The organism is Anaerosporomusa subterranea (assembly GCF_001611555.1).
GTDB lineage: Bacteria > Bacillota > Negativicutes > Sporomusales > Acetonemataceae > Anaerosporomusa > Anaerosporomusa subterranea.
Window position 1 is genome coordinate 403701 of the sequence record NZ_LSGP01000017.1, and the last position, 115343, is coordinate 519043.

The following is a 115343-nucleotide window of genomic DNA, read 5'->3' on the forward strand; positions in this document are numbered from 1 at the left end:
CAAAGCGGGTTGTTTAAAACGACAAAAACCCTGTTATTTTTTCAAAGCCTTCAACGAAGGCTTTTTTTGTTGAAACGCTAATTCTTTATAATAGTAAATATAAGGGGGATTAATTCATGAGTTATTGGTGGGGAAAAGCAACGTATCGCTGGGTGATTCTGTCTTCCTGCATGTTAGTCTATTGTACCTCTCAGTTAGTCCGATGGAATTATGCTAGTATCACAAAGTATCTGACAACTGACTTAGCCATCGGTAAGCCCGAATTAGGTTTGTTGGGTTCGGCATTTTTCTATGCTTACGCTTTTGCGCAGATTCCTTGGGGAAGCGCGACTGATATGTTCGGAGGTAGGCGTGTTATTCCTGTAGGTATCGTGATCTTATCATTATTTTTGGCTGGCTTCGCATTCAGTGCAACCTTTACGCAAGCAATGACTTGGCGGGCATTGATGGGCTTTGTGGCTGCCGCAGGCTATGTGCCGATTACGGCAGTGCTTTCCAAGTGGTTCTCGGTTAAAGAACGCGGCTTTGCAATGGAAATGTACTCAGGGCCAGGTGGCGGCTTAGGTGAAGCGCTAACCTTCCTGATGATTCCGCTGATTGCTCTGGCTATGTCTGATGGCGGCATCTTCGGTTTGACTGGCTGGCGGGGATCAACGTTTTTCATGGCTATTGTCGTGTTTGCAATTGCCATTTCGAGTGCATTCATGCTGCGGTCAGACCCTTCCGACATGGGTTTGCCCTCGATTCAAAAGGCTGAAGACAAGAAGAAAGATGGCAATTATGCTGAAACCGTAAAGAGTGTTATTAAAGACCCGGCGCTTTGGGTTATGTCGCTAGTATGGTCTGGTTATATGATTGCCGCCCGGCTTGTACCCGGCTGGCTGCCACTGTATGCTGCTGACTTTTATATTCAAACTACCGGCATGTCAAAGGAAAAAGCGATGGTTGCCGGTGGCGCGATGGCAACAGTCTACGTTTTGGGGCGGGTATTTGGTACGCCGATGGTTGGCAAGTTGTCTGATTATCTGCTGAAACGTAATAATACTCCGCGCAGTGTCATCATCCTCGCTGGACTGCTGCTCATCTCGGGTATGTTCTATGTGTACACAACTCCGATTCCCTCCACTTTTGCTATGGGTGCGCTGGCCTTCTTCAGCGGCATTGTCATCAATATTTTCCCACTGATCAATGCATCTGCTGCTGAGATATGGTCTATCCGTGCGACTGGCTTTAGCATGGGGATTATTAATACGGTTGGACAATTTGCCGGCGCCATGGCGCTTTCTGCCAGCGGCTACATGGCTGTCAAGTATTCCATCAAAGGCGGTGCTTTCTATACTGAATTTCTTGGCATTTGGTATCTAGGCATACTGACAAGCTTGGCAGCTGCAGTGGCGGCGGTATATGTTATCTATCGTGAAAAAAAAGCTTTTGCTATTCACCATGCCCACGATGGTGAAGAAAAAGGGGTATAAGCAACGTTTGGTTATAAGCTAAGCAAAAATAGTACCATGAGGATTTAATCGATTTGCTTTGGCAAGCCGATTAAATCCTCATCGCACTACAACGAGTGAGTGTGACGAAAGCAGAAAGAGGGAGGAACTATAAATGAAAGAAGTTGTCATAGTTTCAGCAGTAAGAACACCGATAGGCTCTATCGGTGGGACATTAAAAGATGTCCAACCGGAAGTATTGGTTAAAACAGTGATTGAAGGCGCAATTGATAAAATCGGGCTTGATAAAGCGCTGATTGATGAGATTATCATCGGCCAGACTAAGCAAACCACCGATGCGCCAAACATCGCCAGAGTGGCAGCCTTGATGGCAAGAGTGCCGGAAGAAGTTCCGGCCTATACAGTACACAGACAATGCGCGTCAGGCATGCAGGCAATTACTAATGGACTGCAGCAGATTCAAACCGGCTATTCTGATATCGTATTAGTCGGCGGCGTCGAAAGCATGAGCACAGCGCCATTCTATATCAGAAACGCCCGTTTCGGTGTGGGCAGCGGCAACACCGCATTTATCGATCCGAACATTGAAAGCCAGCCAAAGTCCCAGCCAAAAGATATTTATGGCACATTTAATATGATCCAAACCGCTGATACCGTAGCAAAGCAATTTAATGTATCCCGCGAAGAACAGGATGAATTTGCCCTCTCAAGCCAGCAAAAGGCTATCGCTGCCATCGACAGCAACCGCTTTGCTGATGAAATTGTTCCGGTAATCCTGCCACAACGCAAAGGTGATCCTATTGTATTTGCTACTGATGAATATCCTAAGCGTTCAACAAGCTTAGAAAAATTAGCAAAATTAAAACCGATTTTCACTGATGGAACAGTAACTGCAGGTAATGCATCAGGAAGAAATGACGGAGCTTCTGCCTTAATTCTCATGTCGAAAGAAAAAGCCGAAGAACTAGGTATTAAACCGTTGGCCAAAATCATCGGCGCAGCAGCAACAGGTGTAGACCCTAGAGTCATGGGAATCGGCCCTGTCCCCGCAACCAGAAAACTGCTTAAAAAATTAGATATGAAAATAGAAGACTTCGGTCTTGTTGAAATAAACGAAGCCTTTGCCGCCCAATCAGTAGCCTGCGCCAAAGAATTAAATATTGACATGAATAAATTAAATGTCAATGGCGGAGCAATCGCGCTAGGTCATCCTCTGGGTTGCTCAGGAGCAAGAATATCGGCAACACTGATTTATGAAATGAAAAAACGGCAAGAAAAATATGGTTTAGCAACAATTTGTATCGCAGGCGGCCTGGGAATGGCTATTGCTTTTGAAAATTTGGATTAATAGGAGGGGACGACATTGAGCAGAGTAAATAAACTAACTACCATCGAACAGGCGATGTCCAAAATAAAAGATGGCGACAGAATCATGGTTGGCGGCTTCGGATTAAGAGGCTGTCCGGATGATCTAATTGATGCATTAGTCGCATCAAACAAAAAAGACTTAACGATCATCAGCAATGACTTGGGCTCGCCAGGAATTGGTCTTGGGAAACTGTTGTCAAATAATCAAGTAAAAGAATTAATCGGCAACTTCTATAACTGGAACACAGACGTAGCCGAAGCAAAGAATGCAGGAAAGATCAAAGTAACATTAATTCCGCAAGGAAGCTTTGCAGAGTCAATCAGAGCGGCCGGATGCGGGATCCCGGCATACTTCACGCTGGCTTCAGCCGGAACAGAACTTGGCGAAGGCAAAGAAACCAGAGAGTATAATGGCAAACAATATGTGCTTGAAGAGGCAATCTACGCAGATGTAGCCTTAGTCAAAGCTGAAAAGGCTGACGAGCTGGGCAACCTGGTATATTGCAAATCGGCAAGAAACTTCAATCCGGCAATGGCAACAGCGGCGAAATATACAATTGCCCAAGTCGGTGAAATCGTCAAAGCCGGCGAGCTCGATCCCGAATGCATTGTAACGCCGCACATCTTTGTAAAAGCCATTGTAAAGGGGGTAAACTAATATGGTAACAATCGATAAAGAAATTGCTAGCAGCAGAATTGCCAAAAACATTGCAGCATTGTTTAATGATGTTGAAGATATCACCATATTAAACCTGGGAGTCGGTATCCCCACTCAAGTTTCAAACTATATTACTAACGACAATGTCTTCATCCAAGCAGAAAACGGCATGCTTGGTGTAGGGCCAATCGCTGTCGGCGATGAAATCCATCCGCAACTGATCAATGCAGGTAGACAGCCAGTAAAAGAAACGCCAGGCTGCGCATTTTTTGACAGCAGCACCTCGTTCGGCATGATCAGAGGTGGACATATTGATGCAACAGTAATCGGCGCCTTTGAGGTCGACCAACATGGTAATGTTGCTAATTGGATTATTCCTAATGGTAAAATGCTTGGCGTAGGCGGCGCCATGGACTTAGTTGTTGGCGCCAAGAAAGTTATCATTGCCCTGATGCATACCAGTAAAGGAAAATCAAAGCTGCTAAAGGAATGTACTCTGCCAATAACAGGTTTTGGCGAAGTCGATGTCGTCGTTACCGAGCTTGCCATGTTCTTCTTTGAAAATGGCAAAATCATTCTCAAAGCGATTGCCCCTGAAGTCGACGTTGACTATGTAAGAAGTGTAACGGAATTCGAGTTTACAGTTAGTGCTGATTTAAAGGTGATGGAAGCGTAAGCTGTTGTGAAGGAATTCGCAATTGATACGCAGAAGATCAATGGGAATGGCGACGCGGTTAGCGATGGCTTATCCCGGCGATCTGCAAAGTGAGGAGGACGTTTATGCTCGACATTATCAAACGAAGACGCAGTATTCGAAAATACATGCCAGAGCAAATTAAAGACGCTGAATTAGCTGCTGTTTTGGAAGCAGCTGCCTATGCGCCGAGTGGGCATAACTCACAGCCCTGGTACTTTACTGTGGTCCAAAACAAAGAATTGATTGACTCGATCAGCAATAATGCGAAACAGGTGATGATAACCTCGCCCTTGGAGAAGGCACAACGGCTTGGCTCCTCGGAAAACTATCATCTTCTTCATAACGCGCCTACGGTGATTATCGTATCTGGCGATACTGAAGCCAAATCTCCTCTGGAACTGCCGCATCATACATTTGGATCATACACCCCGCTGGCAGATTGTGCGGCGGCGATTGAAAACATGCTGCTGACAGCGGAGAGTATCGGCTTGGGCAGCTGCTGGATAGGATTGGTCAACTATTTCTTTACTCTCAGTGAAGAAGTTGCCAAGCTGGAGATCCCGGCCCGGTATCAGCCGCTGTTTGCTGTATGCTTGGGCTATAAAGACCCGAATCTGGCAGGCGCAGTGGCAGCGAAACGGAAATCGGACTGCGTTAATTATATTCGGTAATAAATTGATTTTGTAAACCTAGCCATCAGTGCTTCAGGTGATTACTCACTTTGAGCGCTGATGGTTAGTTGCTAAATCCAGTAGTTTCAGCAAAGCGGGGATGGATCGATTGTCAAAGCTAAAGTCGGGGCTAATCGCTCTGTTTATAACATTATTTGTACTGAATTCCTTTCTGCATTTGGCGTTTTTGCCGACCGTTATGGCTGTCCTTGCCGGCTTAGTTTTTTGTTTTAGTGTTCGGGAGTTAAAACCGCTAAACCGGAAGATGATCATCCTGTTGCTAATTGGCAGCGGCTTTTTTATCTGGTCCGGCCCGAGCAATTTTAACTGGGGCCATGCTGTGATTGAAAATGCCGGTATTGTTACCCTGCTGCTAACTGCGCCTATGCTGGGCATTATCTTATATTACGCACCGTATGAAACCGTTCTGCTGTCGTTTGCCAACCGGTATATCCGGACGAATTATGTGTTTTATCTGATGACGCTTTGTTTAGTTGCCTTTTTGTGCGTATTAATGAATTTGGCGACAATTCCGTTTACTTATCAACTGCTGGCGCCGATTGCAGCGAAGTATCCGCCGGTTATTTTACAGCGGGCGCTTACCCGGGGGTTTATTCTCAACCTGTTTTGGGCGCCCAATCTGATTTGTGTCGCCGTTGTATTGAAGTATGTCCACATTTCCTGGCAAGAGCTGGCGGGAGTTGGACTGGCTTTTTCTGTACTGGCTTTTATCGGTGCCTGCGCAGTGGGGAAATATGATAATCCACCTGACGAGTCATGCCCGAAGGGCCAATCCGCTGCTGAACAGTCGCAGGTGCTTGACGGTAAATCTGAAAGCCGGGGTTATCTATTCTCACTGTTTGTACAGGTTGTACTGATTTTATTGGCTTTGGTGACATTGATCCATTATGTTGGTAAGAGTATTTATGTTATATTGGCGATCATTGCCCTGGGCATACCGCTTTTATTTGCGTTCGCATTAGGGAAAACCGGAATTTACCGGCAGAAGCTTATTCATTACTTCTGCAGCACCTTGCCGGGCATGAGCAATGAGTTTATGCTGTTTATCAGTATCGGTTTTTTTGGCTATGCATTGGCGCAATCGCCAGCTATCATCTTTGTTCAGTCGCAGTTGGCTGTCTTGAACAATTTCAGTCCCAGTGTGCTAGTGGTAATTATTATTGCAACAATCACCGGCTTGTCGATGGCTGGGATTCATCCGATCATTACCATTTCGTCGCTGGCAATTACTCTGGGAAAAGTCGACATCGGACTATCGAGTGTACAACTGGCGATCAGTTTACTCGCTGGCTATATTATGTATATGCTGCTGTCGCCATTCTCCAGCATGGTGATGATTCTGTCGGGACTCTTTAAGCAGAATGTCTATGAGATGGGATTGCGGCTGAACGGGCGTTATGCTTTGGTTTTAGCGCTTCTGGTGGCCTTTGCGATTCATGTTTGGCGTCAAATATAAAGTTTGCAACAAGACATCACACTGCATCGGGAAAAATAGGCGCAGCCCTTGCCGGCAGTGACTTGGGAATACTTTGATCGCGTCCCCTTTGTGCCTTCCGGGCTGGCAGTAACATTAATTACAGGGTATATTATGTATTTTCTTTTGTCGCCATTCTCCAGTATGATCATGCTTATGTCAGGACTCTCCGGACAGAGTGTTTACGCTGTGGGGCTGAGGATGAACATACGTTATGCGCTGATAGTGGCGCTGGTGGTCATGTTCGCTGTCTATCTCTGGCGTCATCTGTAAGATCATAACCTAATTTTCACTTTGCCTTAACACGGTTATATCGGTATTGCAGTACATTAACCTTAGAGGTGGATGATATGTGAAATCGAGTAGAAAGTGGCAGTTTTCTGCTATTGGCGATTTTGCTCATCGGTATATATGTTCTCCAATGGGGTATGTTGGCTGAAATTAAGGAACTGTTTCAATTACCGCTGTCATAGCCTGTTTATCGATTAAGAGAAGGGAGCACTGCTTCCTTCTCTTAAATTATGTTGATGCTGTCCGCCAAATTGGCGATGCTGTTGGTGATCAGAATAATTGCTTCTATGTTGGCGTTTGGGTTGCAAGCTTGCTCGGCCAGCATATTCTGCAAGACAAGCATAGCATACAGGGTGATCGCATTGCTGGCGATAGCGGCCGAGGAGGTCGTACCGGCTAACCGTTTTGCTTTTTCAAACAAGGCGTCCTCGAATGGCGGCCAGTCAAGGTGTCGGATATCCATGACAGTCTCTCCTTTGTCTACTTTTTTAAACAGTTTATGCAGGTGAAGCCAATAATTTGTAGAAATGTTACTACGATTAAAGTTCGCAAGGAGGATTCTTGTGGCGATAAATGACCAAATATTCAATCATTTACTGCGAATTTTCCCGCCTCTAAATAATTTTTCTTCCAGTGACCTGGGAAAAAGCTTGATTTGAAGATTGCCGCAGGTACCCCGTTAAAGGCCGGTACAGCGGTGGTTCGCGCCATGACTGAGAATCGACGGATTGTTATGCGGGGAGATAAAGCTACGTTCGGTTTAGCGTATCTGGCCTGCGCCTATCCGATTTGAGAATGGTGAAGTGATCGGCGGCGGGGTGCTGCTCGAGACAGTCGTTGGGATGTAGGTAGTAATAGTGCGAAATGGAGGGATGGTTATGCCAGAGACTTCGGTCTCCACTACTTCGACAGATCTGAAGGGCTTAGCCGGGAATAACTTCAGAAATGGTTATAATTGCGCTGAGGCCATTTTGCGGGCCTTTCGCGATGGCTTGCAGTTGCCGCTTGACGATGAGACATTAAAAATTGCTTCCGGCTTCGGCGGCGGGTTTGGCCATGCGGGCTGTGCCTGTGGTGCTTTAAGCGCCTCAATCATGGTCCTTGGCCTAATGCAGGGCCGCTCTGATTCCAGTCAAAACCGAGCGCCTGTCTATGCGGCCGCCCAAGAATTTCATCGCCGGTTTGAGGAAAAGTTCGGCGCAACCTGTTGCCGAATGTTGAACCCGTATCCGTTTGACACGAAGGAACACTTGCGCAATTGCCTGAAGATAACGGGTGGGACGGCTGAACTGTTAGCCGGTTTTATTGCGAAGAAGTAGGTCCAAGACCGGCAGCCCTGTCGTAATGACAGGGCTGCTTTAAAATTTTCTTTGCCAACGAAAGGCAAAGCGTAAAAATGTGTCGAATCTTACCAGAGTGAAATAGAGAGAAAGGGTGTCTGCAATGACATCTCTGCATAAAGTCGGCGGGTTAGGCCTAGTCGCCAAACTGAATGAACAGGAAAATGCATTGCGCCGATCTGAACTCAAGTTCTCGCTGGCCTTCAAGGCGGCGGCTGATGGCATCGCCATAACCCGGCTGGCTGACGGAACACTGATTGATGTCAATAACTCTTATGCCCGGATAGCGGGCTATACGCGTGAGGAATTGATCGGCAAGACGACCCTAGAGATAGGCATGTGGCTGCACAGCCAAGATCGTGACCAGATGCTAGCCCGGCTAGCAGCAGAAGGTGCCATCCGCGATTTGGAAATAACTGTTCGCAAGCGAGATGGTGAGATCTGGGTTGGCCTGTTAGCAGCGGAGGCTATGGAGTATGATGGCGAACGCTGCATTGTCGCTATTTGGCATGATATCACAGAGCGGAAGGCGGCAGAGGAAAAGCTCAAGCTGCAAAATGAATACCTCTTTACCTTGCATGAGACGGCACTTGCTTTGCTTGAACGACGAGATGTCCACGATCTCCTGGAGGCTATTTTGCGTCGGGCTGGCAAACTTGTTGGTACCTCGAACGCTTTTATCGACTTAGCGGACGAGAAATCAGAGACTTTGGAACTGATCGTTGGCGCAGGTATGTATGCTAAGGAAGCAGGCTATCGGGTGCAATTTGGCGAAGGGCTGTCAGGCAGAGTCTTTCAATCCACTAAACCGTTGCTGGTCAACAATTACGCAGAATGGGAAGGACGGTCGACTGCGCCCAGAACCGCTCGGCTTCAGTCCATCATGGGGGTGCCACTGTTTGCGGCAGGTAAAACGATTGGCGTGTTAGGAGTCAGCAATCCGGAAACAAGGCAAGAGTTCGGTCCACAAGAACTTGATCAACTTTGTCGGTTCGGCGAGTTAGCCTCCATTGCGCTTGATAATGCTTATCTTCACCAGGCCGCGCAGAACGAGCTGGAACAGCGTAAAATTGCAGAAAAAGAACTGCGTTATATTAATGTGCATGATTCACTGACAGGACTCTATAATCGAGCCCGGTTTGAAGAAAAGTTGTGCTGCGTGGCAGATGGGCAAGCGATGTCTGCTATTATCATCTGTGATGTGGACGGGCTGAAGCTGATTAATGATAGCATGGGCCATCAGCGTGGTGATGCGTTATTGATTGCCGCTGCTGACATTCTCCGACAGGCTGTGCCAGCAGACGCCTTTTGCGCACGGATCGGCGGTGACGAATTTGCGATTATCTTATCCGAGCAGGTAGAGGGAAATGCCGAGGCAGTCTGCCAAATGATTAGGCAACTTGTTGAGGAACGCAATCTGTGTGACCCAAATCTTCCGCTTAGCATTTCTACTGGTTACGCCACTAGATCTGAACGCGACATCAGTATGGCTCAGCTGTTTAAGGATGCTGATGATTTAATGTATCGAGAAAAACTACATCGGTCGCAAAGTGTTCGTAGCACCATCGTAGGAGCGATGCAAAAAGCACTCGAGGCCAGGGATTTCATTACTGAAGGACACGGCGAACGGATGCAAAGTTTAGCAGTCGCCTTAGGCGAAGTGGCGGGATTGTCTAAACGAGAACTGGGTGAACTGAGTTTAAGTGCACAATTTCATGATATCGGTAAAGTAGGTATTCCTGACCGTATCCTATTTAAGCCCGGTCCGCTGACGCAGCAAGAGTATTCGGAAATGAAACGACACTGTGAGATTGGTCACCGGATTGCGCTCTCCACCCCTGACTTAGCGCCAATTGCCAAATATATTTTGCACCACCATGAATGGTGGAATGGGCAAGGATATCCGATGGGACTTAAAGGGAACGACATCCCGCTCGAATGCCGTATACTGGCGATCGTCGATGCCTATGACGCGATGACCAGCAACCGCCCCTATCGTCAGGCTCTGACACATAAACAGGCAATTGCCGAATTGAAGAATTGCTCTGGCAAGCAGTTTGATCCCCGGTTGACTGCCATTTTTGTAGGACAAAATGATTTTGTCTGATAGGATCGGCTTGCTAGAATGCCCTGTGAATAAACCATGCAAGAATGGGTAATAGCTGGACTATATATAGACAGCGTTCGAGGTAGAACATGGATGAACAGAAAGAACCGAAAAAACAAACACGCTCCTTTTTAAAAGGAGCGTTGATTCTCAGTATTGCCGGCTTCTTTGTTAAAGGAATCGGCTTTTTGAATTGGATAATACTGTCCCGAGTACTAGGCGCGGAAGGCATCGGCTTGTACCAGATGGCGTATCCCGTTTACCTGCTGGCGCTGAGCCTGTCATCTGCCGGTTTGCCTGTGGCGATTTCCATCATTACGGCCGAGAAGCTGGCACGGGGCGACTATCGCGGGGCAGGGCGGGTTTTTCAAGTTTCCCTGTCAGTGTTGACTCTTACCGGATTCCTTCTCAGTCTTGCAGTTTGGACTGGTGCGGATTTTCTGATCGAACTAAAATTGATTCGTGACCCGAGGGCGTATTACTCGATTTTGGCACTAGCACCGGCGATTTTTTTTGTGACTCTCTTATCAAGCTTCCGGGGGTATTTGCAAGGCTGGCAACGCATGACACCGACCGCCGTGTCTCAGGTCGTAGAGCAATTATTGCGGGTGGCGACCATGCTGATTTTTGCTTCCATGCTGTTGCCGAAGGGACTTGAGTATGCGGCTGCTGGCGCCACGTTTGGCGCGGCACCCGGAGCAGCGGCTGGACTGATGGTACTTATTTATTACTATTGGCAGGTTCGCTCTGAGGCTAAAGCTAAAATTGCCGCTCAACCTAAAGAAATTCAACAGGAACCGATCTGGACGATTGTCCGGCGACTGGTCCTTTTAGCTCTGCCGGTTTCGGTATCTGATTTGATGCTGCCGGTGGTGTCCAATTTAGACTTACTGATTGTTCCCGGGCGTCTCGAGGATGCAGGCTATTCTGTATCGCAGGCGACAGAATTATTTGGACACCTGACCGGCATGGCTGTGCCGTTAGTTAATTTGACGACGATTCTCACTGCTGCCATGGCTACCAGCTTGGTGCCCGCGATTTCTGCGGCCTACGCGGTCGGTGACACTCAGGGCGTCAAATCGAGAATTGCGACAGCTGTGCGGATTTCGCACATGGTGACTCTGCCAGCTTTTGCTGTTCTGCTAATCTTGGCCGCGCCAATTGCTGACATGGTCTATCATGCGCCGCAGGCAGGCCGGCCACTCGAAATCATGGCAGTGTCCGTATTTCTGCTCGGTCTGCATCAGGTTACTACAGGTGTATTGCAAGGCATGGGACACACGACTGTGCCACTGATGAATATGGGGCTTTCCGCTCTGGCTAAGGTGATATTAAATTGGCTGCTGGTTGGCTTGCCGGCACTCGGCATTGCTGGAGCAGCATTGGCAACCGTGGCTGATATCGGTCTGGCAGCAGTACTGAACTTATATTTTCTGCATCGCTATTCTGGATTTCATTTGGCTATTGGTGAACTCTGGCGACCGGCGCTGGCTGCTACCGCCATGGGGATCGTCATGTATGGCATGTATGGGGAAGTGGCGCGCTTGGCTGGCAATAACTTCGCCACGATCGCTTCTTTTGCCGTAGGAGTGGCCGTTTATACCGGCGCTTTGATCATCGCAGGCGGTCTGCAGCAGGCCGATCTCGAACAAGTGCCAATGATCGGGCGGCCGATGCTGCGGGTATTGCGGCGAATGGGTTTTTTCCCGAGCAAGTAAATATGGACGAAATACGCGGCTGACCTTTGCAATTAGGTCAGCCGCGTATTGGTTTAGACAAGTCTGAGGTCAGACAAAACATGGGCGATAAACATTGACCGCGAAAACGCGAAGGGCGCTGCGTGCCTGCGCGAAGAGAACGTTCGCACAACGTGCGCGACGTACTCTTTTACGGCGCAAGTTGTACGCATGGCGTTATTGTAACCGGTTCAAAAAACATCCAGTACCCTCTGCGCACCCTGCAGTTAACGTACCCGTCCGCCAAAGACCACACAACGGCTTTTTTATTTTTTGGCACAGGAGGAGGCGGTTGATGCTAAACCGAATATTAACAACAAATACGATTAGGGGTGTCTGATATGGTTAAAATCATCAATCTAGAAGCAGGCATGCCTACGGTGGAGCAGGCGCAAGTCCGACTGTTGTCTGAGATTCGCCGAGCCAGGGCAGAACGAGCGACGGCGGTGAAGATCATTCATGGTTATGGTTCAAGCGGGGTCGGCGGTAAACTCCGCACCGCTATGCGCAGCTATCTGGCGCAATTGCGGCGGGGTGGCAAGGTCGGCTGTTATGTGGCTGGTGAAGACTGGAGTGTATTTCACTCTGAAGCTCGCGAACTTTTGAGTAGTTGTCCGGAGCTCAAGCGTGACCGTGATTTGGAACTCGGTAACCCCGGGATTACAATTGCTTTGCTTTAAGCGAGGTTGCGATTACAGAGGACGCAGAGAAATCAGTTACACAATTGAGAAGAACGGAATTAAAAAACTCATATACCAGTCACCCTGGTTTCAGGATGGCCAATATATGGTTTTTTTAGTTAGTGATTGAGATGCCGCATTTTGTCCGCAAGGGCTAGAAACTGGGTTAATTCTGGTAGGAAAACAGAGGATTCTTGAGGAGATTTGAGGAACTTCCGCATTAATCATGAATGCGGAAGTTTTTTTCCGTTTTCCGATTATTTTTATTGCATATTTGACTCATTGTGTTACAATCATATCGTGACTTTTGTGGGGGATACTATTTAATAGAATGTGAAGGGGAGAGTGTTAATGAACAACATATTCCGTTTGGACAAGGACACTGTAAACATATTGGCGAAAGAACATGGTACGCCACTTTTGGTGCTATCATTGGAACAGATAGAAAAGAACTACCTTTTTTTACGAGAGCATTTGCCTAAGGTTAAGCTGTATTATGCGATGAAATCAAATCCTCAGGATCAAATCGTACAACGGCTAGCAGATTTGGGCGCTTGCTTTGATGTTGCGTCAGATGGTGAGATGCAGCAACTGCGAGACCTTGGTATCTCGCCCGACCGGCTGGTCTACGCGAATCCGGTTAAAACAGCAGGCGGCTTCGCTAAAGCCCAGGAAACAGGTGTGAATACGTTTACCTTTGACAGTGAATCGGAAATTGAAAAAATGGCTAAAGCGGTCCCTGGCGGACGCGTGCTATTGCGCATCCGGGTAGATAATCCTGATGCTTTGGTTGATTTAAATCAAAAATTCGGCGCTCCGGCTACTGATGCTATGCGCTTATTGCTTAAGGCACGCGACATGGGTTTAGATGTGGCTGGTTTATGTTTCCATGTTGGCAGTCAGTCAAGAAGCGCTGCTCCTTACCTGCGAGCAATCGCAACTTGTCGCAGTCTGTTTGATGAGGCTCAGGCTGTCGGATTGAACTTGCGGCTGTTGGATATTGGCGGCGGGTTCCCGATTCAGACCACCGGCGAGCCGATTGACATTGCCGCCATGTGCCATTCCATCAGTGAAGCGCTGACGGAAAACTTCCCCAATACCGAGATTTGGGCAGAACCGGGGCGCTCGCTTTGCGGCACGGCCGTTAATCTCATTACCCGTGTAATTGGCTCACAAATTCGCAATGGTCAGCAATGGTACTTCCTTGACGAAGGCGTCTATGGCAGCTTTTCCGGAGTGATTTTCGACCATTGGGACTATGAGTTAGAAACCTTTAAAAACGGCATGAACATCACTGCAACCTTTGCCGGACCAAGTTGCGACTCTATTGATGTCCTGTATCGCGAACGTCCGACACCGCCGCTCGCCATTGATGATCTTTTGTTAGTTCCTGCCTGTGGCGCCTATACCTCAGCTTCCGCAACCGTGTTCAATGGTTTTGCAAAAGCGAAATTCGTCATCTGGGAAGAGATTGCACCCGAGATTCGCAATCAACTCCGCAACGCCTGTTAATACTAACAGCGACAGACAAAAATCTGTCGCTGTTTTTTAGCATTTTAATGTAGCAAAGGGAACGCGATTCAGCCGGTTAAAGCAACGCGAAAGGCGCTGCGCGCCTGCGCAAAGGGAACGCATAAAGAGAAAAATGTTATGCGCATTGTTCCCATGCGAAACCCTTCGCGCCGGCGCTATGCGCCCTTTGCGTTTTCGTGGCAAAAAATCGTTTTTTCATTCTTAAAGACCGCGCAGCGGTTTTTCTTAGGAGGATTTTCTTTTGTTATCGGGAAAAACTAACAGGACTTCTGCTGGATCGGCCAGAATCATGTTGATAACGATGCAATGCATATAGAGGGGGAGAAAAATGAAATATGATATCGGACTTATCGGTTTAGCGGTAATGGGTGAAAATCTGGCTCTCAATATGGAAAGCAAAGGCTTTACTGTAGCGGTCTATAACCGTACGACTGCGAAGGTGGACGAATTCATCAACGGTAAGGCATCCGGTAAGGCGTTTGCCGGCGCTCACTCCTTGGCTGATTTAACAGCTATGCTCAAGTCGCCGCGCGTTGTCATGCTGATGGTGAAAGCCGGTAAGCCGGTTGATGATATGATTGAATCAATATTGCCGCATCTGGCGGATGGAGATATCTTGATCGATGGCGGTAACTCCTTTTTTGAAGATACTCGTCGCCGGACAATGGAGTTAGCGGCTAAAGGAATCCGCTATATTGGCATGGGAGTGTCTGGTGGCGAAGAGGGCGCGCTCAAGGGGCCAAGCCTGATGCCGGGCGGCGACAAGGTTGCCTATGAGACAGTGGCGCCTCTGTTTACCGCGATTGCCGCTCAGGTTGCTGACGGGCCCTGCTGTTCTTATGTCGGGCCCGATGGGGCGGGACACTACGTTAAGATGGTACATAATGGCATTGAATACGGTGATATGCAACTGATTTGTGAGGCGTACGCTCTACTTAGCGAGGTAGTCGGACTGTCAGCCAAAGACCTGCATACCGTGTTTGCCGAATGGAATCAGGGAGAACTGGATTCTTATCTGATTGAGATTACCCGCGATATCTTTGCTGTCATGGATGAGACAACTGGCCGGCCGCTGGTTGAGATGATTTTAGATAAAGCTGAACAAAAGGGTACAGGCAAATGGACATCGCAAAGCGCTCTTGATTTGGGCGTCCCCACTCCGACGATTACCGAGGCTGTGTTTGCTCGTTGTATGTCAGCTTATAAAGATGAGCGGGTAAACGCTGCTGCGATTCTGAAAGGCCCTAAGACTAGCTACAATGGAGACAAACAAGCCTTTATTAAGGCAATTCATGACGCGCTATACGCCTCAAAAATCTGTTCCTATGCGCAAGGGTTTGCACTGCTGCGGGCTGCTAGCCAAACATATAACTGGAATCTGAACTTTGGTGATATGGCCCTTCTCTGGCGGGGCGGCTGCATTATTCGTGCCCGCTTCCTCGAACGTATCAAGGATGCCTACCGCAACGATCAAAATCTCGCGAATTTGATGCTTGATCCGTTTTTTGCGTCTGTCCTCGAACGGACACAAGCAAATTGGCGTCAGGTTGTGATGACTGCCAAACAGCTTGGCGTGCCGACTCCGGCGTTTAGTTCGTCACTCGATTACTTTGACAGCTATCGCCGTGCCGTGTTGCCGGCGAATCTACTGCAAGCGCAACGGGATTATTTCGGCGCGCATACCTATGAGCGGGTGGATAGGCAGGGCAAATTCCACACTGACTGGATTTCAGGGCGTTGATATACCCCATCTGCGTTGTTAGCCCCACTAACCCATTGCTAGCGTACTTCCAGTACGCGTCGCTGCGGGGTTAGCGGGGCTGCCTAGCATCTGGGGCATCTGAACGCCCTGAAATCAGATTCTGGTTTGAACCATATTGGCTAATAGCACGATGAGGAAGCCAAATCTTCTTCACGTAGCTTGGCGATTAGGAGTTTTTGTCTAATCCTGTCGAAACTAAGCAGTAAATCCTGCATTTTAGAAAGGAAAAGCCTGCTTTACGTCGAAAATATATTAGGTTAAACCTATATTAGGAGCTTCGTGTTATGCGATATTATCCGATCAATTTAGATATTGCCGGGCGGGACTGTGTTGTGGTCGGCGGCGGTGCGGTGGCTGAACGCAAGGTAGAGACACTTTTAGATGCAGGCGCGGCGGTTACTGTCATTAGCCCGCAGTTGACGCCTGTGTTAGCACATTTGGCTGCTAACAGTACGATTTGCTGGCAGCAGCGAGTTTGGCAGGTGGGCGATCTTTCTGCTTGTTTTTTGGCGATTTGCGCAACGAATGACGAAGCGGTTAATGCCGCCGCAGCCGCGGAAGCGCGTCAAGCGGGGGCGTTGGTTAATGTTGTCGATACTCCGGCATTGTGCGATTTTACGTTACCTGCTCTTGTCAGTCGAAGTGATTTGCTGATAACAGTATCAACCGGTGGCGCAAGTCCGATTCTCGCCAGACGGATTAGAGAACAAATCGAGCAACTCTATGGAGATGACTTTGGCAACTATTTAGCAGAGCTGGCCGCCGTTCGTGAACAGATGAAACATTGTCTAGCTACTCCAGCCGATCGAGAGCAGTTCTGGCGTACAGCGCTTGACGCTGCGGCGATTGAATTGGTTCATCAAGGAAAAGTGGGCGAGGCGAAGGAGAAGATACGTAGTGCAGTTAGTGGTACTTGGACTCAATCATAAGACCGCTCCTGTTGATATTCGGGAGTGTTTTGCTTTTTCGGAAGAACAGGTGAAAAAGACGTTGGCGCGTTGGCGCAAATATCCGGAGATTGCGGAATGTGTCATTCTTTCCACTTGTAACCGGACTGAAGTATATGCGATGGTCGAGAACACAGCTGAGGCGTTGCCGCTAATGCGCGACTCGCTTGCTAAATTGGCCGGTAGTCCCATTACTGTGTCAGACCATCTGTTTTATTTGACTGACGAGGCCTGCATCCGACATCTGTTTCGGGTGGCCGCCAGCCTGGAATCGCTGGTTGTCGGGGAAGGTCAAATTCTCAGTCAAGTGAAGAAAGCCTATCGCTTGGCAAAAGATGCGGCAATGACTGGAGCAGTGCTGAATACATTGTTTAACCGTACGATCGCTGTCGGTAAAGCAGTGCGATCCCGGACTCGTATTGCCTATAGCGCCGTATCGGTTAGCTATGCGGCTGTGCAGTTGGCCAAGCAAGTGTTAGGTTCTCTGTCGCAAGCGAATGTGCTGGTGTTGGGAGCTGGCGAAATGAGCGAACTGACGGCCAAACATTTGGTCGAAAACGGGGTTAGAACGGTGTTCGTGTCCAACCGGCGCTTTGAGCGAGCCGTGCAGTTGGCAGATAAATTCCACGGCGTGGCTGTACCATTTGAAAATTTCTTGCAAAGCGCTCAAGACGCGGATATTGTTATAACTTCGACAGGGGCACCCCACTATATCGTGACCGCTTTGGAAGTTGCTCACTTGATGACTAAGCGGCGCGGCAAGCCGATCATGTTTATTGATATCGCTGTGCCCCGCGACGTTGAGCCGGAAGTTGAAGCTCTTGCCGGGGTTTCTCTCTACAATATTGACTCTTTGGAATCTGTCGTCGAGTCCAATCTCCGCAGCCGTGAACAGGAGGCGAAGCTGGCTGAGGCGATCATCGAAACTGAACTGGCCGAACTTCTGGAGAAGTTTCGCTATTTATCCTTTCGTCCGACTCTGGTCAGATTATCTGATAAGGCTGAGACTATTCGCCAACGAGAGTTAAAACGGGCGTTGGGTAAACTGCCTGATAGTACGCCAGAGCAGCAACGTGTAGTAGAAAATATGTCGCGTATGCTGGTGCGAAAATTATTGCGTGATCCGATTATTCGCATTCACGAAGCTGCGGCTGTCGGCCGTGAGCAGCCCTATCTGGATGCGGTGACGACACTATTTAAGCTGGATGAGATCAAGGACGAGAGTCCAAGCTGCCGAAAGGAAACAGATGATGAAGACACAAATAACCAACCGACTTGTCATCGGTGCGCGGGGCAGTAAGCTGTCCTTGTGGCAGGCCAATCATATCGCCGATCTACTGCGCGCCGCTCATCCTCAATTGGAGGTTTCGATCAAGACCTTTGTGACGAAAGGCGATAAGTTTTTGGATGCGCCGTTGGCCAAGATTGGTGGCAAGGGGCTTTTCACTAAAGAGATTGAAACTGCTATGCTGCTGGGGGAGGTTGACCTGGCGGTACACAGTCTCAAAGACATGCCTGCCGAACTTCCGCCAGGTCTAATGATTGCAGCTGTGACCAAACGCCATGACCCTGATGACGCCTTTATCAGCAATACCTATGCATCACTGGACTGCTTGCCGCAGGGGGCCAAGCTGGGGACATCAAGTCTGCGACGCAAAGCGCAAATTCTGTCCAAACGGACTGATCTTAATATCGAGGACTTGCGCGGCAATGTAGATACCCGGCTAAGAAAGCTAGACAACGGTGAGTATGATGCGATAGTCTTGGCTGTCGCCGGGTTAAAACGGCTGGGGCTGGGCGGACGCATTACGCAAGTCCTGCCAAGAGAAATTTGCTTGCCTGCGGTCGGGCAAGGTGCCTTAGCTATTGAAGCACGTTCAGATGACGCGACTGTTCAGGATTTGGTCGCATGTCTCGAAGATAACGCTACGCGCCAGGCAATAACCGCTGAACGCGCCTATCTGCAAGTATTGGAAGGCGGTTGCCAGATTCCCGTCGGGGTGTTTGGCCAGATTGTAGGCGGGGAGCTGAAGCTCCAGGCAGTTATTTTATCGCTAGATGGAACAAAGAAAATCAGTGATGTCATTTACGGCAACTGCGACGATGCTGCAGTTCTCGGTAGAGAGTTAGCAGACCGGATGTTGGCTGCCGGCGGCAGTAATTTATTAGCCGTGTTGGCAAAAGCTTCTGAGGAGGAATAAAGCCATGACAGGAAAATTAACCGGATCAGGTATTGTTTACTTGGTCGGCGCAGGTCCGGGCGACTTTAAACTGATCACCGTAAAGGGTTTGGAACGGGTCAAACTGGCGGAGACGATTGTCTATGATCGTTTGGCTGATGAGCGACTGCTGGAATATGCCCGGCCAGATGTCGAACTAATTTATGTTGGCAAGTCATCTAATGATCATACCATGAAGCAAGAGGAGATTAATCAGGTTCTGATCGACCGCGCCAAAGCAGGGAAAGCCGTTGTAAGGCTGAAGGGGGGCGATCCCTTTGTCTTTGGTCGAGGTGGCGAAGAAGCTTTGGCGTTACTCGAGAACGGAATAGCCTTTGAGATTGTCCCAGGCGTTACTTCGGCAATCGCCGCTGCCGCCTATGCGGGTATACCGGTCACCCATCGCGGTATAGCGACTTCGTTTGCCGTGGTAACCGGCCATGAGGACCCGACTAAGCCGGATTCCAGCATCCGATGGGAAGGTCTGGCAGAAGGGCCGGATACGCTAGTGTTTCTGATGGGAGTAGAGAACCTGCCCACTATCTGCGCTAAACTCATCGAGCATGGCCGCAATCCTGCCACACCTGCTGCCATCATTCGCTGGGGAACTAAGCCGGAACAGCAGGTTTGGTTGACTACCCTTGAGTCTGCGGCCGAAGAAGCGGCAAAACAACAGATTACACCGCCAGCCATTTTTCTCGTGGGCGAGGTAGCTGCCCTGCGGGAAAAACTGGCCTGGTTTGATACTAAACCACTATTTGGCAAGACTTTGCTGGTTACTCGCGCCCGTGAACAAGCCAGCATCCTTACCGAGCGTCTGGAGTCGCTAGGGGCTCGCTGTTATGAGGCGCCTGCCATTAAAGTCGTGCCGCCAGAAAGCTACGAACCGCTTGACCATAGTATCAGTCATATCGGCGAATACCAATGGCTGATTCTCACGAGTGTCAACGGCGTGGATGCGTTCTTTAACCGCTTGCACTTGCAACAGCTTGACGCCCGCGCCCTTAATGGGGTTAAGGTGGCAGCGATTGGTGCGGCGACTGCTGCTAGGCTAAAGGAACATGGGGTATATGCTGATTTGATCCCCGTTGAATTTAGGGCTGAGGGTATATTGCAGGCGATTGCTCCGTTAGTCAAACCAGGCATGAGGATATTAATTCCACGGGCGCTGATTGCACGCGATATTCTGCCAGAAAAATTGCAAGACTTGGGGGCCGCAGTAGACGTGGTCCCAGCCTATCGTACCGTTACCGGCGAAGCAGACCGCGAGCGAGTCCAGAAACTTCTCAGCCGCGGTGAGATTGATTTAGTTACCTTTACCAGTTCTTCCACGGTAATCAATCTACTAACACTGTTAGGTGAAGGTGGCGCAGAGCTCTTGAACTCTGCCACTGTTGCCTGTATCGGCCCGGTAACAGCCACTACCTGCCGCGATAACGCTATTCGCCGTGACATCATTGCCGAGGAATTTACGGTCGCTGGCTTGGTTGAGGCGATTAGTCAATACTATCAGGAGGGAATTGTTTGATGGATACTTTGCGTATACGTCCCCGGCGGTTGCGCGCTTCTGCAGGCATTCGCGCCATGGTGCGCGAGACAGTGCTTGATCCAGCAGACTTTATATATCCGCTATTTATCGTGCCAGGACAAAATGTTAAAGAAGAGATTTCCGTCATGCCGGGAACTTATCACCTATCACCTGATCAGGCGGTTATAGCGGCGAAAGAGGCATATGATTTAGGCATCCCGGCTGTGCTGGTGTTTGGACTACCAGAATACAAAGATGAGCAGGGATCGAGCGCCTGGGACAGCAACAGCCCGGTGCAACAGGCGGTTTCACTAATTAAACAGGCATTGCCCGAGCTGGTAGTAATAACCGATGTTTGTCTCTGTCAGTATACCAGTCACGGCCATTGCGGCATGGTGGAAAACGGTAAGGTGGATAACGACTCCAGTCTTGACCTGCTTTCCTGCACGGCGGTCAGCCATGCGTTCGCCGGCGCAGATATGGTCGCGCCTTCAGATATGATGGACGGACGAGTGGCGGCGATCCGAAGCGCCCTGGACGAAAGAGGATTTTCCCATGTGGGTATCATGTCTTATGCAGCAAAATACGCTTCTGCTTTCTACGGCCCCTTCCGCGATGCGGTGGATTCTGCGCCACAGTTTGGCGACCGCCGTACCTATCAGATGGACCCGGCTAATGCGCGGGAGGCATTGCGTGAAGTGGCGTTAGATATCGCTGAAGGTGCGGATATCATTATGGTCAAACCAGCGCTCGCCTATCTTGACATCATCCGTCAGGTCAAAGATAATTTCTCATTACCGGTCGCCTGCTACAATGTCAGTGGTGAGTATGCGATGGTCAAGGCGGCTGCGGCGAATGGCTGGATTGATGAGAAAAGGACAGTGCTTGAGCTTTTGACTAGCATGAAGCGCGCTGGCGCGGATATGATTATTACGTATCACGCTCTGGATGCAGCTCGCTGGCTGAGGGAGTGTAATAAAGCATGAATACAGCAGCAGAGCAGACCGTAAGTGCGAAGCTGAACAAATCGGCTAATGCCTTCGCTGAGGCAAAATGTTATATCCCTGGCGGTGTCAACAGTCCGGTCCGTTCGTTTCGCGGGGTTGGCGGCACACCGCCATTTATTGCCCGTGCAGCAGGCAATAGGCTGTTTGATATTGATGGTAATGAATATATTGATTATGTGTTATCATGGGGACCGATGATTCTTGGCCATAGCCATCCAGAAGTTAACCGGGCGTTGCTTGCCGCCGTTGAACGCGGCGTCAGTTATGGGGCACCAACTCTGCTCGAAACAGAACTGGCTAAACTGGTGAATCGTCTGGTTCCGTCCATGGAACTGGTTCGCATGGTAAACTCAGGCACTGAAGCGACCATGAGTGCTCTGCGTCTGGCGAGAGCATATACTAAGCGCAATAAGATTGTCAAATTTGTCGGCTGCTATCATGGACACCATGATAGTCTGCTAGTCAAGGCCGGCTCAGGAGTGGCTACCTTCGGCCTGCCAGATAGTCCGGGCGTTCCTGATAGTATCGCCAGTACCACTATTACAGTGGCCTTTAATCATTTCGAACAGTTGCAGGAAGTTTTTGCCCGGCAGGGCGAGGACATCGCTGCCGTCATTATCGAGCCAGTGCCTGGCAATATGGGCATGGTTTTGCCGCAACCAGGCTATTTGCAGCAAGTACGCGAATTGACTGCCCGTTATGGCGCACTGCTCATTTTTGATGAAGTGATGTCCGGTTTCCGGGTAGCCTTGGGCGGTGCGCAGGCGCTGTTTAATATCCAGCCTGACCTAACTTGTTTGGGAAAAGTGATTGGCGGTGGCTTGCCGGTGGGTGCCTATGGCGGTCGGCGCGAGATCATGGAGCAAATCTCTCCCGCCGGTCCAGTCTATCAGGCAGGTACGCTCAGCGGTAATCCGTTGGCAATGACCGCCGGGATTACAACCTTACGAATTATTGCCGAAGACCCGGACTTCTATCCTACGCTTGCTAATAAGACAGAAAGCCTGACTACCGGCATTCGCGATCAAGCGGAAAAAGCCGGCTTTAACCTGCAGTGCCACCACCTCGGTGCGATGTTTGGACTGTTCTTCTCCGATCAACCAGTCATAGACTATGACAGCGCTAAACTATCTGATAGTACAGCCTTCAATATCTTCTTCCACAGCATGTTAGAACAGGGAATCTATCTGGCCCCGTCCCAGTTTGAAGCTGGTTTCATGTCTGCCGCCCACAGCGAAGCAGATATCCAACAAACCATCGCCGCCAGCGCCAAGGCGTTCGCGAAACTGGCAGATATGCGGTGCTAGGTGGAAAATGAAAAACGAGTTTACATTTTTATAGAGGTACGTTAGCGCGAAGCCCGCAAAGCGCGCAAGCGTCGCAAGGCGGGTATTGAAAATTAAAATCCCTTTGCGCTCTTCGATTCGCTTTAACCGATCTTTGCGCTATACGTTTTTTCGTCCCTGAAAGAGACCGCATCAGCGGTCTTTCTTTTGTCTGTGAAATTTTTTCATTATTAAGTAAATTTTAGTTGCAAAATTGTCAGAATTAAACTACAGTATTTAATGTAAGCTGTCTGACACGAAACGCTAATCATACTCGAAACGATGAACTTGTCAGTCTTCATTGCAGCTCGATTTTGCGAAAAGGAGGAACCCTCATCATGACATTGGAAGAGATGAAAGATGTGTGCCAACAAGTTCGGGCTGATATCGCTTTGGCCCAGTCTCAGGCTGCTCATCCGGGATCGCTATCCTGTGTGGAGATTTTTTCCACTCTCTACCTGCAAGCGATGAAAAATGAATCGGTTGATCAAGTCGACCGGGATCGCTTCGTCCTTAGCAAGGGCCACTGCGCGTGCATCTTTGACGCAGTCCTAGCGCACAGAGGGCTTTTCCTGCCAGTCTTTGCTTCTAGCTCGCTCGAGCAAGGAGCTGCCGCTGCTGTCGGCTTAGCGCTGGAGAGTCATCTGCAAGGAACAAACCAACGAGTTTTCGCCGTGGTCGGCGATAGCGAAATGCAGGAGGCACAGTATTGGGAAGCCATGATGTCCGCCTCTCGGCACAAACTCAGCAATCTAACTGTCATCATTGATCACCATGATGAATTTAGGGAACTGGGCAGCATCCCGCTAAAGATGGAGTCCTTCGGTTTCTATGTGATTGAGCTCAACGGTCACGACATCGAACAACTGATGGCTGCGTATTCGGTAGAAACATCACAGCCAAAATGTATCATCGCCAATACGTCTAAAGACAACAGCGCCACATTTAAAATTAAACGAGTCTGCTGGTCTGGCAAAAACGCCAATACAGACGACACGCGACAATTTGCATAAACGCCAAGACAGCCCGCCGATTTGGCGGGCTGTCTTTAGGCTAGGAAAGAAACGAAACACTAGCGTCACGAGACGACACGAGCGCCGCTATGGACTTTAGTGTCGTTCGTGTATAGCTAGTGCCGCTAGTGTTCACAGTACTATGATTTTGGTCTGCGCTGTATTGCGGCGATGTCATGAAATTCTTTTTGTAAATTCCAGTAGACCCGCAAGTAGATATCGTATAGCTCCCGGTATGTTGCGTGATTAGTCAGATCGGGGCGGTAAATTTCGCGTATGGAGGTTAGTTGGCCGATCGCCTCCAGGTCTTTTAACAATCCCAGGGCGACCATGCCGAAGGCGCTGGCGCCGAAGGCTGCACCTTCGGGTTCGCCCGGCGCCAGGATCTCACGGCCAAAAATATCAGCCATGATTGTCAGCCATAGTGGTGAACGTGTGAAGCTGCCACTCACACGAATCTCGCTGGCTTGACCGGCAACGTCCTTGAGCGCGCTGAAGATGCTGTACATGCGAAACATAACTCCTTCAAGCGCAGCTCTGACGATGTGGCGAGTTTCATGATTCAAACCGACTCCAAATAATACAGCGCGAGCGTCAGCGTTCCAATAAGGTGCACGCTCACCGCTAAACAGCGGCAGTAATAAGAGACCTTCTGCACCGGGGGCTACGTTGGCGGCAGCCTCGGTCAACAGGTCATAGGGGTCGCGCCCGCAGGCGGCGGCTTGTTGTTTGACGTCTGCAGCCACTTGGTCGCGGACCCAGCGCAAGCTAATGCCGCCATTATTGATTGCCGCTCCGGCCATCCAGTATTCTTCATTTAGGTTATAGCACCAAGTCCGTCTTTGGGGGTCGGTCTGCGGTTGCTTGATCAGCATACGCACTGCACCGCTGGTACCCACAGTAGCGGTTAGTTGTCCTGGGCGCACAACCCCGGAACCGAGATTGGCCATTGCGCCATCGCCAGCGCCGAGAACGACCGCAATTGATGAATCCAGCCCTAATTCTCCGGCGACACTGGGTAGGATGCCTTCAAGGACATGGCTAGTCGGATATACAGTTGAGAGATGATCAGCGGTGATACCGACGACAGCCAGAGCTTCCTGATCCCAGGCAAGAGTCTCGAAGTTATAGAGACCAGTTCCCGAAGCGATGGAACGGTCAACTGCAAACTGCCCAGTCAGGCGTTTGATAACATATTCTTTAATAGAAATGAACTTTGCGGCACGGCGAAATGCTTCTGGACGCTCTTGTCTAAGCCAGACTGCCTTAGATAGCGGATACATCGGGTGAAGCGGACAACCGGTTCGATGGTATAATGCTTTTCCATCGATGGTCGTCTTTAGTTTCTCTGTATAAGGCTGACTACGGCTATCCGCCCAAGTCAAAACCGGACATAGCGGTTCGCCGGCTGCGTCAACCGCCAGAAATGAATGAAAGGCAACACTAAAGCACATCCCGGCAATGGCCTGTGGCGGTAAGCCAGACTGCTGCACCGCACTACGGACTACTGTGATGAATGCTTGCCAAATATCTGCAGGCTGCTGCTCGGCCCAGCCGGCGTGCGGTGTAAACAGACGATATTCTGCAGAGAAGTTTGCCAGAGATTGCCCATTTGGCAGATAAATAACGGCCCGGCAACCAGTCGTGCCAATATCTACGCCAATAACTGCGGTTCTTTGCATAGGGTCCCCCTCTTATCAGGAAAGTAAAAATGACAGGAGGTACGCTTGACCGCAGAGTACGCAGAGTACGCAGAGTACGCCGAGGGTGCGCAGAGGGTTACGTATCTTAAAATTAAACGTAAGTAATCCTCTGGGTACTCTGCGAACCCCCGTATACTCCGCGGTTAACGCTCCATGAATCTCAAAGTTTGGTTATCAAATTACCCTCACCGTCGAATGTCAGTTCCTCCGGCTCCCCGGTGATCGTTATGCCTGACGTAGTTTTGGCTTGTTCCAGCAGTGGCTCAGAGATCATAATATCGCCAAGTTGTAACGTGTTTTTTATGCGAACAACTCTAGCCTGTTTAAGATCGCGAGCGTTGCAGGTTTTAATCGTTGCCCGGATTGCGTCATAGTCGCTTTCGAGTACGGTGGGCATATGAGTTGGGCCAACCACGGTAGAGGTTAATCCATTGGCATAGGTCATCGGGAAGTTGACCTTATTGATTAGTTTGCGGGTGGTAAAATCGGCTGTACCCATGCCGTTAGCATTGCCATGTGATTTTTCGGTCAGATCAAGCACAACCATTTTGGCTATTTCCGGACCACCGCTGGCGTATGGGGTGGGATAGCGGCCAGTCACGTTGGGGTCCATGCCGTCGCCGGAAATATCTTTACCGATCTGGTCGATGATCAGGGCGTCAAACTGGGGAAAGAGAATTTTCGGCATGTTTGCTTTAGCCTCAACGAGCAATTCGCGGTCAACAGCAAGAATATTCTCTGCTGGCACGGCGACAATTTTTGCGACTTGGTCGTAGGCGTTTTCAACTGTCCCCACGCCGAATAAAATTGGCATGCGGGAGAGAGAGTGTGCCGCCATGGCCAGTAAATGCTCGCCCATGTACCGGAAGCTATAGGCATGGCAGGATTCGGCTCCTTTTTGCTTGCCCAGTCCGATGGTGACCATTTTGACTAATCCGCTTTCCGAAACGCCGCGAAACGCTGTATGCGGCTTAACTCGGTTGATGACGACAATGCCGTCTGCCCCATGAGCGTGCTTGTCGATATACACAGGCAATCCGTTTTCTAACCGTCCGATTTCGACAACTTCCATCGATGAACGGATCGGACAACCAGCACTTGCCTCAGTAACTCCGAGATTTGCTAAGACATCAAGTTGTCCTTGGGCGGTTGCCCCACCATGACTGCCCATCGCTGGGACGATAAACGGCTGGCCGCCTTGAGCTTTTATCGCGTCGACAGTGACCCGGGTTAAGGTGGGAATTTCTGCGACGCCGCGGCTACCTACCGCGACGGCGATGGACATACCGGGCTTAATCCGGGACAGAACACCAGAGTGATTTAGCTCGTCGCGCAAGGCGGTAGCTACATCGCTGATACGAGTCGCGGCAAAGGTTTGACGCACGCGGACCATCCGGGGAATGGGAATCCCTGTGAGAAGTTCCTTGAGAATATCCATCATCTCACCTCAATTTCCAAATTCTTATACTTTGTAGTATTCGCTTTTTTGCAGGAAATACCTTGTGCCGACGGGAATTTATATAACAGATCTGTCTAACCGACAGAATCAGACATAATTGTATAAGGAGAAGTTATTATGGCGAAATATGCAGTTACCGTCATAACATTTGTACTGCTATTTATCAGTCAGGTAAGTGCGTACGCCGCCGACATTGTTTACATTCCGATCGATAATCGCCCAGTTAGTCTTAGTGATCCATTAGCTGCAATGAAGGCGGTCGGTATGAATACCATCGTTCCGCCTGATGAATTGCTGGCAGGGCGCGGTCGTTACGGTGATCCCGAGCGGCTTTGGGATTGGCTGGAATCTCGTGCGCAGACGGCTGATGCACTGGTTTTGTCGGCGGATTCTCTGTTGTATGGTGGATTGGTGCCATCCCGTATCCATCATCTACCACAGGCAGTGCTAGAAAAGCGAGCAGCCAATTTCCGCAAACTACGTAAGGCGAATCCCAATCTGCAAATTTATGTTTTTTCTACTGTAATGCGTACTCCGAGGCTATCAGCCGGCGGTATGGATCCGGCCTATTTTGAAGAGTATGGTGAACAGATTTTTCGCTATTCTGCTTTGCAAGACAAGAGCGAGCAGCAGTCGCTAACCAAGGATGAACAATCAGAAATGGCAAGCCTATTTACCGCTATACCGGAGCCAGCCATGCTGGACTGGTTAACACGCCGTCAGATCAATTATAACATCAATTCCCAGTTATTGACGTTAACTCGTGAAAAAGTATTCTCCTATTTTGTTCTGGGACTAGATGACAATGACCGTTATTCCCGCACGCGGCAGGAGTTGCGCGGACTATTGCAAGCTGAACCTGAACTGTATGGTGCAACGTTTGCCACCTTTCCTGGAGCGGATCAACTGGGGATGATCCTGCTTACGCGTGCTGTCAATCTTCTTAAAGGTTACCGGCCTTTTGTCGCGGCAATCTATGCGCCAGGGATAGGAAAAGATACTATTCCGTCCTATCAGGGCGAGTCGGTGTTTATTAGTGTGTTAAATCATGTGTCTGCCACTGGTGCGTACTTGATTTTCTCACCGGAACGGGCAGATATGGTGTTGGCGGTTAATACGCCAACAAATGGGGTGACGCTTGAAGCTGCCAGTCCGGTTAATATTCGCGCTAAACGGCCCGAAACTGTTGAGTTTGTTGCCACTATCAACAAACAGCTTCAATCAACCCCAGTCGCTGTTGCCGATATTGCTTTTGGCAACGGCGCTGATAATTCGCTGATGGCAGAAATGGCTGCCCAGGACATTCCTAGGCGGTTAGCGGCGTATTCTGGCTGGAATACAGCCAGTAATAGCATTGGTTTTGCTATTGCGCAAGGCTTGCTGGCAAAAGAGATGCCCCAATCTGACAGACAAAATATGGTCGGACTACGATTGCTGGATGACTGGGCTTATCAAGCAAACGTTAGGCAAGAAGTAAAACGTGACTTCATTGCTGCCAGGGGAATCGATGAGGTCCATTTGGGATCAGGTCGATCTCTGGTCGAAGCAGAGACAACAGTAAAATTAAAGCAGTTTGCTGCCGAAAGGTTCGGCGCGTTTGCCGTGCCTGAGTTTGAGGCGAGGCATCCCTGGGATCGAATGTTCGAAGTCCAAATCGTGCTTCCAGGGCGTTGATATAAGTGAGCCTAGGGCATCTGAACGCTGGAACGAAGCTGGTAGAGTTGTCTTGGTTGAATCCAAAAGAAATCGTAAAAATATACATTGACTCGATTAGTGCGAGAAAAAGGGAATTAGCGAATAAAACGCGAAATACATTGTACTTGAGGTAGACGCAGAGGTGAGGCTAATGCCTAGACATAAAACCAGTCTCGCGAAGAAGATTGGTCTGCCGCCAGGGACGCTTTTGCATACTGGTCTTTCCCGAGAGACCGTTCCCGAGTTAACGGTAATTTCCTATGATGCTGAACAGGTAGCGGAGAGGAAAATCTCACCCGGCGAATTGTCAACCTTTCGGGAACGGACAGGAATCACTTGGCTGCATGTCAAGGGAACTTACCATGTTCCGACGATTGAAGTTATTGGTGAGGCATTTGGCTTGCATCCGCTGGTGCTAGAGGATATTTTGACGCCAGGTCAGAGGCCGAAGTTAGAGGACTATGGTGAATATAGCTTCTTTGTGCTTATGTCACACACCATGGTGGACGGTTGCCTAGTCAGCGAGCAGGTTAGCATTGTGCTAGGGGGCGACTATGTGCTTTCTTTTCAAGATGAGCATTCTGATCTGTTCAAACCAGTGGTTGAGCGTTTGCTTAATGCCAAAGGTAGAATGCGCAAGTTTGGCCCTGATTATCTGGCGTATTCGTTAATTGATATGGTTGTTGATCATTTCTTTGGTGTGCTTGAGCATATGGGTGAATTTATTGAGACGATTGAGCAGGAAGTGGTAGCCAATCCCCAACCGAGCGTTCTGCATAATATTCACGAACTGAAAACCCAGATGCTATTTTTACGCAAGGCAGTCTGGCCATTGCGCGAGCTGATTGGTGCGCTGGAACGCGGTCAATTGCCGCTATTTAGAGAATCCACGTTGCTTTATGTGCGTGATGTATATGATCACACGGCTCAAGTGATTGAGACGCTCGAAATGTATCGCGAGATGGTCTCCGGCCTCTTGGATGTTTATTTGTCCAGTCTGAGCAACAAAATGAATGAAGTCATTAAAATGCTCACAATACTATCCACCTTGTTCATGCCGTTGACTTTTGTCGTTGGTTTATATGGAATGAACTTTAAGTACATGCCAGAGCTTGAATGGGAGTGGGGTTATCCGGTAGTCTTATCCGTACTGGGCGTCATGACTTGCCTGATGCTCTGGTTTTTCCGTCGCCGTCGCTGGATTTAGCCTCCAGCCATCAGATTCTAAAGCCAATTCGAAATAAGGTGATGGAATGGAACAACTTGATGTAAAATTCTTAGATACAATTATTAAAAATGCGGTTGAGGCAGTCGAAGCCTCGAAAACACAGATTTTTGACATTCGCGAAGCGGCAAGAAACGAGATGGAGAATGTTCGCCGTGATGTCGAGAGGGTTAAACAGGAAGCAGCAGACATAATTTTTTATGTTGATGAGCTGGCTAAACGTGAACGGCGGGCCCGCATTCGCCTGGTGGAGGTTCACCGTAATTTTCAGCAGCATACAGAAGAAGACATGAAAAGCGCTTACCAGGATGCGGAGAATTTTCGGGTGGAGATGGAAGTCGCCCGCGAACGCGAAACAAACCTGCGGCGCCAGCGTGACGATTTGGAACTGCGGTTGCGTTCGCTTAAAAACACGGTGGACAAGGCTGAAGCTCTCACAGAACAAGTGGGTCTGGCGCTCGGATTTCTCGGTGAACAAATGGGTGCAGCGCTAAATCATATTGAGAGTTTGCAACAACGCCAGCTATTTGGCGTGAAGATTATCAAAGCCCAGGAAGAAGAACGTCGCCGGGTTGCCCGCGATATCCATGACGGTCCTGCCCAGGCGTTAGCAAATGTTGTGTTTCGTGCCGAAGTTTGTGAGCGTTTAATGGACTCTGATCTGGCGCGATCTAAAGTTGAGCTGAGCGATTTACGCGAACAAGTGCGGGCTGTTCTTAAGGATACCCGAAAGATGATCTTTGGCTTGAGACCGATGACGCTTGACGATCTTGGTTTGGCGCCTACGATTAAACGTCTCTTAGATGTTATGCGGGAGCGAACGGGTGTTGTTGGCGATTTGCGTATTAGTGGTCAGGAACAACGGTTTGATTCTGCCATTGAAATCGGGCTATTCCGGGTCGTGCAAGAAACGCTGACTAATGTGGAAAAACATGCCCAAGCAAGCTTTGTGCGTGTTCGCATTGATTTTCGCCAGCAAGCCATTTCTCTGTTAATTGAAGATGATGGCAAAGGTTTTGATACATCCGTTTCGGCAGGTTCTGATCATTTTGGCCTATCCGGAATGAAGGAGCGTATTGACCTAATCGGCGGTGAAATTAAGATAAGCTCCCAGCTCGGCAAAGGAACAAAGGTATATATTCGTGTGAGCTTACCGGAACGGTCTTGACCCTGCTTGCTGACTGGGTGTTTCTGGTTGTACGCTTCTGTACCCTGTGATACAATAATGAAAGACTTGAATATATACTGCCAGGACATACTAGGTGTATTCTTTGTTGGGGAAAACAGGTGTAGTGTTTTGAATTAAACGCTTGAATCTCAAGAGGAGGATACGCTTGACACAGTTTCAACAAAATGATACTCCACTATTGGCAGCTATGAGGCATTATGTAAAAGATCAGGTAAGGCCGTTTCACACCCCCGGTCATAAGCAAGGCAAAGGCATGCATCCATCTCTAGCCGGAATCTTAGGGCCGGATACATTAGCGCTCGACTTGGCGTTAATGCATGAGCTTGACGATCTGCACGAGCCGCATAGCTGTATAAAAGCGGCTCAGGACTTAGCTGCTGAATTATATGGCGCTGACCACAGCTATTTCGTCGTTAACGGCACTACTGGCGGTATTTACGCCATGATTCTGGCCATAGCCGGACCAGGTGATAAGATCCTCGTCCCTCGCAATGTTCACCGTTCGATCATTGGCGGTATCATTATCGCTGGCGCGATGCCTGTATTCATGCAACCAGAAGTCGATATTGAACTGGGGATTGCTATGGGTGTAACTCCTAGTACGGTGGCAGACACATTACAGTGCCACCCAGACGCTAAAGGTGTAGTTATCATCAATCCCACCTACTATGGCGTGGCTGCAGACTTAAAACAGATTGTGGACATTGTTCATAGCTATAACATACCGGTCGTGGTTGACGAAGCCCATGGGCCGCATCTAAAATTCAGCTCTCGGCTGCCAATCCAGGCACTTGACGCAGGCGCTGATATTTGCGCCCAAAGCACCCATAAAATTTTGGGCGCGATGACTCAATGCTCGATGGTTCACTGTCAAGATGGCTACATCAATGTTCCGCGACTGAAGGCTATGTTGCAATTGGTGCAGTCTACCAGCCCCAATTATATTATGCTGGCTTCACTTGATGTGGCTCGCATGCAGATGGCAACAGAAGGCTCGCAACTCATTGAAACAGCCATAAACTTGGCAGAGTGGACAAGGCGTGAGATTAACACCATTCCTGGCCTTTACTGTTTCGGTAGGGAAAAGTTAACGGCGCCCGGAGTATATGCTCTTGATCCGACCAAGCTGACTGTTACCGTGAAGGGGCTCGGCTTCAAAGGCGCCGAGGCGGAACGTATTTTGCGCTCCAAATACAATATCCAGGCTGAACTGTCAGATATGTTTAATCTGTTATTCTTAATCACTATTGGCGACAGTGAGGAAGATGTCCGACATTTGGTCGATTCGTTACGTGATTTAGCGACAAATCATTTCGGTTCGCGCGATTTCGCGGCAGTGCAGGAAATTGATCTGCGCTATCCGCTAACACCTGAACAGGTGCTTTCACCGCGTGAGGCCCTTTTTGGCAATACTCGCAAAGTCGCATTCCGGGAATCAGTTGGCCAGGTGTGCGCCGAGATTGTCACTTTTTATCCGCCGGGGATTCCATTGCTGTGCCCAGGAGAACGGATATCCCGCGATGTTGCGGATTATTGTCGACGATTGCAGGAAGCTGGGCTACATATATCCGGACCTGAAGATTATACGTTGGAAACAATTAAAGTGGTGGAGTAAATGCAGGGATTATTCATTAGTTTTGAGGGACTGGATGGAGCAGGTAAAACGACCCAGGTTCAGTTATTAACAGACCTGCTTATCTCATCTGGCCATAAAGTAACGGTGACACGCGAGCCTGGCGGTACGCCGCTGGGTGATAAGATTCGCACATTACTCCTCGATCTGGCAAACAGTGAAATGTGCGCCGAGACCGAGGCGCTTCTCTATGCCGCAGCCCGGGCCCAGCATGTCGCCCAGGTTATCGCACCGGCACTGGCTAGGGGGGAGATCGTGATCACCGATCGCTACACCGATTCTACGGTCGTTTACCAAGGGGCGGCCCGAACACTAAATAAGAACCAGCTCGAGGCCTTAAATGAATTTGCGGTTAAGGGCGTCATGCCTGATCTTACGATTCTGCTAGATGCTGAAGTTGCTTTACTGCAATCTCGCTTGGCTGGCAGAGGAGAATGTGATCGGATCGAGCAAGAAGACGTAAAATTCCACGAGGCTGTCCGACAGGGTTTTCTTGCCTTGGCGGCCCGACATTCCCGGATAAAAGTGGTGCCCGCGCTTGGCGAACAGTCTGACGTGCAGGCAGCAATCGCTACTGTCGTTAGACAGTTTCTGAAGGAGAGGCGGATATGAAGATTAATCCTTTTGCTCCTTCTGGCGCCCAGACCTTCAACGAACCGGAAGCCAATTCTCGAACCGGTTCCGGCCAGGGGCAATTTATGGTAGATTTGGCTCAATCACAGGGCAAGCTTTCACGGCGCAGGCTGGATGCTTTCTTGGATGAAATTACAGCCCAAGGCCAGCGACTTAGCCAGACGCCAACTTACTCTGAGCTCAAGGCTTACCGTACCCTGATCTCCAAGTTTATGGGGGAGGCGGTAAGCCAAATGTATACCGTCGATTCTCAGGCAGGCTGGGACCGACATGGCCGCCAAAAAATGTATACCACTATTAAGAAGATTGATCACGAATTAGCCGCGTTGACTGAAGACATTCGTCAAGGCCAAGAACGGCAGATCTCAATTGCTGCAAGGTTGGATGGGATAAAGGGTATGTTGGTCGACCTTTACTCGTAGAGGCTGTTATAAAACGCCCATCTGCGTTACTTCAGCCTCCTGCGGTTACTTGCTTGCGTACCCCGTGTACGCGGTGATGCTAACTAACCAGGTGGCTACAATCGCTGTTACGTCGCATAGGTAACAACGTAGCGTAATCCTCGTCGCGCCTAGCATCTGGACATTTTCTAACAGCCTCTTTTATTTTATGGTGGGTATTTTGAAACCCGTTCTGATAGAGGCCCTCTGAGCGGCTTGAGGAACGGATTTGTACGAGAGACGTACGTTATCACAAGGAGCAAGACAGATGTTTTGGAATGACATTGTTGGCCATCAAGAGGCTATTTCTATGCTGCGGCGGTTGGTTGATTCTGACCGCGTGCCGCACGCCATATTAGTCGTGGGGTCGAAAGGCATAGGTAAAGGATTGATTGCGCATACGCTGGCTGCGGCGATGCTTTGTCAAGCGGATGCTGGCAAGCCGTGCGGCGTATGTGCATCCTGTCGCAAAATAACCGCAAGCTCTCATCCTGATTTAGTTCGCTTTGAGTCGAATGGCGAGAATTTGAAAATTGAACAAATGCGCGACCTGCAGAGTGCGGCGGCGTTGTCACCGGTAATGGGCGGCCGCCGGGCAGTCATTATCGAGGACGCAGAGAGGCTGACACTGCCTGCGGCGAACAGTTTGTTAAAGATACTTGAAGAGCCAAGTCAAAGTCTGTTATTTATTTTAACCGCCGAATCAGTTCACAGTTTACTGAACACCATCGTTTCCCGCTGCCGGATATTTCGCTTAGCACCCGTGGCGGCAGATTCGCTTGAAGTAGCGCTCGTTAAAGCCGGCTACTCAGCTGATGGTGCCGATGTGGCCGCCCGTCTGAGTGGTGGTCGTCTCGGCAGGGCAATGGCTTTACTCGAGCCGGGCGGTCTTATCGCTAGGGATAAGGCGCTTGCTGTTTTGCGTCAGCTGCCGGAAATCCGCACATTAAGTGGCTGGAATGCAGTGATTCGTCTCGAAGGTAGTGAGGCAGACAGCATGCCGGAAGTGATAGAACAACTTATCTTTCTACTGAGGGACATGCTCTTGCTACGTTGCGGCTGTGATAGTCTAGTTTTCAATATTGATTTGTCAGATGAATTGAATGAAATAGTTGGCGGTTGGAGTGAAGCAGGCCTCCGACGTGCGCTCAAAACATTGATGGAAGATTCGCGTGCGCTTACAGGAAACGCCAATAGCCGCCTGCTCTGCGAAACGTTGTTATTGCGACTAAGAGAATACCATGCTGTCTCTTAAATGCAGGCCGTTGATAAAGCCCCATCTGCGTTGGCACCCGCAAGGGGTATGCCGCCAACTCCATTGGACAGGACGTCCAGGTACCGCGAAGGCCATGGACGGCCGAGAGCGGTGAAGGGCGCTAAAGCGCCAAGAGTTGCGCAATGCCACGCCGACCCATTGCTAGCGTACCCTTTAGTACGCGTCGCTGCAGGGTCAACGAGGCTGCCTAGTGATGCTGTACTGCTGTTCGGCATCAAGTTCATAAGCGGTCTCATAGTTAACAACACCTAGGGATTTCTGAACGGCCTGGTGAGCAGACCTAAAAGGAGGCGATTCGGTGCAAACCGTTGTTGGAGTACGATTTAAACAAGCTGGGAAAATATATTATTTTGATCCGGGTGAGGTCCAATTGCAAGTAGAGGATCACGTGATAGTGGAAACCGCCCGCGGTATGGAGTTCGGGACTGTTGTTATCGGGCCACGGCAGGTGTCGGAAGAGCAGATTATTCAACCGCTTAAACCCGTTATCCGGCGTGCAACAGTTCAGGATGAAACCAAGGTGAAAGACAATAGTTTAAAAGAAAAAGAGGCTTTCTCTGTCTGCGAACAGAAAATTATCACTCATAATCTGCCGATGAACTTGGTTGATGTGGAATATACGTTTGACGTCAATAAGATTATCTTCTACTTTACCGCTGAGGGGCGTATCGACTTTCGCGATTTGGTGAAAGACCTTGCCAGTGTATTCCGTACCCGTATTGAACTGCGGCAAATTGGCGTTCGTGATGAAGCCAAAATGATGGGTGGAATTGGTTGTTGCGGGCGTCCGCTGTGTTGCTCGACATTTCTTGGTGACTTTGAGCCGGTGTCAATTCGCATGGCTAAGGAGCAAAATCTTTCGCTTAATCCAACAAAAATTTCCGGTATTTGTGGCCGACTGATGTGCTGTCTCAAATATGAGAGTGATTGCTATAACGGTTCCTGCTGTAAGAAGGTGGCTCAGCCACGCGTTGGCGCCGATGTTGTTACTATCGATGGCGATGGCAAGGTACATACACTGAACCCGTCGAAGAAAACGGCAACTGTTGTTTTTGCAGACGGTCAATCGAAAAGCTATCCGTGGGAAGAGCTGGTAGAAAAAGAGTGAGTCTGCCACCGCTTACTTCGCACGGCGAACGGATTGATGATCTGGTAATTGGCGGCTTGCAGATCATTCAGCTTCCGGAGGAATTTTGCTTTACGCTAGATGCTGTCCTGTTAGCTCATTTTGCCTCTGTGGCCCCCGGCGTCAAGGCTGTTGACCTCGGAACAGGCACAGGGGCTGTCGCTTTGTTGCTGGCCGCACGGGGTGCCCAAGTGATCGGGATTGAACTGAACCCGCGGTCGGCTGGCATGGCTGCACGCAGTGTCAAGTTAAACCAGCTAGAATCAACAGTTTCCATTGTTTGTCATGATTTGAAGCTAATTCGGGAGATACTACCCTCAGGTGAGTTTCCGCTGGTGGTCGCGAACCCTCCCTACCGTGTTCCCGGACACGGCTTGCTTAACCCAAAGGACACAGTAGCTGCCGCCAGGCATGAGTTGACTGCTACTCTCGCCGATGTCATTGCTGCAGCCCGCTATTTGGTCAAATATAGAGGTCGTTTCGCTCTTGTCCATCTACCTGAGCGAATGGCCGAAATTCTTAAGGCAATGACTGACGCAGGTCTTGAACCAAAGCGTCTGCGGCTGGTTTATCCTTATCCGGATAAGAAGCCGAAGTTTTTACTGGTAGAAGGAATAAGAGGCGCGCGGCCCGGGCTTGAGGTCTTGCCGCCGCTTTTTGTCTACTCTGCTCCGGGAGAATATAGTCAGGAGATTAGAGAATACTACCAGGCCGACCTAGATAACGGGAACGACGGGGCACGCTAACCGCAGAGTACGCGGAGTATACAGAGGGTCCGCAGAGGTACTGTCTATTATATAACGCAATCCTCTGTGTCCTCTGCCAACCCTCTGTGCACTCTGTGTAGAACGTTCTCTCCACCACTCTAAATCTGCGTCCAGGAGAATGACATGAATCAAATTCAAGCAGGGACTTTGTATATCTGTGGCACGCCGATCGGCAACCTTGAGGATATGACTTTTCGGGCGGTACGGGTTTTGCGCGAGGCGACAGTAATTGCCGCCGAAGATACTCGCCATACACGTAAGCTGCTTACTCATTTTGATATACATACCCCACTGGTTAGCTACCATGAACATAATAAAGCCAGCATCGGTCCGATGCTGGTCGAGCGGCTGCTTGCCGGAGAAACCATTGCTGTCGTTAGTGATGCAGGCATGCCTGGTATCTCTGACCCAGGCGCCGATTTGGCCGCTCTGTCCATTGCCGCTGGTATCACAGTAGTCCCTATACCAGGCGCTAGTGCCGCGCTTTGTGCGTTGGTCGCCTCTGGACTGGACACGCGCACCTTTTCGTTTATCGGGTTTCCGCCGAAAACGGCCAAGAAACGGCGCGAGTTATTCCTAAAGCTGGTAGAACATGAACATACACTCATCTTCTATGAGTCGCCGCATCACCTGAAGGCGACACTGGCTGAATTGGCCCAGGTCCTTGGCCAGCGACAAGCAGTTGTCGGCAGAGAGCTGACCAAAAAGTTTGAACAGTTCGTGCGTGGTGACTTCGCTAGCTTGCAAGATCATTTTGCAAAAAATGATCCTCGCGGTGAATGTACCATTATCGTGGCCGGGCAGACTGATAACGTAGCAGGCACAGTGAAGGAACAGAACCTGCCTAGTCCGGTTGAGGCGGTAGCCGAACTCATCACAGGCGGCATGAATAAAAAAGATGCCATCCGTAAGGTGGCATCTGAGCGGGGCCTGTCCAAGCGCGATGTATACAACGCCGTGCTGGATATGTAGTTTAGACTGTACGGGAGCTCATTGCGTTTAGGCATTCTTTGCAAACGTTTTTATTTTTGTAGTTGACGACTTCGTCGGCGTTGCCGCAGAAAACGCAAGCTGGCTCGTATTTACGGAGAATGATTTTATCACTGTCCACGTATATCTCGAGAGCGTCTTTTTCTTCGATGTCTAAAGTCCTACGTAGTTCGATCGGGATGACCACCCGGCCAAGCTCGTCCACTTTACGTACAATTCCAGTTGATTTCATTTTATAAATTCTCCCCCCAACTACATAATTCGACAAAAATGTCTTACCTTGATAATACCAGTTATTACAAGACTTGTCAATATACTTCCCGAAATGTTGTATTTTTTTGTAAAATCATTACTTTATTTGACAGAACAAAACTAATTAGTTTTTTAATAATAAGGAGGATCTTCTATGTCGAAAAAGCCATTTTATATCACAACCCCAATTTATTATCCTAGCGACAATTTGCACATTGGTCATGCATATTGCACGACAATTGCTGATGCGATCGCCCGCTACAAACGATTAGCTGGTTATGATGTATTTTTCCTTACCGGTTCGGATGAACACGGGCTGAAGATTCAGCGCAGGGCGCAAGAAGCTGGTGTGACGCCGCAGCAATTTGTTGATAAAATTGTGGACGGTTTTCGTAATCTCTGGCAAAAACTAAGCATCTCTAATGATGATTTTATCCGCACGACAGAGACTCGTCACCATGAAGTAGTTCAAACCATTTTCCAAAAGATTTATGATCAAGGCGATATCTATAAAGCTGCCTATGAAGGCCCATACTGTATTCCTTGTGAGACTTTCTGGCTGGATCGTCAACTGGTTGACGGCAAGTGCCCAGATTGTGGACGAGCGATAGAGTTAGTGCAGGAAGAAAGCTATTTCTTCCGGATGTCAAAATATCAGGAGAAACTGCTAGCCTACATTGAAGCCAATCCAGAGTTTATTCAACCAGTTTCCCGACGTAATGAAATGATTAACTTTATTAAAAACGGTCTTGAAGACCTATGTGTCTCCCGTACGACCTTTGAATGGGGGATTAAAGTACCGTTTGATACCAAGCATGTCGTTTATGTCTGGTTTGACGCTCTCGTCAATTACATTACCGCTGCAGGCTTTTTGCATGACCGCAACAAGTTTGCGACCTACTGGCCGGCTGACATCCATTTGGTTGGTAAGGAAATTGTCCGTTTCCATTCCATCATCTGGCCGGTTATGTTGATGGCACTGGGAATGGAATTGCCTAAAATGGTGTATGGTCATGGTTGGCTGGTCATTGAAGGCGATAAAATGTCGAAGTCAAAAGGCAATGTAATTGAACCGGTCGCCTTGATTGATGAGTTTGGCGCAGATGCGATTCGCTACTTCCTGTTGCGTGAAATCACACTAGGCCTTGATGGAAATTTCTCACGCGATGCGCTTATTCACCGGATTAATTCTGACTTGGCCAATGACCTCGGCAACCTGCTGCACCGGACACTGAATATGATTGGCCGCTTCAATGGCGGCGTCATCCCTGCAGCCAGCGCATCGGAAGCAATTGACGATGAATTGATCAAGCTGGCCCGCAATACAGCTGCCGCTTATGAGGCTTCCATGGAGAAGCTTGAAATTAATGCGGCTATTAAAGAAGTCTGGGCGCTGATTGCCCGCAGCAACAAATACATTGATGAAACCGCTCCCTGGGCTCTAGCCAAGAATCCGGAGAAAAAGGATCGTCTGGATACAGTGCTTTATAATCTCGCAGAAACTCTGCGGATAGTGGCAGTGCTGATCTCACCGTTTATGCCGAACACCTCGCCGAAAATTTGGGCTCAGCTTGGCATAACTGCTGATTTTAGTCAGGCTAAACTATCTGACGCCCAAACCTGGGGCGGACTTGTCGCCGGTATTGTCGTAGCTAAGCCGGAACCCATCTTCCCTCGCATCGAAGATAAAGTGGAAGAAGCGGCTGAGGAAAAGGTGCCAGCCAAAGTGGAAGCGACGGCGCAAACACCTGCCGCTTCGCCCGCTGTTGCCGCGCCTGCTGAGGCGAAACCGGAAGTGACAATTGATGAGTTCGCAAAAATGGATTTGCGGGTAGCTAAGGTTCTTGCCTGTGAAAAGGTCAAGGGCGCAGACAAACTATTGCTGTTAACTGTGGATCTGGGTAGTGAGCAGCGCACCATCGTCTCCGGCATTGCCAAACACTACGAACCGGAAAGCTTGGTCGGCCAAACAGTAGTTATGATCATCAATCTGAAACCAGCTAAAATTCGTGGCATCGAGTCCCGCGGCATGGTGCTAGCAGCCTCGTCGGATGATGGGAAACTAGCATTAGTTACTGCTCCTGATATGGTTGCAGGCAGCAAGGTGAAATAGGACCAATCACAAGCACACGCAGTTGAGGTATACGGACCTAATAACCCTCTGCGGTTGCCCTCAGCGTACTCAGCATACTCTGTGGTTCGGTTCTCTGTTAAAGATTTTGGAGGATATTATGTACTTTGATTCTCACGCACACATTGATGATGAACGATTTGACGCAGACCGCGACGAGACGATAAAGAGAGCCTTAGACGGCGGCTTGGCTGGTTTTTTGAACGCCGGGGCTGATATGAAGTCATCAGCTCGCGGTTTGGCGATTGCAGAGAAATATCCCGGTGTCTTTGCCGCTGTCGGCATTCATCCGCATGACGCCAAAGCGGCAACTGAAGCAGACTACGCGAAACTGGCTCAATGGGCTTTGAATCCGAAGGTATTGGCAATTGGCGAGATTGGTCTTGACTACCATTACAATCTGTCTCCTAAAGAGGTGCAGCAAGAAGTCTTCATCAGACAGCTTGATGTTGCTAGGCAGACGGGTCTCCCTTTTATCATTCACGACCGGGAAGCGCACGGCGATTGTATGACACTCATCAAACGTGAAGCGAAAGGTCTACCTGGTGTTTTCCATTGTTTCTCCGGTAGCTGGGAAATGGCGCAGGAACTGCTAGCACTAGGGTTATACATCTCGTTTGCCGGACCGCTGACTTTCGCCAACTCCGTCAAACTGAAGCAGATTGCTGCAGTTGCGCCGCTTGAGCGAGTTCTGATTGAGACAGATTCCCCTTATCTCACACCGCCACCGCATCGCGGTCGGCGTAATGAACCGCTATATGTCAAAATGGTAGCAGCCGAACTTGCTGCACTGCGCGGCATGGAGCCGGACGAAATTGGCGCTATCACCTACGAAAACGCCAAACGACTATTTCGGCTGGAGTAGAAGGGGAAACTAAGCTGCGCTTTTTACCGCAGAGTACGCAGAGGAAGCGCAGAGGATTACTGAACATTATAATTTAAATAAAACGCAATGATTATCCGAACCCCCTGTGTCCACTCTGCGGTAATGTACTCGTATTTCTCATCTTTCATCTCGCCAAAACTCCATCGCACGCATGGAGCAACAACTGAATAGAATAGAAAAGATCAATCGGCTGTTCCGAAAGAGTAAATCCTGCGGGAGGTTGATGTAATGAGTCTTTTCAGCAAGCTATTCGGTAAAAAGAAGAAAAAACATCACCAAGCGGCAAAACCGGAACCCATTGCCTGTGACGACTTAAATCCCGAAGACTGTGGATGCGTAGGCGATGACGGCGAACATGGCTTATGTGATGACTGCGACGTAATCTGTGAAGATGACGATTAACTGCGCGCCCTTGAAAACCAGTTGGTAATTATACCAACTGGTTTTCATTTTGCAGAATGCGACTGGGCAGTTATTTCTCCGGTAGTATATTTTGCATAGGGAATTGGGAAATATAGATAATAATGGTAAAGTCAGGCGGTCAAATTTGACTTTATTGACTTTCTTATGATATAATTCAGCGCACGCAAGAAAAGGAGGAAACTGTCTATGAAACAGATTCGTCCCATGTTGCAACCTATGCAAACTCTATTGGTGAAACGAAAGTATGCGCTTCTGCTGGCAGGGATAATTTTGGTCGCAATGTTAGTGACCGGATTCGTTCATGCCAGAAAAATTGTACATATCGTAGCAGATGGCAAAGTAAGTACCGTATCAACATTTCACTCTAATCCAGCAGAAGTACTCGATCAAGCAGGCATTCATCTTAATAACAAGGATGAATTTCGACTATCTGCCACAAGTTTGATCGACGGCGTCACCATCGAGGTATTTAGAGCTGTCCCTGTATTTATCACATATCAGGGACAACGCAACATGGTAATTACTGGAAAGCCAACAGTGGGCGAGGTCATCCAAAGCCTAAATCATGCCCCCTCTGAGCTGCGATCTGTGCCAGAGGAAGCAACCCGTATCTCTCCAGGTATGGACATTCGAGCAATCACCGTCAAGGAGACTATCGAGGAAAAAGAAGAGGTCATTGCTTACCCGATTATTCGACAGCCTGATCCAATGCTCGAGTCTGGGCTCGAACAGGTTCAGCAAGAGGGACAAAACGGACTGAAACGTGTTAAATACCGTGTGCGCTATGAAGATGGTCAGCACGTAGCATCCGCAGTCGTATCAGAAGAAATTCTGCAGCCGGCAGTGTCTGCGCTGGTCAGTACTGGTAGCCGCAGCACTGTTGCTACGTCTCGTGGCTCGCTTCGTTTTCGCCATGCCATGCAAATGGAGGCTACAGCCTATCTGCCATCAGACGGCGAGGGTCATGGGATCACTTACAGTGGCATTCCAGCTCGGCACGGCGTGGTTGCTGTTGATCCCCGCGTCATTCCTCTAGGTTCTCGGGTCTTTATCCCAGGCTATGGAGTAGCGATTGCGGCTGACACAGGTGGAGACATCAAAGGCAAACGCATAGATTTGTGCATGGAGGATTCCAACGACGCCTGGAGCTTTGGCCGGAGAATGGTCAAAGTATATATCTTGGCTGACTAGCGGACAGAAGGGGCGAAGCGAAAGCTCGCCTCTTTTCCCTACTGGGAGAAAAAAGAAGGAACAAGGTTACGTTAACCGCAGAGTAATCAGAGGGCGCGTAGAGTACACTGAGGGAATGGATAGTATTTCATTAAAAAACTCATCGTAGCCCTCTGCGGCTATCCTCTGAGCACTCTGCGTATTCTGTGGGTAACGTACTTTGCTCTTCTCAGGTTGTTTTCTTAAATGGAGGCTATTTTATGATTAAAGAAGTTATTGTCGTTGAAGGCAAAAATGATACAGCTGCAGTCAAACGGGCAGTCGAGGCAGACTGTTTGGAAACAGGCGGCTTCGGATTACAGCCATATCGGTTAGACCAAATTGCCAAGGCTGCCAAGGCGCGGGGACTTATTATTTTAACTGATCCAGACAGTGCAGGAGAACGCATTCGTCGCAAACTAACCGAGCGGTTTCCTGAAGCTAAACACGCCTTCATACCCAAGGAGGCGGCAACCGCAGACGGCGACATCGGGATTGAGCAAGCAAAGCCTGATGCGATCCGCGCTGCCTTAACCAAGGCACGCTGTCAGGAGTGGACGCCAGAGTTGCGATTTACCTGGGATGATTTGATGGAAGCCGGTTTGACCGGAACCCCTGCAGCCTCGTCTAGACGCGCTATTTTGGGTGAGAAACTTGGTATCGGCTATGCAAATGCCAAGACGTTCTTTCACCGCCTGAATACTTACGGAGTTAGTCGAGAAGAATTTGGAAATGCAGTTTTGGAAATGGAGACGAAAAATGCATCCGAAAATCGCTAAGAAAGAAGTCACTCTGCACGTAATTCGCCGTTTTGGTTTATCGCTGAGCAAACGGCTTGGCCAGAATTTCTTAATCAGTGAACAGGTTGTTGATCAGATTGTTGCAAGTGCTTGCCTGTCTCCGGAGGATACTGTTCTTGAAATCGGCCCCGGTATTGGCACATTGACGCAGGGACTCGCTGAGACTGGTGCTAGTGTCGTAGCGGTGGAACTTGACGCAAGACTTGTCGAAGTTCTGGCAACGACTTTAGAGGGGTATGACAATATTCGGGTCGTACATGGCGATATTCTCAAGACCGACATTTCCCGGGAAATTAAGGCGGAAAAATACAAAGTTGTGGCTAATTTGCCGTATTATATTACCACACCAATTATTATGACTCTTTTAGAGAGACGGCTACCTATCGAGGTATTAGTGACAATGGTGCAGAAAGAAGTCGCACAGCGGATGACAGCGTCACCTGGCGGCAAAGACTATGGGGCATTGTCGGTAGCAGTACAATATTATACCGAGCCAGAGCTGCTATTTGATGTGCCGCCGACAGCGTTTATACCAGCGCCTGCTGTCGACTCGTCGGTTATTCGCTGTACTGTTCGCACTAAGCCGCCGGTCGATGTAGCAGACGAAAGACGCTTTTTCCGTGTGGTTAAGGGCGCTTTTTCACAGAGACGGAAGACGTTGTCAAATGCACTAAAGACTACAGGTCTAAGCAGCGAACAGATCGCAGCCATTCTGACGAAAGCACAAATTAATCCCATACGGCGAGGCGAGACGCTTTCCTTAGAAGAGTTTGCCACGATCGCCAATGCCTGGAGCAGTAGCGAAAGCTAAAAACAGTCAAAGGGGCTGGAATCCTTAAAAGGAATCCAGCCCTTTTCTTTGTACCGTCAAGATTGATAAGTTTTATGAAGTGAAAACTCAGATAAAGCACGGGGCGATAGTGATGATTGGCCGTGAAAACGCAAAAGGCGCTGCGCGCCTGCGCGAAGAGAACGAACAAAAAGCAGATCATATGCACACATCGTTTGCGTGGCATAATTTAAACTACGATCTAAAGGATCCCATAGCCCTCTGCGCACCCTCAGCGTACTCTGCGCAATCTGCAGTTAATGTACCCTCCTCCAAAGATCGCAACCACTGTTCCTTATCTACAGAAACGAATCCAACAGATCAAACCGCCGTTCACTATTGTAGCCTAAATAGGTATTGCTTTGCCATTGCCGGATGCGTGGTTCATCGCGATAGGCGGCGATAGCCTCCAGACAATCACCAACGATGGTATCGATAATTTTGTTAGTGTGAATCTGGTTTTTAATTGACGATCCCAGCCTGTAATGGGGAATAATTGTTGCTACGTCGACTTTTAGTTTGGACTTTCTGGCCAGTGCCATGGCTACCGGCGGGATTGCCAGCTCGCGTAACGGGAGAGCTTCGAGCAGTTTCCTTGATATTGCGTGCGGTCCATGTGCCGGAGTGGAGAGACTAATTTTTTTGTCAAGGCCTAGTTCCTTATTCAAATTAAGACGCCATTGGAATGTCGGATTATACCGCTCGATGTGGCGAGGCGGTACCGGATAACAATTAGTTAACGCCATATCAAGGCGTTTGAGCATAATCCCATCGGCCAGTTCCATCAAATTTTCATTGAATGTCCCTACCATGTCGCCGTCAACGAATAAAACGACATCGCTGCCGAGATTGAGCGCCATCTTGGCACCAATCGCCCTGGGCACATCAATGCCCAGACATTCGTGAAACGAAATAATCTGCAGTTTGGGCAGTCGCATTTGCAATATTTCGCGCATGGTGGAATCTTTAGAGCCGTTAGCTACGACAATGATGTGGTCGACAGGAAGCGTGCCAAGATTCTGTAGCACGGTAGTAATGCGTCCTGCCTCGTTCTTCGCTGGAACAACCACGGTTATCAAATGCGCATCACCTCGTAGCATGAATGCTGGTGAGTCCTGTGAACTTGTAGTACAGTATATGGGTGGGCCGTGCTACTTGCTACTCGGCGGTGACCGATTCCATCTCCCTTTCATAGTATGTATTGACTGAAGGGAGGGTAATTTTGTGATGTTTGAAATTGGCGAGATCGTTACACGTAAATCGCATGGTGATGACATTGTGTTCAAAGTGACCGGAATTTCAACAAACAATAGCGGTGAGAAGCAATACGAGCTGAAGGGACTTCACATGCGGCTACTAGCGGATGCGCCTGAATCGGACTTAATTAAGGTGACGGCGGAGTTTCTCAAAGATGAAATCGTCCGGTTGGAGGGAACGTTCAATGATAGTATGAGGCGCGTTCTACAACGGCGTGGCTATCAGCGCGAGCAGTCCGAAATGGCCAGAGGCGAACCGGCAAAAAAGTTTCAGTTTTTTGACTGGCCTGGGAAGGTGCTTCACATTGATGGTGATGAAGACTATATGAAGATGTGCCTGAAGACTTATGGGCAACTGCATATTGAAGCAATTGGTGAGTGGATCGAAGAATCCAGGCAGCCGGAACGAGTGGCTGAGCTTGTGCGTAAATACCAACCAGATATCCTCATCTTAACTGGTCACGACTCTTTGGTCAGTCTAGGGAAAAAAGAAAAAGACAAAGAACGCGACTTTCGCGACATGAACAACTATCGCAACTCTCAGTATTTTGTCGACAGCGTCCATAATGCTCGCTCAGTGCGGCCGTCAGTGGATGATCTCGTCATCTTTGCCGGCGCCTGCCAATCATACTTTGAAGCCATCTTGGCCGCAGGGGCCAACTTTGCCAGCTCACCTACTCGCATCTTCATTCACGCCTATGACCCAGTTTTCATTGCCGAAAAGGTCGCTTTTACCCCGATCAACCGGGTGGTCGACATTTCAGATGCCATTACTGCATCAGTCACTGGGGCAGATGGCGTCGGCGGTCTGGAGACACACGGCAAGTTTCGCCTGGGCATGCCGAAAAGTCCCTATTAAAGGGAAGAACATAGCATACGCCGGATGCAACGAGAGGTACTTTCGCAGCGTCCGGCGTATTTCAATAAATTACAAACTATCTGCCGACAGGAAAGTTTACATAACTATAGAATATAGATACTAGAATCGAAGCATCTTGATTGAAAGGAGGAGTATTTTGCGATATAAGATGTTTGCAAAAATGGCAGTTTGCAGTTTTATCGCAGTCTCTCTGACCGTAAGCTCGTTTGGCGGAGCCTATGCTGGTTCTGTAGAATATCCTTTAAACTGGACGGCGATTACAGGGACAAGCCCAGCGCCAGCCCAGACCTCTCTGAGTCGGCTGAAGCCAACTCCTGTTGTGGTAAGAAAGTCTATTCCTAAGCCGTCTCAGCCGCCCACCAATCAGATTAAATCTTCTGAGCAGCGAGCCTTTGATTTGCTAAATGCCGACCGTCGAGCCAATGGCTTGCCAAGTCTGAAGCTTAATGGTTCGCTAGTTGTTCTGGCCGAGAACTATGGCAAAGACATGATTAAACGGAACTATTTCTCGCATTACAACCCGGAAGGTCAATCACCATTCGACAGGATGAGAAAATACGGCATCAACTACCGCTATGCTGGCGAAAATTTGGCGATCAACAGGACTGTCGACGCTGCCGAAAAAGCCCTCATGAACAGCCCCGGCCACCGCGCCAACATCTTGAATCCGAACTACACTGAAGTCGGTGTCGGTGTCAGCTATGACACTCGCGGCTCAGTGTATGTTGTGCAAGAATTTATTGGACGCTAAAACATGAAAAGACCTCCGCTCAAAAAGTTGAGCTGGAGGTCTTTCTCGATGTTTCGATGGATCGAGGTCAGTACACACTCCGTCGCTTCGCGCCATCCCTCTCAAGAGGGGAATCTGGTTTTCCCTCTACGCTCTAAGTCGCTGAGCGTTCAGAGGCCTCAGATGCTAGGCGCGACGAGCATGCGACCGGAGTCGTACTGGAAGTACGTCGATGGGAGCAAGCGCAGGAGTAACAACGCAGATGAGGTCTCTGGGCGCTCAGCTAACGGCAGTGAGGGCACATTCCCCGGTGCCCATGATAATCAGACTCTCGACCGCAGCGCGGGCAGACCTTATACAGACGGTACATACAGACTCGATACAGTTTGTATTGACAAGTGAAGGTCTTTACACATTCTTTCTCCATCTTGCAGTCGATTTTAGGCGGGCAGTCACAGTCCATGCCGCCCATACCCATGCCCATACCCATACCCATACCATACATATCCATTCCCGTTTCCATGCCTTCGTACTCCATGTCATTGCAGCATTTCGAAGCCCACTTCGGACTAGAAGTATCACCGTATTTCACAGGCCAATCCTCCTATAGCAATTTTCGCCGGCAATCACGGTTTGCCGGACTCACTATACTATATGAAAGAAACCATAAAAATGTTATGTATAGATTTTTGGCGTTAATATACCCCATCTGCGTTACTTCAGCCTCCTGCGCTTGCTCCCTTCGACGTACTTCCAGTACGACTCCGGTCGCATGCTTGTCGCGCCTAGTGATGCTATTTAATCTGCAGCTTCAGGTTGCCATGATTCTCATAGAGAACAACACCTGGGGCATCTGAACGCCAAAAATCGGCGAGTTGTAAAATATCGATTTCTGACCGGAAGCAATATATTTCGGTTACGCTAAGAGTCTACTTCTGTCTACATTCCCGATGTTTCAGCCACGGGTGAAACGAGTCGTCCTTCGCTCTCCGTTCCCAGTCCCCTGATGTTTCAGCTATGCTGAAACATCGTTCTCCGCTCGTCTTGTTTTCCTTTCGACCCCCAGCCTAGCCCTCTCGATGTTTCAGCCGCTGCTGAAACGAGCATCTCTCCGTCTCGTCTCTCTCCGTCGTCTACCCCGTTAACGTTTCCCGCCGTTCGCCTCTAGGCCGCTGAGAAGGGTTCAGATGCTAGGAAGCCGCATAAGCCCAGCCGCGACGCGTACTTGATGTACGCTAGCAATGGGCTTATGCGGCTAACAACGCAGATGGGTCCTTATCAGCGGCCTAGTGGTGAACGGAAAAGCCCCGCCCCATGACTTCGGCAGCATCCTGCACAATCATAAACGCATTCGGGTCTACTTTTTCAACGATAAATTTGATTCGGGCGATCTGGGTTAGGGTGACCACGACGAATACCACTTTTTTGTCATTACGAGTATAGGCGCCTTCGCCTTTCAGAAAGGTTACCCCACGCCCAATTTCATTTAAAATGGCGGCAGCTATTTCCTCTGATAGGTCAGATATAATCAGAATAGTTTTCTTGCGATTAAAGCCTTCAATGACCTTGTCAGTGACAGAGGAGCCAATGAACATCGAGATCAAGGTATACATCGCCGGCTTCAATCCAAATAAAAAGGCGGCTACTGCCATAACAACCAAATTAATCGAGAAACTCACAAAGCCTATATTATAGGAATAGTATTTTTTCACAATGACGGCGATAATGTCAGTGCCGCCCGTGCTGCCGCCAACGCGGAAGATAATTCCCGATCCGATTCCGGAAATAACACCGCCGAAGACAGCAGCCAAAATGATGTCATCTACGAGATTCATGTTTGCCAAGAATCTCGTTGCGTCAATCGATAGAGAAAAGACAGCCAGCCCGTAAAGTGCACCAATAAGGAATTCACGATCAAGCAGTTTGTAGCCCAGATAGAATACAGGGATATTGCCAATGGCGACCAGCAGGCCAATCGGCCAATTGAATAAGAAATAGAAAATCATTGCGACTCCGGAGATTCCGCCGCTCAACATATGATGCGGTACCAGGAACGCATTGATCCCAGCTCCACAGATGATGCTGCCCAAACCCACTAGCGCATAGCGCCAAATTTTTTGTTGCATTTTCGCCTCCTGAATGATTGTCATTATCGTCATCGTTTCGGCATTCTTCATAAGTATATCATAGCTGTTAGTCAGACTAAAATGCAATAGCCGCCCCTGAATTTGGCAATTTGGGCTTTTTTCTGCACATGAATTCTGGCATCCGCATATATATAAACAGAAACTGATAAAGGGGGGAATTATGTATGGAAGATACTCGCGCAAACGTGAATAACTGTGTGCTGGGCGTTCAGGCCGGCCCGATTATCGTCCGCCAGGTTATTGGTGAAAGAACGAAGCAGAAAGTTCTCGACATTCATGTTGTCGTTCCTGAAAGAAAACCTTCTATTGAGCAAATTATAGACGTGTTTGTAAAAGATGTCGAAGTACTGAACGTAGAAGTAATTACTGACAAGGTTATCGTTCGCGGCGAATTCGAAATTAAAGCAATCTATGTTGCCGACCTGCCTGATCAGCCGGTGCATGCGGTTGAAATCAAACACTACAAATGGACGCAAGATATTGAAATTCCGGGTGCCCGCCGTGGTATGGACGCTGATGCCAGCGTTGTTGTCGAATTCGTCGACTATGATGTGGATCACCACACTCGGGCGTATAAGCACAAATACGGCAGCCATGACGATGACGATTGTGATGACCATGGCAACGATTGCGATGATCATGACCACGACTGCAACGATCACGACCACGACTGCAACGATCACAATGATAACTGCAACGATCATCACCACCACCATCGTGTTTGTCGGGAATTTGATGTTTCCGTTGTGCTAAAAATCACCGCGAAAGTCTTGGCTGACCGTGAAGTCACTTTCAATGCGGGGGCCACACTTCCGACCACTCCGAAGGGATAAGGCGCTTTCCCAAAATCCAGAGAAAAGGGGGGGAAATATCTGTGAGCGATAATGATAACATCAGACAAAGCTCGGGGTCGACGACTTGCACTACTGATACAGTGACCTCCATGGCTGGTGTGGGCACTGCCGAAAGCGCTGAGCTCGTTTGCGGCTGCCCAGAACCGGGGCCTGAGAAAATCGAGGTTGAGCAAGTACTTGGCGCTAAAATGGCCCAGAGAGTCGTCGAATTCGATATGATTGTACCAGCGCAAAAACCACCAATTGAGCAGGTTATCGATGTCTATGTTAAAGACGTCGAATGCGACAGCATCGATGTGATTCCAGATAAAGTCATCATCCGTGGCCATTTAGAAGTAAAGGTCATGTATGTGGCTGATCTGCCAAATCAACCAGTGCATGCTTTTGAAAAGCAACATATTCGGTTTACCCGTGATATCGAGATTGATGGTGCCGAGCCGGGGATGAAAGCGACGGCAGATATCCAGGTCGAGTTTGTGGACTATGATTTTGAATGCTTTGACCATGACCATGATCATGATCAACGCAAAGTCCACGTTACGATTGTACTTAGATTCTGGGCGCGTGTGGTCACCACGACTGAAATGGATGTATATGCGCTAACGCCGGTGGATCAGATTGGTCAACCAATCGAAAAGACCACTTCGGCCTCAACCTTTAACAGCGATTCCGTGTCTGCAGCCAGCACTGGCGGCGGAAAGATCGAGGCATTTGGCGTGGAAAATGTTCTAGTAACCGGACCGGAAGTAATGCCCATGGTTCCGACCGCAGGCACTCAGGCCGTTGTGTCCGGTACGGCCACTGTTACCGGTTCCTCAGTCAATGTTCGTACCGGTCCAGGCACGAATTTCCCGGTTGTCACCAAGGTGAATAAGGGCGAAACAGTCACACTCAGAGATCAGGCCTTTGGCTGGAACCGCGTTATCCTTAGTGACGGAACAACTACAGGCTGGATCGCAAGCTGGCTGTTAAGCTCCGGCGGAGCGCCAACAAACGCAAAAGGTTAAAGGGCAGACCGCGGTGGAAGCCGCGGTCTTTTGTTAAGCAAATAAAATTAAGAGTTCACGAAGAGGATGAGGAAACGTCTTCCGCAGAGGGCGCAGAGTACAACAGCGGTCACAGAGAATGTAGCAGAGGATGCCGCGATAATAATTAATATTTTTTATACTCTGTTTCCTCTGTGTGTCCTCCTTTACTCTGTGGAAACGTTCTCCTTCTTGCTGGCTTGGAATTTGTCACCCTTCGTGCTCTCTTTACCACTCCGTGGAATGGTGCCCCGTATTTCCAAACGTAGCAGTTTTCTTATTAGCAATGCTACGCCTGAAGCATATACTGAACTGTACGGCGCCGCTAAACCTGGCGCTGATTCGGAGGGTAGAATGTTAACAGCAGTAACCCATTTGAAGCCTGTGGGCAGGGGCGTTACCGCCCCGCATTTATTTACCGCTGATGACGGTGAAACCTATGTAGTCAAGTTTCAAGCCAATAAGATTGGCCCCAAAGTGCTGGTTAATGAATTGCTAGCAGCCAAATTGGGTGAGCGATGGCAACTGTGTTTTCCGCCAAGTGGCCTAATTTACCTTAGTCAGAAAGTTGTAAACCAAGAGTATTATTTGTCTCAACGAGTTCAGGCTGGAGTCCACTTTGCATCCCGGTTTTTGCCGAGTTGCCGTTATCTTAATCGCTTTCTATTACACAAAGCAGTGAACAAACCCGATATGGCTGGAGTGATGTTGTTTGACCATCTGTTTCATAATGTGGATCGCACCCACAATCCGCGAAACCTGCTGATTCGCCAAGAAACAGACGGCTGGCGGCTGTATGCCATTGACCATTCGCATCTGTTCTACCGTGGCAAATGGACGCCTGAGTCATTAAATAAATTATTGACAATCATATCGATCAATTGCCAACGCTCATTCGGCGTTTTGTTAAAACATTATCTTCAAGCAGACGACTTTTTGCCTTGCTTGCAGAAAATCGAGGCAACCAGTGATGCCGACTTTGCGGAAATGGTCAATGAAATACCCCAGGAATGGCTTCCCGGGGCTGAGGAGCGTGAGCTGCTTACCAATTGGCTTTGCCAGCGGCGCGGCTATGCAGCTGAGATAGCCGATCAGCTATGTAGGCTGACTAGCCCTCATCTCTAATCAATACTGGCGTACCTAATCGAACAAAACCAAACAATTCTTCCACATGTGCATTGTGCATGCGAATGCAGCCATTTGAGACCAACTGACCGATTAGCCATGGCCGATTGGTGCCATGAATGCCATATGCATCAAAGTTTAGCCCCATCCAACGGGACCCAAGAACTCCTCCCGGATGGGGAATTTTTGTGGCAATGGCATAATTGCCGAGCGGCGTTGGGGTTGCAGGTTTGCCAAGTGCAACTGGATAGGTGCGGATTGGTGAATTGCCGCTGAGCAGTGTCAAAGAACGGCGCGATTTTACAATCAAAATCGTGGGCTGTTGTATAACAGCCCGGTTAGCTTCCAGCGAACGTTCGGTTTGTTCGACATCCCATTCGTGTCCTAGCATACGGACAAGCATATGAATACCTCCTTTTCAGGATCGCGTTTGCATACGCAGAATACTATATGTATAAATCTGTATAAATGTTATGAGTCTATGGCAAAAATAGCTGTGTATGCAGTTGAGAAGGAGAAACCGATGAGCAAAGACAAGGTTGCAGGCAATCTGCTAATTATTGGGGGAAATGAGGACAAAAAAGGTAAGTGCAAGATACTAAAGCGCTTTGTCGAGATGGCAGGAGGGCGAGACGCGAGAATTGCCGTGCTTACCACCGCGACAGAATTTCCGCATGAGGTGGGGAATGAGTATCGAAGCCTGTTTCTAGAGATTGGCGCCGAAGCGGCGACCGTTATTTATATCGATGACCGTGATACAGCTAATGACAAAAATAAAGCTCGAAATATTCTTGACTCGACAGGGGTATTTATCACTGGCGGTGATCAACTGCGCTTGACCAGCATTCTTGGCGGCTCGGAATCTGATGCCGCGATTCGCCAGGCTTACTTAAGTGGCACAGTGATCGCCGGCACGAGTGCTGGCGCTTCTGTCATGAGTGACACAATGATTGTTGGCGGAGATTCAAGTGATACCCCGAAAAAATCCCATCTGGGCATGGCTCACGGTATGGGCTTGCTGCAGGAAGTTGTGATCGACCAGCATTTTGCGCAACGCGGACGAATCAACCGGATTTTAGCTGCGGTGGCGCAGAATCCACTGATTATTGGAGTAGGCATTGATGAGGATACAGCAATCGTTGTGTCGCCAGATGAGAAGTTTGAGGTCATTGGCTCACAGACGGTGACAATTGCGGACGGCAGAAATATCATCTATTCCAACATTTCCGAATCCAAACCATCCGATCCGTTGGCATTGACCAATGTAATTTTGCATGTTCTTCCAGAAGGATATGGATATGATCTTAAACGGCGAATGACTTATATTTGCGGCGAGTGAAGAGGTGCACCTATGCAAATTATCACTGTGCGGGAATTAAGAGGCCCGAATATCTACAGTTACCGGCCAGTCATCAAGGTGAGATTAGATTTAGGCGAACAGGCTGAGACGCCGAGCAATGAAATCCCGGGATTTGTCGAGCGTCTGACAGAGGCTCTGCCCACTCTAAGTGAGCATCATTGTGCTCTTGGCTACAGGGGAGGATTTGTCGAAAGACTGCATGAGGGGACGTACTTGGCTCATGTCTTCGAACATGTTGCCCTGGAATTTCAGACGGCGGCAGGTTATGATGTTCGCTTCGGCAAAGCGCGTAGTGGCGGTACGCCAGGAGTATATGACGTAGTGCTTGGCTATAGGTCGGCGGCTGCGGCGATGGAAGCAATTCGCCAAGCGGAAGAGCTTATCAACGCTTTAGTTGCAGGTAGTCCGTATGATGCGGCGGCAGCAGTCCAGGCGGTTACGTCAGCCGGTGAAGCTGACCGTCTTGGACCGAGCACTGAAGCCCTTTATCAAGCTGCTTGCGGTCGCGGTATTCCGGTTTCTCGTATTGGGCAGGAGAATTTACTTGTGCTAGGCTGGGGACGCCGTCAACAGCGCATGTGGACAACTGTCAGCAGTAAAACAGGCATGCTGGCTACCGATTTGGCTTGTGATAAGGACTTGACCAAAAAGATACTGGCGGACGGCGCTCTGCCTGTGCCAGAGGGACAAGTTGTCGAAAATGCCAAGCAAGCTGTGCAGGCGATGATGGAAATAGGTGTCCCGGTTGTCATCAAGCCGCTTGGCGGTAATCAGGGTAAAGGCGTTACTCTCGACATACATAAAGTTGAAGAAGCTGAACGTGCCTTCGCTATTGCGGCTGAGTTTGACAATCGGGTTGTGGTTGAGCAATTCATACCAGGGCGTCAATATCGATTGTGCGTTGTTAATGGAAAGTTAGTGGCAGCTGCCGAACGTATTCCCGCCTATGTCATTGGCGACGGAAGTTCAACCATTTGGCAGTTAGTGGATCAGATTAACGCTGATCCTCAGCGCGGTGATGGACACGAAAAACCTTTGACAAAAATCAAGATTGATTCGGTGGCAATTATTAACTTGTCAAGGCAAGGTTTAACACCAGACTCTATACCGGCTGACGGTAAGATTGTCTATATCCGGGAAAACGCAAATCTCAGCACTGGTGGGACGGCGGTAGACGTCACCGACATTGTACATCCTGAAACTGTCCAAATGGCTGAGCGGGCTGCCAAACTGATCGGCCTTGATATAGCCGGGGTAGATATTGTCGCCGCCGATATAACAAAATCGTTGCGACAAGGCGGTGCAATCATTGAAGTCAACGCCGCTCCCGGAATCCGGATGCACCATTATCCGTCAGCTGGTAAATCGCGTGATGTGGCTGCCGCCATTATCGACTATTTGTTCCCTCACGGTGATCAAGGGCGGATACCGATTATCTCCGTCACCGGCACCAACGGCAAGACCACTGTCACGCGAATGATTGGCCACATTTGGGAGGCGGCAGGTTATAAGGTTGGTATGACAACGACTGATGGTATTCATATCGGCGGTGAATGCATCATGCCCGGCGATACCACCGGCCCAGCCAGTGCCAGAATTGTTCTTAATGATCCCTGCGTGGAAGTTGCTGTATTAGAGACGGCGCGCGGCGGTCTACTGCGCGGCGGCCTGGCGTTTGACAGTTGTGATGTTGGCATTGTCACCAATGTCACCGAAGACCACTTGGGCCAAGATGGCATTGAAGATCTAAACGATTTGGCGTATGTCAAGTCACTCGTTCTTGAGACTGTTAAACCAGACGGGTTCGCTGTTATCAATGCTGATGACGCTTTTGCGGCCATACTGGCCAAGCGAGTTCGGGCCGAGATTATGTATTTCAGTCTCGAGCCAGACAATCTAATTGTCAGGCGTCATCTCGGCAGAGGCGGTAAAGCGATTTTTGTAAAAGAGAGCATGATTTACGCCGCAGAGGGCAAAACAGCCAAACCACTGCTGTCTGCAGATAGCATCCCGGCAACTCTGGGCGGTATCGCCATGCATAATCTGCAGAATGCCGTTATCGCCGCAGCCGCTTGTTGGTGCCTCAGACTGCCGGTTAGCTATATTTGTGAAGGGCTAATGAGCTTTGACGAGAATCCGGGCCGGTTTAATTTGATTTCACTGGGTAACCTTTGCGTTTGTGTCGACTATGGCCACAATCCAGCCGGCTATTTGGCAACAATCAGTACAGCCAGACGCATGGGTGCTCGACGTCTTGTCGGAGTGATTGCAGCCCCCGGCGATCGTCGCGATGATGTTGTGGTAAACGTTGGCCGCATCGCGGGACGCGGTTTTGATATGATTTACATTAAAGAAGATGAAGATCTACGGGGCAGACAACCAGGTGAAACAGCAGCGTTACTGAAGCAGGGAGTTATCGAATCCGGATATCCGGCCGAAGCTGTCACACTAGTACTCTCAGAATACACGGCTGTTTGGACAGCCCTTTCGCAAGCGCAGCCTGAGGATTTAATTGTTGTGTTCTATGAAAAGTACGATGTGGTTAAACGCGCGATTGATGAATTTCGGTTGCAGCATAACCGACAGCAAGCCGAAGCAGCCGGTTACGGCTATTTTGCAGTCAATCAAGCAGGAATTTAGGTTTTGCAACGGTCTCTAGTCTGTTGCAGAAGCAACAGACTTCCTTAAAACACAAGAGACTAGTTGAAAAAGCTCCAGGTGTCGTTACATACGAGATAGGATACGCATTGAAGATGTCAAGCATTTTAGTTTCGTAGGAACAGCGAGGCTTGCGCCGCGCCGCGTACAAAAGGTACGCTAGCAACCAAACATAGCCGTGATTGCGCAACTCTTGGCGCTTTAGCGCCTTAGAGTTGGCGGCATACCCCTTGCGGGTGCAACGCAGATGGACTTTTGCAACGGTCTCCTAGAAAAAACTTCCTTGGTAGTTGCAGGTCTGCTTAGGACAAGGTAGAATAATGAGTATTAGATAAATACTCATGGAGGTGGCAGATATGGACGCCGGACAAGAATTGCAGCTTGTCATTTTTATGCTTGCCAAGGAAGAATACGGCCTACCGATTACCAAAGTCCAGGAAATTAACCGCATGGTTCCGATTACTCGTTTGCCGCAGACGCCTGATTTCATGGAAGGCGTGATCAACCTACGGGGGCGAGTTATTCCCGTCATTGACCTCCGCAAGCGCTTCCAATTAGCTGAAGCGGTAATTAATGATGATACCCGCATCATTATTGTTGATGTTGATGGACAAACCTTAGGCATTGTGGTAGACGCAGTTACCGAAGTGGTTCGTCTGGCAGCCACTAGCGTGGAACCGCCGCCTCCTACATTTGTTCTTGATTCCCAATACATAGAAGGTATTGGCAAGCTGGATGAACGCTTGCTTATTTTGCTTGCCATTGACAAAGTGTTGACTTCGCAAGAAGCCATTACCCTGAAGTCAATATCATAAGTATGGTGCAAACGCTTACTATCTCCGCCAGAGCGAAAATTAATTTGACACTTGACGTGCTCGGCAAACGCCCCGATGGCTATCATGAAGTAGCGATGATCATGCAGACACTGGAATTGGCCGACTTGGTGCATTTGCGTCAAGCCGACTCGATCCTGATTGAGACAGATAATCCACGCCTGCCTGGTGACGAGTCAAACTTAGCCTATCGGGCGGCAGCTTTACTCCGGCGTGAATGCGGTGTTGATCACGGCGTCCATATTCGGCTGGAAAAGAAGATACCGATGGCGGCTGGTTTGGCGGGTGGCAGCTCTGATGCAGCCGCCGTTCTAAAGGGGTTGGTTCAGTTGTGGAAGCTGCCCTTGACGCCGGAGGACCTGTCGCGTTTGGGCGCTTCATTGGGCTCAGACGTGCCCTTTTGTTTGTATGGCGGTACAGCGTTAGCAACCGGCAGAGGCGAAGTAATTACTCAACTACAGGATTTGCCTTCCCGCCCTGTTGTATTAGCCAAGCCACCGGTTGATGTGGCGACTGCCTCTGTTTACAAAGGGTATCGACCTGAAGCTGTTGTAGTGCATCCAGACACACAGTCAGTCTTAACTGCCATCAGCCAGGGAAACTGGCACAAAGTCGAACAAAGCCTTGTTAATGTTCTGGAAAGTGTTACCGTTAATGAACATCCGCAGATTGCCATTATCAAAGCGATGATGCTTAACGCAGGTGCCACTGGCAGCCTCATGTCAGGCAGCGGTCCGACCGTCTTTTGTTTGGCTGAGAATGACGACACAGCTCAGCAAATCGCCCAACGGCTAACGCAAGAGTGTAAAGCAGAGGTCATTGTGACAAGAACCTCGCAGCGGGAAACAAAATAGAGAAAGACCTTGTGCTGAGTAGACAAGGTTAGGAGTCTGTTGCAGAGCAACAGACATCCTTAAAAAACAAGAGACTAGTTGAAAAAGCTCCAGGTGTCGTTACATACGAGATAGGATGCGAATTGAAGATGTCAAGCATTTTAGTTTCGTAGGAACAGCGAGGCTTGCGTAGAGTTGGCGGCATACCCCTCGCGGGTGCAACGCAGATGGAGGTTTTGCAACGGTCTCCTAGTAAGGGGGAGAACTATGACGCGGCGATTGTTGCCGATTAAGCTGGATAGCTACAAGCCGTTGCGAGAGGTAGTGGCCGAGACATTGCGGGATGCAATTGTCAACGGAGTACTAAAGCCAGGCGAAAGACTGATGGAAATTCAATTGGCGGAGGAACTTGGCGTTAGCCGCACTCCTGTGCGTGAGTCAATTCGCAAGCTTGAATTGGAAGGCTTTGTAGTTATGGTGCCAAGACGGGGCACCTATGTAACTGATTTATCAATTAAGGATATCAATGAGGTTTATGAGATCCGAACGGTGCTTGATGTCCTCGCCGCAGGTTTGGCGGCCGAACGTATTACGGAAGAAGAATTGGAAGAGCTAGAGCGTTTGTTGGTGCAAATCGGCGAGTTCGTTGAGCAGAACAATATGGAGCAACTGATCGAATTTGATACCAAGTTTCACGATGTTCTCTACCGTGCCAGCCGTAATGACCGATTAGTTGGAATCATTAATAATCTGCGAGAACAGTTTACCCGTTTCCGTTCTATTTCCATGAAATATCCCGGACGCATGCAAAATACAGTTGAAGAACACACTCGTCTAGTTGAGGCGATCGCGCAGCGAAATCCCGATTTGGCGCAGCAGATAGCCCGTGAGCATATGGAGAACTCTGAGCAAACTTTGCTCAAGGAGTTTGACGAGCGTCGCTATCCTGAGGAAAGCGACTAGTCGCAACACAGTGGGAGGCATATCATGTACGACGCCATAATTTTGGCTGGCGGTGAAAATAATAAGAAGTTGCTCGGCTTATCCCCTCAGCCCTATGAAGCGCTGATTGAGATCGCGGGACAGCCGATGGTGACTTTTGTGGCCAACGCGTTGGCCGCCAGCGGCGCCGTAAACCGCATTCTCGTCGTCGGCCCGGAATCTGCGCTCCAGCAATGTGCATTCCCGCCACAAGTGAGCGTTTTGGCGGGTGGTCATACGATTATGGAGACAATCCAGATTGGCATGGCGGCCTTAGGACATCGACAGAAGGTACTGGTTGCTACGGCGGATATTCCCCTGCTGACAGCTGAGGCAGTCAATGACTTCGTGGCTCAATGCAGTTGCATTGATGCTGACTTCTATTATCCGATTATTTCGCAAGAGATGAATGAACGGTGCTATCCCTCCACTCGCCGCACCTATGTCCGGTTGCGTGAAGGTACGTTCACCGGCGGCAATATCTTCTTGGTCAACCCGGATATTGTGTCGCGCTCGCTGACTGTTGCCAACCGGATTATCGAAAACCGCAAGAACCCGTTAACCTTGTGCGGTATTCTTGGCTGGGGCTTTGTCATAAAGTTTCTTATCGGCACACTCGGCTTGGCTGAAGTTGAAGGCCGTGTGTCTGAACTTCTTAAGCTGCGCGGTGCGGTTGTCCATTCCCGATTTCCTGAGCTCGGTATCGATGTCGATAAGCCGAGCGATTTAGAGCTGGTTCGCTCAGCCATTGCCAGCAACGTACTTTAATTTTTTCACAAACCACGCACCGGTTGAACCGCGCTTGCGTGGTTTTGCCTTGGGGCAGAAAGGTTGGTTTGCGAAGCGGACGAGGCTACGTTTCCACAGAGGTCACAGAGGAGTAGCATCTATTTGCCAGTTTTGCTGGTTCCGATCTTTAGTCCTCTGTGTTCTCTTTACAACTCTGTGGCCTCTGTGGAATGGCGTCCTGTACTTCCCCAAAGTCCCGCGTAACAATTTTTCTTAAGGTGTTGATAAAAGTGATTATCCAAAGACTGCAAGGAGGTTGTTGAAAATAGCGATGAATGATAAAGCGAAGCGGATGGAACGCCGTATCGCCTTAACCAAACTGTTGACAGATAGTCCTGGACGCTTGTTTTCGCTCGGATACTTTAGTACAATGTTCGGCGCGGCTAAGTCTACGCTATCTGAAGATGTGGAGGCGATTCAGCAAGCCTTAGCTGAGTTTGGTCTCGGCAAGCTGGAAACCGTAGCTGGTGCTGCCGGCGGTGTTCGGTTTCTTCCCTATGTCTCTAGCCAATCAACCAACGAGATTCTAACCAGTCTGGCCGAAACGCTTGCCTCACCTGAACGGGTTCTGACTGGCGGCTTTCTCTACATGTCTGATTTGCTATTTGACGCTCATATCATGGCGCGGGTGGGAGAGGTGTTCATGACCTGTTTTGCCCAGAGCCGACCAGATTGTATTATGACAGTGGAGACTAAAGGAATTCCTCTGGCGATGATGACTGCCCGGGCATTTAACCTTCCCTTGGCCATTGCCCGCCATGGCAGCAAGGTAACTGAGGGTTCAGCTGTCAGTGTGTACCATGTCTCCGGCTCGAACCGCCGCATTCAGACCATGTCACTGCCCAAAAGGGCCATTGCACCGGGATCAAGGGTATTGCTTATCGACGACTTTATGAAAGCAGGTGGAACAGCTCGCGGCATGATCGACTTAGTGCACGAGTTTGACGCCGCAGTGGTTGGTTTGGGTGTGCTTATCGCCACCGAAGAGCCCAGCCAAAAGCTGGTTGATGATTACCAGGCTCTGCTTATCTTATCCGATGTAGATGAACATACTAAAACGGTAAAAATACATTCAGCGTTGTAGTTTCATTTTCAGACGAATCAAAGTCTTGGAACGTAAGGAACGGAGCAGGATCGCCCCTAAAAGCACGAGCAGCACTATGACGTTAATTGAATAATAAGGTGCCGTTGTGTCGCTAGTGTGTCGCTAGTGACGCTAGTGTTCAACCGAATCTCGACCTATCACAAGGAGGTTTTCGCATGAAACCGACTGCTTCTCCGACTATTTCCCTGGCTGCGATTGAAGAAGCGCATGCCACGATGCGCGATCAAGTTCATAACACACCGCTTGACCGAAGCCGCACGTTTAGTGATTTGGTTGGCTGTGAGCTGTATCTCAAGCTTGAGAATATGCAAAAGACAGGGTCGTTTAAACTGCGTGGCGCTTATAATAAGATTCAGTCGCTTACTGCCGCTGAAAAGGCAAGAGGCGTTATCGCCGCTTCCGCCGGGAACCACGCGCAAGGGGTTGCTTATGCCGCAACTCTCGCAGGTATCAAGTCGACCATTGTTATGCCAGAGATTGCTCCCTTGGCCAAGGTCATCGCCACCCGTGGCTATAAAGCGGAAGTCGTTTTAAGCGGTCTCGGTTATGACGAGGCTTTCGAGAAAGCTAAGCATATTCAGCGGGAAAGTGGACAAGTATTCGTTCATGCCTATAACGATCCGTATGTGATAGCTGGACAAGGTACAATTGGCCTGGAAATTTTGCAAGCGTTGGAGGATGTTTCGGCAGTGGTTGTCCCCATTGGCGGCGGCGGACTAGCGGCCGGGATCGCGCTGGCAATCAAGGAAAAAGCTCCTCATGTTAAGGTATATGGAGTCCAGGCAAAAGGTGCGCCCGCGATGTATATTTCAAAACAGCAGCATACGCTAAAAACAACTCCTGATGCGGTTACCATCGCTGACGGCATTGCTGTCAAAGCCCCAGGCGACATCACCTTTGGCCTAATTGACCGCTATCTGGATGATGTCGTCGTCGTGGATGATGAGGCCATCGCCAGCACTATCCTGATGCTGCTTGAACGGGCAAAGCTGATGGTGGAAGGCGCGGGTGCAGTGAGCTTGGCCGCTCTGCTCAACCACCTGCTGCCGGTATCTGGCAAAGTCGTCAGTGTAATCTCTGGCGGCAATATTGATGTCAATTTTATCTCCCGTATCATTGAACGCGGTCTGGTTAAGGCAGGCCGCCGGGTAAAGATTATCACTAGAGTCACTGACCGTCCTGGTGCGCTAAATCGCCTGTTGACCATTATCGCTAGCCTAAGGGCTAATGTCATTCACGTTTTCCACGACCGGGTTGAGCGGAATGTACCACTGGGTCAGGCTGTCGTAGAAGTCAGTATGGAAACACAGGATGCGATGCATACAGAAACCATCCTCACCACTCTTCGCCAAGAAGGCTATGTGGTCGAGCTGATTTAAAATATACAACTTTGCAGGGAAACGTCATTTCGTGTCGAATTAAATTTTGTTCGGAGATATCTTCCGGCTGACAGCCGGGAAACAGGGGGACGGAAATAATGTCAGGATTTACCGCTTTAATTCTGGCCGCCGGTAAGGGGACCCGAATGAAGTCGGAACTGCCAAAGGTGCTTCATAAAGTTAGTAGCAAACCCATGCTCTTACGGGTATTGGATGCCGCCGAACAGGCGGGGGCAACAGCCAGTGTTGCCGTTGTTGGCTTTGGCGCCGATCAAGTTCAAAAAACATTGGGAGCAAGGGCTCAGACGGCTATTCAGGCCGAACAATTAGGCACAGGCCATGCTGTCATGCAAGCTGAGTCACTACTGCAAGGCTGCACGGGCACGATTATGGTGCTGTGCGGTGACACGCCACTTCTGCGAGCAGCTACGCTGCAGAAACTTCTCCAGACGCATCGCCAAGCACAGGCTCAAGCCACGGTACTGACTGCCATCATGCCGAATCCGGCTGGATATGGACGGGTCATTCGAGATCGCTCAGGCAAAGTCGTAAAGATTGTGGAACAAAAAGACGCATCAGTCGAAGAAGCAGCAGTGAACGAGATTAATACAGGCATTTACTGTTTCGAAAAATCCAGCCTGTTTGCTACGCTTGCTTTAATAACTGCAGACAACGCCCAAGGTGAATACTATTTGACTGATGTAATTGGTATTCTTACCGCTCAGAACCAGGCCGTTGCGGCGGTTGCGGCTGACGAACACCAAGAAACGATGGGCATTAACTCCCGGGCGCAGTTGGCGCAAGCGGAGGCCATCGTACGAAATCGCAAACTTACCGAACTGATGGATGCAGGCGTCACCATCATGGATCCGAATAGTGTCTTTGTCGATGACTCGGTATCTGTCGGTTCTGATACTATATTATATCCCTTTACCTGGCTTGAAGGCGCTACGACAATCGGCTCATGCTGTGAAATTGGCCCTAATACCCGGCTGCAGAATACGGTAGTCGGCGATAACACCGTTATTCACTTTTCGTATACTCATGAATGCGAAATTGGTTGCGGGGTTACTGTCGGCCCCTATGTCCATATTCGGCCAGATTCGATTTTGGCGGATGGAGTCAAAGTCGGCAACTTTGTTGAGGTCAAAAATTCTCAGGTCGGCCCTGGTACCAAATTGCCTCATCTCAGCTATATCGGTGATGCTGATTTGGGAGCAGGGATCAATATCGGTTGCGGCACGATCACCGTCAACTATGATGGCAAAAAGAAACACCGCACAGTCATTGAGGACAATGCCTTTATCGGCTGCAACTCAAATCTGGTCGCACCGGTGAAAGTGGGCAGCGGCGCTTATGTGGCCGCCGGCTCCACTGTTACTAAAAACGTACCACCCGATGCTCTTGGAGTGGCGCGTGCCCGGCAAACCAATATCGAGAATTGGGTCAAACGGCAACGCTGATTTATATTTTTTTTAGGGGGAAATTTAACAATGGTTTTTGATGACGGAAAACGGCTGCGAATTCTGACAGGTAATGCCCATCCTGCATTAGCAGAAGAGATCGCATCATATTTGGGACTGTCTGTAGGCGAGGCATTTGTTGGCAAGTTTAATAATGGCGAGATCCAAGTACTCATTGATGAGAGTGTACGCGGTACAGATGTCTTTATCGTTCAGCCGACCTGCAATCCGGTTAACGAGAACCTGATGGAACTGCTGATTATGGTAGATGCCGTGAAGCGTGCTTCTGCCCGTCACATTACAGCAGTAATTCCCTATTATGCTTATGCCCGCCAAGACCGTAAGACCCGCGGACGCGAGCCCATTTCTGCAAAACTAGTGGCTAATTTGCTGACCACTGCCGGGGTTACCCGTGTTGTAACGATGGACTTGCATGCTGGGCAGATACAAGGCTTTTTTGACATTCCGGTCGATCATTTGCTAGGTGTTCCTATTCTCAGTGATTATATTGCTTCCAAGCAACTCGATGACTTGGTTGTCGTCTCGCCAGACTTAGGTGGTGTGACCCGGGCCCGGCAACTGGCTGATCGTTTGCATGCAGATATTGCCATTATTGAAAAACGCCGTCCGGCTCCCGGCGTGGCCGAAGTCATGAACCTGATTGGCAGTGTCAAAGGTAAGACTGCCGTGATTGTTGACGACATCGTTGATACGGCAGGCTCGTTAACAGAAGGATCTTGCGCCCTAATCGACCGTGGCGCGAAAGCAGTGTATGCCTGCTGCACTCATCCGGTGCTCAGCTACCCGGCGATTGAGCGGATCGAAAAATCATGTATTACCGAGCTGATCGTCACCAATACTATCCCCTTACCGCCAGAAAAGCAAAGCCCGAAAATCAAGACATTGTCTGTTGCGCCGTTATTCGGTGAAGCGCTGATTCGAATATTCGGCGATTTGTCGGTAAGCAAACTATTCACAGTATAAGAATGAAACCACATAGAGGCTTGGGTTGAGAAAAAAGTAATTAACGTTAACCACAGAGTACGCTGAGGGTATGCACAGAGGATATTGATACCTTTTGTCTATTTTATAAACAATGCTATCATTGCCATCTGTGTCCTCTGTGAACCCTCTGCGCACTCTGTGGTAAAACGTAATCCTTTCCTTAGCCTCCTGCCAGATCTCCACGAGAGAGGGAAATTTCAATGTTTGAAACCAATCTGCGGCTGACCAGTATTTTGGGATTGCTGACAGTTGTTGTGGTTATCAGTCTGTTTTTAGATTATTGCCGCCTGCTTAGACGGCCAGCCCGCATTGGTCTGTGGCTGGCCATCCTTTGCATTTTGGCCGGATTTGCGTTAACGCTGCAGGCCGTGTTGCCGGGGAACCATTTTTACGGTCCTGTTTTTAGTGAAGCTGCGACTCAGGAGCGGGTGGTGGCGCTGACATTTGACGATGGTCCCTATCCCCCTTATACGCAACAGACATTAGCGGTACTAAAGGAAAATGGCGTGCCAGCCACGTTCTTCTTAGTCGGCAAAAATGCTGAAAAACATCCTGAATTAGTTGCGCAAATCGTGGCTGAAGGCCATCAGATTGGCAACCATACATACTCACATACTGATCTATTGAAACTAGATCGCGCTCAAGTCGCGGCCGAGGTTGACAAGACGCAACAGATATTGGCTACCATCACCGGCCACGCACCCGAGGTTGTGCGGCCGCCGCATGGTTTTCGTGATGCTGTGATTATGGATGTCATGGCTGAGCGGAATCTAACAGTGGTGGAATGGTCTGTGATGTGTAGAGACTGGGTCAATCCAGGCGTGGAGGCGATTGCCAGCCGAGCTGTCAGCAAGGTAAAAAGCGGCTCGATTATCCTTTTACATGATGGTGACGGCGTAGCCGCAAACGCCTCAAGGGCGCAAACCATTGAAGCTACCCGACGAATCATTCACGAGCTAAAGAGCCAAGGCTATCGGTTCGTCACCGTGAATGAGATTCTCAAGACAACGGCAAAGGAGGGGGCGAAACTGTGAAAATTATTGCCGGACTTGGCAATCCGGGCTCTGAATACAGCGCTACCCGCCACAATGTCGGCTTTTTGGCAGTCGAAGAATTGGCAAAGCGCTGGGACGTTGATTCCTGGCGTAATCGTCACGAGGCGCTTTGCGTCGAATATCGTGGCGGGAGCGAGCCCGTACTTTTGGTCAAGCCCCAGACCTACATGAACCTAAGCGGCTCCGCCGTCGGGGAGCTTGTACGCTGGTATAAGCTGAAGGCTGAGGATGTCATCGTCATTTATGATGATCTCGATCTGCCGGTGGGCAAGCTTAGACTGCGGCCACAGGGCGGCTCGGGTGGTCACAAAGGGATTGAATCCTTGCTGGTCCATCTGAGTACTGAAAACTTCTGCCGTATTCGGGTTGGCATCGGCCGCCCGCCGGCAGGTTGGGAAACCGCTAACTATGTATTGGGCCGCTTCTCGCCAGAGGAAACCCCTTTAGTGGCAGAAACGATTGTTAAGGCTGCCGACGCGGCAGAATATATACTGAAACATGGCATCACTAAGGCGATGAACCTATATAGCCGGTGATCTAAAATGGAAAGAGGCGGGCTTATGAAAAAGTATCTGGTTATCGGTGTATTGCTTTTTTGTTTGTTATTTGTAAGCGCAGTTCCCATAACACAAGCTTTGAGCATCGGCGATATCTTTAAAGTTGGCGGGATTGGATTTCTTATTGATCAATTTGCTAAGCCGTTAAATAATTTCATCAATACCATAACGTTTAAACATGGCGCAGGTCATGACTATGCGACCAAAGTTGTTCCCATCCTTTCGTTTGGCAATGGAGGACACGTGGGCGCGGCTCAAGTTATGGGGTCTCAGGAGTTAATCGACAAAACGCAAGCTGTTATCCAAGTTGAAGATGATTTTAGTGGAAAAACGTTTCGGGTGAAAGTGTTAATCCCGATCGATAGCAAGAACCCAATAAACTTTTCGCGCGTACAGGGTGTAGGGGTATCGGCGATAATAGACGTTAAAATCTAACTATTCTGAGCGTGTTTCAAAAAAACACGCAACCATAAAAAAGGGAGGCTGTTAGAAAATGTCCAGATGCTAGGAACAGCGAGGTTTGTGCCGCGCCGCGTACATAAGGCACGCAAGCAAGCAAACCTCGTCGTGATTGCGCAGCTCTTGACGCTTTAGCGCCGTAGAGTTGGCGGCATACCCCTCGCGGGTACAACGCAGATGGTCGTTTTGTAACAGCCTCTATCTGAAAGTGGGATACGAACCATGCTGACCGCTCTCTATGCTGATAAGAATGGAAAGATCTATGACGCGCCAGGCTATCAGGCGGTTGGTCGTTCTGGCGACGCTGTTGCACTGCTCAGTGAGTCTGACATGATTCCGTTGCCGCCGAGCGCTGAATTGATGTTCTTGCCTGGTCGCAGCGCTGTCGCTGGGCAAAAGGGCGCTATTGAGCCGATTGCTCGGGAACTGTTTGCTGTAGCGGCGATTTTGCCGGCAGGCTATACGCGTACCGTGCTGCCAGCCTTTGCCAAACTTCCTGACGCGCCGCATTTGCCGCTATTTGGTTATACAGCGGTGGCGTTTAAAAACGGCAAGTTATTGGTAGCTGCCGTGAAAAGCGACGATAACGCGAAATGGGATCCTCGCCGCTACAATGGCAGCGACTTGGCTCATCGTGTTGCCGAAATTAAACGCGACTTGCCCAATAATCGAATTGTTGATCAATTGGCAAATTGTTCACAGACTTGGCATTGCCTGACAGCGCAAAACCTGTTTTATCGGCGCTGGGAAGCAGGCATACCGGCGTCACCTGTCTGTAATGCCAATTGCTATGGCTGCATTTCCCTGCAACCAGCCGAGTGTTGTCCTTCGCCGCAGAGCCGTATCGAATTTGCGCCGACAGCGGCCGAGATCGCGGCAGTTGGTGTATATCACCTGTCGACCGCGCCTGAGGGGATTATCAGTTTCGGACAAGGCTGCGAAGGCGAGCCGTCTCTAGCTTTTGAAAACATCAGTCAGGCGATCCGTACTATTAGAAGCCAAACTGATCGGGGCTTGATTAACATCAATACCAACGCCGGCTTTAGTGTTGGCATTCGCAGCATTGCTGACGCTGGACTCGATACCATGCGCGTCAGTATGATTAGCGCGATTCCTGAAGTCTATCAGGCCTATTATCGAGCCAATTACCAGCTTGATGCTGTGGCTGCGTCGATAGATTACGCCAAATCGCGCGGCATCTATGTTTCCATCAACCTGTTGCTGTTTCCCGGACTCAATGACACACCTGACGAGATCCGCGCCTGGCAGCAATTTATCGTCGACCACCAGATTGATATGATTCAACTACGTAACCTCAACGTCGACCCCGATGATTTTTGGCAGTTCATGGATCGACCCGCGGCAACAGCAGTTGGTGTCAAAACGTTTATTGAAGCGCTGCGCCAAGCGTCGCCGAAACTGGTAGTAGGCAGCTTTAGCCGCTATGTACGATGTGTTGAGTAAAACGAAGTTGCGTTATATCGAAGAGTAATGAATAGGGCGAAGGTACGATCAACCGCAGTGCGCAGAGGTCGCAGAGGGTTGCGAAAGCCTATTTATTATAATAAAATTTTCCCTCAGGGTATCCTCCGCTTACTCTGCGTACTCTGTGGTTAACGTCCGTTATTCTCCAGAAAATAAAAGTTTTTGTGATGTTGCTTAGATAATTAGCTTGTGCTATAATAATTTAGCGTGAAAGGTGTTTCTCCAGAAATAAGTGAGGTGCGATAGAATGAAAGAAAAAATTCATCCCAAATACGGCGAAACGAAAGTGACCTGCGCCTGTGGCAGCACTTTCATGTCCGGCTCTGTTAAAAAAGAACTGCGTGTTGACGTTTGCTCAGCTTGCCATCCCTTCTTCACTGGTCAGCAACGCAACATGGCTGCTCGCGGCCGCATTGAGAAGTTCAACAAGCGGTATGGTTCAGGACAATAATACAGGCTGGTTGTGTAAAGTCAGCCAATCGGCAGAGCAGCGATGCTCTGCCGTATTTATATGTTTCGAAGTTTTGAAACTAGTTGGAAAAGCCCCAGATGTCGTTGCATACGAGACAGGATGCGACTTGAAGATGTCAAGTCTATTAGTTTCGTAGGAACAGCGAGGCTTGCGTCGCGACGCGTACAAAAAGGTACGCTAGCAAGCAAACGTAGTCGTGATTGCGCAACTCTTGGCGCTTCAGCGCCTTTCGCCGCTCCCGGCCATCCATGGCCTTTGCGGCACCTGGACGTCCTGTCCAATGGAGTTGGCGGCATACTCCTTGCGAGTGCAACGCAGGTGGGGATTTTACAACGGTTTCCGAAGGGAGGGGTCGCGATGAGTAAACCGAAGCCTAGTATCGGCGGTCAAGCGGTTATTGAGGGCGTCATGATGAAAGGGCCGACTCATATCGCCACCGCTGTGCGCGAACCATCCGGAGCTATTGCCTTGCAGAAGGAACTGGTGACCTCCATTGGCGATCGGTATCCAATTCTGAAAAAACCTATGTTGCGCGGTGTTATCGCTCTTGGTGAATCTTTGATATACGGTCTGAAAGCATTGTCGTTTTCGGCTCAAGCCGCAGGCGAGGAAGACGAACAATTGACGACAAAAGAAATTGCCATGACCATGCTGTTTTCATTGGGCTTGGCGATCCTGCTGTTTGTCATCATTCCAACCTTTGCTGCCAAATATATTCACAATACAATTACCGATCCGCGTCTCCTAAATTTGTTTGAGGGCGGACTGCGGATGACCATTTTCATTCTCTATATTGTGGGCATTTCTTCGCTGAAAGACATTCAACGGGTATTTCAATACCACGGAGCTGAACATAAAACGATCCATGCCTATGAGGCTGGTGCTCCGCTTGATGTTGAACACATAAAAACCTATAGCCGTCTGCATCCCCGCTGTGGTACCAATTTCTTGCTGATTGTTATGGTAGTCAGCATTATTATGTTTGCATTTTTAGGCTGGCCGGACTTGTTTTGGCGAATAATGTCCCGGATTCTGTTGCTGCCAGTGGTTGCCGGCATCTCCTATGAGATCATTCGCTTTGCCGGTCGCAGTCAGAATCGCTGGGTAGCATGTGCTATTACTCCCGGGCTATGGCTACAGTACTTGACAACGCGGGAACCTAGCGATGACCAAATAGAAGTAGCAATTGCCGCATTTGAAGCTGTTCGTCCGCCAGATGAGGACTTAAGCACGGAGAACGGTTGACGTGTGAGTTATAACTCCACTCAGCTAGTTTAGATGTGAGGGAGCATTTTATCACAGAGTACACAGAGGGTTCGTCGAGTACGCAGAGGGAACGCAGAAGTTTCTATAAATATAACGCAGCCCTCTGCGGGACCCTCAGCGCTCTCTGCGTACTCTGCGGTTAACGCGCGTGGTCTCGTACTCTCTTTGAATGTCTCGACGGTTTTAACTGCCAGTATGTTAAGTGAGGTGACCTCTTTGCTCGATAAATTACAATTGATTGAAGACCGCTATCTTGAGCTAGAGAATTTGATCAGTGATCCGACTGCCATGCAGAACATGGAGCTTTGGCAGAAGAATTCTAAGGCTCATTCTAAACTCTCCGGTATTGTTATGAAATTCCGGGAATATAAAGAGGTCCAGCAAGGGCTGGCTGATACACGCGAATTGCTGAAGGAAAGTGATCCGGAACTGCGCGAGATGGCTGCGTCTGAATTTGATGATCTCAAAGCCAGAAACGAAGTTCTTGCAGAAGAGCTGCGAATTCTGTTATTACCTAAAGACCCCAATGATGAGAAAAATGTCATTGTTGAAATTCGCGGTGGCGCTGGCGGTGATGAAGCTGCGCTGTTTGCGGGTGATTTATTCCGTATGTATTCTCGCTATGCTGAAAATCAAGGCTGGCGAACTGAGCTTTTAGACTCGAGTCCAACCGGTTTGGGCGGGTTCAAGGAAGTTGTATTTCTGATCGAAGGCGATGGAGTATACAGTAAATTAAAGTTTGAGAGCGGCGTACACCGTGTGCAGCGAGTGCCAGCAACAGAAGCCAGCGGCCGTATTCACACCTCTACAGTTACCGTGGCAGTTCTCGCGGAAGCTGAGGATGTCGATGTCCAGATCAACCCGAACGATCTGCGGATTGACACCTATTGCGCCAGCGGCGCAGGCGGTCAGCACATCAATAAAACTGAGTCTGCGGTACGCATCACCCATTTGCCGTCAGGTATTGTCGTGCAATGTCAGGATCAGAAATCGCAGTTGAAAAATCGTGAAAAAGCGATGAAAGTACTCGCTGCCAGACTGCTTGAAGCTGCCCAGGAATCGGCACATGCCGAAGAGGCGGAAGCCCGTAAAAATCAAGTGGGCACCGGCGACCGCAGCGAACGTATTCGTACTTACAATTTTCCGCAGGGACGGGTTACCGACCACCGCATTGGTCTGACTCTGCACAAATTAGACTTTATATTGAACGGTGACTTGGATGAATTGACTCAGGCGCTGGTGACAGCCGCCCAGAGCGAACGGTTGAAGCAGGTGGAGTAATGGAAATAAAACCGTCTGTGTGGACGATCGGTGAAATCTTGCAATGGACGAAGCAGTACTTCAGCGGTAAAGGTGTGGATAATCCCAGACTTGACGCCGAGGTGCTGCTTTCCCATATTCTACACCGAGATAGGTTATACTTATATGTACACTATGACCAACCGCTGGCGCCGGATGAATTGATTGCTTTCCGTGAGTGTGTTCGCAAACGGGCAGCTCGCATTCCGGTTGCTTATATTACTGGCGAAAGAGAATTCTTTGGTCTGATGTTTACGGTTTCTGCTGACGTGCTTGTTCCCCGCCCGGAAACCGAGTTACTGGTGGAAGCAGTGTTGAAACGGCTAGAAAGCAGACCTGCGCCACGGATAGTGGATTTGGGGACAGGAAGCGGCGCGATCGCTGTTAGCCTATTAACACAATTGCCTGCTGCCACAGCTGTCGCGATAGATATCTCTGCAGCCGCACTGGTGATTGCTGAAGAAAATGCTAAACGCCATGGGTTGGCAGATCGACTGGAATTGAGACAGGGCGATTTCTGGCAGCCTGCTGCTGGTATGCTGTTCGACGCGATCGTCTCTAATCCACCCTATATACCGGCAGACGATGTTGCCGCGCTTGCTCCTGAGGTTAGAACCGAGCCAGTTTTAGCACTTGATGGCGGTAAGGATGGTCTCGACTACTATCGCCGCCTGCTGACAGATGGCTATTCACATCTTGCGCCAGGCGGATTCATGGCCATCGAAATCGGTATTAGCCAGGCTGATGCTATTCGATCGCTGGCAGAACAATCGCCATTTGTCATTCAAGAAATACTTTTAGACTACGCTGGCATTGAGCGGGTAGTGGTACTGACTGGTAGGGGGAGAGAAAATGTTGAAAACTGAAATTCGTAAAATCAACCCCTTACAGCCAGAGCAGACTATTATCATGCAAGCTGCCAGCATTATCAGTAATGGCGGTCTGGTTGCTTTCCCTACCGAAACTGTCTATGGCTTAGGTGCGAACGGCCTTGACGATGTCGCCGCGCGTCGAATCTTCGCCGCTAAGGGAAGGCCTGCTGATAACCCGTTGATCTTACATATTGCAGATCAGGCAGAAATCCGCCCCTTAGTCAAAAGTGTGCCAGCCAATGCTATAGCGTTAATGAACGCGTTTTGGCCAGGCCCGCTCACTGTTGTCCTCGAACGTAGTGAATTAGTGCCTGACGCGGTAACTGCAGGACTTGATACAGTTGCTATTCGGTTGCCACGGTCTCTGATCGCCAGACGCTTGATTCAAGCCGCTGGCGTACCGATCGCCGCCCCTAGCGCGAATGCGTCTGGTCGGCCGAGTCCAACCACAGCGCAAGCGGTTTGGTTTGATCTGGTTGGCAAGCTGGACATGATTCTCGATGGCGGTCAGTGTGATGTTGGTCTGGAGTCCACGGTAGTTGACTGCACTACACCGGTGCCAACTTTGTTGCGCCCAGGCGGGATTACCCGCGAAATGCTGCTCGCTGTTCTCGGAGAACTGGAGCTTGATCGCAATTTGTCAGACCAAACGTCAGCCCCCCGATCACCGGGGATGAAATATACACATTATGCGCCTGCCGCACCGATGATTCTAATTGACGCATTGCCGCCGGCCGATACAGTCAAGCTCTTATTGCGCGAAGTCAATCTGGCCCTAGCTGCGGGAAAGCGGGTTGGGGCAGTTACTTCGGCGGAAACCGCGGCTCTGTTGCCTAAAGGTGTACTTGGTGCAGTCTACGGTCCGCGTGGTGATAAAGAACAGATGGCTGGTAACGTGTATGAGTGCTTGCGCCGTTTTGACAAATCTCCGGTTGATGTGATTTTTGGCGAAGCGGTTGATGAGGCAGGCATTGGCTTAGCGATTATGAACCGTCTGCGTAAGGCTGCCGGTTATCGCATAATCTCAGGCTAGTCAGTCGGAATCATTAATATAAAAGAGTCTCTACTAGACGCCGCGTGCTCAACATATACTTAGAGCATGCGGGGTGAGAAGCGTGAGTACGTTTGAATTTTTTGCTCTGAGCATAGCTCTTGGTGCAGATATGTTTTCTGTCGCTGTGCCAATTGGCATGAATAACGTCCGTCGCCGTCTAATTGTTAGGGCAGCTGCAATCTTCGCACTGTTTCATATTGGCATGATTCTGCTAGGCTATTATGCTGGTAGTTGGATTTGCCGTTTCGTCGAACATTTGGGGACGTACCACTTTGACTGCCCAACAGTGCTCGTCGAAAACTTGGCTCAAGGTATTGGCGCCTTGGTTTTGGCTGGGCTGGGGGTCGAGATGATTGTAGATTATTTTAACGATGACGAAAATGGTGTTGTTGGCAGCAAGCTGCTACAGGGCAAAGCGATGCTGGTCATTGCCGTCAGTGTCAGCATAGATGCGCTGGCTGCAGGTTTTAGTCTGGGCATGCTGGCGGTCGATTTATGGCGGCTTACTGCTATTCTTGGACTGGTGATTTTTACTATTGCGATTATTGGGCTGGGGCTTGGCCATAAGATCGGACGCCGGCTTGACGGAAAGTCAGAACTAGTCGGCGGCGCAATGTTGCTGATTTTAGCGCTGCATTTGCTATATTCCGCATTTGTTTAAGAAAACTGTCGGACTTAGTTGCATTTGTATTGCTAAGATCCTTCGGCATCGCTGCGGCGGTTTTTTGGGAATGGTGAACGTAGCGCAAAGATCGCAAAGATCGCAAAGCGCGCGAAGGGGCAATTTAGTAATTCTTCCTCCGCTTTGCGACGCTTGCGCGCTTCGCGGGCTTTGCGTTAACGTAATTCTACCGTTATACTTTCTGGCAGTTTGAAAGGAGGATGGACATGCTTCGCGTTTTATTTGTCTGTACCGGCAACACCTGCCGCAGTCCGATGGCTGAGGCCCTGCTGCGCAGCAAAGCCGACTCTCTTGGCTGTAGCGACATGATGGTCCTATCAGCCGGGGTTGGCGCTTGGGCGGGAGCCCCAGCTTCTAGCGGCGCGCTTTCGGCGATGAGTGAGCTAAATATTGATTTGAGTAGTCATCAATCACGGCAAATTGCGGCAGAGTATGTGGCAGCAGCAGATTTAATTTTGACCATGACTGAGAACCATCGCCGCTACCTGATTGCTGCTTTTCCGGAAGCTGTAGATAAGGCCATCACTCTAGGGGAGTTTGCCGGAACCGGCCAAGATGTGGCCGATCCCTATGGCGGCGATGCGGAGCAATATCGCACCTGCGCAACACAAATACAGGCATTGCTCGAACTGTCGTGGGAAAAAATTGTCGAGCGGGCAGGAAAAAAGGCAGCGGTGGAGAAAGAAAAGTGAAATACAGCAAATGGAGGTTCTGGCTTTATGACTCTGGCAATTGGTAGTGATCATGGTGGCTTTCACCTAAAAGAAACCATTAAACAACATCTTGAAGCAAGAGGCTTCGCTTACCGCGATTTTGGGACATGCTCGACCACATCGGTCGACTACCCGGATTTCGCTCAGACGGTAGCCCAAGCTGTAGCAGACGGCGAATGTGAACGCGGTATTCTTATCTGCGGCACAGGCGTTGGCATCTCGATAGCGGCAAATAAAGTCAAAGGAATTCGCGCCGCTCTCTGTCATGACGTGTTTTCGGCTCAAATGTCGCGAGAACATAATGATGCCAACATTTTAGCACTGGGAGAGCGCGTAGTTGGCCCAGGACTGGCGTTGATGATTGTCGATACTTGGCTGACGGCTAAGTTCGCGGGCGGACGCCATGAGCAACGGGTGAAAAAAATCACTGCCCTTGAACAGGAGTGAGAACATGACAGCTGAGATTGAGCGTATTGCACGGGAAACACGAGACGTGGCTGAAGAACTGTTGGCTGTGGCCGGTCTTGCCTCAGGCGCCATTTTAGTTGTAGGCTGTAGTACCAGTGAAGTGAAGGGGGAAAGGATCGGTTCTGCTGGATCTGAGGAAACTGCGGCGGCGATTCTTGATAGTTTATTGGCTGCTTGCCGGCGGCGCGGCCTATACCTGGCGATTCAGTGCTGCGAGCACCTCAACCGAGCGTTGGTGGTAGAACGTGATGTTCTGCTGACAAACAATCTGACCCAAGTCAGCGCTATTCCGGTTCTCAAGGCTGGAGGCGCTATGGCCGCGACCGCAATGCAACGCTTTACTCATCCGGTGCTGGTAGAAACGATCGAAGCCGATGCCGGGATTGATATCGGGCTGACGCTGATTGGCATGCACCTGAAGCGGGTGGCTATCCCTATCCGCCTTAGCCAAAAGACAATTGGACAAGCTCTTGTCAATGCTGCCCGAACTCGTCCAAAACTTATTGGTGGTGCCCGGGCTGTCTACGAATAACAAGATGGAGGGTTATGATGTCGATTCTTTCTAGTTTTGATCCAGAGATTGCTGAAGCAATTCGCTTGGAGTTGTCCAGGCAACAGAATAAGCTTGAACTCATAGCGTCAGAGAATTTTGTCTCAAAAGCTGTATTGGAAGCACAAGGATCGATCTTGACCAACAAATATGCTGAAGGATATCCAGGCGCCCGATATTATGGCGGCTGTGAGCATGTTGACGTTATTGAGCGTATCGCCATCGAGCGCGCTAAGGACCTTTTTGCCGCTGAACACGCCAATGTGCAGCCTCATTCAGGCGCTCAGGCGAACACGGCCGTATACTTTGCCTTCCTCGAGCCAGGCGATGTCATCCTCGGCATGAACCTATCTCATGGCGGCCATCTGACTCATGGCAGTCCTGTTAACATTTCGGGCAAATATTACAAAGTCATTTCTTATGGTGTTGACGAGAGTAATCAGCGAATTGACTATGATGCCGTCCGAGCGTTGGCGAAAGAGCATAAGCCAAAAATGCTGGTCGTGGGCGCCAGCGCCTATCCTCGGGTAATTGACTTTGCCCGTATGGGTGAGATTGCCCGCGAGGCAGGCGCTTTGATGATGGTCGATATGGCTCATATCGCCGGCTTGGTGGCTGCGGGACTTCATCCCAGCCCGGTGCCGTATGCTGATATTGTAACTACAACTACCCATAAAACATTGCGTGGTCCTCGTGGCGGCCTTATTCTCTGTCGGGCTCAATACGCCAAGGCGATTGACAAGGCTATTTTCCCCGGCATTCAGGGTGGGCCGCTGATGCATGCAATTGCCGCCAAGGCGGTAGCACTGCGTGAGGCCCAAACGGAAGAATTCCGCCTTTACCAGGAGCAAATTCTGAGGAATGCTGCCACTTTGGCTGACGAACTGCGAAAGTCTGGCTTTACCTTGGTATCAGGCGGCACAGATAATCATCTGATGCTAATCGATGTACGCCCCCAGGGACTGACTGGCAAACAAGCCGAAAAGCTGCTTGATGAGATTGGAGTGACTGTTAATAAAAACACTATTCCTTTCGATCCAGCCAGCCCGTTTGTCACCAGCGGCATTCGATTGGGAACTCCGGCGCTTACCTCGCGTGGTATGAAAGAAGCTGCAATGGAGAAAGTCGCTGAAATCATCGCTTTAACTTTGAGCCGACCGGAAGATGAGATCGCTAAAAATACGGCGCGCGGCATGGTTAGCCGGCTTTGCGCGCAGTACCCGCTGTACGCGGACGAATAGGGAGTAGGGGGAATAGAAGAATGCAAGTACGAGTCATTGATCATCCGCTCATCCAACACAAACTGACCCTAATCCGGGACGTTAAAACCGGTCCCAAGGAATTCCGCGAGCTACTTGAGGAAGTCGCTATGCTTATGGCCTATGAGATCACCCGTGACCTGCCGCTTGAAACCACGATGATTGAGACTCCAGTGGCCCAATGCGCCTGTAAGGTATTGTCAGGCAAGAAAATTAGCGTTGTTCCCATCCTGCGCGCTGGTCTTGGCATGGTTAACGGTGTGTTACGCCTTATCCCTGCCGCCAAGGTCGGTCATGTTGGACTGTACCGTGATCCGGAAACCCTTATGCCGGTTGAATACTATTGCAAACTGCCCAGTGATATAGCTGAACGTGAAATTGTTGTCATTGACCCGATGCTGGCGACCGGCGGCTCTTCTGCAGCCTGCATTGAATTGTTAAAACGCAAAGGCGCCCGTCACATTAAGTTAATGTGCCTGGTAGCCGCGCCTGAGGGTATCCACCTTGTTAACAATCAGCACCCCGATGTTGAAATTTACACGGCAGCGGTTGATGAAAAACTTAACGACCACGGCTACATCGTTCCGGGGTTGGGCGATGCTGGCGACCGTATTTTCGGTACAAAATAGAGGACGTTGATAAAGGCCAATCTGCGTTGTTCGCCTCGCCAACCCATTGCTAGCGTACCCCGCGTACGCGTCGCTGCTGGGTCGGCGGGGCTGCCTAGCATCTCGACCTTTCTGAACGTCCTCGGAACGAGGAAGTGAATCTATGGCCAGACCCAGTTGGGACGAATATTTTATGCAAATTGCGGATGTTGTCGCTACGCGATCGACATGTTGTCGCCGTCAGGTTGGTGCCGCCATTGTCAAAGGCAAGCGCCTATTAACAACTGGTTATAATGGTGCGCCGCAGGGACTGGCGCATTGCCTGGAAATCGGCTGCATGCGGGAGAAGCTGGGCATACCATCAGGCGAACGACATGAACTTTGCCGCGGTCTGCACGCTGAACAAAATGCCATTATTCAAGGGGCGTTATATGGAGTGGAGATTGAAGGTGCCACCCTTTACTGTACTCACATGCCTTGTTCCGCCTGTTCGAAGATGTTGATCAACGCCGGTATCAGGCGCGTTGTTTACCGCCACGGTTACCCGGACGAACTAGCCAGATCCCTGACGGGAGAAGCTGGGGTAGAAATGGTTTGTTTAGAAGACTAAGTTCAAATGATTGATGGTTAACCGGGCAGCTACACATCAGCGGCCCGGTTTTTCTTTAACCCTCAGTGTCCTCTTTACCGTCCGTGCCCTCTGTGGAACGGTGCTCCGTACTTCCCGAAGAGTCAGATATTTTAAAAAAATTAAAAAAAACTAAATTTTTCGCTTTTCAGACAGGAAAGTGAACAAGATAAGCCGTATATAAGTAATAATGTGGTTGCGAGTGTACAAATTTGACCGCATAACGATTAACCTAAAGGGGGGCAACACGTGAACAGTAACGCGAGAAAAGGACTTCTTGTTGTACTAATTGGCTTAGTGATTTGGTTCCTACCTGTACCGGCTGGTCTGAAGCCTCAGGCCTGGCAATTATTCGCAATTTTTGTCGCCACCATTCTTGGTTTCATTCTTCAACCGCTGCCAATTGGTGCCGTTGCGCTAATTAGTGTTGGCATCACTGGATTTCTTAAGATTGTTAGTCCAGCCGATGTTTTGTCCGGATTCGGCAATACGACCATCTGGTTAATCGTGTCTGCATTTTTGTTCGCCAAAGGATTTATTAAGACCGGTTTGGGACGGCGCATTGCTTACAAGATCATGGGCGAGATCGGCGATAGCTCGTTAAAATTGGGCTATGCTATGGTGCTGAGCGACTTGATCATTGCTCCGGCAACACCTTCCAATACCGCCCGCGCTGGCGGCATTCTTTATCCGATTGTTCGCAGTCTGTGTTCCGCTTTTGATTCTGAACCAGGCGCATCTTCGCGCAAGATTGGTTCGTATTTGATGAAGACTACGTTTCAAGGCAACTGTATTACTTCAGCGATGTTTATTACTGCAGTGGCACCAAACTCACTGGTTGTTGCTTTGGCGGCGCAAACTGCAAAAGTTAATATCAGTTGGGGTACCTGGGCGCTGGCTGGCATTGTTCCCGGCCTTGTTGCTTTGGCAGTGACGCCATATATTATCTATAAACTGTATCCGCCGGAAATTACTAAAACTCCTGAAGCAAAGGAACTGGCCCGCAAGGAAATCGAAAAGATGGGCCCGATGTCCCGCGGTGAAAAGATTGTTGCTGCTGTATTCGTTTTAGCCCTGATACTCTGGGCTACAGCATCGTTTACTAAACTGGATGCTACCATGGTTGCTATGGTTTGTGTTGGCATTATGCTGATCGGCCAGGCAATTGAATGGAAAGATGTAATCGAAGAAAAAGGCGCTTGGGACACTCTGATCTGGATGGGTGCTCTGATGAGTCTTGCCGGTGCGCTCAATAAGTTGGGGCTGATTGGCTGGTTTGCTAAGTTAGTCGGCGGTTCACTTGCTGGCGTTTCCTGGTGGATGGCGCTCGGTGTTCTACTGTTGGTGTATATGTATTCTCACTATGCGTTCGCCAGCTTGTCAGCTCACGTTACCGCCATGTACGCAGCGTTCTTGGCTGTTGCTGTCGCCGCTGGTTCACCGCCTTTCCTGGCAGCAATGAGTCTTGGTGTAATTTCGGCTTTGTATGGCGGCCTGACTCACTACGCAACCGGCCCAGCGCCGATTTACTTCGGAGCCGGTTATATTCCGCAAGGAACCTGGTGGAAAATAGGCTTTGTTATGTCTATCAGTAACCTGATTATTTTCATTGGGTTGGGCGGACTATGGTGGAAAGTCCTCGGCCTCTGGTAAAAACGCGCTGATATACCCCATCTGCGTTGTTAGGCCCCGCTGCCTCCCTGCTAGCGTACACCAGTACGCGTCGCAGTGGGGCCGCGGGGCCTGCCTAGCATCTGGGGCATCTCAGCGCGTTTTTACCGTGCTGTATAGCTGGTGTTGTGGCTCGCTACGCATCGCAACGGGGTGCTTCCGTATTGCAATACGGAAGGCGTGGCGCCCCTATCCAGGATATGGTACACTGTATTCAGTGGAAAACCGTGTGCGGGTCTGGCGGAGGTGCGAGAGTATGGATGTAATGACAGATTTTTTTGGCGTGGCTGATGCGACGAACGCTTTGATCGAGGCAATATATGAAGGCGTTTTAATTGCTGATGCGGATGCAATTGTTCGTTATGTGAATGAGGGATATTTAACGACAGCTGGATTGCAGCGCGAAGACATCATTGGGAAATCCTTGGCCTGTGTGCGTCCAGGCAGTGTTTTGCCGCAGGTCATTAAGAGTGGTCAGTCAAGACTGGGTGTTTATCGCCATGAGGGTAATGTTGAGTATGTTGTGGATATGGCGCCAATCCGTTTGGACGGCATAATTATCGGCGGTATCTCTGTCGTCAAGGGAATTGCGCGGATTCAGCGCCTGTCAAAAGAAATGGAAAAATATGTTCAGACCAACCGTGAGTTAAAAGCTGCTGTTAACAGCGCCTATCAGGCTCGCTATACCTTTAAGGATGCCATTGGCGTCTCCGGTGAATTTCGACATGCTGTCGATTTGGCCCGGCGCATGGCAGGCTTTGATGAAGACATTCTCATTACCGGCGAGAGCGGAACAGGGAAAGAGTTGTTTGCTCAGGCGATTCATAATGCCAGTTCACGTGCTGCTAAGCCGTTTGTCGCGGTTAACTGCTCTACTCTTAGCTCGCCTTTAGTGGAAAGCGAGCTGTTTGGTTATTCTGGCGGATCCTTTACCGGTGCACTGAAGGGAGGTAAAGCCGGTTTATTTTCTGTTGCTGATGGCGGCACGATCATGCTGGATGAGATTGCCGATTTGCCTTATGATATGCAAGCTAAGCTGCTCAGGGTTTTGCAGGAACGAAAACTGAGAAGAGTGGGGTCCTCCACGGAAGAAGGCGTGGACATCCGGGTCATTGCGGCAACAAATAAGGATTTGTTAACCTTGGCCAAAGAAGGTAAATACCGCGAGGACTTGTACTATCGTCTGTCGGCAATGGCGCTAGAAATCCCTAGCCTTCGCCGTAGACGGGAAGACTTGAAGCCGCTGGCCGATCATTTCTTGGGCGAATGGTGCAAACGTAACGGCAGACGAATCTCGTTTCTTCCTTCCGCGTATGCCATGATGGAGAGTTATAATTGGCCTGGAAATATCCGGGAATTCAAGAATGTAATTCAGTTTTCCGCCTATACTTGTGATAGTGATTCAATTGCCATTATTCACCTGCCTAAATCCGCCTTAAATCAGCCCGTCTCATTGCAGGCTTCTGCGTCCGGCAAGAGCAATAGTTACAGCGGAAACTTCTCAGGTAGCTTAAAGAAGATCCTGGAAGAGACAGAACAGGCGGTTATCCTCTCCATGCTGCTGAAGCATGGAGAGAGCTTGGAAGCGAAGAAGTTGATAGCGGCGGAATTGGGAATCTCACTGGCAACACTATATAATAAGGCGCGCCGTTAACGGGGAGGCCGGCGCCTATTCCGGGTTTCTAGAAAAATAGAAGAAAGTATTAAAAATAATTAGAATATTTGAATAGATATACTAGGTATATGCACGCTGGCAACGCTCATTAGAGCGTTTTTTTATTGCCGCGTGCTTTTTCTTCTGAATTTGGAGGCAGATGTTTACCGGGTTTATCGTTGGACAAGCTCGGATTTTGTCATTACAATCGGCTTTTTGGCATGCTTCATGCTTATATATACAGACAAAGATCAGTCCTCAATCAGAGTTACCCTTGAACACAACGGAAGGCAGGAGAATTTTATGAATTCAGCAGGTATTAAACCCGGCGCTTTATCTGGTATCCGGATATTAGACTTGACCCGTGTTTTGGCAGGCCCATTCTGTACCATGCTGCTAGGAGACATGGGGGCTGAGATCATCAAGATTGAAGAACCGGGAAAAGGTGATGACACGCGGGGCTATCCACCGTTTATTGATGGTTTCAGCACATATTTTGGCAACATGAACCGGAATAAGCAGAGTGTGACTCTTGATCTCAAACATCACCAAGGTAAACAGTTATTTAAGGAAATGGTGAAGAAGGCTGACGTTGTTATTGAGAACTATAAGCCAGGTACGATGGCGAAGTTGGGGATTGGTTATGAAGACTTGAAGGAGATTAATCCGCAACTGGTCTTCGCCTCCATTTCGGGCTTCGGTCAGTATGGACCCTACACAGAACGTCCCGGCTATGACATTATCGGGCAGGCCATGGGCGGATTGATGAGCGTCTCTGGCTGGCCGGACTCGCCGCCAACCCGCAGTGGTACAGCCATGGGAGATATTCTTGGCGGATTGAATTGCTGTATTGGCATTTTGGCTGCCTTAAAGGGGCGAGACGTAACTGGCCGCGGTCAAAGTGTCGATGTTTCGTTAGTTGACTCTGTCGTTAGCGCGATGGAGACAATTCTACAGATTTACCTGGTCGAAGGCAGAGTGCCTGGCCGGATCGGCAACCGTTATGAATTCATTGCTCCCTATGATTCGTTTCCGGCTACAGACGGCTGGGCTGTTATTGCGGTAGGCAACAATGCGGTCTGGAAACGGTTCTGCCAAGTAATCGGCAGAGAGGATCTGATTGAACATCCGGATTACAAAAACAATATCGACCGGGTAAAAAATCATCAAGGCCTTACTGAGCTGGTTTCAGCCTGGACTATAACGCGCACGGTTGATGATGTGGTGGAGACACTTTTGGCCAAAAGCGTCCCCAGCGCCCCGATTAATGATGTGTCAAGAATTGTTAACGACCCTCACATAGCAGGGGCCAGGGAAATGTTTGTCGAGATTTCCACACCAGTTGGCAAAAACATGAAAGTAGTGGCATGTCCGATTAAGTTCTCAGAGACTAAAGCTTCAGTGCGCCAAGGTGCGCCTGCCCTGGGCGAACATAATGATGATGTGCTCAGCAGTGTTCTGGGAATGGACGAAACGGCTATTGCGCGATTGAAGCAAAGTGGTGCATTAGGATAAATAATCTTAGTAAAGGAGAAATATCATGAATTTTACGATGAAATATCCCAAGCAGGTAAAAATCGGTGATATCACGATTCGTGATGGCTTGCAGCATGAGGAGAAATTCATATCTACTGATGCTAAATTGTATTATACAGAACAACTAATTCTGGCAGGCGTTAAGCGGATCGAACTGACCAACTTGGGCAACCCGCATAATATGCCGCAGTTTAGAGATGCAGAGGAGCTGCTGCAGAGAGTCAGAAACAGCAAGTCTCTCAGTCGCGCAGGCGTCAATTGGAACGATATTGAACTGACAACTGTCACAATCCGTGAGAGTGCGGTAGACCGGGCGATTGAATTGAAAAAACGCGGCTGCGGTCCTGATCGAATTCTGATGATGGTTTCAACCGATGAACAGCATCATTACGCAAATTCTGGCCTCACATTGCCTGAATATTGGAAAGAAGCCGAGCGTTGCATCAGAAAGGCAACTGATGTCGGTCTCAAGGTCAATGGCACTGTCAGTACAATCTGGGGTAGTCCGATTTCCGGGCCTACAGACATGAAGGATGCTATTGCTTTTACCAAGCATTGGCTGGATATCGGTGCAACTGATATCGAGCATGCCGACCACGACGGGTCATCGTCTCCTGATCAGGCATACCGTTACTTTGCTATGCTGTTGGACGCTATTCCGAATCCTGACGTGCATCTGGCGCACTTCCATACCACCCGCGGTTGGGGACTTGCTAATGTCCTGGCGGCTCTTCAGGCAGGTATTTGCATTTTTGAAAGCACACTCGGCGGTCTGGGCGGCCAACCCGCCAACTTCATGGATGATTGCCCAATTCCGGGAACCGGAGGTTATTACTACAAAGATCCGAATTCGGTCGGACTGGTCAGCACAGAAGATATGCTGCTGATGATGGAAGAGATGGGTATTGAGACAGGAATCGATGTTGATAAGATTCTAAAGCTGGGTGTATTGTTTGAACGGACTATCGGCCGTCGCTTGCGTTCAGCCGCCATATTGCACGGCCGGATTCCTAAAGAACCGAATGATTCCTACAAGCGTAAAGGCCTAAAAGAAAGAAAAGAGCGACTAGGAGAAAAATCCGATCAGGTTTTCCCTGAATAGTGAACTCATTAGCGAAGATTCAGGTGGGATTCTTTCCACCTGAAATAATCGTTCTAGCTGCCGGGTGTCTTGACTTAAGTGCTAAGATAAAAAGAGGAGGGCTAGTATGTTATCGTTTTTAGGGTTTTTAACGGTTTTTGTCTTTCTGTTTCTTACTATGACCAAGCGGGTCTCGGTCTCGATGGGACTCATTATCGTCCCCGTCATTACCGCTCTTGTTGGTGGCTTTGGCGCAACCATGGGCAAAATGATGCTTGACGGCATTGTCAAGGTGGCTCCGACAGGTATTATGATCACCTTCGCAATTTTCTATTTTGGTCTAATGCTAGAAGTCGGAATGTTCGCGCCACTTGTCGAGCGTCTGATTCGTTTTGTTAAAGGCGATCCATTGAAGGTTGTCCTGGCCACAGCATTTTTGACGGTAGCGGTCTCTCTTGATGGCGACGGCGCCACTACCTTCATGATTACCATCTCGGCCATGTTACCTATCTACCAACGTTTGAACATGAGCCGTCTGGTTCTGTCAGGCACGATCTGTTTGGGTGCAGGAGTCATGAACTTGATTCCTTGGGGCGGACCGACTGCCAGAGCCATGACAACTCTGCACGTTGACTCGGCTACTCTGTTTAACCCGATTATTCCCGCCATGCTTGTCGGATTGGTCTGGGTATTTGCCGTTGCCTATTACTTTGGTAAAAAGGAAAGGGCCCGTGTTGGCATCCTTGATCTGAACTTTGAGCATGAAGTTAAATTGACTGAAGAAGAAGCCAAACTGCGCAGACCCAATCTGCTATGGTTCAACATTATCCTCACACTGGTACTGGTTGTTGCACTGATTCAGAATCTCATGCCGCTACCTATACTGTTTATGGTAGCCTATGCGATTGCCTTAATTGTAAACTTTCCCCATCCAAAAGATCAGATGGATCGCATTCTTGCACAGGGCAACAATGTTGTCTTTGTATCTTCGATGATCTTTTCGGCAGGCATCTTTACTGGCATTCTTACGGGAACAAAAATGATCACCGCCATGTCAAAAACCTTGGTCGCTCTGATTCCGGACGCTCTGAGTCCGTTTATGCCGCTTATCGTTGCCCTGACAAGCATGCCGCTGAGCTTGGTATTTACGCCTGACGCCTATTACTTTGGCGTGCTGCCGATTATCAGCCAAACGGCTTCGGCCTTCGGTATTGACCCGGTTCATATCGGTCGCGCGGCTATCTTAGGACAGATGACGACTGGTTTTCCGCTCAGTCCCCTGACAGCCTCTACCTTCATTTTGGTTGGTATGGCTGGTGTTGACCTTGGCGAGCATCAGAAACACATCTTCTGGTGGGCGTTCGGTTCCACTGTTGTCATGACAATCGTGGCTTTGCTTATCGGCGCGATTCGCATGTAGTGCAGCAGGGTTAATGGTTTATTGCTAACATTGATCCAAAACTGAACCAACAAAGGGGTTAAACGCGGGAAGTGCGTTTAACCCCTTTAAATTAGCAATGCTTTTGCTGAGGGATGGGCTATTGGCTGTTGGCTTATGGTCACGGGCTGCGGGCTATGAGCTATGAGCTATGAGCAGATATCTACAGGTTATTAGCTTAGAGTTACGAGCCCGCCGCCCGCAGCCAATCCCCCGTATACAACCTGCATAACTTGTGCTAAAATATTAGGTGACATAAGACTTAAGAAACGCAAGGTATAGCATTCCACATAGTGGCAGAGACTATCAAGGATTTAATTATATGTAAATCGTTAGCAAACTGTCATTGACACAGGCGGTTGGCTTGGGTACAATGATGTTTGCATAGAAAAGAGGTGTGAGACGAATGACGGAAATTTATATTGTAGCATTTACAGTCGCTTTGGCTGCAAGTTATTTACTGACTCCGTATGTCAAGCGTCTTGCCATTAAAGCAGGGGCACTGGATAAGCCGGATGCGCGCAAAGTGCATACAGAGCCGATTCCGCGCATGGGTGGTCTGGCGATTTATGCTGGCTTTTTGTTGGCAGTCCTGGCAAGTGTTCATATTAATCGCGAACTGTTCGGGATTCTTCTTGGCGGCACTGTTATTTTGGCTGTTGGTATTATCGATGATTTGAAACAATTGCCTGCCAAAACTAAATTGTTTGGCCAGATTTTAGCGGCTTGTGTGCCAATGTTGTTTGGCGTTCGGATCGAATGGCTGACCAATCCGTTTGGCGGTATGATTTATCTCGACTATTTGTCTATTCCGCTGACTATCCTTTGGATAATTAGCTTAACAAATACGGTGAATTTAATTGATGGCCTCGACGGCCTGGCAGCAGGGGTTTCCACCATTGCCTCTGTTACGATTATGTTGGTGGCTGCGCAACAAAACTTTTGGACTGTGGCGATTTTCACGGCCGCACTGGCTGGGAGCGCACTTGGCTTTTTACAGCATAATTTTAACCCGGCGAAGATCTTCATGGGTGACACAGGAAGCATGTTCTTAGGTTATATGCTGGCAGCGGTGTCAGCGCTGGGGACTGTTAAGAGTGCGGCAACCATTGCGTTGGTTGTGCCGATTGTCGCTCTGGGCCTGCCAATTATGGATACTGCGTTTGCGATTATTCGCCGCTTTAACAGCGGTAAACCGATATTTAAACCAGACAAGGGCCATTTGCACCATCGCCTGCTGGCAATGGGGTTGACTCAAAAACAAGTCGTTCTGTTGATGTATGTCATTAGCGCCTGTCTTGGTGTCAGCGCTATCCTGCTGACTGAAGCTAATCTGTATTCCACAGTTCTCATCCTGCTGCTGCTGCTGGTACTCGCCGGCGTAGTTGCGCGGAAGACTGGAGTACTGAAAGATGTGGGCTCGGCAGAAAGCCACTAAAATTAAATAGTTGACTAAAGGCAGGCAATGTGCCTGCCTTCTTATACATATCAGAATTTCTAGTTTTTGGGGGCTGAAAAGCCAAATAAGACAAGAAGCGATAGTGATTGGCCGCGAAAATGCGAAGGGCGCTGCGCGCCTGCGCAAAGGGAATGCGAAGACCGTGCGCGGTTTTTCTTAGTATTGGTGGAGGAGAACAGTATGAAAAAACTCAAAATCATGACAATCTTCGGCACTCGGCCTGAGGCGATTAAGATGGCGCCAGTTGTGCTCGAGCTGGCTAAGTATCCGGATCAGATTACGCCGGTGGTGGCGGTAACAGCTCAGCATCGCGAGATGCTTGATCAGGTTTTGCGCCTGTTTGGCATTAAGCCCGACTATGACCTGGATATTATGTCTGAGGGGCAGACTCTTTATGATATTACCAGCCGCGCCCTGGTTGGACTGCGTGACGTGCTATCAACTGAACGTCCAGACATGGTGTTGGTCCATGGTGATACGACAACAACCTTTGCTGGCGCGTTGGCAGCTTATTACCAACAGATTCCTGTCGGCCATGTTGAAGCTGGCTTGCGGACTAGAAATAAGTACTCTCCTTTTCCGGAGGAAATGAATCGTAAGCTTACCGGTTCTCTGGCAGATTTGCATTTTGCTCCCACTGCCACTGCGCGTCAGTCGCTGCTTTCTGAGGCGGTTTCTGAAGCTGATATTTTTGTCACTGGCAACACAGTTATTGATGCCCTATTAGCAACAGTGGATTCTCAGTATCAATTTAGTGATAGCCTGTTATCCTCTATTGACTACCATAAGCAACGTGTCATTTTGGTTACCACACACCGGCGAGAAAATTTGGGCGAACCGATGCGTCAAGTCTATCAGGCGCTTAAACGAATTGTCGGTGAGTTTCCCGATGTCGAGATTGTTTTTCCCGTGCATCGGAATCCCAAGGTGCGGGAAGTGGTGAATTCGGTTCTTGGCGGTATTGCTAGGGTACATCTTTGCGATCCGCTTGATTATCAGCCGTTTGCGAACCTGATGGCTCGTTCAACGCTTATTTTGACTGATTCTGGCGGCATCCAGGAGGAAGCTCCGGCGCTAGGCAAACCGGTACTGGTCTTGCGTGATACCACCGAACGGCCGGAAGCTATTGCCGCAGGTACAGTAAAACTGATTGGCACGGCAGAAGAAACTGTATACAGGGAAACATCCGCCCTGTTGTCTGACCAATCGCAATATCGCGCAATGTCTGAGGCGGTTAATCCCTATGGCGACGGTCTTGCGTCGGCGCGCATTGTGCAAACCCTGCTTTGGCGAAATGATTTGGCTCCGGTTAGACCTCAGCCATTTCACGATAGATTTTGAAACGAAAAAAACATTTTGTTTTTCTGCAAAGCAAGCAGGATTCGCGAGCAAATTGTCGAATACACTAAGTCGGATATAAGTTATCTGTATGGACGACACAGCTATCATGCTCTGTTGAAAATATAGAAGACTGTTCTTGCGGTCTCTTTACCTATAGTAGGAGACGTAAGTAAGAGCGCCACGGTTTGTTTTGATTAATTCTGCAAAACAAAACCTTGGTGTTTTTTTCTAAGTGTCATACTACATGAATTCATGAAAACCACTGTATTAGGGAATCCTAACGAATAGTTTGAACCGCGGGTGAACAGGGATGAAAGATGGCATGCGCCAAGTTATGGCCGCGCTGTCGATGGCAGGCACGATGGGGTTTGCCATGGCAGTTAATGCATTGGTTGGCGGCTTTATTGGCAGGCTAATCGATGGCTGGCTAGGTACTTCCCCGTGGGGAGTCGCTATGGGGGCCGGGCTGGGTTTGGCTGCTGGCCTGCGCACGCTTTGCCGTCACGTCCTCGACGCGACTAACGAGAATAACGACGAGAAAGACAAGTAAGTATGACAACTCTTCACAGCAGACGCGGTGATTTGCCGCGCCTATTCATTTACATGGTGGCATGGATAGTGCTGCTTAGTCTATTGATGGTTCTCACCGGAAATTCTGGTCTTTTAGCTGGGTTTCTGTTAGGGGCAGCCGGCAGTGCTTGTTATGTGCTGATGCTGTATCGCCAGTTGCTAGTATCGTTAGACAAGCCATCGGTTCCTAGTGAATCCTCGTTGCGCTCAGGCTGGGTCGCCCGTTTGTTAATCGTAGTGGTCATTCTGGCGATTTCTCGCTCTGTTCAGGGAATTTCATTTTTGGCTGCACTATTTGGTTTCTTCTCTTTTCAGATTAGCATATTTGTTTATGCTGCCGCCTATTCAGTTTACCGAATTTTCTACAGAAAGGAGTGATTTATACAGATGCATCCACACAAAATTGCGCACTTTCTGGGAATGACGTTTCACATGGACACCATTTATATGACACTGCTATCCAGTGCCATCGTACTAGTATTGGCGATATTGGCAACCCGGAGAGTTGCGGTCATTCCTCGCAGCCGTTGGCAGTTGTTTATTGAGATGATTGTCGAAGCGCTTCTGGACCAAGTGGACAATAACATCGGGCCTAAAGGGCGAAAAGTCGCGCCGCTGATTATTACCCTGTTCATTTACCTTGTTATTGCAAACTGGCTTGGCTTGGTTCCCGGCCTGACTTCCCCAACCAACGATATAAACTGTACCTTAGGCTTGGCGGTGATGATTGTCTTAACCGTTAATTACCTGGGTGTCGCAAACAAGGGTATCCTCGGCCACTTTAGCCATTTTATCAAGCCGAGTATCGTATTTTTGCCGATTAACATCATTGAAGAGATTTCCAAGCCGATTACGCTGTCCGCTCGTCTTTTCGGTAATATCTTTGCAGGCGAGATTCTTATCGTCATCCTTGGTATGCTAGTGCCGTATGTTATTCCTACAGCTTGGCTGGCGTTTAGCGTTTTTGTCGGCATTGTACAAGCCATGATCTTTACGATTATGTCGATGACCTATCTAGCCAATGCACTCCAAGACAATCACTAGGGCATTGAAAAGGTTCTAAGTAACTAACCTAACTTATCTCTGCCACTTAGGCATATTTTACAATCCCCGCCTTACTACTTTTAACACAGAAAGGAGGAGACTAGTATGGAAAAAGCTATTATCGTTGGCTGTTCCGTCTTTGCTGCTGCGATTATCGCCAGCGTTGCTGCCTTTGCAGCCGCCAAGAGCGACAGCGTCGTAACTACGAAGGCGATTGAGAGCATTGCCAGACAACCGGAAGCGAAACAGTCCATTCTGGTAACCATGTTGATTTCGGTTGGTTTGATCGAGTCTATCCCCATCATTGCCGCCGTTATCGCCATTGTTCTGGTATTTGCCAACCCGTTTTTGAAGTAAAAATGCGTGTAATAGGCGACGGACGGGAGTTCCTGCCGTCGCCTCCCTTGTACGCAAGAAAGGGGATGCTACTGTTTGATTGATCTGAATGCAACGCTGTTAGCGCAAATTATAAATTTTTTCATTCTGCTATTCCTATTAACCAAGCTGGCATGGAAACCGCTGCTTGCGGCCTTAGCCGAGCGCCAGGCGCGCATTACTAACAACCTGGAAAGCGCCGAGCGCGATCGGGTTGCGGCTGAGCAAATGAAAGCAGATTATCAGAATCAAATGCAGCAAGCCAAGAGCGATGCGTTAGCTATCGTTGATAAGGCTATGAAACTAGCAGAAGAGACAAAAACTGAGATCATCGCCAGCGCTCGGGAGGAACATGCCCGTCTGCTTGCGGCGGCGCAGGAGCAAATTGCCCGCGAACGCCAGCAAGCGCTTGAAGATATTCGCAGTGAAATTGTCGTATTGTCTCTCGCTGCCGCCACTAAGGTTATCGGTCAGAGCGTTGATGAAAAAGTTAACGCCAGACTGGTGGATGAATTTATTAGTAAGTTGGATGACCAGAAACAAGGTGGATTGCCATGTTAAGCAATCAGCTAGCTGTCAAGTACGCACAAGCGTTATGCGAGCTGACTAAAGAAAAAGGCATTCTTGACGATGCGGAGCAACAACTCAGCATGGTGGTCAGTCTGACTGAACAAAATAATGATTTATACACTCTGTTATATCATCCGTTGGTTCCTGGCGCTGCAAAAAAAGAGACAATTGTGCAGTTGTTTGGCAGCGAACTGCATGCGATTGTGTTAAATTTCCTGCTGCTGTTAGTTGATAAGCGCCGGGAAGCGGCTTTGCCGGCCATTCTTCGCGAATACACTTCACTTGCTAATGAACTGCGCAACATTGTCATCGCTGATGTGACAACCGCCTTGCCGCTTGCTGACCAGCAAGAACAAGCTTTGGCCGCGAAGCTGAGCGCGATTACAGGCAAAACGGTACAGGTTCAGCAGCATGTCGACAAACGCCTCATCGGTGGCGTTGTTGTGAAAATCGGCGATAAGTTGATTGACGGCAGCGTGGCGCGTCAACTTACTATGCTCAAAGCTGCGCTGACGAAGATTCCACTGACAAAGATTGGGGTGACAGGCTGAATATGAAACTGCGGCCAGAAGAAATTACAGCGATTATTAAACAGCAAATAGAGAGCTATCAGGTCGACCTCAATGTGGACGATATCGGTACCGTCATCGAAGTCGGCGACGGCATCGCACACATCCATGGTTTGAAAAAGGCCATGGCTGGCGAACTGCTGGAATTCCCGAACGGTGTGTATGGTTTAGTACTTAACCTTGAAGAAGACACTGTCGGCGGCGTTCTCCTTGGCGGTGAAACGCTGATTAAAGAGGGTGACACCGTACGTCGTACCGGTCGCATTATGCAGGTGCCGGTTGGCGAAGCCATGGTTGGACGGGTTGTCAACGCTCTCGGTCAGCCGATTGACGGCAAAGGACCGATTCAGACAACAGAGTTTCGTCCGGTCGAGTACAATGCTCCCGGTATTGCCGACCGCCAGTCGGTTAAAGAACCACTGCAGACAGGCATAAAAGCAATTGATGCCATGATCCCGATCGGCCGCGGTCAACGCGAACTGATTATCGGCGACCGTGGTACAGGCAAGACGGCTATTGCCGTTGATACGATCTTGAACCAAAAAGGTCAAGGCGTTATCTGTGTTTATGTCGCTATTGGTCAAAAAGCATCCACTATTGCCCGGGTTGTTCATATCCTGGAGGAAGCCGGCGCTATGGAGTATACCATCGTCGTTGCCGCGACTGCCTCTGACAGCGCACCATTGCAGTATCTGGCCCCGTATGCTGGCGTAGCCATGGGCGAATACTTTATGTATAAAGGCGGCCATGTACTGTGTGTGTACGACGATTTGTCAAAACATGCTCAGGCCTATCGTGCCATGTCGCTACTATTGCGGCGTCCTCCCGGACGTGAAGCCTATCCTGGCGACGTGTTCTATTTACACTCGCGGTTGCTGGAACGTGCGGCTAAACTTTCTGCCGAGCTAGGGTCGGGATCGATTACTGCCTTGCCGATTATCGAGACACTGGCAGGCGACGTATCCGCCTATATACCGACGAACGTTATCTCGATCACAGATGGTCAGATATTCCTGGAAAGTGAACTGTTCTACTCCGGTATCCGTCCGGCCATTAACGCCGGTATTTCCGTTTCTCGTGTTGGTGGTTCGGCTCAGATCAAAGCCATGAAACAAGTTGCCGGCAGCTTGCGTCTAGATTTGGCTCAATATCGCGAATTAGCAGCATTTGCCCAATTTGGTTCAGACCTGGATAAAGCGACCAAGGCAATGCTTGATCGCGGTCACCGTTTGACAGAATTGTTAAAGCAACCGCAATATAGCCCGATCCCGGTTGAAGAACAGGTCATGAGCATATACACAGGTGTCAACGGACATCTTGATACTGTGCCCCCGCATAAGGTTCCCCAGTTCGAGGCAGATTTCCTGAAGTTTATGCGCGCGAGCTATGCGGAGATTGGCAAGGCGATCCGTGAGAAAAAGGCCTTGGACAATGAAACTGAAGCGGCTCTAAAAAAAGCCATAAAGGAATTTCAAGACACATTTACAACTGAAGCGGCGAGGTGATAGCGGATGCCAAGCACAGGAGATATACGCCGCCGCATCAAAAGTGTAAAAAACATACAGCAAATTACCAAAGCCATGAAAATGGTTGCTGCCGCGCGGCTCAGAAAGGCGCAGGAGAAAGCGCTAGCCTCCAAGCCATATACTGATAAGATTATCGAGGTCTTGACTAACGTGGCGCAACACGCGTCAGATGTCAGCCATCCGTTATTAACCGTCAGGGAAGTGAACCGGATCGGCTATCTGATTCTGAGCGCTGATAAGGGCCTAGCTGGCGCCTATTCATCAAATGTTATTAAGGAAGCGCTGCCATTCGTGTCTGGGAAAGATAATGTCGGGATCAACGCTGTTGGGCGCAAAACCCGGGATTACTTTAAGCGCCGGGGCTATGCCATTGACCGGGAGTATACCGGTTTTTCAGAGCGGCCTGGCTATCAGGATGCGGTGCGATTGGCGCAAGAGATGGCAACTGCCTATACGTCTGGTGAATATGACGAGATTCATATTGTTTACACCCGCTTCTTCTCGCCTGGTCACTTCCGGCCGGCAACAATGAAATTATTGCCTATGGATACACCTCGCAAAGCAAGCGATGATGAGGCTGACGATAATTCACTAGAAACAATTATTTTTGAACCGTCAGCCCAAGAAGTGCTTGAACTGCTTCTGCCTAAGTATCTCGAAACTGTTATTTATGGGACTCTGATCCAATCTGCCGCCAGCGAGCTAGGCGCGCGGATGATGGCCATGAGTTCTGCCACTGATAATGCACAAGATTTGATTTCAAAGCTCGTTCTCAACTACAACAAAGTGCGTCAAGCTAACATCACCCGCGAGATCACGGAAATCGTGGGCGGCGCTGAAGCGCTGAAGTAAGGAGGTTGTTTGTGAATAACACCGGTCGTGTAATCCAAGTCATTGGTCCGGTTGTTGACGTGGAATTCCTGCCTGAGCAGCTTCCCGCCATCTATAATGCTGTCGTCATTGAAGGCGACAACGCCGGGATCAAAGTGAACATCGTAGCTGAAGTCATGCAACATCTGGGTGATAATACTGTCCGCTGTGTAGCCATGTCATCCACTGACGGCCTGATGCGCGGCATGCAGGCCGTCGATACCGGATCGGCGATAAAAGTTCCGGTCGGTAAAGGCACTCTTGGCCGTGTTTTCAATGTGCTCGGCCAGCCTGTCGATCATAATCCAGATGCAGTAGAAGCAGATGACTATTGGCCGATTCATCGGCCAGCGCCTGCATTTGACGAACAGCAAACTTCAACCGAAATTCTCGAAACTGGTATTAAAGTTGTTGACCTGATTGCACCCTACTCCCGGGGCGGCAAAATCGGCTTGTTCGGTGGCGCAGGCGTAGGTAAGACAGTTCTAATCATGGAGCTGATTCGTAATATCGCTACCGAGCATGGCGGCTTCTCCGTCTTTGCCGGAGTCGGCGAGCGTACTCGTGAAGGAAATGACCTCTGGGCAGAAATGAAGGAATCTGGCGTTATTGACAAAACCGCGCTAGTTTACGGCCAGATGAATGAACCTCCCGGTGCACGTATGCGTGTCGGTCTGACTGGACTGACAATGGCAGAATACTTCCGTGATACGCAGGGGCAAGACGTTTTGCTGTTTGTTGATAACATTTTCCGGTTTATTCAGGCCGGTTCCGAAGTATCAGCTCTCTTAGGCCGCATGCCGTCTGCCGTTGGCTATCAGCCTACTCTGGGCACTGACGTTGGCGCCCTGCAAGAGCGTATTACCTCGACCAAAAAAGGATCCATCACCTCAGTACAGGCAGTCTATGTTCCTGCCGATGACTTGACTGACCCGGCGCCTGCGGCGACGTTTGCCCATCTTGACGCGACCACAGTTCTATCGCGTCAGATCGCCGAGCTTGGCATCTATCCGGCAGTTGATCCGCTGGATTCGAGTTCTCGTATCCTTGATCCGCACGTTATTGGCGATGAGCATTATCAGGTCGCCCGCGGCGTGCAGGAAGTGCTGCAACGTTATAAAGAATTGCAGGATATTATTGCAATCTTGGGCATGGAAGAACTCTCAGACGAAGACAGACTGACAGTTGCCCGCGCCCGTAAAATTCAGCGTTTCCTTAGCCAGCCGTTCTTCGTCGCTGAGGTGTTCACTGGTTCGCCGGGCAAATATGTCCCATTGAAAGAGACTATCCGCGGCTTTAAGGAAATCATTGACGGCCTCCATGACGATCTCCCGGAAGGGGCGTTTTATATGGTTGGCACAATTGACGAGGCAGTGGAAAAGGCACGCAAAATGAAGGGGGAATAACCTATGGCCAAAACATTGCGTCTGGACATAGTCACCCCTGAGCGCGTAGTTTACAGCAGTGATGGTATTTCCATGGTTATCGCCCGGGCTGTCGATGGCGAGACCGGTATACTACCAGGCCATGCTCCGCTCATTACCGCCCTTGAGATTGCCCCACTGCGTGTTAAGCAAGATGACACTGAAATGCAGATTTCGCTTGGTGCTGGCTTCATGGACGTGAAAGACGATACAGTCACGATTCTCGTCAACGTCGCCGAATTACCTGGTGAAATCGACGTAAAACGGGCCGAAGCAGCTAAGTCTAGGGCTGAAACCCGCTTGCAAAACCGTAATCAAGACGTCGACTTTGATCGCGCTGAAGCAGCATTGCGCCGCGCTCTTGTGAGACTAAAAGTAGCCGGACAAGCAAAAGTTAATGACTAACAACAAAGCAGGCTGCCGTAGGCAGCCTGCTTTGTTGTAAAGACGTCTCCTAGGGCGTTCAGAAGGGCCCTATGTTGTTATCCATGAGACTAAAAGATACACTGTTTTACATAAACAGAGTAGCATCACTAGGCAGGATCGGAAATCTAGCAGTAGCTCGTTACCTATGAGATTGGGTTAGAATATGAGACATAAAACTTGTTAGCATCGGGCGTACGGTGGCGGGTACGCAAACAATAGATTTTCGAGCCTAACAACGCAGATGGGCCCTTATCAGCGCCCGATAATGTTGTTATATCTTAACATGAATACTCTATATCATTACTGGTAACAATCAGCGTAGGAATGTAATTGCGGAGGGTAGCATAACGCATGCGCTGTTTGCGGGGAGTAGCACTTATTGGCATCATTCTTTTGCCCCTGTTTTTAATTAGTGGTGGAGTTTCTAAACAAAACTCTAGCGAGTTGCTGTACAGGGTTTTACGTGAAGCCGGAGCGAATTTGCAGGAAAGTAGTGTCCATGGTTGGACTAGGATGCCGTCCAGAAGTTGGACTGTGGCTGCACTCCAGAGTAGTATCTGCCAAGGAATTATTGCTCAAGGTGAAAAGCCGGAAAGTTACCAATTTGAAACCAACAGTACAGAAGAACACGACATCGTGCGTGCTGTAAAGGTCACGATGGACCGTCGCGAGGCGATTGCGACAACCATTCGCAAGGACGATTCTGCAGCGTTTATGATGGTTACTATTTCTGGGTCGACTGATCAAATTTCCAATTTAGAACAACAGGCCGCAAAAATTTTATACTCTACCGGCGGTATACCTAAGATAAACTCTTGCTTGGTAGGCTGGATTAATGGTAAACTGAATAATGGCGAATGGGGGGATATCCTGTCACACTCCTTCGCTTTGCTGAACGTGAAGCATATTAATGAAATGAATGATACTAAGGTGTCTAGCGTTAGCGGCTATTCACCCCGCCTGAACGGTGGCTTGGTAATCGGCGACGCTAGAGTAAACATTAATATGGCATCACGTTATAGCTCAACTGATAATCGCACTTATATTACTCTTGGAACTCCGATTATTGTCCAGGAATATTAACCATTGACGTTCTGCAGGAGGAAGACTATGTGGAAAAGCTAATCATACGCGGGGGAAAGCGTTTATACGGTACGGTAAAAATTAGCGGCGCCAAAAATGCAGTACTGCCTATTATCGCTGCGTCGCTATTAGGAAGCACGCCGAGTACCCTTGAAGAAATACCAAACCTGGAAGATGTTCATACCATCTCTGAAGTATTGGGGCAGCTTGGCGTTCCGGTTGAGTATTCGCCCGGAATATTAAAAGTAGACTCCCGGGATATTAAGACTTGTGAAGCACCTTATGAACTGGTTCGCAAGATGCGAGCATCCTTCTTAGTCATGGGTCCGTTGCTTTCTCGCATCGGACAAGCAAGAATTTCCCTGCCAGGCGGCTGCGCTATCGGTACTCGACCGATCGATCTGCATCTCAAAGGGTTTGAAGCGTTAGGTGCAGAGATTATCCAAGGTCATGGCTACATTGAAGCCAGAGCGCCGCGCGGTCTGACTGGCGCGAGAATATACCTGGATTTCCCTAGCGTAGGCGCCACTGAAAATATTATGATGGCAGCCAGTATGGCCAAAGGCCAGACTGTGATTGAGAATCCGGCGGAAGAACCGGAAATTGTTGATTTGGCGACCTATCTCAACGCCATGGGTGCTCGTGTGCGAGGGGCTGGCACCAATGTCATTAAAATTGACGGGGTCAGTGAGCTGCACGGAGCATGTCACGCGGTTATTCCTGATCGCATAGAAGCAGGAACCTATATGGTTGCGGCTGCCATGACTGGTGGCGATATCCGCTTGGAAAATGTCATCACCGAGCACTTAAAGCCGGTAATTGCCAAACTGAAAGAAGCCGGCGTTGAGATCGAGGAAGATCTTTTGGGGGTCAGAGTGCGGCGAAATGAACTGTTCCGGGCAGTAGATATTAAAACATTGCCATATCCCGGCTTTCCTACCGATATGCAAGCTCAATTTATGGCGATGCTGACTATTGCCAAAGGAGCGAGCGTGGTTACTGAAACTGTCTTCGAAAACCGCTTTATGCATGTTGACGAATTAAAACGAATGGGCGCCAACATCAAAATTGACGGACGAGTTGCTGTTGTTGAAGGAGTCGCCAACCTGACAGGTTGCCCGGTAAAAGCTACCGATCTCCGCGCTGGCGCTGCGCTGGTGCTAGCTGGACTAACCGCCAGCGGTGCAACCGAAGTCGGCTATCTGCACCATATCGACCGCGGCTATGAAAACTTAGTCGAAAAATTCCAGTCACTGGGAGCAGACCTGGAACGAATAAAGTAATAGCACTTATTTTCAAGCCGAGAGGGACGCGAACTGCGTCCCTCTCTTTAATTTGCCAAAAACGGAGGCTACCACATAAAACTATAGCCCTCTGCGGGTCCTCTTTGAACGCTGCGTACTCTGTGGTTTAGAAGCCGCTCCCTTTTAGTTCCATACGAGTTTGTCATATCAGTTGTTTGCCATGCATACCTATTAGAAATAGGTTGTCAACACGGAGGGCAGTCAATGAAATACGGGATAGGTGCGATGATCCTAGGAGTGGCAGTTATTGTTATCTTTATACCCATGCTGGTGGTGATGAGTTTGCGGGGACCGGGAGATTATGCCAGCCGCGGTGTCAAATCAAAAGCAGACAATATCAAAATTAAAGTTTACCTGCATGAGGAAGACCGGATTGTTGACATGGATTTAGAAGAGTATGTGCAGGGCGTTGTTGCTGCAGAAATGCCGGCAGAGTTTCATGTTGAAGCGCTTAAAGCCCAAGCAGTGGCAGCCCGAACGTTTGCTGTGAAACACATGGGCGCATTCGGCGGCTCTGGTTATGCAGATAAACCTGGTGCAGACATTACAACCGATTTTCGTCAGGCCCAAGGCCAAGCCTGGATTAGTCAGGAAAAAATGAAACAACGCTGGGGCGCTGCCGGTTACCAGAAATACTGGCCCAAAATCAATCAGGCAGTTGATGGAACGCGCTCTATGGTCGTGGTTTTTCAGGGACAGCCGATTAATGCGGTTTTCCATTCTACCAGTGGCGAAAAAACAGCCAGTGCCAAAGAAGTTTGGGGTTACGATTTTCCGTATTTGCGCAGCGTAGCCTGTACCTGGGATCAGCAATCCCCCCGCTACCTGGATGTGAAGGCTTACAGTCTGGATGAACTCGACAAACGTCTAGGAACAGATGTTAAAACTGCTGCAGTCAGTACTGGCGGCCAAGTGGCACAAGTGCTCGATAAGACTGAATCCGGCCGGGTAGACAAGGTCCGCATCGGCGGTATTATCTTCGCTGGTCAACAAGTGCGTGAAAAGCTTGAATTGCGCTCAAACACCTTCTCCATCCGCCAAGGTGAAGCCGGTCTCGAATTCATCACCACCGGCTACGGCCACGGCGTAGGCCTTTGCCAATACGGCGCCAACGGCATGGCCAAAGAAGGCAAAACCTATAAAGACATATTAACTTACTATTATAGTGGCGTGACTGTGGAAAAGGCGTCAAGCCACTGAACGACCGGGGGACGTTTTAGCACGAACGGCACGGGGACGGAGAACGGTTAGCACGAACGCCATGAACGGCACGAGCGGCACTATGCGGGGTACGGTTTTTATGTTGCCCACATTGTGGGCAACACTATCGTCCGTCGTTCTTGCCCCGTCGTCATAGTGGCGCTAGTGACGCTAGTGGGGCTAGTGCTACCGTACCTATCCCGCATGGAACTTTTAACAGCGCCAATAAATGGGCATACTATGATCGAGGTGATCGTAGTATGCTCAATCGCATATCACAGAGACTTTGGCCTATCGAATATTGGCAAAATAAGAAAAAGCAATTTATGGCTGGCGGTTTAAGCGGACGGCGCATTTGGCTAGCCTCAGGCTTGGCTGGTTTGGCGGTTTTGTTCTCGATAACGGTGGCGGCTGGAATACTGACAGCCAGACCCTATGAGCAGGCTCGTCATATCCCCTTACGGCCTTTATCAGAAGATCAACTGCTGCCGTCTCAATTGCTGCAGCGCGATCCTTCAGAAGTTGCAACAAAGCAAATTGCCCAGCGTAAATCCGTAGCTAACAACTCCCTGTCAACTCCTGAACCCGTCATCCCAGCCCACCCCAGCGCTTGGCCGACCCCAGGCGCGATCAACCACGAATTTGGCTGGCAAGAGCATCCTGTGCTGAAAGACTGGCGCTACCACATTGGAGTAGACTTATCCGCCGCAGCAGGACAACCTGTCACGGCCGCATTAAGCGGCAAAGTGACCGAACTGCGACAAGACGCAAGAACCGGCTTAACGGTAATCGTCTCCGCTGGTTCCTGGACGGTTCACCACGGCTCGCTAGCCACAGCGACAGTCAAACCCGGCGACCCGGTCATCGCCGGCCAAACCATCGGCTCTGCCGGCGAGTCGTTCCAAGAACCGTACCCCCATATCCACCTGGCTATAGAGAAAAACGGCCAGTTTGTCAACCCGGTCGAGGTTTTACCCAGTCGCTAAGGCAGAGCGTTGATAAACGCCCATCTGCGTTGCACCCGCAAGGGGTATGCCGCCAACTCTAAGGCGCTGAAGCGCCAAGAGTTGCGCAATCGCTCCTGCGGTTACTTGCTTGCGTACCCCGCGTACGCGACGCGGCGTAATCCTCGTCGCGCCTAGCATCTGGACATTTCTGAACGCTCTGGGAACAGGGTTCTCAACAGCCGCAAACAAAGACGATATCGTCTTTGTTTGCGGCTGTTTCGTTATGCCATCCCCATCATCGCGAGCGCAGCAAAGCGATCGTCCCTTTCTTCGTTTCTCACCTCCCCCTACCCTGACACGCCCAAATTCTTGGCCGGGCGCTTAGAAGGGTCCAGATGCTAGGCAGCCACGTGAACCCAGCCGCGACGCGTACTAACGTACGCTAGCAATGGGTTCGCGGGGCAACAACGCAGATGGGCTCTTATCAGCGCCCCGCCGGGAATTTTTGCATCTTCTTGATTTTGTCCGCATATATATTAACAAAAATGGGCAGGGGGGAACAGAAAAAGTGAAAGATTATATCCGCAAACGGGTATTAGACATTGGCCGCCACATTTTGGACAGCAAGCATACTGTCAGGCAAGCGGCGGGGGTTTTTGGCGTCAGCAAAAGTACAGTTCACAAAGACATGATCGAACGACTGCCAAGCATAAATGAGAACATGGCAAATCAGGTGAAGCAGGTTCTCGATCTAAACAAAGCGGAACGGCACATCCGTGGCGGCGAAGCCACGCGAAAAAAATATAAACACGACAAAGATGCAGACGAAAATTAGAGGACTTTATCATTATATGTAGAAATAAGGAAGTACATTTGCACTGGTTTGCTTACTGCGCATCGTAGTGTCGGCGCGCGGTTTTTTCGGTCAGTAGCAGACAAGCAGTACACCGCACAGTGGAAGGGGATCAATATGTTTGGCTCATTAGATATAGGCGTGGATTTAGGAACGGCAAATGTACTCGTATATGTAAAAGGTAAAGGCATTGTCCTTCAGGAACCGTCAGTTGTTGCAATGGATCGCGACAGCGGCCGCATCCTGGCGATTGGCGAAGAAGCACGCCGTATGTTAGGTCGAACTCCGGGAAACATCATTGCTATTCGTCCACTGCGTGAAGGCGTTATTGCAGATTATGATACTACAGAAACAATGTTGCGTCACTTTGTCCAAAAAGTAACCGGACGAAGTTGGTTTTCTAAACCTCGGATTATGATTTGCATTCCATCCGGTGTGACGACTGTGGAAAAACGCGCTGTGCTGGAGGCAGCTATGCGAGCGGGCGCAAAAAAAACCTATCTGATTGAAGAACCACTGGCTGCAGCCTTGGGGGCAGGTTTAGACATCTCTGAGCCCTGCGGCTCTATGGTCGTTGATATTGGCGGTGGCACAACAGATGTCGCCGTACTTAGTCTTGGCGGGATAGTCGTTAGCGATTCGATACGCATTGCTGGCGATAAATTTGATGAAGCGATTGTCCGTTACGTAAAGAAAGAATACAATATGATGATTGGCGAGCGCACTGCTGAAGAAATCAAAATTAACTGCGGTAGCGCTTATCCGGATGACCTCAATGCAGTGATTGATATTCGCGGGCGGGATTTGATCTCCGGTCTGCCGAAAACGATGCGAATTACTACTGCGGAAACCGCGTCCGCCTTGGCTGAAACGGTACAAGCTATTGTCGATTGTGTTAAAGGAGTGCTCGAGCGTACTCCGCCTGAGCTGGCGGCAGATATTGTCGACAGAGGAATTGTGTTAACCGGTGGTGGCGCTATGTTACATGGACTGGACAAGCGTCTTACCATGGAAACCGGTATTCCTACCTACTTGGCTGAAGATGCGCTCTCCTGTGTCGCCATCGGCACTGGCAAAGCGTTAGATTGCATGGAGGCACTTCACGATAGTGTGACACAAGGAAATCGGCGTGATTAAAGGGAGGTGAGCGAATGATCAAAGGCATCTACACTGCTGCCTCAGGTATGTTGGCGGAGTCGATTCGCACTGATGCAACGGCAAATAACCTCGCCAACGTGAATACTGCTGGCTTCAAAAAAGATGCGGCAGTCAACAAGTCTTTTGCAGACATGTTGATTAGCAGGATTAATGATGGGCCAGTGCAGCCGGTAGGCAGTGTCGGAACCGGTGCTGAGGTTGATGAAATCGTGGCCATACATACTCAGGGGATGATGCGACACACAGGCAACCCACTCGATTTGGCCATTGAAGGCCAAAGCTATTTTGCCGTCGAAACTCCAGCAGGAGTGCGCTATACCCGTAATGGAGCGTTTTCCCGCAACAGCTTGGGTGAGTTGACAACTGCTGATGGACATGCTGTTTTAGCTGAAAATGGCCGTTTGGTTGTCAATGGAAGTAGCGTTACTGTCAGCGAGGAAGGTATTGTCAGTGTTGATGGCATCGAAGCTGGTAGACTGCGTTTAGCCGAGTTTAATGATGAGAAACGTTTGATCAAAGAAGGTTCCAGTTTGTTTCAGGACACTGGTGCAGGTCAAAAACAGGCGACCGGCTTGGTACGTCAAGGTACTCTTGAAATGTCTAACGTTAACGCTGTCAGTGAGATGGTTAATCTCATCAATGGCTACCGCGCTTACGAGGTCAATGCGAAAGCCGTGCAGGCTCATGATCAACTGCTTGATAAAGCAGTAAATGAAGTCGGTAAAATCTAATTAACAATGGAGGCTGGACCATAGGGAGGCCTCCCGGTTACCGAATGACTGAGGCAACCGAATATAAAGCAATTAAAGGAGGAACCCCAATATGATGCGAGCCCTTTGGACCGCAGGCTCAGGCATGGTAGCCCAGCAGGCCAATATTGATGTGATTTCCAATAATATTGCCAACGTAAATACAACCGGCTTTAAAAAAAGCCGCAGCGATTTTCAAGACTTAATGTATCAGACAGTGCGCCAACCAGGCGCTAACTCAGGTGCTGATTCGCAGATTCCAACTGGCATTCAGATTGGTCATGGTGTACGGCAAGTTGCCACCCAAAAGCTCTATACCGTGGGTAACTTTCAAAACACGGGTAATCCGCTGGATATGGCGATCGAGGGTGATGGCTTCTTCCAGGTGACCATGCCCGACGGCACTTTGGCCTATACTCGCGATGGATCGTTTAAGACTGATTCCCAAGGCCGCATAGTAACTTCTGAGGGCTATCAGCTTGAACCGGCCATTGCTGTCCCACAAGGCGCCACCTCGATTGAGATTGCTGCTGACGGTGTGGTCAGCGTTACGTTGCCGAACAATACTGCGTCCCAGGAAATCGGTCAATTGCAACTAGTTCGTTTTATCAACCCAGCTGGTTTATTGAGTATGGGACGCAACCTGCTGCAAGAAACCAATGCTTCCGGTGCCCCTACGGCATCTAACCCTGGGCAGGATGGGGCGGGTACCATTGTCCAACGTTACTTGGAAATGTCGAACGTCCAGGTCGTTGACGAGATGGTCAACATGATCGTGGCTCAGCGGGCCTATGAAATGAATTCGAAAGCAATCACCACCTCTGATGAGATGCTCGGCATAGCGGCCGGCTTAAAACGTTAAAGTAATGCTTAAGCGAGTTGCGGCGCTGATACTGGCGGCGCTCTTTCTGCTATCAACGATCTGCTACTCCGCAGTTCGAGTTTCCATAAAAAATGAGGCCCTGATTACGGGACCACAGATCACACTAGGCGATATCGCCTTGATTGAAGGCGACGATGTATCCCAAATTGCAGCATTGCAAAAGATTACCTTGGGCAGCGCGCCATTGCCGGGAGCTACGACACTGCTCAGCCGCGAAATACTTACCTCCCGACTAGCCGCAAGTCAGATTGGCTTCAGCGGAGTAGAATGGGGATCAGTTCCAGAGATGATCAGCATTGCCGCCGGCGGCCAGGTGCTTAGTGGACAAACCTTGGCAGACACTGCGCTGGCAAAACTGAAAGCAAAATTGCCGGTGCGACCGCAAGAGGAGCTCTCAATTTCACTGCTAAAAGAGATACCCGATCTAGTGGCGCCGCTGGGCGTTCTCAACTATGAAATAGCTGGACAAAGCGTTCGCTTTGGCGTACCACAGACAGCGTATCTGATCGTGTCAGCTGATGGTGTTCTGTTCAGTCGGATGCCGATCAAATACGAGATCAAGCGCTTCACCTCGGTTGTAACTGCGACCACTGCGATTGCCGCCCGTGAAACTCTCAGTCCCGATACGGTGCGGTTGTCTTGGATGGAAGTTAGCCGTTTACCTGCTGGCTATCTGACTAGTCTTGATCAAACTAATGGCCTGGTCGTCAAACGATCGCTGTCAGCCGGTTCGGTCATTTATTCTGCCCATCTTGACAAACCAGTGCTGATTAAACGAGGAACCGCTGTTATCATTTCCGCTACTTATGGCGGGGTTGAGGCCGCTGCTCCGGGAATAGCGCAAAATGATGGTCGTAACGGGCAGTTGATCTCTGTCCGCAATACCGCTACTGGACGATTGGTTACCGCCCGCGTGGTTGATAAAGGACGGGTGGAAGTTTCTTTGTATGAACACAAATGAGGTGATTCTGTGACGATACGGATACTAGCCCTGCTGATGGTGGCTTTAATCACTTTCACGCCTGTCAGTGACGCTGCTTCGCTTTGGAGTGATAGCGGCAGCCTGTTTTCTGACCGAAAAGCCCATGCGGTCGGTGATATAATTACGATAATCATTAGCGAGGTCTCTTCTGCCAAGCGGTCTGGTGATACCTCAAATGGCAAATCATCGAATACAAACTTAGCTGACGGGACAGGAAAATTGGATTTCATCCCGGCGCTTGGCGCAACCTATAGCGATCAATTTAAAGCTAGCGGTTCGATCAGTAATACCAATATCGTGAGCGGTCGTATAACCGTCCAAGTTACTGAAGTCAAGCCCAACGGTTATCTGGTCGTGTCCGGCAAGCAAACGATTAAACAAGGCTCAGATGAGCAACGGATAACAATTTCCGGCATCGTTCGCCCGGATGATGTCACCGCTGACAACACTGTTTTATCCAACTATGTTTCCAATGCCGAACTCAAGATCGACGGCAAAGGCCCACTTTCCAGCAAACAGCGTCAGGGCATATTGAGTTCGCTATTTAACTTCTTGTTCTAGGGGGACGTTAACGCAGAGCACGCAGAGTACTCAGAGGGTTCGCAGAGGGATACGTGGCTTTGTTAAAAGTAAATCCTCTCTGCCCTCTACGAGCCCTCTGTGCACTTTGCGCTAAAACGTAATCTTCCCGACGTACCTCCCGTTACTCTTGCGTAAAGAAGGAGAATTCTATGCGAAAGACAGTAGCGCTTTGCGCGCTCTTACTAATAACGTTGATGACAGGTATAGTCGCCGCCGCACCCGGCGTCCGCGTGAAGGATATCGCCCGTGTGCAGGGCGCGCGTGACAACCAACTGGTCGGTTACGGACTGGTCCTTGGCCTGTCAGGCAGCGGTGACTCTGACAAGAGCGACTTCACTGTGCAATCAATTGCCAATATGCTGAAATCCTTCGGCGTAATTGCTAACATGTCCCAGCTTCAACCGAAAAATGCCGCTGCCGTTATGGTGACAGCTAAGCTGCCGCCTTTCGCCCGACCAGGCGATACCATCGATATTACGATTTCTTCTCTCGGCGATGCGAAAAGCCTGCAAGGCGGCACCCTGATCCAAACACCGCTTAAGGCGGCAAACGGGCAGGTTTACGCTGTCGGTCAAGGACCTCTCTCGATCGGCGGTTTTTCCGTCGGCGCCGGTGGTTCGCGCCAGATGAAAAACTTTCAGACTGTTGCCTCAATCCCCGGTGGGGCCATTGTTGAACGTGATGTCAGTGTACAGCTTGTGAACAACGGTTCAATTGCACTATCACTAATGCAGCCAGACTTTACCACAGCTTCTCGCATTAGCGAAGCAATTGATCGCCGCTTTGGTACGATTAGTCACGCCCGCGATGCCGGTTCTGTGGTTATTGACATACCGACAGGCCAAAGCGAAAGCCTTGTTGCATTTATTGCCGCGATTGAAGAACTACCCATCCAGCCAGATGCTGCCGCGAAGATTATCATCAACGAACGGACTGGCACCGTGGTCATGGGTTCAGACGTTGCCATCAGCGAAGTAGCGGTGGCCCAAGGTGGCTTAACGGTCAAAATTGTCTCTGAAAAGCAAGTCTCACAGCCAGCACCCTTCTCCGACGGACAAACTGCTGTTGTCAATCAGACCAGCATTGAGGTAAAAGAAGAACCAGCTAACCTGATTGTGTTGCCTGCGACCGCCCATGTCGGCGATGTCGTAAAAGCGCTTAATGCTGTCGGTGCTTCACCGCGTGAGATCATCTCCATTCTCCAGGCGATGAAGGCGGCAGGAGCCTTGCACGCTGAATTAACATTAATGTAAGGAGGCAGCCATGGACATTCGTAGCATCGGCACAACCGGAAGCGCAACTACACCAAAGCAAAGCCCTGAAGATAAAAAACTGAAGGCAGCCTGCCGCGACATGGAAGCCGTCTTTCTCAATATGCTGCTTAGCCGCATGCGTGCCACTGTTCCCAAGAACACGTTAACCAACAGCAACCAGCAAGAAATTGTCCAATCCATGCTCGACTCCGAGATGACGCAAAACATGGCTCGCGCTGGCGGCTCTGGCTTGGCTGATATGTTATATCGACAGCTGGCGCAGCCAGCGCAAGTAGAGCGTGTTACCAAAAACACGCAATCATAACGTAAAATGAGGCTGCTTAAAAATGTTCAGAGACTAGACGCCTGAGCCTGTGGGCCGGAGGTGTAAGGTGTACAATACAGGTACGTTGAGGACCTCGCAGGCTCCTGAAGTAACATATATGAGCGTTTTTAACAGCCTCTAAACCATCGCGCTGACCACGGAGGTAAGGATGTTCGCAAAAATTCGTCAAATTTTACTAACTGCCATCTGCTTTTGTATCCTGGCACAGACGGTATGGGCCGCTCCTGACAGTCCCGTATTACAGAAAGTTCGCCATCACGCTTCGGGCGACACAGTTCGGGTTGTTCTGGATATGAGCGATCCAGTTTCATATACCGCGACTCAGCAAGACGATTTATTCAGTGTAATTGTTGAACTTGATAAAGCCACGATCCAATCTGGCATTCAATCTCAGGCAATCAACGATCCAGCCGTATCAGCTGTGCAGTTTGTCAACACGGTTGCCGACAAAAAGGCGCAAGTTGTGATCGACTGCCGTCAGCCGGTTACCTATAAAATTTTTACTCTAGCCAATCCGCACCGGATTGTCATTGACATCACCACGTTAAAAGAAAAGAAAATTGAACAGGAAATCGCTTCAGGCATCCGCTATACCTCCTGGTACAAGCCAGGGAAAGCCGGACCCCTGAATATTCATATTTTGGACATATCACCCCAGTCAGACTATACGCTGGAACCAATGTTAGTCAGGCAAAACGTGCTCGGTATTGACCCACTTTCACACGTGCTATTGCGCAGTGAGGTTTTGGCTGCGGTCAACGCCTCCTATTTTGCTCCTAATGGCGACATCATTGGTCTATTGAAAATGGATGATGAGGTGATCAGTTCCACAAACCTCGCGCGAACCGCATTGGGTATGGCTGCGGATGGGAAAATGTTGATTGATCAAGTCAATTACCAGGGGGTGGCCGAATTTCCCGGTGAAATTAAACTGCCACTATCCGGAGTTAATGAGAGTCGGGGCGAAAACGGTTTAATTCTCTACAACCGTTTTTGGGGACCCACTACTAATACTAACAGCTATGGCCTGGAGTGTACGATTGTTGCTGGTGCCGTTGCCGCTATCCAACCAGGCAATTCCACCATTCCTGCTAATGGCTATGTGCTGAGTGCGCACGGCGAGACTGCCCAGAAACTAGCTGGCTTAAAAATTGGTGATTCGGTACAGGCCTTGCAAACCCTTGGCCCAGTATGGGACCAAACCTTACATGCCATTGGCGCCGGGCCGATGCTCGTGAAGCAAGGCAATGTCTTTGTTACGACAAAGCTAGAGGAGTTCGGCAGCGATGTCGCCGGCGGCCGCGCACCCCGTACTGCGGTAGGCCTGACTCAGGATGGCCGGATATTGCTGGTGGTCGTTGATGGACGACAAGCCTTGAGTAAAGGAATGAGCTTGCTAGAACTGGCCTTATTTATGCGCGAACTGGGGGCAGTGAACGCCATGAATCTGGACGGCGGCGGCTCTAGCGAAATGATTGTCAAAGGTCGTATTGTCAACAAGCCCTCAGATGGCAAAGAACGGCGCGTCGGCAACGCACTCGCAGTCGTGCCTAGGAAGCTTGCTATTTAAGCGAAATACGCTATAATATAACTACGGAGGTGGATTCGATGACCCGCAAACAGCAAATCATGATTCTGTTAGTAATTGTCATGGCGATTTTCGCCAGCACTCTGGTTTCCGCCGCCGAGAATTTGATCGATCAGAAAAGCGTGCTGAGCGGCAAAGTCCACGCAGCAATCGGACCAGGTTCTGTTGTCCGCGAGGGCGATGTACTTGTTGTTGTTAACACAATCCTTGGACCGTCCCCCGCCGTACGGGCGACTACGGACGGAATTGTGCGTGAACTTTTGGTTAAGCCTGGTGCGGATGTCCGTCAGGGCGAGATTGCGGTGCGTATCGAGCCCAAAGGCAAGTAAAGGCCGACAGGCCGCCGTGGAAGGATGATAGGGTTGAAGAAAAATTTTAGGTGGCGCCTTGTTTTCCTGGCGCTACTCTTTTTGTTTCCAAGCGCATTTGGCCTAGCTGCGCCTGCCATCATGCCAATTGAAGAGGTCAAGCCTGGTATGCATGGTATTGCTAAAACGGTTGTATCAGGTACAAAGATTGAGGAATTTGGCGTCGAAGTGCTCGGCATTATGAAAGATAAGGGCCCTTCCGGTGACCTGATTCTGGTTCGGACCTATGGCGATTTAATTGAAGAAAGTGGCGGCATTGCTCAAGGCATGAGCGGCAGCCCTGTGTACATTGACGGTAAACTCGTTGGTGCGGTTGCCTATGGCTGGTCCTTGACTGACCACAAGACTGGCATGGTAACACCGATTGCTGATATGCTAAAAATGTTAGATGCACCTAGTGCGACTCCGCCACTGGCTGATACCTCAGAACAGTTGCAACCTGTGGCTACCCCGCTAATGGTATCAGGTTTTAGCGACCGGGCGCTAAACTTGCTGGGTGAGCAACTGAAGCCCTATAGCTTGGTTCCTTATGCCGCTGGCGAGCCTGCCGAGGATACAATCTATCCGGCGCTCGAACCAGGAAGCGCTATCGGTGTTCAGTTGGTACAAGGCGATGTCAGCGTTGGCGCTATGGGAACAGTTACCTATGTTGAAGGCAATAAGCTATTGGCTTTTGGTCATCCCTTTTTGAAAAAGGGCAATGCCGGTTATTATCTGTCAAATGCCTATATCTTCACAGCCATGAAAGGGCTAGAAAACTCCTTTAAGCTGGGCGTGACCGGCGATGCGATCGGCACAGTCAACCAAGACCGAGGTGCTGGCATTGCCGCTGAACTGGATGTTTTTCCCTCCAATATTCCTGTACGTGTCAGTGTGAAAGACCTGACAACAGGCAAGACTCGGGACGCCTTTTTCCGGGCGGTTCAGGATGAGCAGATTGGCTCGATTCTGTCTGCGGTTGGCGTCTATAACATCGTTGACAAGACCATCGACCGGGTTGGTCCGGGAACAGCAAAAGTCAGTTTTGAGTTGACAGCCAAAGACATGCCTGGGGAAGTTCTCCGTCGGGAAAACATGTTCTACAGCCCGACCGGAGCTGCTGAGGCATCTATTGCTGAACTGCACGAGGCACTGACTCTCTTAGCTGGAAACCAGTTTCATCCAGTTGATATCATTGATGTGAATGTCAATGTTGAGATGACCCAAGAACGCCGCACTGCCTCTATTTTAGAGGCGAAAGCGAATGTTGTGAGTGTAAAACCTGGTGATACTGTCCAAGTCACAGTCAAGTTGAAGCCCTATCGCAGTCAACCCGTAATCCGTACTGTGGCCTTCATTGTACCCAAAGACCAGCCCGCCGGGCCGCTCATCCTATCTGTTCGCGGCGGTGGCATGGTTCCCTTATTGCAGTTATTGCTGAAGAAGGATGTTGAAGACCTGATCCGGCCGGAAAAGAACCGACATAAGTCTTTTGAAGATCTGATCAAAGACTTCTCCAGCCGGGACCGCAACAATGATATTGTCGTTGAAGTCATGGAACTTGACGAAGAAGAACTCCTCAGTGGGCGTGATGCACCAGGTAAAACCAATCCCGCTCTAGATACAGAACCAAAGCCAACTCCTAAACGCGAACTCAAGAAAACACCTACTGCGACTATCACCACACCTCTGAAAAAGAAAGATGAGAAAAAAGCTAAAGCCCATCTGACTACTGATTATATTATCGAAGGCGATACACGAATCGTACTGAACGTGAGCGATGGTAAATAAGCGAATAGCTTGAACGCGCCCCGCATGGGGCGCGTTTTTTTTGACGTCAAAAAGATAACTGTGGCAGTACGTAAGCACAAAGCCCGCGAAGCACGCAAACGTCACGATGCGGATGTAGGATTTTATCCCTTCGCGCACTTTGCGGCGCTAGCGATCATTGCGCTAATCAGTAATTCCTCGGATACTCTTGAAACAAACGCCCTGATGGAAAATTCCGGTCTAAGCAGGGAATTATACGCTAATCTTGAATATATATAGGATTAACAGGATGAGGAGGGCCACTATGACCGCACTGTTGGAAGGGATTGGTCGGGCTGTCTTGCGCATAGCGGAAGCTGCGGGCGAAGTCACGCTATTGTTTGGCCAAACAATCCTTCTCCTGAAAAAGATGAAGTCCCGGCATGTCCTGCAACAGATGGCGCATCTTGGCGTCAATTCCCTGCCCATTGTCTTGCTGACAATGTTGTTTACTGGCATGGTCATGACAGTACAGATCGCCCATGAATTTATCAAATACGGCGTCCAATCCTCAGTCGGCGGCGTTATGGCTGTTGGCATGGGCCGTGAGCTGGCGCCTGTTTTAACCGGAGTTGTCGTGGCCGGACGAGTCGGGGCAGCGATCACCGCTGAAATCGGTTCGATGAAAGTCACTGAGCAAATTGATGCCCTGAGGGTGATGGCCACCAATCCGATTGCCTATCTGGTTGCGCCACGTTTGGTTGCCTGTGTGTTTATGCTGCCGGTTCTCGTTATTTTCGGCGACGTCATCGGCACTCTGGGGGGCTATTTGATGGCTACACTTTACGCAGGCATCGGCTCCTTTTCTTATATCAATTCCATCAAAGTGTTTGCTGTTGTTAATGACGTTACCGGCGGTCTGGTTAAATCAATGTTTTTCGGCGCAATTATCGCTATTATTGGCTGCTATAAAGGGTTGACCACTGAGCAAGGAGCTGAAGGCGTCGGCAGGGCGACAACAAGCTCTGTTGTGACTTCAATTATCTTGATTTTTATCAGCAATTATTTTTTATCCTTACTTTTATATTAAAAGAGGAGACCGCATGATAAAGCTAGTCAATGTAAACATGTCATATCGCGGCAAACGCGTCTTAGAAGACATAAACCTTGAGGTCGCCAAAGGGGAGATACTAGTCGTTATTGGGCCAAGCGGCTCCGGTAAGAGCACTCTTTTGCGACTGATTATTGGCCTATTGAAGCCTACTTCAGGCGAAATCTGGGTTAACGGCCAGGAAATATCGCCGATGAATGAAAATGAGTTAAATCAAATGCGACGCCATATGGGAATGGTCTTTCAGTACTCGGCCTTGTTTGATTCAATGAGTGTGGGCGAAAATGTGGCGTTTGGCCTGCGCCAGCATACCGACATGCCGGAAGAAGACATTCAAAAAGTAGTTCGCAGTAGACTGCGCATGGTTGGCCTGTCCGGACACGAAACTGACATGCCTAATGAATTGTCCGGCGGCATGAAAAAACGCGTCAGCTTGGCCCGGGCCATCGCCATCAATCCCGAAATTGTTCTCTATGATGAACCGACGGCCGGACTTGATCCGATCATCTCAACCACGATTGACAGACTCATCGCCAGTACTCGCCGCCGACTCGGCGTGACTTCGATTGTCGTCACCCATCATATGTCAAGCGCGTTCAATCTTGCTGACCGCATGATCATGATAAACGACGGCCGAATTATCGAACAAGGCGGCATTGATGACATTAGACGATCAGAGAATCGCCTGGTGCAGAAATTTATTCAGGGCTGGACACCTGATTACAAAACCGAAAGGAGATTCCGACCATGAGCCTCAGCACGGAAGCAAAAGTGGGCGCTATAACATTAATTGCATTTATTCTTTTAGCTGGGATGATTGTCATGATCGGTGGCATGAACTATGGCGAGCACGGTTATCCGGTGCGGGTAACCTTCACTCAAGTTGCAGGCCTAAAAGCCGGCAACGTGGTTCGTTATGCTGGCGTGGAAGTCGGCAAAGTGGAGGCAATGACAATCGCACCAGATGGGATCGAAGTACTGGCCAAAATCACCTCAGGCGCAAAGATCCCGAAAGGTTCTACCTTCCGCATTGGCTCAGACGGCTTGCTGGGTGAGAAATTCATCGAGATTACACCGCCGGTCAAACCGGAAGGCGACCTAGCGCCAAATTCTTTGGTGCGCGGCGAGGACCCTGCCGGGTTGGATCAGTTGGTCGCCACAGCCGACAAAGTGCTGAAAAAAGCCGATGAAATGATACAATCGATGAATGAAGTGATCGGTGACGAGAAAGTAAAAGCCGCTTTGCGTGAATCTGCTCTTAACATCAGCAGCCTGACCGCGAATCTGGACGCGCTCAGCGCCAGTCTGGTCCGGATGGCGGCAAGCGGCGAACAGGATATCGTAAAGACTGTCCACAACTTGCGACTGATGTCAGAAAATCTGAAGAATACTTCTGGCCGTATTGACAAACTAGTGGCTGATGTCGACAATGATGGCCGTACTGCCACTGAACTGAGAGAAACCCTGACCAATGTCAAAAACGCCTCCGCCCGGGTCGAGAGAATGGCTGCCGCCCTCGAAGGAGTCGCCACCGACCCTGAAACAACCCGCAGTATCCGCGAAACGCTAAAGAATGCCCGTGACGCCAGCGAAAAAGCCAACAAAATGTTGACGAAAATCGATCAGATAAAAACAGAAGGTTCAGTAGAAATCCTTTACAGTGAAAACGATGGTGATGGTAGATACCAGACCAATGCCAATTTAAAGCTGCGGACATCACCGCGAAACTTTGCGCTGATTGGCGTGCGCGATATCGGCGAAACGGATAAACTCAATTTACAACTAGGACAGGATAAGGATTCATGGACAACCCGTTTTGGTGTCATTGACAACCGTGCCGGTGTCGGTCTTGATAAACGATTGGGGGAAAAACTGGCTCTTTCGGTCGATTTCTATGATCCTAACGATGGTAAGGTTCGCCTCGGCGGACAATACTTGCTAGGTCAAAACTTCTACCTAGTCGGCCAGACCGACAACATTAACCGTCATTCCGAGCGTATCAGCTTCTTTGGAATTAAACGATCGTTTTAAACATCCAATTGACACTCAAATTGTTTTCCAGTATAATGAAACTTGTCTGACTGAGTAGTCAATTTGTTATTTCCGATGAATTTAACGATGTGCGAATGCACTATCAGGAGGCTAAAAACCATGGCGCAAAATACCCTTTGGAGCAGACGGCTGGCGTCCGCTCTAGTCGGCGGCTGTCTATTGCTAAACACAGCCTTTGCCGCAACTGCACCCTATGAACTGACGCTCGACGAAAGCATCCGTTTGGCACTGGCCAATAACCCGGCCATCAAAGTTGCCGAAGCGGACAAAGAAAAAGCTGCCTGGACGGTCAAAGAAGCCCAAGCAGGCAAAGCCCCGACGCTAAGTTTAGGACACACCTCGTCACGTTCTCACTCGGATCTGAAAGACTCAACTGGCAACAATTTTGAGAATGGGATCTCCTTGTCGCTGCCGCTCTACACTGGCGGTAAAGTCGAAAGCGCGATTGAGCAAGCCAAACTAGGCAATGACTCTGCCGCCCTTGGCCTCGAGAATACGAAACAACAGATTCGCCTCGACGCTACCAGCGCCTATTACAATGTGCTGCAGGCATCTAACATGGTGAAACTTAACCAGGAATCCGTCGACCGCCTCAACGCTCACGTAAAGAACGTTCAGGCCCAATATCAAGTCGGCACAGTTGCCAAAACTGATGTCTTGCGTTCTGAAGTAGAGGTCGCCGACGCAGAGCAAAACTTGATTAAAGCGGAAAATAGCTATGAACTGTCAATCGCCAATCTCAACAATGTGGTAGGAATGCCGCTTGAAACGCAAATTAATGTTAAAGACCAACTCAAATATGAACAAGTGTCACTGACACTCGAGCAAGCCATAAAACAGGCGATGGTCAATCGCCCTAACTTAGCGCAAGCCGAGCTTAGTGTCGCTGTTGCTGAGGAAGGCGTTAATGGTGCTAAGTCAGGCTACCGGCCGACAATTGGTCTCAGCGCCTCAGAAGGCTGGTCTGATACCAAATTTCCGGGTACAGACAATAACACCTGGTCGGTGGGTGTTAAAGCCAGCTGGAATATTTTTGACTCAGGTCTGACCAACAGCCAAGTGAGACAATCTCAGGCCAGCTTGGAAAAAGCCCGCCAACAGCAGCAACAAGCCAAAGACGCTGCCCAGCTAGAGGTCCGGCAGGCATTCCTCAATCTGAAGGAAGCTGAAAAGCGTATTGCCACTAGTCAAGTTGCTGTTAACAAAGCAGAAGAAGACTACAAAATCGCTCAAGTTCGCTACACCAGCGGTGTTG

General features: G+C 49.5%; 113 protein-coding genes (1 of these 113 only partly in view). 104 read left to right on the forward strand and 9 right to left on the reverse strand.

From position 1 onward, the window contains the following. Positions 1-116: 116 nt before the first annotated feature. From AXX12_RS09355 to AXX12_RS19315, 7 genes are all read left to right on the forward strand, one after another. Positions 117-1475, forward strand: coding sequence for an MFS transporter (locus AXX12_RS09355; RefSeq protein WP_066241403.1), 1359 nt, complete (start codon positions 117-119; stop codon positions 1473-1475). A 133-nt stretch (positions 1476-1608) separates the two neighbouring features. Beyond that, positions 1609-2802, forward strand: a complete 1194-nt coding sequence (locus tag AXX12_RS09360) for a thiolase family protein (RefSeq protein WP_066241406.1) — start codon at positions 1609-1611, stop codon at positions 2800-2802. 15 nt (positions 2803-2817) lie between these two features. After that, on the forward strand, positions 2818-3480 hold the full coding sequence (locus AXX12_RS09365) for a CoA transferase subunit A (protein WP_197470687.1): 663 nt from the start codon (positions 2818-2820) through the stop codon (positions 3478-3480). 1 nt (position 3481) lies between these two features. Further along, positions 3482-4156, forward strand: coding sequence for a 3-oxoacid CoA-transferase subunit B (locus AXX12_RS09370; protein ID WP_066241408.1), 675 nt, complete (start codon positions 3482-3484; stop codon positions 4154-4156). Between the two features lie 104 nt (positions 4157-4260). Next, positions 4261-4848: a nitroreductase family protein gene (locus AXX12_RS09375; protein ID WP_066241413.1), complete on the forward strand. Its 588-nt coding sequence runs from the start codon at positions 4261-4263 to the stop codon at positions 4846-4848. Between the two features lie 109 nt (positions 4849-4957). Continuing rightward, positions 4958-6325, forward strand: coding sequence for a hypothetical protein (locus AXX12_RS09380; RefSeq protein ID WP_066241417.1), 1368 nt, complete (start codon positions 4958-4960; stop codon positions 6323-6325). A gap of 48 nt (positions 6326-6373) precedes the next feature. Beyond that, positions 6374-6616: a hypothetical protein gene (locus tag AXX12_RS19315; RefSeq protein ID WP_156478621.1), complete on the forward strand. Its 243-nt coding sequence runs from the start codon at positions 6374-6376 to the stop codon at positions 6614-6616. Between the two features lie 241 nt (positions 6617-6857). Here the strand turns inward: AXX12_RS19315 and AXX12_RS09385 are convergent, their stop codons facing one another. Beyond that, a complete protein-coding gene (locus tag AXX12_RS09385; RefSeq protein ID WP_066241420.1) occupies positions 6858-7097 on the reverse strand; it encodes a hypothetical protein in 240 nt (79 codons plus the stop codon). Between the two features lie 192 nt (positions 7098-7289). On the opposite strand from AXX12_RS09385, the gene AXX12_RS19320 reads away from it, so the two are divergent. The 14 genes from AXX12_RS19320 to AXX12_RS09450 all read left to right on the forward strand — a co-directional run bounded on the left by AXX12_RS19320 (position 7290) and on the right by AXX12_RS09450 (position 23831). Then, positions 7290-7427 (forward strand): hypothetical protein, encoded by a 138-nt coding sequence (locus tag AXX12_RS19320; RefSeq protein ID WP_156478622.1) that lies wholly within the window; start codon positions 7290-7292, stop codon positions 7425-7427. Between the two features lie 85 nt (positions 7428-7512). Then, positions 7513-7953, forward strand: coding sequence for a C-GCAxxG-C-C family (seleno)protein (locus AXX12_RS09390; protein ID WP_066241422.1), 441 nt, complete (start codon positions 7513-7515; stop codon positions 7951-7953). Between the two features lie 124 nt (positions 7954-8077). Further along, the gene (locus AXX12_RS09395; protein ID WP_066241425.1) at positions 8078-10081 is read left to right on the forward strand and encodes an HD domain-containing phosphohydrolase; all 2004 of its coding nucleotides are present in this window, start codon (positions 8078-8080) and stop codon (positions 10079-10081) included. 89 nt (positions 10082-10170) lie between these two features. Next, the gene (locus AXX12_RS09400) at positions 10171-11799 is read left to right on the forward strand and encodes a putative polysaccharide biosynthesis protein (RefSeq protein WP_066241429.1); all 1629 of its coding nucleotides are present in this window, start codon (positions 10171-10173) and stop codon (positions 11797-11799) included. A gap of 359 nt (positions 11800-12158) precedes the next feature. Then, positions 12159-12497 carry a Smr/MutS family protein gene (locus tag AXX12_RS09405; protein WP_066241432.1) on the forward strand — a complete coding sequence of 113 codons (339 nt, stop codon included), beginning with the start codon at positions 12159-12161 and terminating at the stop codon, positions 12495-12497. Between the two features lie 351 nt (positions 12498-12848). Beyond that, positions 12849-14009 carry a type III PLP-dependent enzyme gene (locus tag AXX12_RS09410; protein WP_066241436.1) on the forward strand — a complete coding sequence of 387 codons (1161 nt, stop codon included), beginning with the start codon at positions 12849-12851 and terminating at the stop codon, positions 14007-14009. Between the two features lie 349 nt (positions 14010-14358). After that, entirely contained in the window at positions 14359-15771 is a 1413-nt protein-coding gene (gene gnd / locus AXX12_RS09415; RefSeq protein WP_066241439.1) for a decarboxylating NADP(+)-dependent phosphogluconate dehydrogenase, read from the forward strand. 305 nt (positions 15772-16076) lie between these two features. Continuing rightward, positions 16077-16721: a precorrin-2 dehydrogenase/sirohydrochlorin ferrochelatase family protein gene (locus AXX12_RS09420; RefSeq protein WP_066241442.1), complete on the forward strand. Its 645-nt coding sequence runs from the start codon at positions 16077-16079 to the stop codon at positions 16719-16721. After that, the gene (hemA, locus tag AXX12_RS09425; protein WP_066241445.1) at positions 16690-18039 is read left to right on the forward strand and encodes a glutamyl-tRNA reductase; all 1350 of its coding nucleotides are present in this window, start codon (positions 16690-16692) and stop codon (positions 18037-18039) included. The genes AXX12_RS09420 and hemA overlap by 32 nt, the downstream gene beginning before the upstream one ends. Further along, positions 17987-18940 (forward strand): hydroxymethylbilane synthase, encoded by a 954-nt coding sequence (hemC, locus tag AXX12_RS09430; RefSeq protein ID WP_407922252.1) that lies wholly within the window; start codon positions 17987-17989, stop codon positions 18938-18940. Before hemA ends, hemC begins: the two co-directional genes overlap by 53 nt. Positions 18941-18944: 4 nt before the next feature. Next, positions 18945-20486 carry a uroporphyrinogen-III C-methyltransferase gene (gene cobA / locus AXX12_RS09435; protein WP_066241451.1) on the forward strand — a complete coding sequence of 514 codons (1542 nt, stop codon included), beginning with the start codon at positions 18945-18947 and terminating at the stop codon, positions 20484-20486. Beyond that, positions 20486-21472, forward strand: a complete 987-nt coding sequence (gene hemB / locus AXX12_RS09440; protein ID WP_066241454.1) for a porphobilinogen synthase — start codon at positions 20486-20488, stop codon at positions 21470-21472. Before cobA ends, hemB begins: the two co-directional genes overlap by 1 nt. Then, positions 21469-22800 carry a glutamate-1-semialdehyde 2,1-aminomutase gene (gene hemL / locus AXX12_RS09445; protein ID WP_066241457.1) on the forward strand — a complete coding sequence of 444 codons (1332 nt, stop codon included), beginning with the start codon at positions 21469-21471 and terminating at the stop codon, positions 22798-22800. The genes hemB and hemL overlap by 4 nt, the downstream gene beginning before the upstream one ends. A 356-nt stretch (positions 22801-23156) precedes the next feature. Continuing rightward, positions 23157-23831 (forward strand): 1-deoxy-D-xylulose-5-phosphate synthase N-terminal domain-containing protein, encoded by a 675-nt coding sequence (locus tag AXX12_RS09450; RefSeq protein ID WP_066241462.1) that lies wholly within the window; start codon positions 23157-23159, stop codon positions 23829-23831. 140 nt (positions 23832-23971) lie between these two features. On the opposite strand, the gene AXX12_RS09455 is transcribed toward AXX12_RS09450, so the two are convergent. Together AXX12_RS09455 and AXX12_RS09460 are read right to left on the reverse strand one after the other, a co-directional pair. Then, positions 23972-25513: a gluconokinase gene (locus AXX12_RS09455; RefSeq protein WP_066241465.1), complete on the reverse strand. Its 1542-nt coding sequence runs from the start codon at positions 25511-25513 to the stop codon at positions 23972-23974. Between the two features lie 181 nt (positions 25514-25694). Then, positions 25695-26972 (reverse strand): nickel pincer cofactor-dependent isomerase, group 22, encoded by a 1278-nt coding sequence (locus tag AXX12_RS09460; protein ID WP_066241466.1) that lies wholly within the window; start codon positions 26970-26972, stop codon positions 25695-25697. A gap of 138 nt (positions 26973-27110) precedes the next feature. Here AXX12_RS09460 and AXX12_RS09465 point away from each other — a divergent pair, with 138 nt between their 5' ends. From AXX12_RS09465 to holB, 7 genes are all read left to right on the forward strand, one after another. Continuing rightward, the gene (locus tag AXX12_RS09465; protein WP_066241469.1) at positions 27111-28667 is read left to right on the forward strand and encodes a DUF4127 family protein; all 1557 of its coding nucleotides are present in this window, start codon (positions 27111-27113) and stop codon (positions 28665-28667) included. A 172-nt stretch (positions 28668-28839) separates the two neighbouring features. Beyond that, on the forward strand, positions 28840-29895 hold the full coding sequence (gene corA / locus AXX12_RS09470; RefSeq protein WP_066241471.1) for a magnesium/cobalt transporter CorA: 1056 nt from the start codon (positions 28840-28842) through the stop codon (positions 29893-29895). Positions 29896-29941: 46 nt separating this feature from the next. After that, positions 29942-31081, forward strand: a complete 1140-nt coding sequence (locus tag AXX12_RS09475) for a sensor histidine kinase (protein WP_066241474.1) — start codon at positions 29942-29944, stop codon at positions 31079-31081. 166 nt (positions 31082-31247) lie between these two features. After that, positions 31248-32717 carry an aminotransferase class I/II-fold pyridoxal phosphate-dependent enzyme gene (locus tag AXX12_RS09480; RefSeq protein ID WP_074431349.1) on the forward strand — a complete coding sequence of 490 codons (1470 nt, stop codon included), beginning with the start codon at positions 31248-31250 and terminating at the stop codon, positions 32715-32717. Beyond that, positions 32718-33347, forward strand: coding sequence for a dTMP kinase (gene tmk / locus AXX12_RS09485; protein ID WP_066241476.1), 630 nt, complete (start codon positions 32718-32720; stop codon positions 33345-33347). After that, positions 33344-33790: a YaaR family protein gene (locus AXX12_RS09490; protein WP_066241480.1), complete on the forward strand. Its 447-nt coding sequence runs from the start codon at positions 33344-33346 to the stop codon at positions 33788-33790. Before tmk ends, AXX12_RS09490 begins: the two co-directional genes overlap by 4 nt. Positions 33791-34076: 286 nt before the next feature. Continuing rightward, positions 34077-35063: a DNA polymerase III subunit delta' gene (gene holB / locus AXX12_RS09495; RefSeq protein ID WP_066241482.1), complete on the forward strand. Its 987-nt coding sequence runs from the start codon at positions 34077-34079 to the stop codon at positions 35061-35063. On the opposite strand, the gene AXX12_RS09500 is transcribed toward holB, so the two are convergent. Then, on the reverse strand, positions 35060-35320 hold the full coding sequence (locus AXX12_RS09500; protein WP_066241485.1) for a hypothetical protein: 261 nt from the start codon (positions 35318-35320) through the stop codon (positions 35060-35062). The genes holB and AXX12_RS09500 overlap by 4 nt on opposite strands. Positions 35321-35382: 62 nt before the next feature. On the opposite strand from AXX12_RS09500, the gene AXX12_RS09505 reads away from it, so the two are divergent. The 3 genes from AXX12_RS09505 (at position 35383) to rsmI (ending at position 37949) form a co-directional block, all read left to right on the forward strand. Next, a complete protein-coding gene (locus tag AXX12_RS09505; protein ID WP_066241488.1) occupies positions 35383-36192 on the forward strand; it encodes a PSP1 domain-containing protein in 810 nt (269 codons plus the stop codon). Further along, entirely contained in the window at positions 36189-36956 is a 768-nt protein-coding gene (locus AXX12_RS09510) for a tRNA1(Val) (adenine(37)-N6)-methyltransferase (RefSeq protein WP_066241491.1), read from the forward strand. Before AXX12_RS09505 ends, AXX12_RS09510 begins: the two co-directional genes overlap by 4 nt. Before the next feature lie 144 nt (positions 36957-37100). Continuing rightward, on the forward strand, positions 37101-37949 hold the full coding sequence (gene rsmI, locus AXX12_RS09515; protein ID WP_066241493.1) for a 16S rRNA (cytidine(1402)-2'-O)-methyltransferase: 849 nt from the start codon (positions 37101-37103) through the stop codon (positions 37947-37949). A gap of 1 nt (position 37950) precedes the next feature. Here rsmI and AXX12_RS09520 read toward each other — a convergent pair whose 3' ends face one another. After that, positions 37951-38199: an AbrB/MazE/SpoVT family DNA-binding domain-containing protein gene (locus AXX12_RS09520; RefSeq protein WP_066241495.1), complete on the reverse strand. Its 249-nt coding sequence runs from the start codon at positions 38197-38199 to the stop codon at positions 37951-37953. Between the two features lie 174 nt (positions 38200-38373). Between AXX12_RS09520 and metG the strand changes: the two genes are divergently transcribed. The 6 genes from metG (at position 38374) to rsmA (ending at position 44479) form a co-directional block, all read left to right on the forward strand. Next, a complete protein-coding gene (gene metG / locus AXX12_RS09525; RefSeq protein WP_066241496.1) occupies positions 38374-40332 on the forward strand; it encodes a methionine--tRNA ligase in 1959 nt (652 codons plus the stop codon). 118 nt (positions 40333-40450) lie between these two features. After that, complete coding sequence (locus AXX12_RS09530) at positions 40451-41215, forward strand: TatD family hydrolase (RefSeq protein ID WP_066241498.1); 765 nt, start codon at positions 40451-40453, stop codon at positions 41213-41215. A 249-nt stretch (positions 41216-41464) separates the two neighbouring features. Beyond that, positions 41465-41638 carry a hypothetical protein gene (locus tag AXX12_RS19325; protein WP_156478623.1) on the forward strand — a complete coding sequence of 58 codons (174 nt, stop codon included), beginning with the start codon at positions 41465-41467 and terminating at the stop codon, positions 41636-41638. A gap of 207 nt (positions 41639-41845) precedes the next feature. Then, positions 41846-42850, forward strand: coding sequence for a G5 domain-containing protein (locus AXX12_RS09535; RefSeq protein WP_082816791.1), 1005 nt, complete (start codon positions 41846-41848; stop codon positions 42848-42850). 239 nt (positions 42851-43089) lie between these two features. After that, positions 43090-43647: a ribonuclease M5 gene (gene rnmV, locus AXX12_RS09540; protein WP_066241501.1), complete on the forward strand. Its 558-nt coding sequence runs from the start codon at positions 43090-43092 to the stop codon at positions 43645-43647. Then, positions 43628-44479, forward strand: coding sequence for a 16S rRNA (adenine(1518)-N(6)/adenine(1519)-N(6))-dimethyltransferase RsmA (gene rsmA / locus AXX12_RS09545; RefSeq protein ID WP_066241504.1), 852 nt, complete (start codon positions 43628-43630; stop codon positions 44477-44479). The genes rnmV and rsmA overlap by 20 nt, the downstream gene beginning before the upstream one ends. A gap of 317 nt (positions 44480-44796) precedes the next feature. Here the strand turns inward: rsmA and AXX12_RS09550 are convergent, their stop codons facing one another. Then, a complete protein-coding gene (locus tag AXX12_RS09550) occupies positions 44797-45567 on the reverse strand; it encodes a glycosyltransferase family 2 protein (protein ID WP_231881879.1) in 771 nt (256 codons plus the stop codon). 157 nt (positions 45568-45724) lie between these two features. On the opposite strand from AXX12_RS09550, the gene yabG reads away from it, so the two are divergent. Together yabG and AXX12_RS09560 are read left to right on the forward strand one after the other, a co-directional pair. Then, entirely contained in the window at positions 45725-46612 is an 888-nt protein-coding gene (yabG, locus tag AXX12_RS09555; protein ID WP_082816834.1) for a sporulation peptidase YabG, read from the forward strand. 157 nt (positions 46613-46769) lie between these two features. After that, entirely contained in the window at positions 46770-47384 is a 615-nt protein-coding gene (locus tag AXX12_RS09560) for a CAP domain-containing protein (RefSeq protein ID WP_066241515.1), read from the forward strand. 262 nt (positions 47385-47646) lie between these two features. On the opposite strand, the gene AXX12_RS18770 is transcribed toward AXX12_RS09560, so the two are convergent. Both AXX12_RS18770 and AXX12_RS09570 read right to left on the reverse strand, forming a co-directional pair. Further along, positions 47647-47955: a hypothetical protein gene (locus AXX12_RS18770; protein ID WP_074431350.1), complete on the reverse strand. Its 309-nt coding sequence runs from the start codon at positions 47953-47955 to the stop codon at positions 47647-47649. A gap of 694 nt (positions 47956-48649) precedes the next feature. Beyond that, the gene (locus tag AXX12_RS09570) at positions 48650-49489 is read right to left on the reverse strand and encodes a YitT family protein (RefSeq protein WP_066241522.1); all 840 of its coding nucleotides are present in this window, start codon (positions 49487-49489) and stop codon (positions 48650-48652) included. Between the two features lie 185 nt (positions 49490-49674). Here AXX12_RS09570 and AXX12_RS09575 point away from each other — a divergent pair, with 185 nt between their 5' ends. From AXX12_RS09575 to AXX12_RS09585, 3 genes are all read left to right on the forward strand, one after another. Next, the gene (locus tag AXX12_RS09575; RefSeq protein ID WP_066241524.1) at positions 49675-50343 is read left to right on the forward strand and encodes a DUF3794 domain-containing protein; all 669 of its coding nucleotides are present in this window, start codon (positions 49675-49677) and stop codon (positions 50341-50343) included. 41 nt (positions 50344-50384) lie between these two features. Continuing rightward, positions 50385-51371, forward strand: a complete 987-nt coding sequence (locus AXX12_RS09580; RefSeq protein ID WP_231881854.1) for an SPOCS domain-containing protein — start codon at positions 50385-50387, stop codon at positions 51369-51371. A 372-nt stretch (positions 51372-51743) separates the two neighbouring features. Then, on the forward strand, positions 51744-52514 hold the full coding sequence (locus AXX12_RS09585; protein ID WP_066241527.1) for a HipA family kinase: 771 nt from the start codon (positions 51744-51746) through the stop codon (positions 52512-52514). Here the strand turns inward: AXX12_RS09585 and AXX12_RS09590 are convergent. Continuing rightward, positions 52498-52917, reverse strand: a complete 420-nt coding sequence (locus tag AXX12_RS09590) for a L,D-transpeptidase (protein WP_231881855.1) — start codon at positions 52915-52917, stop codon at positions 52498-52500. The genes AXX12_RS09585 and AXX12_RS09590 overlap by 17 nt on opposite strands. A 120-nt stretch (positions 52918-53037) precedes the next feature. On the opposite strand from AXX12_RS09590, the gene AXX12_RS09595 reads away from it, so the two are divergent. From AXX12_RS09595 to AXX12_RS09905, 62 genes are all read left to right on the forward strand, one after another. Beyond that, positions 53038-53853 carry a cyanophycinase gene (locus AXX12_RS09595; RefSeq protein WP_066241528.1) on the forward strand — a complete coding sequence of 272 codons (816 nt, stop codon included), beginning with the start codon at positions 53038-53040 and terminating at the stop codon, positions 53851-53853. A gap of 12 nt (positions 53854-53865) precedes the next feature. Continuing rightward, positions 53866-56514 (forward strand): cyanophycin synthetase, encoded by a 2649-nt coding sequence (gene cphA / locus AXX12_RS09600; protein WP_066241530.1) that lies wholly within the window; start codon positions 53866-53868, stop codon positions 56512-56514. 374 nt (positions 56515-56888) lie between these two features. After that, positions 56889-57347, forward strand: coding sequence for a chemotaxis protein CheW (locus AXX12_RS09605; protein ID WP_066241533.1), 459 nt, complete (start codon positions 56889-56891; stop codon positions 57345-57347). Between the two features lie 2 nt (positions 57348-57349). Continuing rightward, positions 57350-58219, forward strand: a complete 870-nt coding sequence (ispE, locus tag AXX12_RS09610; RefSeq protein WP_066241536.1) for a 4-(cytidine 5'-diphospho)-2-C-methyl-D-erythritol kinase — start codon at positions 57350-57352, stop codon at positions 58217-58219. 246 nt (positions 58220-58465) lie between these two features. After that, positions 58466-59161 carry a GntR family transcriptional regulator gene (locus AXX12_RS09615; RefSeq protein ID WP_066241538.1) on the forward strand — a complete coding sequence of 232 codons (696 nt, stop codon included), beginning with the start codon at positions 58466-58468 and terminating at the stop codon, positions 59159-59161. 24 nt (positions 59162-59185) lie between these two features. Continuing rightward, the gene (locus tag AXX12_RS09620; protein WP_066241541.1) at positions 59186-59947 is read left to right on the forward strand and encodes a nucleotidyltransferase family protein; all 762 of its coding nucleotides are present in this window, start codon (positions 59186-59188) and stop codon (positions 59945-59947) included. 292 nt (positions 59948-60239) lie between these two features. After that, a complete protein-coding gene (gene purR, locus AXX12_RS09625; protein WP_066241543.1) occupies positions 60240-61052 on the forward strand; it encodes a pur operon repressor in 813 nt (270 codons plus the stop codon). Positions 61053-61228: 176 nt separating this feature from the next. Further along, the gene (gene ilvA / locus AXX12_RS09630; RefSeq protein ID WP_066241546.1) at positions 61229-62452 is read left to right on the forward strand and encodes a threonine ammonia-lyase; all 1224 of its coding nucleotides are present in this window, start codon (positions 61229-61231) and stop codon (positions 62450-62452) included. Positions 62453-62550: 98 nt separating this feature from the next. Continuing rightward, positions 62551-63915, forward strand: a complete 1365-nt coding sequence (glmU, locus tag AXX12_RS09635; RefSeq protein WP_066241550.1) for a bifunctional UDP-N-acetylglucosamine diphosphorylase/glucosamine-1-phosphate N-acetyltransferase GlmU — start codon at positions 62551-62553, stop codon at positions 63913-63915. A 30-nt stretch (positions 63916-63945) separates the two neighbouring features. Then, positions 63946-64899 (forward strand): ribose-phosphate diphosphokinase, encoded by a 954-nt coding sequence (locus tag AXX12_RS09640; protein ID WP_066241553.1) that lies wholly within the window; start codon positions 63946-63948, stop codon positions 64897-64899. 221 nt (positions 64900-65120) lie between these two features. Beyond that, positions 65121-65954 (forward strand): polysaccharide deacetylase family protein, encoded by an 834-nt coding sequence (locus AXX12_RS09645; protein ID WP_066241556.1) that lies wholly within the window; start codon positions 65121-65123, stop codon positions 65952-65954. After that, positions 65951-66511: an aminoacyl-tRNA hydrolase gene (pth, locus tag AXX12_RS09650; protein ID WP_066241557.1), complete on the forward strand. Its 561-nt coding sequence runs from the start codon at positions 65951-65953 to the stop codon at positions 66509-66511. The genes AXX12_RS09645 and pth overlap by 4 nt, the downstream gene beginning before the upstream one ends. A gap of 24 nt (positions 66512-66535) precedes the next feature. Then, positions 66536-66967 carry a hypothetical protein gene (locus tag AXX12_RS09655; protein WP_066241560.1) on the forward strand — a complete coding sequence of 144 codons (432 nt, stop codon included), beginning with the start codon at positions 66536-66538 and terminating at the stop codon, positions 66965-66967. Between the two features lie 246 nt (positions 66968-67213). Continuing rightward, entirely contained in the window at positions 67214-68455 is a 1242-nt protein-coding gene (locus AXX12_RS09660; protein WP_066241563.1) for a radical SAM protein, read from the forward strand. Between the two features lie 268 nt (positions 68456-68723). Continuing rightward, positions 68724-68927, forward strand: a complete 204-nt coding sequence (gene rpmE / locus AXX12_RS09665) for a 50S ribosomal protein L31 (protein ID WP_066241566.1) — start codon at positions 68724-68726, stop codon at positions 68925-68927. Positions 68928-69305: 378 nt separating this feature from the next. Then, complete coding sequence (locus AXX12_RS09670; RefSeq protein WP_066241569.1) at positions 69306-70193, forward strand: DUF1385 domain-containing protein; 888 nt, start codon at positions 69306-69308, stop codon at positions 70191-70193. 237 nt (positions 70194-70430) lie between these two features. Further along, the gene (gene prfA, locus AXX12_RS09675) at positions 70431-71495 is read left to right on the forward strand and encodes a peptide chain release factor 1 (RefSeq protein ID WP_066241571.1); all 1065 of its coding nucleotides are present in this window, start codon (positions 70431-70433) and stop codon (positions 71493-71495) included. Continuing rightward, positions 71495-72379: a peptide chain release factor N(5)-glutamine methyltransferase gene (gene prmC, locus AXX12_RS09680; protein WP_066241574.1), complete on the forward strand. Its 885-nt coding sequence runs from the start codon at positions 71495-71497 to the stop codon at positions 72377-72379. The genes prfA and prmC overlap by 1 nt, the downstream gene beginning before the upstream one ends. After that, positions 72369-73418, forward strand: coding sequence for an L-threonylcarbamoyladenylate synthase (locus AXX12_RS09685; protein WP_066243018.1), 1050 nt, complete (start codon positions 72369-72371; stop codon positions 73416-73418). Before prmC ends, AXX12_RS09685 begins: the two co-directional genes overlap by 11 nt. A gap of 82 nt (positions 73419-73500) precedes the next feature. After that, positions 73501-74100 carry a manganese efflux pump MntP gene (locus AXX12_RS09690; protein WP_066241578.1) on the forward strand — a complete coding sequence of 200 codons (600 nt, stop codon included), beginning with the start codon at positions 73501-73503 and terminating at the stop codon, positions 74098-74100. A gap of 227 nt (positions 74101-74327) precedes the next feature. Beyond that, positions 74328-74813, forward strand: a complete 486-nt coding sequence (locus AXX12_RS09695) for a low molecular weight protein arginine phosphatase (protein ID WP_066241581.1) — start codon at positions 74328-74330, stop codon at positions 74811-74813. A gap of 27 nt (positions 74814-74840) precedes the next feature. After that, positions 74841-75281, forward strand: a complete 441-nt coding sequence (gene rpiB / locus AXX12_RS09700) for a ribose 5-phosphate isomerase B (protein ID WP_066241582.1) — start codon at positions 74841-74843, stop codon at positions 75279-75281. Between the two features lie 4 nt (positions 75282-75285). Beyond that, entirely contained in the window at positions 75286-75834 is a 549-nt protein-coding gene (locus AXX12_RS09705) for a TIGR01440 family protein (protein ID WP_066241584.1), read from the forward strand. Between the two features lie 17 nt (positions 75835-75851). After that, positions 75852-77093, forward strand: a complete 1242-nt coding sequence (locus tag AXX12_RS09710; protein WP_066241587.1) for a serine hydroxymethyltransferase — start codon at positions 75852-75854, stop codon at positions 77091-77093. 20 nt (positions 77094-77113) lie between these two features. Continuing rightward, positions 77114-77740 (forward strand): uracil phosphoribosyltransferase, encoded by a 627-nt coding sequence (gene upp, locus AXX12_RS09715; protein ID WP_066241590.1) that lies wholly within the window; start codon positions 77114-77116, stop codon positions 77738-77740. Positions 77741-77882: 142 nt separating this feature from the next. Further along, positions 77883-78329 (forward strand): deoxycytidylate deaminase, encoded by a 447-nt coding sequence (locus AXX12_RS09720; protein ID WP_066241592.1) that lies wholly within the window; start codon positions 77883-77885, stop codon positions 78327-78329. Between the two features lie 267 nt (positions 78330-78596). Next, positions 78597-80000 (forward strand): anion permease, encoded by a 1404-nt coding sequence (locus AXX12_RS09725; protein WP_066241594.1) that lies wholly within the window; start codon positions 78597-78599, stop codon positions 79998-80000. 274 nt (positions 80001-80274) lie between these two features. Next, positions 80275-81672 (forward strand): sigma-54 interaction domain-containing protein, encoded by a 1398-nt coding sequence (locus AXX12_RS09730; RefSeq protein ID WP_066241596.1) that lies wholly within the window; start codon positions 80275-80277, stop codon positions 81670-81672. 303 nt (positions 81673-81975) lie between these two features. Beyond that, positions 81976-83187, forward strand: coding sequence for a CaiB/BaiF CoA transferase family protein (locus AXX12_RS09735; RefSeq protein WP_066241599.1), 1212 nt, complete (start codon positions 81976-81978; stop codon positions 83185-83187). Positions 83188-83212: 25 nt separating this feature from the next. Next, the gene (locus AXX12_RS09740; protein ID WP_066241602.1) at positions 83213-84310 is read left to right on the forward strand and encodes a beta/alpha barrel domain-containing protein; all 1098 of its coding nucleotides are present in this window, start codon (positions 83213-83215) and stop codon (positions 84308-84310) included. 106 nt (positions 84311-84416) lie between these two features. Beyond that, positions 84417-85709 (forward strand): CitMHS family transporter, encoded by a 1293-nt coding sequence (locus AXX12_RS09745; protein ID WP_066241605.1) that lies wholly within the window; start codon positions 84417-84419, stop codon positions 85707-85709. 424 nt (positions 85710-86133) lie between these two features. Next, positions 86134-87165, forward strand: coding sequence for a glycosyltransferase family 4 protein (locus AXX12_RS09750; RefSeq protein ID WP_066241608.1), 1032 nt, complete (start codon positions 86134-86136; stop codon positions 87163-87165). Between the two features lie 201 nt (positions 87166-87366). Continuing rightward, complete coding sequence (gene wecB, locus AXX12_RS09755; RefSeq protein ID WP_066241611.1) at positions 87367-88527, forward strand: non-hydrolyzing UDP-N-acetylglucosamine 2-epimerase; 1161 nt, start codon at positions 87367-87369, stop codon at positions 88525-88527. Between the two features lie 310 nt (positions 88528-88837). Next, positions 88838-89077 carry an AtpZ/AtpI family protein gene (locus tag AXX12_RS09760; protein WP_066241614.1) on the forward strand — a complete coding sequence of 80 codons (240 nt, stop codon included), beginning with the start codon at positions 88838-88840 and terminating at the stop codon, positions 89075-89077. 2 nt (positions 89078-89079) lie between these two features. Next, on the forward strand, positions 89080-89475 hold the full coding sequence (locus AXX12_RS09765; protein WP_156478625.1) for a hypothetical protein: 396 nt from the start codon (positions 89080-89082) through the stop codon (positions 89473-89475). Positions 89476-89484: 9 nt separating this feature from the next. Next, positions 89485-90141: a F0F1 ATP synthase subunit A gene (gene atpB / locus AXX12_RS09770; RefSeq protein ID WP_066241621.1), complete on the forward strand. Its 657-nt coding sequence runs from the start codon at positions 89485-89487 to the stop codon at positions 90139-90141. A gap of 105 nt (positions 90142-90246) precedes the next feature. Further along, positions 90247-90498 carry an ATP synthase F0 subunit C gene (atpE, locus tag AXX12_RS09775; protein ID WP_066241624.1) on the forward strand — a complete coding sequence of 84 codons (252 nt, stop codon included), beginning with the start codon at positions 90247-90249 and terminating at the stop codon, positions 90496-90498. 75 nt (positions 90499-90573) lie between these two features. Further along, the gene (gene atpF / locus AXX12_RS09780; protein ID WP_066241627.1) at positions 90574-91077 is read left to right on the forward strand and encodes a F0F1 ATP synthase subunit B; all 504 of its coding nucleotides are present in this window, start codon (positions 90574-90576) and stop codon (positions 91075-91077) included. Continuing rightward, positions 91071-91637 carry an ATP synthase F1 subunit delta gene (atpH, locus tag AXX12_RS09785; RefSeq protein WP_066241630.1) on the forward strand — a complete coding sequence of 189 codons (567 nt, stop codon included), beginning with the start codon at positions 91071-91073 and terminating at the stop codon, positions 91635-91637. The genes atpF and atpH overlap by 7 nt, the downstream gene beginning before the upstream one ends. A 2-nt stretch (positions 91638-91639) precedes the next feature. Next, positions 91640-93160 (forward strand): F0F1 ATP synthase subunit alpha, encoded by a 1521-nt coding sequence (gene atpA, locus AXX12_RS09790; RefSeq protein WP_066241633.1) that lies wholly within the window; start codon positions 91640-91642, stop codon positions 93158-93160. 6 nt (positions 93161-93166) lie between these two features. After that, positions 93167-94033, forward strand: a complete 867-nt coding sequence (gene atpG, locus AXX12_RS09795) for an ATP synthase F1 subunit gamma (RefSeq protein ID WP_066241636.1) — start codon at positions 93167-93169, stop codon at positions 94031-94033. 11 nt (positions 94034-94044) lie between these two features. Further along, complete coding sequence (gene atpD / locus AXX12_RS09800) at positions 94045-95457, forward strand: F0F1 ATP synthase subunit beta (RefSeq protein ID WP_066241640.1); 1413 nt, start codon at positions 94045-94047, stop codon at positions 95455-95457. A gap of 3 nt (positions 95458-95460) precedes the next feature. Further along, entirely contained in the window at positions 95461-95880 is a 420-nt protein-coding gene (locus AXX12_RS09805) for a F0F1 ATP synthase subunit epsilon (RefSeq protein WP_066241643.1), read from the forward strand. 372 nt (positions 95881-96252) lie between these two features. Beyond that, entirely contained in the window at positions 96253-96984 is a 732-nt protein-coding gene (locus AXX12_RS09810; RefSeq protein WP_066241645.1) for a YwmB family TATA-box binding protein, read from the forward strand. Positions 96985-97013: 29 nt separating this feature from the next. Continuing rightward, positions 97014-98267 carry a UDP-N-acetylglucosamine 1-carboxyvinyltransferase gene (gene murA, locus AXX12_RS09815; RefSeq protein WP_066241650.1) on the forward strand — a complete coding sequence of 418 codons (1254 nt, stop codon included), beginning with the start codon at positions 97014-97016 and terminating at the stop codon, positions 98265-98267. Positions 98268-98492: 225 nt separating this feature from the next. Beyond that, positions 98493-99488, forward strand: coding sequence for a stage II sporulation protein D (spoIID, locus tag AXX12_RS09820; RefSeq protein WP_066241653.1), 996 nt, complete (start codon positions 98493-98495; stop codon positions 99486-99488). A 260-nt stretch (positions 99489-99748) separates the two neighbouring features. Beyond that, positions 99749-100474 (forward strand): M23 family metallopeptidase, encoded by a 726-nt coding sequence (locus AXX12_RS09825; protein WP_066241655.1) that lies wholly within the window; start codon positions 99749-99751, stop codon positions 100472-100474. 529 nt (positions 100475-101003) lie between these two features. After that, positions 101004-101270 carry a sporulation transcriptional regulator SpoIIID gene (spoIIID, locus tag AXX12_RS09830; RefSeq protein WP_066243020.1) on the forward strand — a complete coding sequence of 89 codons (267 nt, stop codon included), beginning with the start codon at positions 101004-101006 and terminating at the stop codon, positions 101268-101270. 135 nt (positions 101271-101405) lie between these two features. Further along, a complete protein-coding gene (gene mreB, locus AXX12_RS09835; protein ID WP_066241661.1) occupies positions 101406-102425 on the forward strand; it encodes a rod shape-determining protein in 1020 nt (339 codons plus the stop codon). A 14-nt stretch (positions 102426-102439) separates the two neighbouring features. Continuing rightward, entirely contained in the window at positions 102440-103177 is a 738-nt protein-coding gene (locus AXX12_RS09840; RefSeq protein ID WP_066241663.1) for a flagellar hook-basal body protein, read from the forward strand. A gap of 91 nt (positions 103178-103268) precedes the next feature. Then, on the forward strand, positions 103269-104057 hold the full coding sequence (flgG, locus tag AXX12_RS09845) for a flagellar basal-body rod protein FlgG (RefSeq protein ID WP_066241666.1): 789 nt from the start codon (positions 103269-103271) through the stop codon (positions 104055-104057). Between the two features lie 4 nt (positions 104058-104061). Beyond that, entirely contained in the window at positions 104062-105039 is a 978-nt protein-coding gene (gene flgA / locus AXX12_RS09850) for a flagellar basal body P-ring formation chaperone FlgA (protein WP_066241669.1), read from the forward strand. Positions 105040-105048: 9 nt separating this feature from the next. Continuing rightward, positions 105049-105621: a flagellar basal body L-ring protein FlgH gene (locus AXX12_RS09855; RefSeq protein WP_231881857.1), complete on the forward strand. Its 573-nt coding sequence runs from the start codon at positions 105049-105051 to the stop codon at positions 105619-105621. Between the two features lie 170 nt (positions 105622-105791). After that, complete coding sequence (locus tag AXX12_RS09860) at positions 105792-106895, forward strand: flagellar basal body P-ring protein FlgI (RefSeq protein WP_066241672.1); 1104 nt, start codon at positions 105792-105794, stop codon at positions 106893-106895. A 10-nt stretch (positions 106896-106905) separates the two neighbouring features. After that, positions 106906-107220, forward strand: a complete 315-nt coding sequence (locus AXX12_RS09865) for a rod-binding protein (RefSeq protein ID WP_066241674.1) — start codon at positions 106906-106908, stop codon at positions 107218-107220. A 169-nt stretch (positions 107221-107389) separates the two neighbouring features. After that, complete coding sequence (locus AXX12_RS09870; RefSeq protein ID WP_066241677.1) at positions 107390-108811, forward strand: phosphodiester glycosidase family protein; 1422 nt, start codon at positions 107390-107392, stop codon at positions 108809-108811. A gap of 38 nt (positions 108812-108849) precedes the next feature. Continuing rightward, the gene (locus tag AXX12_RS09875) at positions 108850-109158 is read left to right on the forward strand and encodes a hypothetical protein (protein ID WP_066241680.1); all 309 of its coding nucleotides are present in this window, start codon (positions 108850-108852) and stop codon (positions 109156-109158) included. Between the two features lie 33 nt (positions 109159-109191). Beyond that, positions 109192-110967, forward strand: a complete 1776-nt coding sequence (locus tag AXX12_RS09880) for a SpoIVB peptidase S55 domain-containing protein (protein ID WP_407922254.1) — start codon at positions 109192-109194, stop codon at positions 110965-110967. Positions 110968-111250: 283 nt separating this feature from the next. After that, complete coding sequence (locus AXX12_RS09890; RefSeq protein WP_066241689.1) at positions 111251-112015, forward strand: MlaE family ABC transporter permease; 765 nt, start codon at positions 111251-111253, stop codon at positions 112013-112015. 13 nt (positions 112016-112028) lie between these two features. After that, positions 112029-112787: an ABC transporter ATP-binding protein gene (locus tag AXX12_RS09895; protein ID WP_066241691.1), complete on the forward strand. Its 759-nt coding sequence runs from the start codon at positions 112029-112031 to the stop codon at positions 112785-112787. After that, positions 112784-114067 (forward strand): MlaD family protein, encoded by a 1284-nt coding sequence (locus AXX12_RS09900; RefSeq protein WP_066241694.1) that lies wholly within the window; start codon positions 112784-112786, stop codon positions 114065-114067. Before AXX12_RS09895 ends, AXX12_RS09900 begins: the two co-directional genes overlap by 4 nt. 120 nt (positions 114068-114187) lie before the next feature. Beyond that, positions 114188-115343, forward strand: the 5' portion of a protein-coding gene (locus AXX12_RS09905; RefSeq protein WP_066241697.1) for a TolC family protein. It continues 131 nt past the right edge of the window; 1156 of the gene's 1287 nt are visible here — the first part of the coding sequence; its start codon is at positions 114188-114190; its stop codon lies beyond the right edge, outside the window.

Excerpts from the sequence above, each read along its gene's own strand:
- AXX12_RS09355 (WP_066241403.1), top strand. The coding sequence starts at position 117 with ATGAGTTATTGGTGGGGAAAAGCAACGTATCGCTGGGTGATTCTGTCT.
- AXX12_RS09360 (WP_066241406.1), top strand. The coding sequence starts at position 1,609 with ATGAAAGAAGTTGTCATAGTTTCAGCAGTAAGAACACCGATAGGCTCT.
- AXX12_RS09370 (WP_066241408.1), top strand. The coding sequence starts at position 3,482 with ATGGTAACAATCGATAAAGAAATTGCTAGCAGCAGAATTGCCAAAAAC.
- AXX12_RS09375 (WP_066241413.1), top strand. The coding sequence starts at position 4,261 with ATGCTCGACATTATCAAACGAAGACGCAGTATTCGAAAATACATGCCA.
- AXX12_RS09385 (WP_066241420.1), bottom strand. The coding sequence starts at position 7,097 with ATGGATATCCGACACCTTGACTGGCCGCCATTCGAGGACGCCTTGTTT.
- AXX12_RS09390 (WP_066241422.1), top strand. The coding sequence starts at position 7,513 with ATGCCAGAGACTTCGGTCTCCACTACTTCGACAGATCTGAAGGGCTTA.
- AXX12_RS09395 (WP_066241425.1), top strand. The coding sequence starts at position 8,078 with ATGACATCTCTGCATAAAGTCGGCGGGTTAGGCCTAGTCGCCAAACTG.
- AXX12_RS09400 (WP_066241429.1), top strand. The coding sequence starts at position 10,171 with ATGGATGAACAGAAAGAACCGAAAAAACAAACACGCTCCTTTTTAAAA.
- AXX12_RS09405 (WP_066241432.1), top strand. The coding sequence starts at position 12,159 with ATGGTTAAAATCATCAATCTAGAAGCAGGCATGCCTACGGTGGAGCAG.
- AXX12_RS09410 (WP_066241436.1), top strand. The coding sequence starts at position 12,849 with ATGAACAACATATTCCGTTTGGACAAGGACACTGTAAACATATTGGCG.
- gnd (WP_066241439.1), top strand. The coding sequence starts at position 14,359 with ATGAAATATGATATCGGACTTATCGGTTTAGCGGTAATGGGTGAAAAT.
- AXX12_RS09420 (WP_066241442.1), top strand. The coding sequence starts at position 16,077 with ATGCGATATTATCCGATCAATTTAGATATTGCCGGGCGGGACTGTGTT.
- hemC (WP_407922252.1), top strand. The coding sequence starts at position 17,987 with ATGATGAAGACACAAATAACCAACCGACTTGTCATCGGTGCGCGGGGC.
- cobA (WP_066241451.1), top strand. The coding sequence starts at position 18,945 with ATGACAGGAAAATTAACCGGATCAGGTATTGTTTACTTGGTCGGCGCA.
- hemB (WP_066241454.1), top strand. The coding sequence starts at position 20,486 with ATGGATACTTTGCGTATACGTCCCCGGCGGTTGCGCGCTTCTGCAGGC.
- hemL (WP_066241457.1), top strand. The coding sequence starts at position 21,469 with ATGAATACAGCAGCAGAGCAGACCGTAAGTGCGAAGCTGAACAAATCG.
- AXX12_RS09450 (WP_066241462.1), top strand. The coding sequence starts at position 23,157 with ATGACATTGGAAGAGATGAAAGATGTGTGCCAACAAGTTCGGGCTGAT.
- AXX12_RS09455 (WP_066241465.1), bottom strand. The coding sequence starts at position 25,513 with ATGCAAAGAACCGCAGTTATTGGCGTAGATATTGGCACGACTGGTTGC.
- AXX12_RS09460 (WP_066241466.1), bottom strand. The coding sequence starts at position 26,972 with ATGGATATTCTCAAGGAACTTCTCACAGGGATTCCCATTCCCCGGATG.
- AXX12_RS09465 (WP_066241469.1), top strand. The coding sequence starts at position 27,111 with ATGGCGAAATATGCAGTTACCGTCATAACATTTGTACTGCTATTTATC.
- corA (WP_066241471.1), top strand. The coding sequence starts at position 28,840 with ATGCCTAGACATAAAACCAGTCTCGCGAAGAAGATTGGTCTGCCGCCA.
- AXX12_RS09475 (WP_066241474.1), top strand. The coding sequence starts at position 29,942 with ATGGAACAACTTGATGTAAAATTCTTAGATACAATTATTAAAAATGCG.
- tmk (WP_066241476.1), top strand. The coding sequence starts at position 32,718 with ATGCAGGGATTATTCATTAGTTTTGAGGGACTGGATGGAGCAGGTAAA.
- AXX12_RS09490 (WP_066241480.1), top strand. The coding sequence starts at position 33,344 with ATGAAGATTAATCCTTTTGCTCCTTCTGGCGCCCAGACCTTCAACGAA.
- holB (WP_066241482.1), top strand. The coding sequence starts at position 34,077 with ATGTTTTGGAATGACATTGTTGGCCATCAAGAGGCTATTTCTATGCTG.
- AXX12_RS09500 (WP_066241485.1), bottom strand. The coding sequence starts at position 35,320 with ATGAGACCGCTTATGAACTTGATGCCGAACAGCAGTACAGCATCACTA.
- rsmI (WP_066241493.1), top strand. The coding sequence starts at position 37,101 with ATGAATCAAATTCAAGCAGGGACTTTGTATATCTGTGGCACGCCGATC.
- AXX12_RS09520 (WP_066241495.1), bottom strand. The coding sequence starts at position 38,199 with ATGAAATCAACTGGAATTGTACGTAAAGTGGACGAGCTTGGCCGGGTG.
- metG (WP_066241496.1), top strand. The coding sequence starts at position 38,374 with ATGTCGAAAAAGCCATTTTATATCACAACCCCAATTTATTATCCTAGC.
- AXX12_RS09530 (WP_066241498.1), top strand. The coding sequence starts at position 40,451 with ATGTACTTTGATTCTCACGCACACATTGATGATGAACGATTTGACGCA.
- AXX12_RS19325 (WP_156478623.1), top strand. The coding sequence starts at position 41,465 with ATGAGTCTTTTCAGCAAGCTATTCGGTAAAAAGAAGAAAAAACATCAC.
- AXX12_RS09535 (WP_082816791.1), top strand. The coding sequence starts at position 41,846 with ATGAAACAGATTCGTCCCATGTTGCAACCTATGCAAACTCTATTGGTG.
- rnmV (WP_066241501.1), top strand. The coding sequence starts at position 43,090 with ATGATTAAAGAAGTTATTGTCGTTGAAGGCAAAAATGATACAGCTGCA.
- rsmA (WP_066241504.1), top strand. The coding sequence starts at position 43,628 with ATGCATCCGAAAATCGCTAAGAAAGAAGTCACTCTGCACGTAATTCGC.
- yabG (WP_082816834.1), top strand. The coding sequence starts at position 45,725 with ATGTTTGAAATTGGCGAGATCGTTACACGTAAATCGCATGGTGATGAC.
- AXX12_RS09570 (WP_066241522.1), bottom strand. The coding sequence starts at position 49,489 with ATGCAACAAAAAATTTGGCGCTATGCGCTAGTGGGTTTGGGCAGCATC.
- AXX12_RS09575 (WP_066241524.1), top strand. The coding sequence starts at position 49,675 with ATGGAAGATACTCGCGCAAACGTGAATAACTGTGTGCTGGGCGTTCAG.
- AXX12_RS09585 (WP_066241527.1), top strand. The coding sequence starts at position 51,744 with ATGTTAACAGCAGTAACCCATTTGAAGCCTGTGGGCAGGGGCGTTACC.
- AXX12_RS09590 (WP_231881855.1), bottom strand. The coding sequence starts at position 52,917 with ATGCTTGTCCGTATGCTAGGACACGAATGGGATGTCGAACAAACCGAA.
- AXX12_RS09595 (WP_066241528.1), top strand. The coding sequence starts at position 53,038 with ATGAGCAAAGACAAGGTTGCAGGCAATCTGCTAATTATTGGGGGAAAT.
- cphA (WP_066241530.1), top strand. The coding sequence starts at position 53,866 with ATGCAAATTATCACTGTGCGGGAATTAAGAGGCCCGAATATCTACAGT.
- AXX12_RS09605 (WP_066241533.1), top strand. The coding sequence starts at position 56,889 with ATGGACGCCGGACAAGAATTGCAGCTTGTCATTTTTATGCTTGCCAAG.
- ispE (WP_066241536.1), top strand. The coding sequence starts at position 57,350 with ATGGTGCAAACGCTTACTATCTCCGCCAGAGCGAAAATTAATTTGACA.
- AXX12_RS09615 (WP_066241538.1), top strand. The coding sequence starts at position 58,466 with ATGACGCGGCGATTGTTGCCGATTAAGCTGGATAGCTACAAGCCGTTG.
- AXX12_RS09620 (WP_066241541.1), top strand. The coding sequence starts at position 59,186 with ATGTACGACGCCATAATTTTGGCTGGCGGTGAAAATAATAAGAAGTTG.
- purR (WP_066241543.1), top strand. The coding sequence starts at position 60,240 with ATGAATGATAAAGCGAAGCGGATGGAACGCCGTATCGCCTTAACCAAA.
- ilvA (WP_066241546.1), top strand. The coding sequence starts at position 61,229 with ATGAAACCGACTGCTTCTCCGACTATTTCCCTGGCTGCGATTGAAGAA.
- glmU (WP_066241550.1), top strand. The coding sequence starts at position 62,551 with ATGTCAGGATTTACCGCTTTAATTCTGGCCGCCGGTAAGGGGACCCGA.
- AXX12_RS09640 (WP_066241553.1), top strand. The coding sequence starts at position 63,946 with ATGGTTTTTGATGACGGAAAACGGCTGCGAATTCTGACAGGTAATGCC.
- AXX12_RS09645 (WP_066241556.1), top strand. The coding sequence starts at position 65,121 with ATGTTTGAAACCAATCTGCGGCTGACCAGTATTTTGGGATTGCTGACA.
- AXX12_RS09655 (WP_066241560.1), top strand. The coding sequence starts at position 66,536 with ATGAAAAAGTATCTGGTTATCGGTGTATTGCTTTTTTGTTTGTTATTT.
- AXX12_RS09660 (WP_066241563.1), top strand. The coding sequence starts at position 67,214 with ATGCTGACCGCTCTCTATGCTGATAAGAATGGAAAGATCTATGACGCG.
- rpmE (WP_066241566.1), top strand. The coding sequence starts at position 68,724 with ATGAAAGAAAAAATTCATCCCAAATACGGCGAAACGAAAGTGACCTGC.
- AXX12_RS09670 (WP_066241569.1), top strand. The coding sequence starts at position 69,306 with ATGAGTAAACCGAAGCCTAGTATCGGCGGTCAAGCGGTTATTGAGGGC.
- prmC (WP_066241574.1), top strand. The coding sequence starts at position 71,495 with ATGGAAATAAAACCGTCTGTGTGGACGATCGGTGAAATCTTGCAATGG.
- AXX12_RS09695 (WP_066241581.1), top strand. The coding sequence starts at position 74,328 with ATGCTTCGCGTTTTATTTGTCTGTACCGGCAACACCTGCCGCAGTCCG.
- rpiB (WP_066241582.1), top strand. The coding sequence starts at position 74,841 with ATGACTCTGGCAATTGGTAGTGATCATGGTGGCTTTCACCTAAAAGAA.
- AXX12_RS09705 (WP_066241584.1), top strand. The coding sequence starts at position 75,286 with ATGACAGCTGAGATTGAGCGTATTGCACGGGAAACACGAGACGTGGCT.
- AXX12_RS09710 (WP_066241587.1), top strand. The coding sequence starts at position 75,852 with ATGTCGATTCTTTCTAGTTTTGATCCAGAGATTGCTGAAGCAATTCGC.
- upp (WP_066241590.1), top strand. The coding sequence starts at position 77,114 with ATGCAAGTACGAGTCATTGATCATCCGCTCATCCAACACAAACTGACC.
- AXX12_RS09720 (WP_066241592.1), top strand. The coding sequence starts at position 77,883 with ATGGCCAGACCCAGTTGGGACGAATATTTTATGCAAATTGCGGATGTT.
- AXX12_RS09730 (WP_066241596.1), top strand. The coding sequence starts at position 80,275 with ATGGATGTAATGACAGATTTTTTTGGCGTGGCTGATGCGACGAACGCT.
- AXX12_RS09735 (WP_066241599.1), top strand. The coding sequence starts at position 81,976 with ATGAATTCAGCAGGTATTAAACCCGGCGCTTTATCTGGTATCCGGATA.
- AXX12_RS09740 (WP_066241602.1), top strand. The coding sequence starts at position 83,213 with ATGAATTTTACGATGAAATATCCCAAGCAGGTAAAAATCGGTGATATC.
- AXX12_RS09745 (WP_066241605.1), top strand. The coding sequence starts at position 84,417 with ATGTTATCGTTTTTAGGGTTTTTAACGGTTTTTGTCTTTCTGTTTCTT.
- AXX12_RS09750 (WP_066241608.1), top strand. The coding sequence starts at position 86,134 with ATGACGGAAATTTATATTGTAGCATTTACAGTCGCTTTGGCTGCAAGT.
- wecB (WP_066241611.1), top strand. The coding sequence starts at position 87,367 with ATGAAAAAACTCAAAATCATGACAATCTTCGGCACTCGGCCTGAGGCG.
- AXX12_RS09760 (WP_066241614.1), top strand. The coding sequence starts at position 88,838 with ATGAAAGATGGCATGCGCCAAGTTATGGCCGCGCTGTCGATGGCAGGC.
- AXX12_RS09765 (WP_156478625.1), top strand. The coding sequence starts at position 89,080 with ATGACAACTCTTCACAGCAGACGCGGTGATTTGCCGCGCCTATTCATT.
- atpB (WP_066241621.1), top strand. The coding sequence starts at position 89,485 with ATGCATCCACACAAAATTGCGCACTTTCTGGGAATGACGTTTCACATG.
- atpE (WP_066241624.1), top strand. The coding sequence starts at position 90,247 with ATGGAAAAAGCTATTATCGTTGGCTGTTCCGTCTTTGCTGCTGCGATT.
- atpH (WP_066241630.1), top strand. The coding sequence starts at position 91,071 with ATGTTAAGCAATCAGCTAGCTGTCAAGTACGCACAAGCGTTATGCGAG.
- atpA (WP_066241633.1), top strand. The coding sequence starts at position 91,640 with ATGAAACTGCGGCCAGAAGAAATTACAGCGATTATTAAACAGCAAATA.
- atpG (WP_066241636.1), top strand. The coding sequence starts at position 93,167 with ATGCCAAGCACAGGAGATATACGCCGCCGCATCAAAAGTGTAAAAAAC.
- AXX12_RS09805 (WP_066241643.1), top strand. The coding sequence starts at position 95,461 with ATGGCCAAAACATTGCGTCTGGACATAGTCACCCCTGAGCGCGTAGTT.
- AXX12_RS09810 (WP_066241645.1), top strand. The coding sequence starts at position 96,253 with ATGCGCTGTTTGCGGGGAGTAGCACTTATTGGCATCATTCTTTTGCCC.
- spoIID (WP_066241653.1), top strand. The coding sequence starts at position 98,493 with ATGAAATACGGGATAGGTGCGATGATCCTAGGAGTGGCAGTTATTGTT.
- AXX12_RS09825 (WP_066241655.1), top strand. The coding sequence starts at position 99,749 with ATGCTCAATCGCATATCACAGAGACTTTGGCCTATCGAATATTGGCAA.
- mreB (WP_066241661.1), top strand. The coding sequence starts at position 101,406 with ATGTTTGGCTCATTAGATATAGGCGTGGATTTAGGAACGGCAAATGTA.
- AXX12_RS09840 (WP_066241663.1), top strand. The coding sequence starts at position 102,440 with ATGATCAAAGGCATCTACACTGCTGCCTCAGGTATGTTGGCGGAGTCG.
- flgG (WP_066241666.1), top strand. The coding sequence starts at position 103,269 with ATGATGCGAGCCCTTTGGACCGCAGGCTCAGGCATGGTAGCCCAGCAG.
- flgA (WP_066241669.1), top strand. The coding sequence starts at position 104,062 with ATGCTTAAGCGAGTTGCGGCGCTGATACTGGCGGCGCTCTTTCTGCTA.
- AXX12_RS09860 (WP_066241672.1), top strand. The coding sequence starts at position 105,792 with ATGCGAAAGACAGTAGCGCTTTGCGCGCTCTTACTAATAACGTTGATG.
- AXX12_RS09865 (WP_066241674.1), top strand. The coding sequence starts at position 106,906 with ATGGACATTCGTAGCATCGGCACAACCGGAAGCGCAACTACACCAAAG.
- AXX12_RS09870 (WP_066241677.1), top strand. The coding sequence starts at position 107,390 with ATGTTCGCAAAAATTCGTCAAATTTTACTAACTGCCATCTGCTTTTGT.
- AXX12_RS09875 (WP_066241680.1), top strand. The coding sequence starts at position 108,850 with ATGACCCGCAAACAGCAAATCATGATTCTGTTAGTAATTGTCATGGCG.
- AXX12_RS09890 (WP_066241689.1), top strand. The coding sequence starts at position 111,251 with ATGACCGCACTGTTGGAAGGGATTGGTCGGGCTGTCTTGCGCATAGCG.
- AXX12_RS09895 (WP_066241691.1), top strand. The coding sequence starts at position 112,029 with ATGATAAAGCTAGTCAATGTAAACATGTCATATCGCGGCAAACGCGTC.
- AXX12_RS09900 (WP_066241694.1), top strand. The coding sequence starts at position 112,784 with ATGAGCCTCAGCACGGAAGCAAAAGTGGGCGCTATAACATTAATTGCA.